The sequence below is a fragment of the Novosphingobium sp. BL-A-28-Hi1-0D genome, assembly GCF_055521755.1.
This window is the reverse complement of the sequence record NZ_CM145502.1, coordinates 57,672-169,862: the sequence shown is the minus strand read 5'-3', so window position 1 is coordinate 169,862 and position 112,191 is coordinate 57,672. Positions and strand designations below refer to the sequence as shown.

Here is a 112,191-nt window from a genome sequence, read left to right as displayed (position 1 = left end):
GCAGGAAGTGCACGACGACGTGCTGAGCGCGCATACCGTTTCGGTGACCGAAGTGCGCATGTCTCCCGACCTTCGCCATGCCAGCGTGTTCGTCAAGGCGCTGCTGGGCGAGGACGAGGAACTGGTGCTGAAGGCGCTGCGCTCGAACACGGCCTACTTCCAGCGTGAAGTGGCGCAGCGGTTGCGGCTGAAATATGCCGCCAAACTCAAGTTCCTGCCCGACGAGAGCTTCGATGTGGCAAGCCGGATCGAGACCCTGCTGAGCGATCCGAAGGTCCGCCGCGATCTCGACCCTCAGGATTGAGGTTCAGGCCGGGACCATCTGCGCGTTGATCGTGATGGTGACCGACTTCGACACGATCAGGCGATAGGCGTTCATCCCGAAATCGGTGCGGTCGATCTTCGCCCTTGCTGAGAGGCGGATCGGCTCGCGCCCGGTGGCGCGGGAGGGCGGATCGGCGAAGCTGACTGTCAGGACCGTCGGGCGGGTAACGCCGCGCGCGGTGAGATCGCCGCTTATCGTGGCGGTGACCGGGCCGGTCATGGTCATGCGCTTTCCGATGAAACGCACCGAGGGATAATGGGCAACGTCGAAGAAGTCGGCGCCTTTCAGACGCTTCAGGGTGACCTGATCGCCTGCTTCGAGCGCGGTGGCATCAAGCATGACGTCGAGGCGGATCGCATCGAGGTGGTTGGGGTCGAGGTCTATCCCGCCGGTCACCGCCGGGAAGCGGGCTGTCTTGCTGGCTATGCCGAAGAAGCCGACTTTGGCGTGGACTTCGCTGCGTGGGCCGTCGAGACGGTAGCGCAGGTGGCCCGGGTTTGCAGGGGCGGCCAAGGCAGGAGCCAGACTTGCGGCTGTCGCCAGGAGCAGCGCAGGCACTTTGCAGAGGTTGCGGTGCATTCGCTGTTCCTTGTCGATTATCCGGAAACAAAGGCAGAAGCCCTCTGGCGTTCCCGGAAGTCCTGCGTATGGCTTGTGGGCCATGGCCAAGCTCTATTTCTACTACGCCAGCATGAACGCCGGCAAATCGACCAATCTCCTGCAGGCGGACTTCAACTACCGCGAGCGGGGCATGGCGACGATGCTGTGGACCGCCGCGATCGACGACCGTGGCGGCGCTCGCGATATCGAGAGCCGTATCGGTCTTCATGCCGAAGCCCATCGTTTCGATCCTGCTACCGACCTCTGGAGCGCGGTGAAAGCTGCCCATGTTGTACAGCCGCTGTCGTGCGTGCTGCTGGACGAGGCGCAGTTTCTGACGCGGGAGCAGGTGTGGCAACTGGCGCGGATTGCCGATGAGGCGGGTGTGCCGGTGCTGTGCTACGGGTTGCGGACCGATTTTCAGGGCGAGTTGTTCGAGGGAGCGGCGGCCCTGCTTGGCATTGCGGACTCGCTGGTGGAACTGAAGGCCGTCTGCCACTGCGGGCGCAAGGCGACGATGAACCTGCGGGTGGATGATAGCGGGGCGGCGGTGCGGGCTGGAGTGCAGACCGAGATCGGCGGGAATGACCGCTACGTCGCGCTGTGCCGCAAGCACTTTTCGGAGGCGATGCAGGGATGAGCGGTGACCGGCTGTACGTGCCTCTGGCCGATGGCGAACTTCGGCTCGAGATCCTGCGCGAGGATCATCGCGAGGGACTGCGGCAGGCTTGTGCCCAGGATGACGAGATCTGGGACATCTATCCGTTCAGCTACCGGGGCGAGGCGTTCGATCCGCAGTTCGACAGCCTGCTCAACTCTGCACCGCAGCGGCGACCCTATGCGATCTTCGACGGAGAACATCTGGTTGGCATGACGGCCTGGATCGAGCATGGGGCGCCGGGTTGGTCGGTCGAGATCGGCAACAGCTATATCGTGCCAGCTGTTCGCGGCACCGGGTTCAACCGGCGCTTGAAGCGTCTGATGATCGGCCATGCCTTTGCCTGCGGGCTGGAGCGGGTGGCGTTCAAGGTGGACGCCATCAACCTTCGCAGTCAGGCTGCAGTCAGGAAGGTTGGCGGAGTGCAGGAGGGCGTGATGCGGCATGAGCGGCGCACGTGGACGGGAAGAGTGCGCGATACCGTGCTGTTCTCGATCCTGCGCGATGACTGAATGAGTAAGACGAGATGAACCCCGAAGGTCTGGTCTGGCAGATTGCCACGGTTGCGATCCCGATGATCCTTGCGATCGTGTTCCATGAAGTGGCGCACGGCTGGGTGGCGCGGGCGCTGGGTGATCCGACAGCGGCGGAGCAGAAGCGGCTGAGCCTCAATCCGCTGCGCCATGTCGATCCGTTCGGGACGATCATCCTGCCGGGCTTGCTCAAGCTGACCGGGGCGCCGGTGTTCGGCTGGGCAAAGCCTGTGCCGGTGGACTTTCGCCGCCTGCGCAACCCGCGCTGGGGGATGGTGCTGGTTGCAGCGGCAGGGCCGTTGACCAAATTCGTGCTCGCCTTCATTGCCGCCATCGGGCTGGGTCTGCTGGTGCGGGCGACGGATTCTATGGGTGAGCCGGGGCTGGGCGCGCTGTTCCTTTCGGACAACCTGCGCAACTTCCTGATCGTGAATCTGTTTCTGGGGGCCTTCAACCTTATCCCGATCCCGCCGTTCGACGGGTCGCGCATCATGATGGGGGTGCTACCGGCGCCGTTGGCGAGGGTTTATGGTCGAATGGAGCCGTTCGGACTGCTGGTGGTGTTCGCGCTGCTGGTGATCCTGCCGTATTTCTGGCCGGACCTGCATCTGGTGCAGCGGATCGTCGGCCCACCGGTTGAGTGGCTGGGGCAGCATCTTACTAATCTTGCCGTTGCGGTCGCCGGTCCGGAGCCGATGTGAGCATGGTCGATGGCTGGATCATTCTCGACAAGCCGCTGGAGTTGGGTTCGACGCAAGGGGTTGCGGCGGTAAAGCGCAACTTGCGGCAGGCGGGTTTCGGCAAGTGCAAGGTGGGCCATGGCGGGACGCTTGATCCGTTGGCGACCGGCGTGCTGCCGATTGCGATTGGCGAGGCCACCAAGCTGTGCGGACGGATGCTCGATGCGAGCAAGGTCTACGCGTTTACGATGCGCTTCGGGGTGGAGACGGACACGCTCGACCTTGAAGGCAAGGTTGTGGCGACGAGCGACGTTCGCCCGTCTTGGGATGAGATCGAAGCGGTGTTGCCGCGCTTTACCGGGCCAATTGCCCAAGTGCCGCCAGCCTATTCGGCGCTGATGATCGATGGCGAGCGGGCTTATGATCTGGCGCGCAAGGGCGAGACATTCGAGATCAAATCGCGCGATGTCACGATCTGTTCGTTGGTTGCCGAACCAGTAGACGACGTCGCGCGGGTTGAAGAATTGACACTTACAGCCCATGTATCGAAAGGAACGTACATCCGCAGCCTTGCTCGCGACATCGCTCGTGCGCTTGGTACTGTCGGGCACGTCACTATGCTGCGCCGCCTGAAGGCCGGGCCGTTCGATATCTCCCAAGCGATTTCGCTGGACAAATTGAACGATGTGGGTAAAGGCGCGCCCCTTGAACACGTACTCTTGCCGCTGGAGGCAGGGCTGGTCGACATCCCGGCTCTCTCCCTCGATCCCGAGCAGGCAAGGGCGGTCCGTCAGGGCCGCGTTCTGACGGGATTGCCCTTCGAGGACGGGCTTTACTGGGCGAAGGCTGGCAATGTGCCGGTCGCGCTGGTGGAGCTTTCGGGCGGAAGCCTGAAGGTCTCGAGGGGGTTCAACATACCGGATGTCGCGGAGTAAATGATATGTCGATTACCGCAGAAAAGAAGCAGGAAGTCATTGCAGCACACGCTCGCGCCGAAGGCGACACCGGTTCGCCGGAAGTCCAGGTCGCGATCCTGACCAGCCGCATCCAGACGCTGACCGAGCACTTCAAGTCCAACCACAAGGACAACCACTCGCGTCGCGGCCTGCTGATGATGGTCAACAAGCGTCGATCGCTTCTCGACTACCTGAAGAAGAAGGATGTGGGTCGTTACAACGACCTGATCCAGAAGCTCGGTCTTCGCAAGTAACCAAGCGAAGCGGCCCCAAGTGGGCCGCTTTTGCTTTCTGGCGTCCTCGCAATTCGGTGAGGTGCCTCCGGGGCAAGATAAACGGCCCCACACCGGACCGGGACGGTACTCCCCGGCAGCAAACCCCGCTCGCAATAGGGCGCGCGGGCTGAAGGATGTAAAATGTTCGACGTCAAAACCGTATCGCTGGAGTGGGGCGGAAAGACCCTCACTCTCGAAACCGGCCGCATTGCCCGTCAGGCTGACGGCGCGGTCCTCGCCACATATGGCGAAACTGTGGTCCTTTGCGCGGTCACCGCGGCAAAGTCGGTGAAGGAAGGCCAGGACTTCTTCCCGCTGACCGTCCACTACCAGGAAAAGTATTCGGCAGCCGGCCGCATTCCGGGCGGCTTCTTCAAGCGTGAGCGCGGCGCGACGGAAAAGGAAACGCTGGTTTCCCGCCTGATCGACCGTCCGGTCCGCCCGCTGTTCCCCGAAGGTTTCTACAACGAAATCAACGTCATCGCTCAGGTTCTGAGCTATGATGGCGAGACCGAACCCGATATCGTCGCGATGATTGCCGCATCGGCTGCGCTGACCATTTCGGGCGTTCCGTTCATGGGCCCGATCGCGGCTGCCCGCGTCGGCTTTGTCGAGGGCGAATACGTTCTCAATCCGAAGCAAGACGTTGCGCTGGCCGAAGGCCGCCTCGACCTCGTGGTTGCCGCAACCGACACCGCCGTGATGATGGTGGAATCGGAAGCCAAGGAACTGAGCGAAGACGAAATGCTCGGCGCCGTGCTGTTCGCGCATGACGAGATCAAGAAGGTCATCGGCGCGATCATCCAGCTGGCCGAGAAGGCCGCGAAGGAGCCTTGGGAAATCGACCTGTCGGACAACACTGCCGACATCAAGAAGAAGCTCAAGGACATCGTCGGCAAGGATGTTGCTGCAGCCTACAAGCTGACCGACAAGTCTGCGCGCTCCAACGCTCTGAACGAAGCCCGCGCCAAGGCGAAGGCTGCGTTCGCCGATGAAGGCCCGCAGACCCAGATGGTCGCAATGAAGACGATGAAGAAGGTGGAAGCGGACATCGTCCGTGGCGCGATCCTCAAGGACGGCCAGCGCATCGACGGTCGCACCACCACGCAGGTCCGCCCGATCGAAGCGATCGTCGGCTTCCTGCCGCGCACGCATGGTTCCTCGCTGTTCACCCGTGGCGAAACGCAGGCGATCTGCACGACCACGCTGGGCACCAAGGACGCCGAGCAGATGATCGACGGGCTGGAAGGCCTGCGCTACGAAAACTTCATGCTCCACTACAACTTCCCGCCCTATTCGGTTGGTGAAGTTGGCCGTTTCGGCGCTCCGGGCCGTCGCGAAGTGGGCCATGGCAAGCTGGCATGGCGTGCGCTGCACCCCGTGCTGCCGACCAAGGAAGAATTCCCTTACACGATCCGCATCCTCTCGGACATCACCGAGTTCGAACGGTTCGTCCTCGATGGCAACCGTCTGCGGTGGCTGCCTTTCGATGATGGACGCGGGCGTTCCGGTGAAGCGTCCGGTTTCGGGCATCGCCATGGGCCTCATCCTTGAAGGCGACAAGTTCGCTGTCCTGTCCGACATCCTGGGCGACGAGGACCACCTCGGCGACATGGACTTCAAGGTGGCCGGTACGTCTGAAGGCATCACCACGATGCAGATGGACATCAAGGTTGCGGGCATCACGCGCGAAATCTTCGAAGTCGCGCTGCGTCAGGCCTCGGAAGGCCGCGCGCACATCCTCGGCGAAATGACCAAGGCACTGGGCGAGGCACGCACCGAGCTTTCGGCACACGCTCCGCGCATCGAGACGCTGCAGATCGACAAGTCGAAGATCCGTGACGTCATCGGCACCGGCGGCAAGGTGATCCGCGAGATCGTGGCGACCACCGGCGCGAAGGTCGACATCGACGACGAAGGCCTGATCAAGATCTCGTCTTCGGACCTGACCCAGATCGAAGCTGCACGTCAGTGGATCCTCGGCATTGTCGAGGAAGCCGAGGTCGGCAAGATCTACAAGGGCAAGGTCGTGAACATCGTCGACTTCGGCGCTTTCGTGAACTTCATGGGCGGCAAGGACGGTCTCGTCCACGTCTCCGAAATGAAGAACGAGCGCGTGGAAAAGCCGACCGACGTGGTGAAGGAAGGCCAGGACGTTTACGTCAAGGTCCTCGAGATCGACCAGCGCGGCAAGGTTCGCCTGTCGATGCGCGTTGTCGATCAGGAAACCGGTGCGGAACTGGAAGATACCCGTCCGCCGCGCGAACCGCGCGAGCCGCGTGGCGATCGTCCTGACCGTGGTGATCGTCGTGGCCCCCGTGGCAACGACCGTGGCCCGCGTCGTGAAGGCGGTGACCGTGGTCCTCGTCGCGAGGGTGGTGATCGTCCGCGTCGTGACCGTGAAGACGGCCCGGCTCCGGATCACATGCCGGCGTTCCTCAAGTCCGACGACTGAGGCACGGCCAGCAGGCCAGACAGAAAGGGGCTCCACCGCAAGGTGGGGCCTTTTTCGTTTGCGAAACGGTGAGGAATTGCTGCGAGAGTTCTACGAATGGAGAGCCCGCTCGACAATGTGCCCGACAATGTGATCGTGTTCGAACGCAGCGCGCGGCGCGATCTTCGGTGGTGGATGATCGGGATTGTGGGCGCGCTGTTTCTGTCAGCCGCGCTCACGGTCCGACCCGAGGACAACTGTAGCGAAGACGGCGCATGCGCGCCGTGGCTGGTGCCGTTGGCAGGCGTGATGGGGGCACTGGCGCTTGCTGGAGCGACAGGGCAATTGCTGGCCAATACCACGGGCGGGAGCAGGCTGGACCTTGCGGCCAGGACGTTGGAGTGGTGGCAGGGACGCACACGAAACCATCCCGGCGATCACGGGGCGATTGCGCTGACCGATATCGCGCGCATTGCCATCCGCCAGCGGGACGAGGATAGCGAGGCCGTCAGCCTCTATGGTCATGATGGCGAACGTCAGGCCTTCTTCGACAGCGACGTGATTCCCTGGCCGCCCGAGGACTGGGCGCGACGGTTGGTGAAGCAGGTTCCTTCAATCGTGCTCGACCTGTCTGACTGACAAGCTTTCCGTTTGCCTTTCAGCGCATTCGGGTCCACTGCCAGAGCATCGGTGAGATGACCAATGTAGGCTTCACCGGCTGAGAGACCTTCGCGCTCCCGCTTACGCAGTGGGAGCCGCTCGTGGACCTCAACCATTTCTATTCGCAGCACCAGATGTTGCTGATGCGGGCCACCGCCAGCACCTCTGAGCGCGTGCGTGCGCGCCATCTCGGCATGGCGCAGGACTGTGCTGCAACCATCAGCGCCTACCAGCTTGGCCAAGGCGCCTCGGCAGCGTTCGACTGGACCAATCCCGTCAAAGAGGCCGGGCACATCGCCGGGGCCGAACAGGAGTACCTCGCATGAGCCGTGCCATGAACCTCAGCGTTACCGAAGCCAAGGTCCGCGCCCGTTGCGAAGCCGCCGGCGTTGCCATCAGTGCGCTTGAAGTGCTGCCCTCGGGTGGCACGCGCCTGGTCTGTACACGCGAAGAAGGAGCCGACGAGATGCGCGTCGTGTTCAAGTCGAGCATGATCGAAGGCCGCGTTCCGCGCTTTGCCTTCCAGCGCAGCCAGAACTCGCAGTACGGCTGAACGCTATGCCCGGATGCTGCCATATCAGGCAGCGTCCTCCATGGGCGGCGGGGGTGTGCCTGCAATGAAGATCTGGTTCCTGCCTGCCTGCTTGGCGGCGTAGAGCGCTTCGTCCGCAGCGCGCAGGGCGTCGCTTCGGGCGGCATAGGCAAAGACGTCGGCAATGCCACCCGAGAATGTCACCCGACCGAACGGCATGTCCGTGGCGCGGTTGATCAGGCGGCGTTCGGCTATCTCCTCGCGTGCGGATTCCAGACGCTCCCACGCTTTTGGCAGGCTCATGCCCCTGAACAGCACGGCGAACTCTTCGCCACCATGCCGGGCGACGTGGCAACGCGAGTCGGAAATGCGCGAAAGCGTATCGGCCACAGTCTTGAGGACTCGGTCACCTGCCGCATGGCCGTGACTGTCGTTGATCCGCTTGAAGTGATCGATGTCGCAGAACGCGACGTTGAGTTCGTCGCCTGCCTCGCGCGCGGCGGCGGTTTCGCGGTCCAGCAGGAGTTCGAATGCGCGCCGGTTGGGCAAGCCGGTGAGGTGGTCCTCGTCGGCGATGCGGCGGGCTTCGTCGAGGTTCTTCTGCAGCGCCTTGGTGCGCTCCTCGGACTTGTTCAGATCAAGCTCGATCTCGCGCGTGCGATGGATCATCGCCTTGGCGAGGGCGGCAAGTTCGGTGATGACGATTCCGGCGCGGCTTACCTGTTCGAGATCATCGACATGCTGTTGCAGCGCTGCGCCATAGGCGCTGGTCGCGTCTCGAGCAGAGTTGGCGGTCTTGCTGAAGTCCTCAAGGCTTTCCTCCAGCCGTGACATCAGCGCGGCGAGGATCTGGTCCGAGGTGTCGCCCTCTTCCTGGTGCAGGACATTTTCGAGCCATTGCAGGGTGATGGGTTTGCCAGCTTCGGTCCGCTCGAGGATCATCTGCGCGAGCTTCGGCTTGGCGCCGGTAACGCAGTCGTAAGCGACCTCCAGCGTCCAGGGCATGACTTCGAGGTCATGATCGATCAGGAAATCGGCAACCTTGCCCAGGAGGCGTCGCTTGGCCGGTAGCCAGATCTCGCGCGGGGTGATTGCCGGGGCCGAAGCCGCATTGCCGTTGCCTTGGGCTCCATCATTGTCTTCGCCCGGTGCAATGCCGAGCCATTGGAGCAGACGCGAACGCGAACCGCGCGCCGAGGGATCTTGTGTCATGCTCTCCAGAACGGCAAACGCCGCGCGGCATTAACCACGCGGCGCTGCAGTTATGGCGAGCTAAGGGTTCGCCCTGAGTTCGATCAGCGGACGCGCGGACCACCGAAAGGCATCGGCGGCGGAGGGCGGCGATGGCCGCGCGGAAGCTGTGCCTGATAGGCGCGGCCGCAATGCTCGACGCAATAGGGGAAGCCGGGATTCACCTTCTCGCCGCAGAAGTGGAAATCCGGTTCGCCCGGATGGCCCATCGGCCAGCGGCAGATGCGATCGTTGAGATCGAGTAGGCTGGTCTTGTCGGCGATTTCGGGGCTGGGCCGAGCTGGCACGAGGCGGCGCGGCGGCGCGGGCGGGATCGGAGCCTGCTGATCGCCCGGACCCTGGCGCAGGAATCCGCCGGGGCCGACCGAAACGATGCGCGGCTGGGGTGCGGGCGTCGGTGCGTCGCTTGCTGCCTTGGCTTCGGGTGCAGGCGCAGGGGCTGCCGCGCGGGGTGCCGGGGCAGGGGTAACCGGAGCTGCGGGCGCGGCTGGACGAGGTGCTGCAGCAATCTTGGGTTCGGGCGGCGGCGCTGCGGGCTTGGCCACCTTGGGCGCAGGCGCGGCTGCAGCATCGGGCTTCTCGTTGGCCTTGACCGGGGATGGACGTGCCTTGAGGCCGAGGCGGTGAGCCTTGCCGATAACCGCATTGCGGCTGACCCCGCCGAGCTCTTCGGCGATCTGGCTGGCGGTCGACCCGCCCTCCCACATCTTGGTCAGCTTCTCGATCCGCTCTTCGGTCCAGCTCATGCCTTCACGTTTCCTTCAAAGCCGAAAGGTCGGCCGTTAAAATCTGCCCGGTCGGCAACCTTGCCAATGGCGAGCCAGCGCGATACCGCGATGGCCATGGCCAATCAACCGCTACCCCGTGACGGGGCGACTACCCGCAACGCCGGAACTTTCACCCCGCCCGGACAACCGGTGTTCCGTGGCTTCAACAGGCTGGGGCTGTGGACCCTCTATATGAAGGAGGTCCGCCGTTTCTTCAAGGTCCAGACCCAGACGATCTGGGCTCCGGCTGTCACGACGCTGCTTTATCTGATGATATTCACGCTGGCACTGGGCGGTGGAGCCAATGGCGGGCGCATGGTGCTGGGCGTCAACTTCGCCAGCTTCGTCGCGCCGGGGCTGATCGCGATGGGCATGATCAACAATGCCTTCGCCAATTCGAGCTTCAGCCTGCTGGGCGGAAAGATCCAGGGAACAATCGTCGACTACCTGATGCCGCCGATTTCGACGGGCGAGCTCATGGCCGCGCTGGTTGGCGCTGCGGTGACGAGAGCCGTGCTTGTCGGCCTTGCCGTGGCCGGTGCGATGATGCTCTGGCCTGGCGTCTCGCTCAAGATCGCGCATCCCTGGGCGGTAGTCTGGTTCGGCCTGATGGGTTCGATCCTCCTGGCGATCGTGGGTGTGCTGACGTCGATCTGGGCGGAGAAGTTCGACCACAACGCGGCCGTCACGAACTTCGTGATCACGCCGCTGTCGATGCTGTCGGGCACGTTCTACGTGATCGACAATCTGGCACCGGCGTTCCAGGCGGTGAGCCGGATGAACCCGATCTTCTACGTGATCTCGGGCTTCCGCTTCGGCTTCCTTGGTCAGAGCGACATCGGCGACACCAACACGGCCGTCCTGCACGGCGCGATCGGACTTGGCGTTCTGAATCTCGCGGCCGGTGCGCTGCTCTATGCGCTGCTGCGCTCGGGCTGGAAGCTGAAGAACTGAGATGCGGTTTTGGGGGCGTTGCCCCCGCCGGTTCAGTGCGAGAGGCTGCGGCGCAGGCGGTAGCGCCCGTTGCGGAAGCCTTCGAACATCTCGTCAAGCGAGGGATGCTCGACCGGGCCTGCTTCGGCATCGGCCTGAAGGTTCTGCTGGCTGACGTAGGCGACGTAGCTGCTCTCGTCGTTCTCGGCGAGGAGGTGATAGAACGGCTGTTCGCGCAAGGGTCGGATGTCTTCGGGGATCGACTCGTACCATTCCTCGCTGTTGGCGAAGACAGGGTCGATGTCGAAAACGACGCCGCGAAAGCCGAACACGCGATGGCGCACGACATCGCCTATAGAAAAACGAGCCGTTGAAACGGGGGGGGCCGAAATGTCGCGTCCGGCCTGAGGCGAATAGAAGCTCGCACGGTCCATGGCTGCCGATATAGGGCTTCGCTGCAGCGCAAACAAGCGCGGAGCGAAGAAAGACGGCGGGTGGCCGGATGGGGACGCGGACAGGGATGCGGCGGGGCATCTTTTCCGCTTGGCAAGCCCGCCACCATGCGCTAACGGCGCGCTTCCTCGACCGGGAACGCCCTTGCGGCACCCTCATTGGCACCATGGAGAGGTGGCAGAGTGGTCGAATGCGCCGCACTCGAAATGCGGTGTACGGGTAACCGTACCGTGGGTTCGAATCCCACCCTCTCCGCCATTTGATAAATAGGGCCCAAATACAAACTCGGTTAGAGGTCTCAGTTTTCTAAAAAATGGCTAATTTCCAATGGTTTCGGCCGATTTTTGGTTGGTTCCAGTCGAGAGCCTGACAACCATTTGATCATTCGAAAAAACGCGAATTCGAATGCCTACCATTGTGATCCTTGCGAACCACAAAATGCACCTTCAGAACGAAACGTCGCAAATCCGCCATTTTTGAGCCCCAAAAAGCTCTCCACTGAATTGTGCTCGGTACGGTTTCTGAGCTGGCTGTCATTGTCGCCAGCCTGCAGCCCAAGTGTGCGCCATTGACGCAGTTTGGCGTCGAACTTAGCCAGCCCCATGACAAAGAGAAAAAGCGCCCTTGATGGGCTGAAGGTAACCGTGACTTATGTCGGCTCTGGCAACAGCGCTGGTAGACAATCCCGAGTTAAAGTCCCGCCGGTAAATGTCGCCGCTCTTCGAGCAAAAACCGGATTATCCCAGTTGGAGTTCGCCCAGAGCATCGGGGTGCCCAAAGGCACTTTACTCAATTGGGAACAGGGCCGCCGTGAACCGACCGGGCTCGCGCAAGTCCTGTTGGCGATCCTCTCAAAGAAGCCCTCGCTGGTGAAGGACCTCTTCGCCAACCGGCATGTCTATCAGCCGCAACCGGATCGGGCTTGGTCTCCCGGAGGTCCTCATCCTGATGATATGACACCGGAGGAACGCATAGCCGAGATTTGCGAGATACTGGGCAATGGGTTGGCAAGGCTCAGCGCCAAAATGGAGCAAGCCGCCGAACAGGTGAATACGTCTCCATCAAGCTGTCCAAACTTGCAGCGCGGCAGGGTAACGAACTTTAAAAACGAGCCAAGAAATCAAGAGATTCATCAACGACCCGTTGCCCAAAACTAGCATCTCTTACGTTCGGCGCGACCAACCGAGAAGGGCGGCCGTTAAAATCGTAGATGCTTCCCGTATGTCGATCATCTGCGCGGAGAATATCCAAAGCAGCTTTGGCTGATTTTTTTGGTGTACTTGTGTCTGGCAGAATTGGAACCAACACCCTTAGCAGTGTAGCCCAAGCCAATCTCGCTACTGCCGGTCCAGATCGTAGCAGCCCAGTCCCTGGCATCATTCCAGGATCGAGATTAACAAAGTCTACGTCTGGAAATCTCCGGGCCAGCTCAACCGTTGACGCCATTGAGAGAAGTTTGCTCGTGGCATAGCGATCCATACCATCCTGAGGCCCGGACCGCCCAAAGATCGATGCGCCGGCCGCTAGTTCGCTAATCGAAGAAAACTTTCCGCCCCTAAAACCGAACGCCCGAGCCATTGGATTGTGTGGATTATGTGTTCCGCTGCCGATGCCCATGACAGTTCCGCCAGACAGATGTGGCAGCATCAAGTGCGATAGATGTAAAGGCCCGAGGTGATTAACGGCGATCGTCTCTTCGATCCCTTCTCGAGTAAATGTGGCCGGCCCAGATATCTGCAGTCCGGCATTATTAATCAAAACGTCGAGTTTTCCTGACCACGCTCGAGAGAATTCCGATATCTCGTCCATCTCGCCCACGTCCAACTGGACAATTTGCGGTGGCCGACGAAATTCAGCAGCCAAGTCCATCATGCTGTCTGGATTGCGGACCGCCAAAATGAGGTCCGCATCCAGTTGACGGTCACAAATGCGTGCGATTTCAAGACCAAGGCCGCGAGATGCTCCCGTTATCAAAATGCGTTTGGAAATCATCGCTCGGGCCTTTCACTGAAGCTGGCGGCAGGACTATCTAGACATTGTAAAGTTTACACTGAATAGATTTCAGAGTATCCCTCGTCAACCTCGTTATGCCCCGATCATCCTATCATCATGGAGAACTGAAGGCCGCCCTGTTGCAGGCGGCGATAAAGCGCCTGGAAACGCAAGGGGCGTCCAGCCTTAGTTTGCGCAGCCTGGCGCGCGATGCCGGTGTCAGTCCAATGGCGCCTTACCATCATTACGGCAATCATGACGGGCTGATCGCAGCAATCGCTGCCGAGGGTTTTATCCGGCTACAGCAGCGCAAAATGGCGGCGTTGGCCTCAGCCTCATCCAATCAAACGGCCGATGAACGCCTTTGTAAAGGCGGTTGTGCCTATGTGAGCTTTGTGCTCGACAACCCCAATTTATATCGCCTCATGGGGAGTGTCCCCGTTGCCTCTAGGTCCAAATACCCCGAGCTGGAAGCAGCTGCGAAAGCGCCTGCGGCCTCTTTAAATGAATTGGTTGAGACGCGGTTCGGAGAAGCACTCTCGATTGAGGCCAAGGCTGAATACGCTCATACAATTTGGGCTCTAGTTCACGGGATCGGCCTGCTCGCAATCGATGGACGACTAACTAGGGCTCAAGCCTTGGTGCTAGCAGACAGGGGCATAAAAGGACTGCTGCAAGGCTGGGACTTAGAGTCAACGAAATCTAGTTGCACCTCGTCAATTTAACCATGGTCGAAATTCTCTTCGTCCAATAGCTCGTGTTTCCTCAAACGCCACAGAGGTAGGGCCAGTGCTGCCCCGCCAGCTAATATCCAGACATCTCCAAATAAATGTCCCATGTGCATTGGGTGCGTGATCGCGTGGGCAAGCATTACAACGCCGTGTGTGATACTTGAAAATACAATGAACCAGAGGAAACTTAAGTGTCGAAGTGGGTCGCGAATGGCACGGAGCGCACTTAATCCGATGGCAAAATAGATGGAAACAATCATCTGATCGTAAATTGGGTTGTACGGTTGCCACCGCCATCCCCCGAACGGATCAAAGAAAACAAGCGCTGGAATGCCGATTATTCCCATAAATGCCCAAGAAGCAACGGCACGACGAAGGATGGCTAGATTCTTCATTGGCTCGATCATAGGTCTACAGCTCGAAGAGTCTATCGCCAAGGCTTTCAGGGAGGGGCAAGGCTGAAAAGCTGCGGAGTCATTCGACATAATGGCCTTTGGCGCTACCGTCCCGATAAGATGGCGATATCGAGATAGGCATGTGATGGTTGGCGCTGGTATTAGAAAATTGGCCAAATCCCAGGAAAACCAAGGGTTCCGATGTGAGAGAACTTCGGATTGGGGTCCCGCATCCTCCGCCAGCCATCCAACGCAACGATAGGGTTCCCGACTGTTCGCCGTGCCGAACGCTGCGTCTATCGTCGATCAATGTGCACTAGCATAATCCCCGCGTTGCGCGCCGATGTGGGCACGCGGCCAGAATCAGCTTTGTCCCGGCCAGCCAGACGGAGAGGAATTCTCCTCAATCGCTCAACCAACCATTTGTAATCTCGCCCTTGTGGCCCTCGGGCATCAAGGCGGCACGCAGGGCTTCCAGCAGTGGCGGCAGCGCCTGGGTGAATGCGTAGGGCGGATTGACGATGAACAGGCCCGCGCCGTTGTAGATGCCGGTTTGATCGCTGTCGTAGAGCCAATGCTCCACACACAGCATCTTCGGGATGCCGAGCTTGCGCAACTGCTCCTTCCACCGCGAATGCGTGGTGCGGTCTTTCAGGGGATACCAGATCACCGTCACGCCATGCGCCCATTTGCGATATGCGGTGGCAAGGGTGGTTGTGATACGCGCGCGTTCGTCCGTCTGCTCGTACGGAGGGTCGACCAGTACCACGCCGCGAGGCGTTCGGGGCGGCACCATGGCCAGCCAGAGCTCGTAGGCGTCGCGCTCGTGCACGGCAGCGGACGTGCCGCGCATCACGCCGCGCAGCCTCTGGACGTCTTTAGGATGTTTCTCATTCAGGATGAGCAAATCCTGAGGGCGCAGAAGCTGCGCCAGTATCTGCGGCGAGCCGGGATAGAACTGGCATTTGCCCCCGACATTCAACGCGTGGACGGCGGTGCGATAGTCGTCAAGCAAGCGGTTCGGGTGGTCCAATGCCCGCAGCACGCCCTGAGTAGCCTCGCCCGTGCGTATGGCATCTTCGCCGCCAAGGTCATAAAGCCCGCAACCGGCGTGTGTGTCGATGAAAGTGAGTGGGCCGGGTTTGTGCTGCAAGGCCTGCACAAGGGCAATCAGCAGGCTGTGCTTGACGACATCGGCGCTATTGCCGGCATGAAAGGAGTGGCGGTAATTCATCGTGCTTCAAGAATCCTGACGATCTGCCTTCATATGAGCTGCTGGGCGGGAAACCCGGGCGCGAGGCGATCGAAGTAGAAAACCCGGTGCTCGCCCGCGATGGTTCGGTTCGTTCCAGAGCGACCGGCTGGCAATAGCGGCAGCAGGACCAATTTTCAAAACGTCGCGATGATGGCCGTGCTGACGTAAGTCGTGTCGGACGTACGCGGGGCATTCGGGGCACTTGTCAGGAACCGGCCTTTGGCCAGCCAGAAGGCGTTGATCTCGCCGCGCAGGAAGGATGGGATGAGCCAATAGCGGGCACGTCCTTCCAGCTGATGTCCGGCAAAGCGGCCGGACTTGCCGGAGGCGTCGCGCACTCCCGTGGAAGCGAAGCTGTCGGTCTTTTCGGCAAGCCACATCGGGCGGTAGGAGACGAAGGCATCAAGCCGCTTGCCCGGCGCCACTTCGGCGCGAACGCCGGGGCTGTCGATGTTGCTGCGACCGATGGCCGCGAGCACGCCGGCAGGACTGAAATCCGCGCGGCGCATGCCGAACAGCGTATCGAACCGGCCATAGGACCGGCCGGGACCATCGCCGCTCGCGCGGTCATACTCGATCGAAAGGCGCAGGCGGGCAGGGCCGGGGAAGGTGTATCCGGCATCGGCGTGGATGAACCAGGCATCGACGTCGAGCGTGCGTGCGCCGGGGCGCGTCGTCTCGCTGATGTCGCCAAACTGCCATGCGCCCTCGATCTCGAAATCGCCCTTTCCCGCCTTTGGTTCGCGGATCAGGCGGGCAGCTATCGTATGCAGGTCCCGGTCGCGCGTGGCGCGCGTCGGGCTGTCACGTTCCTGCAGGCGGACATAGGATGCTTCCGTAGTTGCCCCGAACACCGTCTTCGGCCGCCAGACGAGGCCGCCCCACAGGCGCAGGTCGAAGCTTTCCTTGTCCAGCCCGTACCGGTTGGCCAGAACCGAGGCCTGGTCGTCAGGCTTGCGGATCTGGGGCAGCGTGTAGATCAGCGTGGCACTTGTGCCGTCGCGCGTCTTCAGGTCGGCGCGCAGGCCGGTGTAGCCGTTGGTCGTGTTGCGATAATCATCTGCGGCAATGAGGCGGCGCGAGCCGAGGTTGAGGACGAAGCGCCCGGCTTCGAGCGTGACCTTGGTGCCCTTTGATGGAGCCAGATCGACGGCGACATAACCCTGGACGAATTCAAGCGTGTTGACGTCATTGGCGCTGACCGAGCTGCCGGGCCTGCCGAGCCATGCACGGCTGTCGAACATTTCAGCCCCGATCCGCAGGTGTGGTGCGGCCTTGTACTCCACCGCTATGGTCGAGCGCAGCGCGATCTGCCGGTCAGTTGGCGGAAGGTTCACGCGTGCCTGCCCCGTCAGGGTCTCGTAGCGCAGGCGGACCGAACCGGTGACCGTCACGTTTTCCGGATTGCCGAGCAGCGACTGGAGGCGCGGCGCTTCGGCGCGGGCCTGGGCCGAGAAGGCGAGGAGAACGGGAAGCGCGAACGGCACTGCGCGGGAAAAAGGCTTCAAGGCATGCTCCATCACGGCCTTGCGACCGTGCAATGAAGCAACGCTTGGGCGCACGCTGCGCTTGACCGGGAGGTTGCACGGCCCCGGTGATCCGGGCTGATGCAATATTGCTGAACCGAAAACAAGCATGTCCAGCCGCCCATAGCGGCAATTCCCGCAACCCTTTGCGACATTATGGAACAAGGATGTGGCGAAGCGTTCGTTCTCCGGCCATCTCTCCGTTCCTAACGCGCGTGGCGCAGCTTGGCTAAGCGCTCAAACTGCGGGGCCTGAGGGGGCGGGATGCAGGGAAAACGAGGCACTTACCGGAGCAACGACAGTCTGGGGCTCGTCCTCGCGTCGATGGTGGTCAGTGCTGCCCTTTCTGGAGAGGCCCGGGCTCAGCGCGTCGACGACAACGTCATCACCAACGCAAACGACGCGTTCGGCCAGTCGGTCGGGAACGAGCGGGTGGGGCTCTACGGTACCGACGACGTGCGCGGCTTCAACCCGGTCGATGCCGGCAATGCGCGGATCGAGGGGCTCTACTTCGCCCCGGTCGACCGCCTGCCCAACCGCCTGACGCGCGGCAGCCGCGTACGCGTCGGCATTGCCGCGCAGGGCTACCCGTTCCCCGCGCCGACCGGCATCGTCGACTTCGAGCTTTCGGCTTCGGGCGATGCGGACCAGTTCACCGTTGGGCTGGAACGGGCGCAGTTCGGCTCGTTGCTGGGCAGCGTGGATGCCAATTTCGCCTTGGCCGGTGACCTGCGCGCCTACCTTGGCGGGACTGTCCGGCGGCAGAACCGCCACGAGGGTGGCAACTTCAAGTCGTGGATCGCATCGGGCGGGCTGGCATGGAAGCCCTATCAGGGTGCGAGTGTGATCGCCTTCTGGGGCCGCACCCGCACTTATGACGACGAAGCGGCGCCCGCGCTGTTCCCCGGCGGAGACTACCTGCCGCCGCAGATCAAGCGCCGCGAGATGATCGGCCAGAGCTGGAGCGACCGCGACAACGCCCATGAGATATACGGCGCGCTGGCCAAGCTCCCGGTGGGCGATTGGCGCATCGAAGCCGGGCTGTTCCGCGCCGAGCGGCGCGTCGATGCGAATTTCACCGACATCTTCGCCAACCTGCGGCCCGATGGTGCCGTTGCCAACCGGGTCATGGTCGTCGATGGCAACAACCGCGATCTGACGGTTTCGGGCGAGGCGCGGGTGGTGCGCACCTTCGCCGACGGACCGCTGGCCCACCGGCTGACCTTCAGCTTTCGCGGGCGGACCGGCGACCGCCGGTTTGGCGGGGTACAGCGCATTTCGCTCGGCCCCAGCAGCCTGAACTTCGCTGACGAGCGGCCGAAGCCGGCGATTGCGCTCGGCGTGGATGACACAGACGATTCCTCGCAAGGCACGCTGGGTCTGTCCTATTCGCTGACGCAGCCCGGCCGCTTCCTGGTTGACGCGGCGATTGCCGGATCGCGCTACAGCAAGACGATCCGCTTCGTCAGCGCGGGGCTGATCACCTCCAACCGCGACCGGCCCGTTACCGGCAGTCTGACCGCAAGCTATACGATCAGTCCGTCACTGTCGCTTTATGGCGGGCATGTACGCGGATTCGAGGAAGTGTCCGTCGCGCCGCAGAATGCCACCAATCGCGGCGCGGTGCCGCCGGCAATCCGCACCCGCCAGACCGACCTTGGCTTGCGCTATGCCGTCACGAAGAACCTCAGCCTCGTGGCAGGCGTGTTCGAGATCAGCAAGCCCTACTACAATCTCGACGATCAGCTGCTCTATCGTGATCTGGGCTCGTCTTCGAACCGAGGCGTGGAGATGTCGTTGACCGGAACGCTGCGCCCCGGTCTTTCGGTGGTGCTGGGCAATGTCCTGATCGATTCGCGCATCAGCGGCGAACTGGTGAACGAGGGCCGGATCGGTGCGCGCCCGGTCGGCACGATCCGCCGCCGCTCGATCGCCAACGTCGACTGGCGGTTCAACGAGGGCAGGAGCCCGCTGTCCTTCGATCTTGCCTTCGAAAGCCTCTCGGCGCGCGTCGGCAATCCTTCCAACAGCCTCTACGCCCCACCGCGAGAGATGCTCGATCTGGGGATGCGCTATCGCTTCTCGGTCGGGTCGACCCGCGGCCTGCTGCGGTTGCAGCTGGCCAACGTGTTCGACGACTATGGCTGGCAGGTCTCGTCGAACGGTGCATTCCTCTATTCGGCGGGCCGACGCCTGCTTGCGGAATTGCGTTTCGATTTATGACACCGGAACAGGAGGGGGTGCTTCCTCGAGAGCCGGGGCGAAAGCCCAGTGGCAGGACACGCAGCGTGCGTTGATCGCCTCCCCGGCTGCAGTAAGGCCAGCAAGATCCTTGCGCTCGGCGGCCTGCGCACTTGCTGTAGCGGCAGCTTCCAGATCGCCCGCAAGCTTGTCCCAGCGCGGGTCTTCCTGTCGGTAGGGCGCGCCGCGCAGCACGACGGCAAGCTGACGCAGCGTCAGTGCATCACTTTCCGCATCTTCCCACTCCTCGTCCGTCTTGGGCGCACCTGAATGCTCACCGGTCTCATCAATCGTGACGGCAGTCCACCCCCACAGCTGATAGGCGTTGCGCTGCATCACATGGCCCATCAGCTCGGGCAACGGCATTGGTTCGGGAGCAGCGCCTTGCGCGCGCAGAGCGGTCGATGCGATGGCGCCGCTCGCAAGGCTGGCTGCCAGGAGAAGAATGGTACGGTGTTTCACAGGTGTCCTCATGTGCGGAGCCAAATGCATCTCCGCACGCCCCTGGGCAGGCCTTACTGCTATGGGCAGCGGTAACTAAGGCACGGTTTCTCATATGCTCATGCCTTGCTGTTGCAAGCTGTAGCCAAGCAGGATTTGTGCTTTCGATAGAACATTTTGTCGGTTCAAACTGGTGCCAGACAAGGTGAAATACACGCCCCCGCTTGTGAATCGCGGAAATCTCTACTAAAGAGGTAGAGACGGCTGCTACCCTGCGCAGGATGCTTCGCCAAAGCGAGCGAGGGGAACGCGCATCATGCCGATTTCACACGATACCCGCGTCTCGTCTCATGCCGGTCGGCCAAGTGTCGGGCAGCGGAGGCGGACATGAACTTCCAGCAACTGCGCTATATTCGCGCGGCGGTGAAGAACGACCTCAACCTGACCAAGGTTGCGAACGAGTTGTTCACCTCGCAATCGGGCGTGAGCAAGCAGATCCGCGAACTGGAGCAGGAACTGCGCGTCGACATCTTCGTGCGCCGGGGCAAGCGGCTGGTTGGCCTTACCCCCGCCGGGGAGAACGCCGCCCGCGTGATCGACCGGTTGCTGCAGGAGGCGGACAACCTCAAGCGCCTGTCGGACCAGTTCGCGCAGGCCGACAAGGGCCGCCTGATCATTGCAGCCACGCACAATCAGGCCAACTACGTCCTGCCGCGCCTGCTGCTGCAGTTCGGGCAACTTTTCCCGAAAGTGGAGGTCGAACTGCTGCAGGGCAGTCCGAGTTTTGTGGTCGATGCGCTGGTGCGCGGCGAGGCGGACATCGGCGTGGCGACCGAGGCGGTGGACGGCAATCCCCATCTGGAGACGCATCCCTGCTTCACCTGGCGGCACGTGGCGATCGCGCCGAAGGGACACCCCTTGCTGGCATTGGAAGCCCCCACGCTGGCAGACATCGCGCGCTATCCGATCATCACCTACAATGCGGAGTTCTCCGGCGGTTCGCGGGTGCTAGAGGCTTTCGAGCAAGCCGGAGTTGAAGTCGACCTGCGCCTGCGGGCCATGGATGCGGATGTGATCAAGACTTATGTCCGCCTCGGCGCGGGCGTCGGCATCGTTGCGCAGATGGCGGTTGAGGGCGGAACTGACGGCGAGTTGCGGGTGGTTACCGGCTCCGATGAGCTCTTTGGCACAGGCACGACCAAGATCGCGCTGCAGAAGGGCACCTTGCTGCGCAACTATGCCTACCAGTTCGTCGCGATGCTCGCCCCGCATCTCGATGCCGATGTGTTGAGCGGCAAGAAGCGCGCATCAGGACTTTCGCAGGTGCCCGAAATTGCGCCATTTACCGATCGTCACGATCTTCACGTGCCCGGAGGGGCGGGGGCGGCTCCATTCGCCATTCCCGCATCTGCCGTGCCGCAACTGCACCACTGACTGGACGATTGATGAAAGATCTGACGATGAAGGATCTGACCGTGAACGGTGTTGGACGCCGCGATTTCCTCACCGCAACCGGTCTTGCGCTCGCTGCTGTTCCAGCCGCGGGCCTCGCGCGGTCGGTAGAACTGCCCTTCGGCAATGGCGCGCGCCCGCTCGTGCGCTTTCCGCAGAAGCGCGAGATGATCCTGCTTACGACGCGCCCGCCGCAGCTGGAAACGCCGTTCGAGGTGTTCAACCAGGGGCTGATCACGCCGAACGACGCCTTTTTCGTGCGCTATCACATCTCGGGCTTGCCCGACGTGATCGACCCGGCGACGTTCCGTCTGAAAATCGGTGGCCACGTCGGCAAGCCGCTCGAACTCTCCCTCGCCAGCCTGAAGCGCGATTTCCCGGTGCAGGAAATCGTCGCGGTAAACCAGTGCTCGGGCAACAGCCGTGGCTTTGTCGAGCCGCGCGTTGGTGGCGGGCAACTTGGCAACGGTGCGATGGGCAATGCGCGCTGGCGCGGGGTGTCGCTCAAGGCCCTGCTCGACAAGGCAGACGTGCGCGAAGGCGCGCGGCAGGTTACGTTCAATGGCCTCGACAATCCGCCGCTCGACGGCATCCCCGATTTCGTCAAGGCGCTCGACCTCGATCATGCCCGCGATGGCGAAGTGATGGTGGCGTTCCAGATGAACGGGCAGGACTTGCCGTTCCTCAACGGCTATCCGCTGCGCCTGATCGTGCCGGGGCATTACGGCACCTACTGGGTCAAGCATCTGAACGAGATCAACGTGGTCGATGCCCAGTTCGACGGTTACTGGATGAAGACCGCCTATCGCGTGCCCGACAACGACTGCAATTGCCTGATCCCCGGCCAGAAGCCGGACAAGACCAGGCCGATCGGCCGGTTCAACGTGCGCTCGTTCGTGACCAGCCATGCCGATGGCGCAAAGGTCGCGGCAGGGCGGACGGTCGAGCTTCGTGGCATTGCCTTTGCGGGCGGATCGAACATCGCGCGTGTGCTGGTTTCGGCCGATGGTGGGCAGACCTGGCAGGAAGCGCGGCTGGGCGAGGATCTCGGGCGCTATTCGTTCCGCGAATGGCGGCTGGGCCTTGTCCTGCAGAAGGGCGCGCACGCGATCAGGGTCCGCGCGCAGACAGTGGATGGCGAGACGCAGCCGCTCGAACAGCGCTGGCAGCCTGCGGGCTACATGCGCAACGTGGTGGAAACGTTGAAGCTGGAGGCCGCATGATGCGCCGCGCACCGATTATTCTCGTGGGCGCTGCGGCGCTGCTGTCCACGGCAATTGCCGCAAAGCCGGTGACGTTCTCAGCTCCGGCAGAGAGCACCCCGGCAGAACTGGCCGATGCTGAAGGCGAGGTGGTGGTCAACGCCTGTTCGACCTGTCACTCGCTCGAATACATCGTGACCCAGCCTCGCGGGAAGGGCGCTCAGTTCTGGAAGGACTCGGTGGTCAAGATGATCAACGTCTACAAGGCCCCGGTCGAGCCTGCTGAGGCCGACGCGGTGGCGGCGGTGCTGGCGAAGAAGTTCGGCTGAGCCAAAAGCTAAACGCAAAAGGGGCGGGGCGCATATCGCACCCCGCCCCTTTTCATGCTGGTCGGGCGATCAGCGGTCGATAACCGCCTCGTCCGAAGGCACGCCAACCGCGCCGCCGCCGAACGGACCGTTGTTCTCGGCGCAGATGCGTTCGTAGTGCTCGTATTGCAGCGGCTTGCCCGGGGCGTTGACCGGCTTGACGTCGAAGTGCCAGCCATCGGGCTTGTCCGCCACCGTGTAGCGTCGCGCCGGGATCGTGGCTGTCCAAGGCTGCGAGTAGACCGTGGGATCGGTGAAGGTCGCCACGTAGTTGAAGCGCTTGCCATCGGCATCGAACACGAAGCGTTCGGCCACGGTCGCGTTCTCGCTCATGAAATCGCCATAGCGGCCGAACAGCGCCTTGCCGTTGTTGTTGCGCGTGTCGACGACCAGCGTGTTGCCTTCCCAGTGGCCGCGCGAATCCCCGTTCCACAGCTTGATCTCGGGCGAGAGATGCGGCGATCCGTCAAGCCGGATGATCCGCGTGCCGGAATCGAACAGGAACACGACGTATCCGGGATACTGCCGCACTTCATAGCCATGCCACATGAACGACTTGGGCACGCCCGCAGGGGCGCAGCGCGCCAGCGGTTCGATGTAGCGGGGCTTGATCGGGTTGGGGAAGTTCTTGGCAAAGTCCTCCTGCAGCGCACGGGCGGCGGGGAGGTAGGGGATCTGCCCGTCCCCCGGATCGGACACACGGCTCGGCGCGCGCTGGTCACGCGGGAGCTTGGCCGCTGCCGAAGGTTCGCCCGGAGGCCCGGCCTGCGGATCGGTGAAGTTGCTGTGGTTCGAGATCGTGTTCGACCAGAACCCGCTGACATCGGGCTGCCCATCGGCCAGCCGCGCGCCAGTCCACTCTGCCGAGACGATGGTAGGCACTTCCTTCTGCCAGCGGATTCCCGGAGCAGTCGGTTGTGGGGCGGGGGTAGCTTCCTGAGCCGAAGCCACGGGCGCGACCCCGGCGAGCAGCAGCGCTGCGGCGGCGCAAACGGTCTTGCGGTTCATCACTTGCCGTCCTTGTGCGGATAGAACTGCTCGTATTCGAGCGCGTAGCAGTAGTCCTCGATCAGCTGGAAACCCTTGTCGCGGCGGCGATGGAGGAGGACATTGATCGTCCATGGCTTCGTGTAGATGCCCGGCTCGTCGAGCGTGGCGCTGTAGGAAATCGTGTTGGGATCGACGAAAGTCCAGCGCTCCACCACGTGCAGGTCCGGCCCGTGGAAGTTGCCCGCACGGTCGAGCCAGGTCTCCTCGTTGAAGTCCGCCACGTCGACGACGAGCGTATCGCCTTCCCAGTGGCCCCGGCTGTCGCCCAGCCAGAATTCCTGATGCTTCTCCTCCGGATGGTCCGAACCATCTGTGCGGATGGTGCGCACCTGGTTGCCGAACTGGTGGACCAGCGTCAGGTCCTGCGCGCGCTGGAACACCTGGAACGGCGCCGGGTAATAGACCCCGCGCGGCACGCCCAGCACCCAGCACTTTAGGCGCGGATCGTCCTTGGCGCGGGCGGCGAAGTTGGCCTTGCGCCGTTCGAGCGCCTCGGGCGTGTAGGGGATCTTCCCCCCTTCGACCACACCCGGCCCCGGCGGCGCGTCGCGACGGCCGGCATGGGGTTCGAGATCGTAATCGGCCTCGCCCAGTACCTGCCAGATGCCGGAGAAATCGGGCTTGCCATCGGCCTGACGCGGGATCGCGGGCGCGGCAGGGGCGGCGGCCACTGCCGGTTTGGCAGGTGCCGCCCCGGCAAGCGCAGGCATAGAAAGTGCGGTCGATGCCGCCAGCAGGATCGCTGCCTTACGGATCATCTCACTTCCCCACGGGCGGCGGCGGCGCGTCCGGCGCACTGCCGGTCTGCACCTTGCGGCCACCGGGCAGGACCACGGTGGTGGCATAGCCGAACGGCCCGCCATTCTTGGCCTTGTACCCGGCCAGGCGGATCGGCACGCCGGCATGGACATTGTCGCGCGTGATGTTGCTGGCGCGCAGCGAGGTCGGCGTGCCGAACTCGAAGCCCCAGTTGGTCACCGACCCGTCCTTGTTCTTGACGTCAAGGTAGATCCAGCTGTGCGGATTGACGAAGCGCACCTTGGTCACCACGCCATCGATCACCAGCGGCTTGCTGGAATCGAACTCGGCGGCGAACGCGTGGTGGGCAAGGCTGGCGGCTGGCAGGGCAACCAGCTCTGCCAGCGCCGCAGCCCCTGCGATCAGAAGCGACTTGCGGTTCATCTCTCTGGCCTCCTTCAGTATTTCACGCGCAGCAGCGCGCCCACGTAGCGGCGGGGGCCGATACCGTCGTAGCCGACCGGGGCGGTGTTGCTGAAATCGTTGACGCTGGTGGTGTACTGCGTGTCGAACAGGTTCTTGGCGACGATGCTGAACTCGGTCTCGACCCCGTTCAGCTCCTTCGACACGCCGATCCCGGCGTCGGTCAGATGGTAGCCCTTCTGGAAGCCATAGGGCGAAAGCAGCTGCTCCAGATTGTGCGACGAACGCCAGGTGTCGTTGGCGAACAGGCGCAGGGTGAAGCCGCTGTCACCGATCGGCTGGTCATAGTTGAAGCCGAGGATCACGTTCCACTTCGGCGCGCCGACGACCTGCTTGCCGGTGTTGTTGCAGACCGGAATCGAGGACGGCACGTTGCGCGGGCAGGTTGCCGTCGACCAGTCGGTATAGACTGCGTCGTTGTAGGCCCCGCCGAAGTTGAACGAGAGCGCATCGCTGACCCGCAGGTGCCCGTCCACTTCCACGCCGCGCGCGCGCAGGCCCGGGATGTTGCCAAGCCGCGAGCTGAAGCCGCTGGGCGAGGCCGCATCGGCAAAGCTCGTGACGTTCTGATAATCGCGAACCTTCGTGTGATAGAGGTTCACGTTGAGCTGCAACGCTTTGTCGAAGAATGCACCCTTCACACCCAGTTCGAAGTCCGTGGTGCGCTCGGGCAGGATGTTTGCGCGGGTTCCGTCGTTAAGGAACGCCACCGCGCCCGACTTGCCGCCACCGCTGGCCGAGGCATAGAGCAGCACGTCGTCCGCCAGCTTGTAGTTCGGGTTGATCAGCCACGAGACCGAGCCATCGCGGATCGGCGTGCCGAGCAGGTCGGTGTATGCGGCACCAAGCTGAGTGTTGCGGATAGCGTCCGCCGTGGCGTTGCCCGTCGAAACCAGGGCACGGCCATCGACGAAAGTCGCGCCGCGCGTGGTGATGCTTTCCTTCTGTTCCCAGGTGTAGCGCAGGCCGCCGGTCACGGTCAGCCGGTCGGTCAGCTTCCAGTCGACCTGTCCGAACACGGCCTGGCTCTTGGATACAGGGTTCTGGTAGGTCGTCGAAAACACGTTTTCGAGCGACGCGCGCAGGAAGGGCAGGTTCGCCGCCGTGTTCAGCGTGTTGTACTGGCCGTTCGTTGCATAGAACGCACCGGCATCCCGGCCAAACAGGTTGCGGCTGGTTGTGTCGGTATCGATCTTGAACAGGTAAAGCCCGGCCTGGAAATGCAGGGCGTCGGTGAGGTTGCCGCTGAAGCGCAGTTCCTGCGAGAGTTGCTCGGTGTCGACCAGCGTGCCGCCGCGCGCGATGGCAAAGCGGGTCTGCTCGCTGTCGTTCTTGGCATCGAAGTGCAGCTTGCGCCATGCCGAGATCGACTTGATCTGGATGGGGCCGACATCCCAGTCAGCTACCAGCGAAACGCCGCTGTTGCGGGTGATCAGCGGTTCGGCCTGATCCATGTCGATTGTCGTCAGAGAACCGATTATCGGGGTATAGCCGCCGAAGTAGCTGCGGGCGAGGCGGGTCGTGTAGGTCGTGCCGCGCACCGAACCATCGTCGAGCGTCCTGGGATCGATGGTGAAGGGCTTGGTGTTCGAGTTCTCGTTGGTTTCGGCGCTGTCGGCGTTGATCTTCACCGAGAAATTGTCGGCCGGCTTGAACAGCAGCTGCACGCGCCCGCCCCAGCGGTTGCGCTCATGCCAGCGCCCGCCGCGCGCAGGATTGACGTTGAGGATGTCGCCATCCTGCTTGTCGAGGAAGAACGAGGCGCGGAACGCTAGCACGTCCTCGATGATGCCGGCGGAGTAGGAACCGCGCGCCTTGAAGGCCTTGCGGGTGAAGCCCTTCTCCAGCTCCAGCGTGCCTTCGGGATCGAAGCTCGGCGCCTTGCTGGTGTACTTGATCACGCCGAGCGAGGTGTTCTTGCCAAGCAGAGTGCCCTGTGGCCCGCGGATGATTTCCACCTGCTGCAGGTCGGTAAAGTCCTGATAGGTCATGCCGACATGGCCGAGGAACACGTCGTCGACGATGGTGCCGACCGCGGCTTCCATGTTGTCGTTGCCGCTGGTCTTGCCGATGCCGCGCAGCGACACGCCGGTGCGGCGCGCGTTCGGTGTCGTCGCGGTCAGGCCCGGCGCACGCTGGGTCAGATCGGCGATGGTGAATACGCGCTGCTGGGCGATGGTCTCGCCGCTGAGCACGGTGATCGGGATCGGCACATCGTTGATGTCCTCCTCCCGGTTGCGGGCGGTGACGACGATGCCACCGGCATCGTCAAAGGCAGCAGCGTCCGCCGCGTCGACGGCAGCAGCGGGTGCTTCCTGCGCATAGGCGGTGGAAGCGGTCGAAAGGAGCAGCGCAGCAGTGAAGGCCTGCGCGCGCGTGGAGAGGATGCGCATGTGTGGGATTCCCTGAGATCGTTCTGTTCTGATTACTTGCCGGGGCGGTCGACGCCCTTGGTCAGCGTGGCGATGCGGTAGGCCGAACCACGGCCCACGGCGTAGAGGTGGGCGTGCTCCTTGCCGCCGAAGGCAAGGTTCTGCGGCTGCTTGGGCAGCTTGATCACGCCAAGCGGCTGGCCTTCGGCCGAGAACACCTCGATGCCGAGCGTGCTGGTCACGAAGACCCGGCCGTCCTTGTCGACGACAATGCCATCAGCCCCGCTGGTCGGGCCGGTCGTTGTGGTCTTGAATCCTGCAAGCTTGGCGAAATCGCGGCGCCCGGTCAGGCTGCCGTCGACGTTGACCGTCCAGGCAAGGACGTATTCGCCCTGCGTGTTGGCAACATAGACGGTCTTTTCGTCCTGGCTGAGCGCCACTCCGTTGGGGCGGCGGATATCGTCGGCGACGAGGTGAACCTTGCCCTTCCTGTCGAGCCAGTAGAACCCGGTCTTGGGCGGCGTGGCAGGAGCAGCCGCGCCGGGAGCGGGGTTTGCGCCGGGATCGGAGAAGTAGATGTTGCCGTTGCGAGCGAGCGCAAAGTCGTTCGGGCGGCCGAGCGGCTTGCCGTCAAACTTGCTCGCCAGCACCTTGGGCGTCGGCTGCAGCACGGCAATGCCCGAAGGCGCGGTCTGGACGGCGAGCAGTTCGCCCTTGGCCGAGAGCGCCAGCGCGTTGGCACCGCCGGTCTTCTCGAGGTAGGTCGAAACCGAGCCGTCGACGCCAAGCTTCACGATGCGGTCGGCGCGGTTTTCAGTGAACAGGATCGAACCATCGGCCAGCGCGATCGGCCCTTCGGTGCCCTCGAAACCTTCGCGGACCACTTCGACGCGGGTTCCGGCAGCGACCACGCCTGCAATCTCGGGCGTCACGATCTTCTGGCCGTAGAGGAAGCCACCTTCGGCAGCATAGTCCTCGACACCGACGGCACCAACCACGTTGAAGCCCTTGGCTGCGAGCAGGCCTGCTGCCTTCTGCGCGCGCCCGGCGTGGTTGGAGACCGTCACGATCTGGCGGTCACGCGGAATGTAGGAAAGGAAGCGATCGAGTTCGCTGATCTGGATGTTGAGGAACACCGGCAGCCCGCCGAGCTGGCTGATTTCGTCGGCGCGGCGCACGTCGATGAACACCACCTTGTCGGGTGTCGCCAGCAAGGCGTCGATCTTCGCCTTGTCGAGCTTGGGTGCAGCAGGGGCTTGCGCTGCGGGTGCGGCGGCCTGGGCGAGTGCGGGCTGCGTCGGCGCCATGGCTACGAGCGAAGCGCCGAGCGCGAGAAGCGTGACCGTGCCATGCTTGCGCGCAGCCTTGAAGTTTTCGATCGGCATTGTGACCCCCATCTGGAAATGAATTCGATGGGTGGCGCTTAATCATTCAACACATAGGCAAAAACAAACGAATCGGAATATGCTTATGCATCCAAAACTTCACTTTTCCGGAACGCAGAAAAGCCTCCTCTTCAAGTATATCTGAAGAATAGGCTCTATATTCTGCAATGATTTTTCTATCAGCTGAAGCCGATCCACCGCCCTGCTGCTGCCACCGTGATCCATGCCAGCGACGAGGACAGCGCCGCAACCTGGATTCGGCCAAGAACTGGTGCCGTGTTGCTCCGGTTCTCGAACCAGCCTGCCGCAATCGCCGCGCCCAGCGCGAGCACTACGGCAACGAGTCCCGGCAGCGCGCTGCCTTCAGGTGCAAACTCCAGCGATAGCAGCACCGCCAGTACCACCACGCCGCCCAGTGCTGCCAGATAGGCAACACGGTAACGGGCAAGGCTGGCGGCGAACAGCAAGAAGCCAGCGAAGGCCACGATCAGCGAGCCTGAGGAAAGTTCGCTCGTTGCGGTGAACAGCACCAGCGCGACCAGCCACAGCGTGCCCGCGGCAATAGCAAGGCCGAGCGGCTGCGGGCCGTCGGTGCCTGCATTCTCGCGCACCTGCCGCGAAACAGCGATGCTCAGCAGGATCGCGGCGACCAGCGCGATCATCTTCACGAAGAACGCGCCGCTTGGCAGCAGGGTGACGATCGTCGCCACGCCCATGTAGATGCCGGTGGCGATCGTGCCGACAATGCCGATGCGCAGCCACGGGCGGGTGGCAGCCTCGACCGTGGATGCAGGGACGTCCTTGAGGATTGCCCCGAGCAGGCGCAGGTTGAGCAGCAGCACCGCGCCGCCGAGAATGACCATAGACAGGAGGTGGGCGGTCTCGACGATGGCGAAAAGCCAGGTCGTCTGGTTCAGGTCCTTGATCCACCCGATCTGGGCAAAGCTGTCGAGCGGGGCCTGCAAAGGGGGCAGGGCATCGCGGAAGTTGACGCTCATTGTGCGATCTCCTCGTCAATCTTTTCAAGCGTCTGGTCATAGACCTCGCACTGCGCCACCGCGCCGACCAGCGGGCCGGGGTTCATGCACTTGGTCCAGTCGTAGGCCATGTAGCGGCCGGCGAAGATCACCACGAACCACAGCGCGATCGAGGTTGCCCCGGATACGCGCACCGGGCGCGGCGGCACCGGCGCTTCGTCCCATTGCGGGCGGTTGGCCTGGACGCGGTAATGAAACCAGAAGATGTTGATGGCCGCCACCACGAGGAAGCCGAGCTTCAGGCGGAAGGCAAAATTGTGCCAGTACTCCAGCGGATTGGAGAAGAACAGCAGGCTCCCCGTGACCAGCAGCACGGCAAATCCGCACACCGTCCAAGGCAACACCTGGTCGGCCACGCGCGATACCGGCACGTTGCGGAAGGCAACCCCAAGCAGCCGCAGGTCGACGAACAGGATCGTGCCGGCAAACAGCATCAGCGTGAGCACGTGCGTGCCCTCAAGCAGCATCCACAGCCGCTCGGACGACAGCAGTTGCGCGCTCCACGAGGTATCGGGAACGATCTTGCCGGTTGCGTCGAGTGTTGCGCCGAGCCGGTATTGCAGCTCTGCCAGCCAGTGCGAAATCATCGGTTTCCTCGTTCCATCCATCCGCTGCCGCAACCGCTGCTGAAGGGCGCACGCAAGCGTGCTGCAGCGGGTGGCAACGAGGCGAGGGTTACTGCGCTAGGGGGCCTGCCGGAACGATGCTTTGCTCATAACCTTGACACCGTCAGTGCTAACGGGCCGCTTGCCGTCTGGCTTCAAGAGCGATGCCCGCAAGGTTCTGTTCGCGCTTGATCCAGCGAATTCTGCGCGGGCGGCACTGCGCGGTGAGCGCAAGCAGGGCCTGCGTCCGGTCGCTTGTCGCCACACCGCTCGACAGCGCGGCATTGGCTTCGCGTACCGCTTCCAGCGAGTCACCCAGCAGATCGAAGTCCTGCAGTCCCAGATTGCGGGCGAGGTACAGGGCGCAGAGCAGGGCCTGCCATTCCGCCGAAGTGTTGGTCCCGCTGCCAAGGTCGTCGAAGTAGTGTCGGTCCCCGCGGATCACCACTGCGGCCTCGATCAGGCCGGGGTTGGGCCGACAGCCACCATCGAAGAATATCTTGAGCCCGCGCATCGCGCCAGACTAGCCGGTACTGCAAACGGGACGCAATCCTGCCGCATCGAACGGGGCTGAAACCTCCTGCTGCCAAGAACGTTTGCGCAATCAGAACGTGGGGTAAGCACCTGCGAGGAGGGCAATGCCATGAATGCACCGCGAGAGAGCAAGATCGCCATCGGGAGCCATGTGCTCCATCCCGAAACCCTGATGCTAAACTACGGCTACGACCCCTTGCTGTCCGAGGGTGCGGTCAAGCCGCCGGTGTTCCTGACTTCGACCTTCGTCTTCCCCACGGCCGAGGAAGGCCGTGACTTCTTCGATTATGTCGCCGGCCGCAAGGAGCCGCCGCCGGGGCAGGGCCGGGGTCTTGTCTATTCGCGCTTCAACCATCCCAACAGCGAGATCGTCGAGGATCGTCTGGCGGTTTACGAAGGCGCCGAGGCCGGCGTCGTCTTCTCGTCAGGCATGTCCGCCATCACCACCACGCTGCTCGCTTTCGTCCGGCCGGGCGAAGTAATCCTCCATTCGCAGCCGCTCTATGGCGGGACCGAGACGCTGCTGGCCCGCACTTTCGCCAATCTCGGCATCGGCGCCGAAGGCTTTGCCGACGGTCTCGACGAGGACGCGGTCATGGCCTCGGCGCCGCGGGCGATGGCGCGTGGGCCGGTGGGCATCGTGCTGATCGAGACGCCGGCCAATCCGACCAATGCGCTGGTCGACATCGCGATGCTGCGGCGGGTCTGCGAGGCTATCGGCCTTGAGCAGGAACGGCGGCCGCTGCTGGTCGTCGACAATACCCTGCTCGGCCCGGTCTATCAGCAGTCGCTGCGCCATGGTGCTGATATTTCAGTCTATTCCCTCACCAAATACGTCGGCGGTCATTCGGATCTGGTCGCCGGCGCTGCGCTCGGATCGGCGGCTCTGATGCGCGACGTGCGCCTGCTGCGCAGCGCCATCGGCACGCAGCTTGATGCGCATAGTTGCTGGATGCTTGGCCGATCGCTCGAGACCTTGGGTCTGCGGATGGAGCGCGCCAATGCCAACGCGGTCGCTGCGGCGCATTTTCTGGTGCAGCATTCGGGGGTAAAAAGCGTGGCTTCTCCGTTGTTTGCGCCTGAGGGATCGGTCGAGGCCGAGGTCTTTGCACGGCAGTGCGGGGGTGCCGGGTCGACGTTTTCGTTCGATATCGCCGGCGGGCAACCGGCAGCGTTCAAGTTTCTGAATGCGTTGCAGATTTTCAAGCTGGCCGTCAGCCTGGGCGGGACGGAATCGCTGGCGAGCCATCCTGCAACGACGACGCATTCGGGTGTCCCGCAGGACGTGCGCGAGCGCTTCGGCGTGCGCGATGCGACAGTGCGTCTTTCGATCGGGATCGAGCATCGCGATGATATCATTGCGGATTTGCGCCAGGCTCTGGAGGTGGCAGCCGGCTAGCAGCGATTTCCAACTCTACCCCAACTCTACCCCAACTCTCGCGAACTCTCGGGCAACTCTGCGAGGCAAAGGGGGAACCCGGGCAGGCAGACGGGGGGCAAACGGCAATTGACGACATAGCTGCGCCGCCTTCACTTGCCTGTCCCTAAGTTCATATGGCCAGTGCCCCGACAAAGGTGTTTCATGGGAGCATAAGGACACTGCAAACCGCAGGCCTGTTTCCCCTTTGACGGGATGCCCCTTCCATGATGAGCGACCGTAAAGCCGCGCTGGCTGCGCTTGGCCAGTCCAGTGCCCTTACCATCGAGACGGTGCAGTCGGTCCGACATTGGAACGAGCACCTGTTCAGCTTTTCGATCACCCGCCCGGCGTCTTTCCGCTTTCGTTCGGGCGAGTTCGTGATGGTTGGCCTGCCGCTTGAGGGCAGGCCCTTGCTGCGCGCCTATTCAATCGCCAGCCCGGCGTGGGCGGAGGAGCTTGAGTTCCTTTCGATCAAGGTGCCGGACGGTCCGCTGACATCGCACTTGCAGCATGTCGAGGTGGGCGATCCGATCCTGCTGGGGCGCAAGCCGACGGGGACGCTGGTGGCCGATGCCCTGACGCCGGGGCGGCGGCTATTCCTGTTTGCCACAGGGACCGGCCTTGCGCCGTTCCTGTCACTGATCCGCGATCCTGATATCTACGAGCGTTTCTCGCAAGTTGTCGTGGTCCATTGCGTGCGGCAGGTCTCGGACCTTGCCTTCCGTGAAGAGCTTGAAGGACATCTGGCGGGCGATCCGCTGGTGCAGGATCAGGCGCTGCTGCAGTTGATCTACGTGCCGACGGTGACCCGCGAGGCGTTCCACACGATGGGCAGGATCAACGATCTGGTCGAGAACGGCCGCCTGTTCGAAGGCCTCGAAGGCCCTGCCGCGCTCGACCCGGAGACCGACCGCGTGATGCTGTGCGGCAGCATGGCGATGATCAAGGGGCTGACCGGGATGCTAGAGGAGCGCGGCTTCGTCGAAGGCTCCAACAACCGCCCCGCCGATTTCGTGATCGAGCGCGCCTTCGTAGGATAGATCGCGCCGGTCCTGACCCGAAGCGCGAGGGATCCGGCGCTGCATGGTGCAGCGCCGGATCATATCAGGCGAGCGCGGCCTTCACGTACTCAGGGCGCAGCGGAATGCGGCGTACCGGCTTTCCGGTGGCATCGAGCACGGCACCAGCGATGGCAGGCGCGGCGAGCGCATTGGCGCTTTCCGAGCCCTGGCCATAGTTGCCGGCGGCAAGGTTGGTTTCGAACACGATCTTGAGTTGCGGCATCTCTGCCATCGTCAGGATCGGGTAGGTCGCCCAGTCCACCGAGGTGATCGCGCCCTGATCGAACGCGACTTCCTCATGCAGCGCCTGACTGACGCCCATCAGGCACCCGGCCTGAATCTGGCGGCGCAGTTGCAGGGGATTGATCACGATCCCGACGTCGGCGACCATCGTCATCCGCTCGACCTTCACTTCGCCGGTCTCCGGCGTCACCGCGACGTGTGCGGCGCAGGCCCAGTAGCCGTTGTCGCGCAGCATGATCGAAAGACCGCGGCCCTTCACCGTGCCCTTGCCGCTGGCGCGCGCGCCGGGGGCGGGGGAGGGACGATTGTCCCAGCCGCTCTCGATGCGCAGCTTTTCGAGGATTGCCTTAAATCGCGGATCGGTGACGTGGTCGAGCCGGAACTGCAGCGCGTCCTTGCCTGCAAGCATGGCGGCTTCGCTGATCGCTAGTTCGCGAGGAAAGTTCTGCTGGAACTGGATCGGCGTGCGCATCGAATGGTCACGCAGGCCGACGGCGAGGGGGGACTCCTTCTCGCCGATCTGCCAGGTGCTGAGGCCCTTTTCTCGCACGGCGGGCACCGAGCCATAGACCCACGTGTCCTGCACGTCAGTGATGCCGACCTGAAACGGATCGTTGCTTGCAGGCGCGGGGGAATCGATCACCGGCAGTCCCGCGAGAATCGCGCCGACCAGACGGTCGTCCTGCATCGGCGGGACGTGGTGCTGCGCGCTGTAGCCCGCAATGCGGCCGTCCTTGTCCAGACGGATGTCGATGTCTGCCAGCGCGCAGGAGGACTGCGTCGTCCACTGCATGTCGTCGGCGCGCATCCATTGCACGCGCACCGGACGGCCCAGTTCGCGTGAGAGCAATACAGCCTCGTCCTCGGACCCGGCGCTGCCGCCGTTCGAGCGGCCATAGTGGCCCGAACCGGGGTAGGTGCGCACGACGACCTTGTCCTCGCCCGTTCCGAGCATCTTGGCGATCATGTGGCGCAAGTGCTGCGGGTTCTGGCTGAGGGTGTGCAGCGTCACCGAACCGTCCGGGCGGTAGTCGGCCAGCGTCACCATCGGGCTGATCGGCGCGTGCTTGTGATAGGGCAGGAAGTACGAGGCCTTGTGCTCGCGCGCGGTGGCGGCCTTATCCGGCTCGCCCTTGTTGGCGGCACCGTCCCTGACCGGGAAGGCAGACCAGTCGGCCTTGGTGCGCAAGTGCTCGGCGAGGCCTTCGTGGCCGGGCAGGCCCTTCCATTCGCTCCACTGCGTTTCGGCAGCGACCGCTTGTGCTGCCTGAACGGCTTCCCATTCATCTGGTGAGACGACCGCGAGCAGGTTGCCGATCGTGACCAGTCGCGCACCTGGGAACTGCGCACTGTCGAGCTTGCCCGCCTTGACCAGCTTCGAGCCGAGGGTTGCCGGGTGGATCGTGCGGGCATGGAGCATGCCGGGCAGGGTCACGTCTCCGACCCATACCGCTTCGCCCGATACCTTGGGCCGGGTCATCGGGTTGGCCGAGGGCTTGCCGATGATGGTGTATTCCGACACCGGCTTCATCGGCGGATCGCCCTTGACCATCAGGCCCATCGGGCTGGTCAACGCGCCTTCGACCGGGATCGTAAGCTTCAAATCCTGACCCTTGACCAGCTGCGCATAGCTGATCGACTTGCCGCCGCCCGAGATCACGCCGTCCTTGACCGAGAGCGCCTTGCGATCGACGCCGAGCTTGCCTGCCGCCACTTCAAGCGCAGCTTCGCGCATGTAGGCCGCTACCTTGCGCAGGTTCTGGACGTAGCCCAGCAGCCAGAAGGTGCCGCCACCATCGGGCGTGCGGTCGGTGTCGCCGGTGATGACCGTGGTCATCGCCGAAAGCGGGACGCAGAGTTCCTCTGCCACGATCTGGCGATAGGCGGTGTTGACGCTGCTCTGGCCGAAATCGCATTTGCCGGTGCGGATCGTCACCGCCCCTGCCGCGTCGATTTCGATCCAGTTGGCGGGAATGGCTGCATCGAGCGAGGCTTTCGCCCCTGCCTCGGCCGAAGCCTTGACCGGCAGGCTCACGGCAACCGCGAGAGCGCCGCCAGTGCCGATGAAGGCGCGGCGCGAGAGCCTTGCGCCGTGGATGTCGACAGCCGCGCTCATGCCGCGCCCCCTTCGGCCATAAGCTTCGCGGCGCGGTGTGCGCCTTCGAGGATCGCGGCGTAGCTGCCGCAGCGGCACAAGTGGGGTGAGGGGCCGGAAGTGGTGAGCGCCTCGGTGATCTGCGCATCGCTGGGCTTGGGGTTGGCCTCGAGCAGTTCGGTCACCTTGATCATCATGCCGAACTGGCAGATCCCGCATTGCGGCACCTGCTCATCAACCCAGGCCTGCTGGACCGGGTGCAGCCGCTGCGGATCGGGCTTCAGACCCTTCTTCTGCTCCCAGCGCGCGGGCAGGCCATCGACGGTGGTGACAGGCTTGCCTTCAAGCGCGGCAATCGGAGTGACGCACGAGCGCACTTCCTCGTCGCCCAGCAGGACCGAGCAGGCCCCGCACTGGGCAAGGCCACAACCGAACTTGACGCCCTTCACGCCAAGTTCGTTGCGCAGCACATAGAGCAGCGGCGTATCGGGCGAAGCCTTCACTTCGCGCTCCTGCCCGTTGACCACGATCTTTGTCATGCCCCTGAAATCCTTCCGCTCAAAGCCCCGTGGCAGCTTCAGCTTGCGGCGTGTAACGCGCGCCTTCAACTGTGACCGTTGCCAGCAAGGCTTCGATATCCGCAATGTCCTGCGGCGTCAGCACAATATCTGCCGCGCCAAGGTTTTCTTCCAGCCGGTGCAACTTGGTGGTGCCCGGTATCGGCACGATGAACGGGGCCTTGGCGAGCAACCACGCCAGTGCAATCTGCGCGGGCGTCGCATCATGCTGAGCGGCGATGGTCTTCACCACGTCGAGCAATTTGAGGTTATGGGCAATGGCATCGGCCTGAAAGCGGGGAAGCGTGCCGCGAAAATCGCCCTGCGAGACGTGTTCCGCGCTGGTGATTCCGCCTGCGAGGAAGCCCTTGCCGAGCGGCGAATAGGGCACGAGGCCGATGCCGAGTTCGGTGCAGGCTTCAAGAATGCCGTTGGTTTCAACCTGCCGCGTCCACAGCGAGTATTCGTTCTGCAGCATGCTGACCGGCTGTACCGCATGGGCGCGGCGCAGGGTGGCGGCACCCGGTTCGGACATGCCGAAGTGGCGAACCTTCCCCTCGGCAATGAGGTCACGCACCGTGCCTGCGACGTCTTCGATGGGAACCTTGGGATCGACGCGGTGCTGGTAGAACACGTCGAGCACATCGACGCGCAGTCGCCTGAGCGAGGCTTCGCAGACGCGGCGTATCTGTTCGGGGCGGCTGCAGGGCCCGCGCATTGCGCCAGTATCCGGATCGATGTCGAAGCCGAACTTGGTGGCGATGACGACCTTGCCCTTGAACGGTTCGAGTGCTTCGCCGACCATCGCTTCATTGGTCCACGGGCCATAGACTTCGGCAGTATCGAAAAAGGTAACACCACGTTCAACGGCTGCACGGATCAGCGCAATGCCATCCTGGGGCGAGAGCTTTGCGGCGTAACCGAAGTCCAGCCCCATGCAGCCATAGCCGATGGCGGAAACGGAAAGGCCGGACTGGCCAAGTGGGCGTTGCTTCATGGGTGGTCCTTGCTGGCTGCGGCGGCTGGGCCGCCATGGCTGAATGCCGCAATACCCTTGTTTGGCTCATACGATTAGACGTATATTGCTGCATGAATTTATATCGGAAGAAAATAAATGATGCGCGACGAACTCGGTGATCTGGCGGTGTTCGTTGCCGTGGCCGAAGAGCGCAGCTTCACCCGCGCTGCCGCCCGGCTGTCCACGTCGCAATCGGCGGTGAGCAATGCGATGCGCAGGCTGGAAGACCATCTCGGCCTGCGCCTGCCCGCGCGAACCACCCGCAGCGTCAGTCCGACCGAGGCGGGGGACGCGCTGCTCGCCACGCTGCGCCCGGCGCTGGGTGACATTCGCGCATCACTCGATGCTCTGGCGCATTTCCGGGGGACACCTGCGGGGCTCGTGCGGATTACCACCAGCCGCCATGCGGCCGAGACAGTGCTTTGGCCTGCGGTGGACGCAGTGCTGGCCCGCTATCCCGAGATCGAGGTGGAGCTATGCGTTGACGGCGCGCTGACAAACATTGTGGCCGACCGGTTCGATGCTGGCGTCCGGCTTGGCGAAAGCGTGGAGAAGGACATGATCGCGGTGCGGATCGGTCCGGACCTGCGGCTGGCGGTTGTCGGCTCGCCTGCCTATCTCGGCCGGACCGGCGTACCGCAATCCCCCCGCGAGTTGCCCGATCATCGCTGCATCAACTTGCGCATGGCGACGCGAGGCAATCTCTACGCGTGGGAGTTCGAGCGCGGGGATCAGACGCTCAACGTGCGCGTGGAAGGGCCGCTTGTTGTCAACGATAGCGCGATGGCGGTGAGTGCAGCACTCGCCGGGCATGGCCTTGCCTGCGTGATCGAGGACGACGCGCTGAAGGGGCATGTTGCGGCTGGGCGGCTGGTCCGGGTGCTGGAGGACTGGTGCCCGCCATTTGCCGGGCACCACCTCTATTATCCGAGCCGCCGCAATCTCTCTCCTGCGTTTCGCGTGGTCCTTGACGAACTGCGGGCAAGAGCGCGGGGCTAGACTTTCTCCGGGTCCTTGTGCAGCCAGTCGGCATGGCGCGGGGCGCGCTTGGTCTGGCTCCATTCCTCGAGCATGACAGGGGCGAGTTCGGCCAGTTCAGCGTGCTGCTCCGCCGTGCCGATGTTGCAGGCCAGTTCGAGGCGATGGCCGTTGGGATCGAAGAAGTAAATCGAGCGGAAGATGCCGTGGTAGGTGGGGCCGAGCACGTCGATGCCCTGCGCTTCAAGGTGCGCCTTGGCGGACTGCAGAGCCGCCTCGTCTTCCACCTCGAAGGCGATGTGCTGCACCCACGCGGGCGTGTTCGGGTCCTTGCCCATTTCCGGCTGGTTCGGCAGTTCGAAGAAGGCCAGCACGTTGCCCCCGCCGCAGTCGAGGAAGACATGCATGTAGGGATCGTCCTCGCCGGTGGAGGGCACCTTGTCTTCGGCAAAGGCGGTGGTGTAGCGCATGCCCATCACGCGCTCGTACCAGTCGACCGTCTCCTTCGCGTCGCGACAGCGGTAGGCGACGTGGTGGATGCGCTTGATCTCGGGGATCATTCCGCAGTCTCCTCGACTTTCAGGACGCCGCGCCGCATCTGGTCGCGCTCCATCGACTGGAACAAGGCGGTGAAATTGCCCTCGCCGAAGCCTTCGTCCTTCTTGCGCTGGATGAACTCGAAGAACACCGGACCGATCTGGGTTTCGGAGAAGATCTGAAGCAGCAGGCGCGGATCGCCCTTTTCGGTCGAGCCATCGAGCAGGATGCCGCGCTTCTGCAGCTCATCCACCGGCTCGCCATGGCCGGGCAGGCGTTCGTCGAGCATCTCGTAATAAGTGGCAGGCGGCGGGGACATGAACGGGGTGCCGATGGCCTTGAGCTTGTCCCACCCGCCGATCAGGTCATCGCAGGCAAAGGCGATGTGCTGGATGCCCTCGCCGTTGTAGGCGCGCAGGAACTCCTCGATCTGGCCGCCACCCGCCTTTGCTTCTTCATTGAGCGGAATGCGGATCTTGCCATCGGGCGCGGTCATCGCGCGGCTGGTGAGGCCGGTATATTCGCCCTTGATGTCGAAGTAGCGGATCTCGCGGAAGCCGAACACGCGCTCGTAGAATGCCGCCCAGTGCGCCATGCGCCCGCCATAGACGTTGTGCGTCAGGTGATCGATGGTGTGGAAGCCCGCGCCGACCGGGTGGCGATCGACGCCGGGCAGGTACTCGAAGTCGATGTCGTAGATCGACAGTTCATCGCCGTAGCGGTCGATCAGGTAGATGATCGAGCCGCCTATGCCGCGAATGGCGGGCAGGCGCAGTTCCATCGGCCCGGTGCTGACTTCGACCGGTTCGGCCCCGCGTTCGATCGCGGTGGCATAGGCCCTTGCCGCATTGCGCACGCGCCAGCCCATGCCGCAGGCCGAGGGGCCGTGTTCGGCGGCGAAGTAGGCTGCGGGGCTGCGCGGCTCGTAATTCGCGATCAGGTTGATTCCGCCTTGCCGCCAAAGTTGCACCGCCTTCGACCGATGGTTGGCGATGTGGGTGAAGCCCATGCGCTGGAATACGGGTTCGAGCGTGCCGGCCTCGGGCGCTGAAAATTCGATGAACTCGAACCCGTCGAGCCCAAGGGGGTTTTCGAACAGGTCCGTGGTGTGCTGGGGGTGGCTCAAGGCTATCTCCGGTAAATCCGCATTGCAGGCGATCCTGCGAAACTGGTTTCATTTTATACCAGATTCGGGCCGGGATGTCGCGCAGAATCTGCGCAGGACCAAATGCAAGCGACTCAGCGGGTCATCGGACCGCGCAGGGAGCGACATTCGCAGGCTCAGGAAACTTTCGGCATTTCAGTATTCTATGATATCGAAGAGGGTATGGCAGACAGCGGCCCGTCATTCCCCAGCGAAAAACGCCTGCGTGAGATCGCGGCGCATTTGCGTGACGCCTTCTGCATCGTCGAGGATCATGACATGGCCTTGACCGACCTGACCCTCGCGCTGGATTCGCCTGAACTCACAGCGATCATGCTTGAGATCCGTGCCTTGCGCGAAGAGGAGCTGCGGCGTCTGGAACGCGCGCTCTCGCTCATCGCGGCGAATGATCGGTAGGCTGGGACATGGTGCCGGCTACAGGATTCGAACCCGTGGCCCCCTGATTACAAATCAGGTGCTCTACCAACTGAGCTAAGCCGGCCCGCGCGTGACGCGAGACGCGCCTTAGCGCTAGACAGCCCCGAACGTCCAGCCCTCGGTGCGGGCAATTTCGTCGGAAAGTTCGCGCGGGTGCCACAGTTGCGGATCGTGCGCGGCGTTGCGCAGCCAGGCGGCAGTGACGAGCGCGTCGCAGGTGTGATCGTCGAGCGGTCCCGAGAGGCCCGAGGGTGCCGAACCCAGCGCGACCAATGCCTCGTCCACTTCCGTGGCGGAGCGCATCTTCGAGCGTGACGCGGTTCGCCCGGCGGCCATGGCGGCGATGGTGGTGTAGATCTCGCAGATCACCGCGCCTCGGTCGGGCAAGCCATCGACGGGCCAGACGCTGGCGCGGTCCCCGAGACGGTGCAGCAGGCGCATGCCCGAGAGGCTGGACTTGCCGACTTGCGCCGCGCCGACGAGGTTGAAGTTGGAGTAGGGCTTGCACCCCATCCGGCGCTGCGCGGCTTCGGTGACGCGGAACCTTCCCTGACCGCCCCCGAAGTGCTTGCCTTCGCGCCCGCCGTGGCGGCGGAAGTAGCTGTTGAGATCGGGGTGGTCGACCAGAGCGGAGACGCCGAGGTGGGGCTCATGCGCGCAAATGCTGTCGATCAGCGCCCACAGTTCGCGCGCGGTTGCGGGGCTTTGCGGCCAGCCGGGGAAGAAGCCGCCCTTGTCTGCGAAAGGCAGCGAGATGCCGAGGTCCATGCCTACCAGCGTGTCGTCCGGCAATTCGTCGCGCAGGTAGGCGAGGACTTCCTCGCGCGACCAGCGGTGGCCGGGGCGGATGATTTGCGGCGCTGCCTTGCCCCGTTTGGCAAAGGCCAGCGCGATGCCCTTGTGCCGCTCGCCAGCAGCGCCGGACCAGTCGATGGCGATGAAGTGGCCGAAGCGGGTGGGCGTCATTCCCCCTGGCGCTCTCGGCGTTTGCGGTCCCACCATTCGAGCCGCTTGGCCACCTCACGCTCGAAGCCGCGTTCGACGGGGGCGTAGTAGGTTTGCGGGGCCATGCCTTCGGGCCAGTAGTTCGCGCCGGAAAAGCCGTCCTCGGCATCGTGGTCGTAGGCGTATCCCGCGCCGTAACCGATGTCCTTCATCAGCTTGGTCGGCGCGTTGAGGATGTTGGCAGGCGGCATCAGCGAGCCGGTATCGCGGGCCGATTTCCACGCTGCCTTGTGCGCCATGTAGGCCGCGTTCGATTTGGGCGCGGTGGCGATGTAGAGCAGGGCCTGGACGATCGCGAGTTCACCTTCGGGGCTGCCGAGAAACTCGTAGGCGTCCTTGGCAGCAAGGCACTGCACGAGCGCCTGCGGATCGGCCATGCCGATGTCCTCCACCGCCATGCGCACCAGTCGCCGCAGCACGTAGAGCGGCTCTTCGCCCGCCACCAGCATCCGTGCCATGTAATAGAGCGCGGCTTGCGGATCTGACCCGCGCACCGCCTTGTGCAGCGCGGAGATGAGGTTGTAGTGCCCCTCGCGGTCCTTGTCGTAGACCGCCACGCGCCGCATCAGGAACTTGCCGAGGCCTTCGGGATCGAGCGGAGCAGGCAGCGATACGTCGAACAGCATTTCGGCCTGGTTGAGCAGGAAGCGCCCATCGCCATCGGCGGAGGCGACCAGCGCCTCGCGCGCGGGTGGGGTGAGGGGGAGGCGCAGGCCGGTGATGTCCTCGGCGCGATCTAGCAGGGTGCCCAATGCGGCGGCATCGAGACGGTGCAGGATCAGGACTTGCGCGCGCGACAGAAGCGCGGCGTTCAAGGCGAACGAGGGGTTTTCGGTCGTCGCGCCGACGAGCGTGACCGTGCCGTTCTCGACAAAGGGCAGGAAGCCGTCTTGCTGGGCACGATTGAAGCGGTGGATTTCGTCCACGAAGAGCAGCGTGCGCCGTCCGGCAGAGGCCATGGCATCGGCTTCGGCAAAGGCCTTCTTGAGATCGGCCACGCCCGAGAACACTGCGCTCAAGGCGACGTAGCGCATGCCAACGGCCTCGGCGAGGAGGCGGGCGATGCTGGTTTTGCCGGTGCCGGGTGGCCCCCACAGGATCATCGAGGTCAGCTTGCCCGCGGCAACCATGCGCCCGATCGCGCCATCGGGACCAGTGAGGTGGTCCTGCCCGATGATGTCCGACAGGTCGCACGGGCGCAACCGGTCAGCCAGCGGCGCTTCGGCGCTGGCTTCGGGCGGCGGGCGGTCCTGCGGCGGAGGGGCGAAAAAGTCGACCATTGCTGCCGAGATAGGGTGCTTGCGAAAAAAATGCACCCGCCTCTTGCCAGATCGTAATTAAGATATATCTTAGACGCATCATGAAAGGATATATGCACATGCATTTCGAACATAGCCGCCATCCGCGCGGCCGACATATGATGAAGATGATGGCCGGAAAATTGATGACTGGCCGCCTTGGCGCACCATTTGGCCGGGGCGGGCCGTTCGGTGAGGACGGGCCGTTCGGGAGTGGACGCGGTCGGGGTGGTGGCGGCGGTGGCCGTCGTGGCGGACGGATGTTCGCAGGGGGCGAGCTTCGCCTGCTGCTGCTTCACCTCGTCGCCGAACAGCCACGCCACGGCTATGACCTGATCCGGGCCGTGGGCGATCTGGCGGGCGGCGAATATGCCCCGAGCCCGGGCGTTGTCTATCCCACGCTCAGCCTGCTGGTGGACGAGGGCCTGATCGTCGAGGAAGCCGGAGACGGACCGCGCAAGGCCTTTGCCGTGACCGGTGCCGGCCGCGCCGAGCTGGCCGACAAGGACGCCGAGATCGAGGCGGTCGTTGCGAGGCTCAAGGCCCTTGGAGAGCAGCGTGACCGGGCCGAAAGCCCGCCGGTGCGCCGGGCAATGGGCAATCTCCACGCCGTGCTGCGCAACCGTGCGATGGCAAAGGGCTTCGATACCGAGACTGCCCACGCCGTGGCTGACATCCTCGACGAAGCAGCACGCCGGATCGAACGTCTTTGATGCTCATCGAATCCGCGCTTTCGCGGCGCTTTGATGAAGCGATGCTCCATGGTATCTTTGCCCCGGAACCCTTGCAGAGCGGTTCCGGGGGGAGACCCGTTATGGGGCAGAAAAGACGATCAGCGTCCGTCCAGACGCCAGCCCACCTTTGGGCCATCGGCGTGATCAGCCTGCTGTGGAACAGCTTTGGCTGCTTCGACTATCTGATGACCGCAATACGCGATCCGGCAACCATGGCGGCGATGTCCGCTCCGGCGCGCGCCTATGTCGAGGCGCTTCCGGGGTGGCTGATCGCGTTCTGGGCACTGGGCGTGTGGGGGTCGCTGGCAGGTTCGCTCCTGCTGCTTGCCCGCTCGCGCCATGCGGTGACTGCATTTGCGGTCTCGCTGCTGGGACTTGCAGTCAGCCAGGGGTACCAGATGCTGACCTCGCGACCTGCCGAGATGAGCAGCACCGCGATGGCGGTGTTCACGGTGGTAATCTGGGGGGCGCTGGGCTTCTTCCTGCTCTACGCAAGGCGCATGGCAGCAGCGGGAGTGCTGCGCTGAGGCTCTAGAGCCAGATGACATTAGGTTGCACCACCGTGACGGAGCCAAATTTGGCCCAGCGCGAGGAATGAGGAGGGAGCCATGCCGTCGCATCGTGACCGACGATTGACGCTGCGATGGGCCAAATTTGGCCCGCCGCTTGCGGTTGTGTCAGGAAGCCCCTCGGACAGCGTCGCGTTGCTTGGACGGGCAACCAGCCCGCCCTGCACAACGCTCCTTGCCGAGAAGCTTCCTGACACAATCCCGGCGGTGCAACCTAATGTCATCTGGCTCTAGCGTTTGCGCGCTTTCGCCTTCTGGCGCACCAGCCGCAGGTAGGTGTCCGCCACCGCCTGGTTTATCCGGTCCCACGAGAATTCGAGGCTGCGCTCCTCGCCAGCAGCGCCGTGCCGTGCGCGCAAGCTTGCGTCCTCGGCGTAGGCGCGCAGGGCTCCGGCGAACTGCGTTACCGCTCCGGGGGTGATCAGGCGGCCCGAGACATTGTCGTCGACAAGGCTCTGGCTCCCGGTCGCTGCCGCGGCCACCACCGGCACGCGGCAGGCCATGGCTTCCAATGTGACGTTGCCGAAAGTTTCGGTGACCGAAGGGTTGAACAGCACGTCCATGCTCGCCACCGCGCGGCCGAGATCGTGTCCGCCCTGAAAGCCTGCGAAGACCGCGTCGGGCAGGCGCGCGGCAAACCATTCGCGTGCCGGACCTTCGCCGACGACGAGCACGCGATGCTTCACGCCCTTGCGGATCAACTGGTCGATCGAGTCCGAGAAGACGTCGAGACCCTTTTCCATCACCAGCCGTCCGAGGAAGCCGATCACCACTTCGTCATCGGCAATGCCAAGTTCGCGCCGCCATTCGAGGCTGCGTGCGCCGGGATGGAAGATCTCGCGATCGACCCCGCGCGACCAGATATCGATGTCGTAGTTCATGCGCTGGTCGCGCAGGACCTGGGCCATCGATTCCGATGGCGCGACGAGCGCATCGCAGCGGCGGTAGAAGCGGCGCATCAGGGCTTCGACGGCGGGTTCGGCCCAGGCCATGTTGTAATAGCGGAAGTAGGTCTCGAACCGGGTGTGGACCGAGGCAAGGATCGGCAGCTTGCGATGCCGTGCCCACGACACGGCGCGATGGGCCACCACGTCGGGCGAGGAAACGTGCACCACGTGCGGATCGAACGCTGCCAGATCGCGGCGGACGCGGGGGCTGAGCGAAAGCGGGAAGCGGTATTCGGCCCGACCCGGAATGGCGAACGAGGGAATGCCGACGAGCGTGCCGGTGGCGGGGAACGCGGGGTTCTCGACCTTGGGCGCGTAGATGCGGACGTCCGCGCCTTGCCGTAGCAGGTAGCCGACGAGGCGGTTCAATGCCTGGTTCGCGCCATCGCGCACGTAGTTGTAGTTGCCGCTGAACAGCGCCACGCGAAGGTTCGACAGGTCGGTCGGGAAGGGGGAGTTTGCCTCGCTCATCGCCTGCGCCATAGACCGGGCGAACATGAATGGCGAGTGACAGCGGCCAAAGCTTGCGACTTTTGCGCAGCCTGCGTCAGACAGCGCACGCCCTGTCGCGGTGGGCAACTAGCTCCGGAACTGCCACCCCTGCCACCCGCTCAGCGAGTGAGCTTCAGCAGGAGTTGAGCAAATGTCGTTTCTGGACAAGATCGTAGCTGCCATCACGCCGCCCGAAAGTGAAGACGACCGCCGCCAGGCACGCGCCCATGCGCAGGGTCTGGCCCGGCCCGGAGACTGGCTGTCGCATGCACTCGAACATCATCGGCGGATCGAGGCCTGTTTCGAGCTGGCACTGGGCGCCAATTCGGTGGCCGAGCGCCGCGCGGCGCTGCGCGACCTCTCGATGGTGCTGACCGCCCATGCCAATGCGGAAGAGGCGGTGCTCTATCCGGCGATGGCGAACTGCAGCAGCAAATCGAGCGCGGGTATGTCCTATGAAGAGCACGCGATGACCCGCATCCAGATGGGTGCGCTCGAGACGCTCGATCCGATGGGCCAGGACTGGCGCGACAAGCTGGGCCATATCCGGGGCGCGGTGATGACTCATGTCTTCGAGGAGGAGGGCAGCCGCTTCCCCGAATTGCGCGAGGCGATCGACCCGCAGGAGGACCAGCGCCTGACCCGCCGGTTCCTCGACGAGTTCGACCGCTACATGGGCAAGGACGCGTTCGAGGCGCCCCGCCAGATGGCGGCAGAAATCCCGCCGGGACAGGTTGACCAGAGCAATCGCCAGCCGCCGAAGAACTGGGGCGCAGCGGACTACTGACGCTGACGTCCGGCGCGACGGCGCGGCCGGACAGTCCCCTTGTCCGGCGTGACAGGCGACGTGACAGGCGGCGTGACAGGCGGTGCGGAAGGCACTCGGCCGGAGGCATCGCCGCCGCCCGCTCGTGCGGGGCGCGCCCTTCAAAGGGATCGCGCATGGCCTCGCCCATGCCCTCAAAATCGATGGGGGGTTTACGGGGTTTACACTGTCCAAGGGAATAATTGGAATCGATCACTTGGGCGTGATTGATCGCTTTTTCCGATTTGCGTTCGGCGGGTTCCGCGCGGGTCTCGGCCTGCCGACCTTGCGCGCGCGGCGCATGCCCACCCCCGACCCCTCCCGCCTGCGGGAGGGGGGAAGGTCGGCGCTGCTCATGTGCGGGCGTGGTGGCGATGGGGGAGGCGGGGTGAGCGGGGGTGAGGTGCGTCATCCCCCGGAGGCTATGTCGGGCGGGGGTTTGTAGGAAAGTTGTTTTTGTATCTATTTTGTTCGTTCGCATAGAATGATGTCGGCAACGGTGAACGGATTGGGCGTTTGGTGCACCTTCACTGTAATCCAGTGTTTTGGGCCGTAGGGTTGGGCGAAGCAAAAAGTCGCGCTGTGGGACTTACCAGCCATTCCCACCGGACGCGTCGAGAGGCCGGTTCATTCCCAACGCCTGACACTCCGCTAACGGCCTGCTGGGCAATAACTGCCACCGTGACTGTCCAATACCGGAAGTTTCGGTTTCGGCTGATGGGCTTCTAACGATGACAGGTCGTGGCCCGCAGTCGAGAGCGCTCAACGCATAGCAATTCTGCCTTGCTAGCATCGACACAGTATGCAATCGATTGTGTCCGCGGGCAGGAAGCAGTTGGGAAAAGGGCGGCAATGACCATTGGTCCCGGTTCGTTTTGCGCGGATCATGATCACGATGATCCCGCTTGGTGGCAATCGGCGGTCGGCTACCAGATCTACCCGGCCAGCTTCGCCGACAGCAACGGCGACGGCATTGGCGATATTCCCGGAATCATCAGCAAACTCGATCATCTCGCTGACTTGGGTATCGGCTTCATTTGGCTGTCGCCGGTCTATGCTTCTCCGATGGTCGATAACGGCTACGACATCTCCGACTATCGGGCGATAAACCCGATTTTTGGCACGATGGCCGATATGGACCGCCTGATTGCCGAGGCGCGTGCGCGCAAGATTGGCATTGTCATGGATCTGGTGGTCAACCATACTTCGGACCAGCATCCGTGGTTCCGCGCTGCGCGAGCGGATCGGCATTCGCCATATCGGGACTACTACATCTGGCGCGACCAGCCACCGGTCAAAGGTTCGCCTGCCGATATCAAGGCGTCGTTCGGTGGCCCGGCATGGAGCAGGGATGCTGAGAGCGGCGACTGGTACTTTCACCTCTTTTCGCCGCAGCAACCAGATCTCAACTGGACCAACCCCGCCATGCGGGCCGAAGTCCACGCCATGATGAACTGGTGGCTCGACAAGGGTGTCGCCGGCTTCCGGATGGACGTGATCGATTTGATCGGCAAAAAGCCCGAGGCGGGGATCGTGGCCGATGGCCCGGAGCTCCATCGATACCTGCAGGAGATGCACGAAGCGACGCTCGCGCGGCGGAACGCAGTGACCGTCGGCGAAGCGTGGAGCGCCACTCCTGAAAACGCTCCGCTTTACAGCGCGCCTCAACGCCGCGAGGTTTCAATGGTGTTCCAGTTTGGCCATGTAACCCAGTTCTGGGACGACAAGCTGGGTAAGTGGAAACCAAAGCCTATCGACTGGCCCCAGCTGAAGGCGACGTTCGCCACATGGCAAGCCACGCTCCACGACAAAGGGTGGAACTCTCTGTTCTGGGGCAACCATGACCTGCCGCGTGCAGTCTCGCGCTACGGCGATGAGGGCGAGCATCGCGTCGCATCGGCAAAGGCACTGGCGACAATCCTGCACCTGATGGAGGGCACCCCCTACATCTATCAGGGCGAAGAAATCGGCATGACCAACGCAGGATTCAGCCGCATCGATCAATACCGGGATGTTGAAACGCTGAACTTCCACCGCATCCAGCTCACTGAAGGCGTGGACGAGGGGGCATTTCTGGCCGGTGCTCGTGCAAACAGCCGCGACAACGCGCGAACCCCAATGCAGTGGTCAGCCGAAAGCCACGCAGGGTTCACTAACGGCACCCCATGGATCTCCGTCAACGCGAACTATCCTGCGCTCAACGTGGAACAGGACCGCGCCGCTCAGGATGGCGTTTTCCAGCGCTATCGCTGCCTTATCGCGCTGCGGAAAGAACACGCGGTGATCCGCCACGGCGAATTCCGCTTGTTCCTGCCCGATCATCCAGCGCTAGTGGCCTATGAACGCAGCCGCGGCACTGAGACGTTGCTGGTGATTGCCAACATGTCGCGAGAGACCATCGAGCTGCCCCGGTCCGACATTCCTGCGGCGCAGGGGCCAGACATCATGACCGGCCGACAGGTTTCGACCTACCCAGGCGCCAGGTTGGAAGCATATGAGGCTTTTGCCATCTGGCTCTGAAGGCGGACAAGCGCATCCTGTCGAATACAGATTTTGCAAGGCTGAATCGGGCCACTGAACGACAGCATCGAACATACTCGGACGTTCCAATGACGAGAAGGCCATGTCCCATTCTGGTCGTGACCGGACGGTAACGATCTTGATAGATAACAGTTGGTTACCGGGAGGCCTACAGTTCTATTGGCTGGTTAGCAGCCGATTCCAAACTTCCGGGAGCGCGAGGGCTTTGGCCCTCGCATTTGTTTTGCCTTTTTATGTTTCGCGTTGTTGTGGGTGCCCCTCCACCATCCTGCGGATGGTCCCCCTCCCCGGGGCGGGGAGGAATTTTTGTGGCAGGCCCACCCCCGACCCCTCCCGCTTGCGGGAGGGGAGGTGAAAGAGAAAGGGCGGCCTGTTGGCCGCCCTTTCGTGTTTCTTATGCCGCTTCCTTTTTCCGCGAGGCCTTCTTGCGCTCGTTCGGATCGAGGATGGCCTTGCGCAGGCGGATGGACTTGGGGGTGACTTCGACCATTTCGTCGTCGTCGATGTAGGCGATGGCCTGTTCGAGCGTCATGATCTTGGGCGGGGTCAGGCGGATGGCGTCGTCCTTGCCGGTCGAACGGAAGTTCGTCAGCTGCTTGGACTTCATCGGGTTGACCTCGAGGTCTTCCGGCTTGGCGTTCTCGCCGATGATCATGCCTTCATAGAGCGGGGTGCCGACGCCGACGAAGAGGATGCCGCGCTCTTCGAGCGGCCCGAGGGCGTAGGCCACGGCCTCGCCATTGCCGTTGGAGATCAGCACGCCGTTCTTGCGGCCTTCGATACGGCCCTTGTGGGGACCGTACTTCTCGAACAGGCGGTTCATGATGCCGGTGCCGCGGGTATCCGAGAGGAATTCGCCGTGGTAGCCGATCAGGCCGCGCGACGGGGCCGAGAAGGTGATGCGGGTCTTGCCGCCGCCCGAAGGACGCATGTCGGTCATCTCGGCCTTGCGGATGGCCATCTTGTCAACCACGGTGCCCGAGTATTCGTCGTCCACGTCGATCACGACGGTTTCGTACGGCTCGGTGCGGTTGCCGTTCTCGTCTTCGCCGAACAGCACGCGCGGGCGGCTGATGCCGAGTTCGAAGCCTTCGCGGCGCATCGTCTCGATCAGAACGCCGAGCTGGAGTTCGCCGCGCCCGGCAACCTCGAAGCTGTCCTTGTCGGCCGATTCGGTGATGCGGATGGCGACGTTGGATTCGGCCTCGCGCTCAAGCCGGTCACGGATCATGCGGCTGGTGACCTTGGAGCCTTCGCGGCCGGCCATCGGCGAATCGTTGACGGCAAAGCGCATCGACAGTGTCGGCGGATCGATCGGCTGGGCCTGGAGCGGTTCGCTGACCGAAGGATCGGCGATGGTGTTGGCGACGGTGGCGATGGCGAGTCCGGCGATGGAGATGATGTCTCCGGCCTTGGCTTCATCGACCGGAACGCGTTCGAGCCCGCGGAAGGCCATGAGCTTGGAGGCGCGGCCGGTTTCGACGACCTTGCCATCGCGATCAAGCGCGTGGATCGGCGAGTTGACCTTGATCGTGCCCGACTGGACCTTGCCGGTAAGGATGCGGCCGAGGAAGTTGTCGCGGTCAAGCAGCGTCACGAGGAACTTGAACGGACCGTCGACGTCGGCGGCCGGGGGCGGCACGTGATCGACGATGGTCTGGAACAGCGGGGTGAGGTCACCCTCGCGCACGGTTTCGTCGTTGCCGGCATAGCCGTTGCGGCCCGAGGCGTAGAGCACGGGGAATTCGAGCTGTTCGTCGTTGGCATCGAGGCTGACGAAGAGGTCGAACACTTCGTCGAGCACTTCCTGCGGGCGGCCATCGGGACGGTCGATCTTGTTGACGACGACGATCGGCTTGAGGCCGAGGGCGAGCGCCTTGCCGGTGACGAACTTGGTCTGCGGCATCGCGCCTTCGGAGCTGTCGACCAGCAGGATCACGCCGTCGACCATCGAGAGGATGCGCTCGACCTCGCCGCCGAAGTCGGCGTGGCCGGGAGTGTCGACGATGTTGATGTGGGTGCCGTTCCACTCGACCGAGGTGCACTTGGCGAGAATGGTGATCCCGCGTTCCTTTTCGAGGTCGTTCGAATCCATCGCGCGCTCTTCGACGCGCTGATTGTCGCGGAAGGTGCCGGACTGGCGGAAGAGCTGGTCGACGAGAGTGGTCTTGCCGTGGTCGACGTGGGCGATGATCGCGATATTGCGCTGGGCGGACATGAAAACGGGCTTTCGGTTGGATACTTCGGAAGGACGGGACAAGCACTGACCCGCTCCGACTTCGGCGCGCGCTTACAGGGAATTGTGCGTTGCGGCAAGCACGCTTGGAAATAGGGGCTCGCGTTGCGGCAAGCACGATGGGAATCGGGCGCGCGCGTTGCGGCAAGCGGTTGCATGTGTGACCGGCTTGCAACAGCGCATGAAAATGCATGGGGGCCGCGAAGGATTTGGTCGAGTTGGAATTGTTCGGGGCATTTCCGCACCCTAGAACGAGGTCAGGGAACAGGATGACCTACCGGCCACGTGGCCATCGGCCGAGGCTGCCCTTGCAGGCAGGAACCCGGCCCAGAAAAGGAAAAGATCGCAGATGAAGTCCGTATTCGCCGGTCGTACCGGTCAGGCAGCGCTCCTTGCCGGGGCTTGCAGCCTCGCTCTTGCCTTCTCGGCTGCCGCCCAAGCGCAGGACGCCGCTGCGCCGGCAGAGGAAGAAGCCCAGCCTGCGCCGCCGGCTCCAGAGCAGATCGCCGAGGGCAACGAGATCATCGTCACCGCCTCCAAGCGCGAGCAGACACTGCAGGACGTGCCGATCGCGGTATCGGTGACCAGCGCCAAGACGCTGGAACAGGCGCAGATCCGCGACCTCAAGGATCTGACCAGCGTCGTTCCCTCGCTGCGCGTTACGCAGCTGCAGTCGAGCGCGAACACCAACTTCATCATCCGCGGCTTCGGCAACGGCGCCAACAACGCCGGGATCGAGCCTTCGGTCGGCGTGTTCATCGATGGCGTGTACCGTTCGCGCTCGGCCTCGCAGATCGGCGATTTCCCTGACGTGCAGCGCATCGAGGTGCTGCGCGGGCCGCAGTCGACGCTGTTCGGCAAGAACGCCAGCGTTGGCGTGATCTCGATCGTGACGGCGGCGCCCAAGTTCGACTTCGGCGGGAACGTCGAGGCGAGCTATGGCAACTATGATGCCGTCGTGCTCAAGGGCGTGGTCACAGGCCCCGTGACCGAAGGGCTGGCAGTGAGCGTGGCGGGCGGCCTCAACAAGCGTGACGGCTATAACAAGGACCTCGGCACCGGCAACACGACGAACGAGCGTGACCGCTGGTTCCTGCGCGGACAGGCGCTGTGGGAGCCCAATGCGCAGGCGCGCGTGCGGCTTATCGGCGACTATTCGAAGATCGACGAGATCTGCTGCGCGGTCGTCAACCTTCAGCCCTCGACGTCGACGCTCGCGGTGCGCGCGCTGGGCGGGAAGGTCAACGGACCGAACGAGATCTATTCGAACCGGGTCTATTCGAACTTCGATTCGACCAACGATATCGAGAACTGGGGCGCTTCGGGCCAGGTCGACTATGACTTCGGGCCGCTGACCTTCACCTCGATCACCGCCTATCGCCGTACCAACGCGCTGACCAACCAGGATTCCGACTTTTCGAGCGCCGACCTGATCGGGGTCAACGCGCAGGATCAGGCGATCAAGACCTTCACGCAGGAACTGCGCGTGGCCACCAACATGGACGGTCCGCTGAACTTCCTCGCCGGTGGTTACTACTTCAACGAGAACATCCGTCAGGTGAACCAGCTTGGCTGGGGTGACGATGCGCGCAATTATGCCAACTTCCTGATCCAGGGGCTTAGTGGCGGTGCACTTTCAGTGCCGACACTGGAAGCGACGTTCGGGGCGCTCGAAGGCAATCCGGCCAAGTATGCCGGACAGTTCTTTGCCTCGGGCCAGAAGCTGGACGAGCGCTATCGCCTGCGCAACGAGGCGTTCTCGTTCTTCGGGCAGGCCGACTTCAAGATCGGTGACCGCGTGACAGTGACGGGCGGGGTGAACTACACCAAGGACCGCAAGCGCTATGCCCTCGACATCAATTCGACCGACGTCTTCTCGGGCATTGACTTCGACAATCCGGCTTACGCTCCGTTCCGCCGCAACCTGCTGCTGGGTGGCGCGCTGAGCCGGGCCGGTGTCAACCCTAACGATCTTGCAGCCGTTGGCGCCTTTGCAACCAACCCGGCGACTGCAGCGACCTTTGCCGCGTTCAATGCCTTTGCCACGGCCAACCAGAACAATCCGGCGGCCAATCCCCTGGCTGGTCTTCGTCCGCTGCAGTATCTCCCGGCGGCTGTCCCCGTACCGAACGCGGTGGAGCCCGGTCGCACGAACGACGACAAGTTCACGTATATCGTTCGCGTTGCCTATGACCTGACCGACGACATCAACGTCTACGCGAGCTATGCGACGGGCTTCAAGGCAAGCTCGATCAACCTTTCGCGCGACAGCCGTCCTTTCGCCAGCGACCGGGAAGCGCTGATTGCCCGCGGTCTGACTGTGGTCAACCAGACCTACGGAACGCGTTTTGCGGGGCCGGAAAGCTCGACGGTCTATGAAATCGGCCTGAAGGCGGACTGGGGTCTGGTCACGGCGAATTTTGCTGCCTTCGACCAGCGCATCAACGGTTTCCAGTCGAACACTTTCACCGGATCGGGTTTCGTGCTGGCCAATGCCGGCAAGCAGTCGGTCCGCGGGTTGGAGTTCGAAGGCACGGTGAAGCCAGGGAAGGGCTGGCAGTTCAACGTTGCAATGACCTACCTTGATCCGAAGTACGACAGTTTCGTCCTTTCGGCAGTGGGCGATCTGTCGAAGACCCGGCCGGCTGGCATTCCGTCGATCTCGTCGACCTTTGCCGCTTCCTACGACCACGAGTTCGGCAGCGGACATCACCTGATCTTCCGTGGCGACTTCCATTATGAATCGCCGGTCCAGATCGTTGAGGGCCTGCCCGGCTTCCTTGACGCCGGAACGCAGGTTGCCGTCGCTGCGGCCCGTCCGTTCCGCCGTGAAGTGAACGAGGCCAATGCCTCGATCACCTGGGCCATGCCGAGCGGTTTCGAGCTGACGGCATGGGGTCGCAATCTGACCAACAACCGTTACCTGCTCTCGATTTTCGACACGCCGGCCCAGCCGGGCTCGATCTCGGGCTACACTAGCCAGCCGCGCACTTATGGCGTGACGGGGCGTTACCGATTCTGAGTTGTGTGGTTTGAAGGACAAGGGGAAGGGGGCCTGCACGGCCCCCTTTTTCGTTTCGGTATCAAACGTTGCTGTTACTGGGATTGGGGTAGTTTTTGGGCGATAGCGATTGGGCCCCGGCCTTCGCCGGGGCGACGGGAATTGTTGTTTGCGACTTTTGACGAGGTGACTTCGGAGAGGCAATCCTCACCCCAAACTCCGTCATCCCGGCGTAGGCCGTTATCCACTCGCGCTCGTTGACGGGCGCAAGCCGGGAGACGCAGTGCTGTAACCGCTCAGCGGGTGGACGTGCTTTCCGAAGCGACCGTCGGCGCCACGGTCATGGGACGGGCGTGGAGCGGGGGAAAGGCGTCTTCCAAGGGTTTTACGTCAGGCAGGATGTAGACGTAGCCGCCTTTCCTGGCGAACAGCGGGGCGATCTTGCCGTTGTAGAGGGCCTTGGGGACGTTGATGCAGCCGAAGGTTATGCGGTTGTCCTCGATCGACGGTGAAAGCATCCGTTTGGCGCGGTTTTCCTTGGGGTTGCCGGTGGGGATGGTGTGCATGGCGACGGCCGTCGCGTAATCGACCCAGAGGACCTTATTGTGGCCGGCGGCGAGGCCGAACTTGGCGAGGTAGCGGCCTGCTGGCGTGGTCTTTTCGGCAGGGCCGATCTCGGCAAGACTTTTTGAGCCGACGCCGGGGGTGGCATCATCGCCAAGCGCACGGCCGATGAGGACCGGGCCGAAGCCCACCGGCTTGCCGGTGGCATCGAAGGCGTAGATTGCGGCCGCAGGCTTGTCGATCACGACATAGGGCAGGCCATTGTGGTCCCCGCTCTCGGCGACCCACGCGGTGACGCGCTGTGCCCCGATGGACAGGGCTGGAAGCTCAACAGGCGGAGCCGGAGCCTTCGCTTTGCGTGGCTTCTTCTTTGCGGGAGCGGACTTGGCGGATTTTGGCGCAGCCGCCTCGGCCAGGGGTGTCGCAGGGAAAGGGAGAATCAGCGCCAGACCCGCAAGCGCCACCAGAGCCTTGATCATTTTCTTGTCGTACTCAACCCGGAGATGCCGGACAGGCAGATCGTGCCACTGTAGCCACGAGCGACCTGTCCGGTGCTTGAACAGCGCGGCTTAGTTGCGAGCGCGCTTCTGAGGCCGTTGCTGCATCTGGGTTACGCGCTGGTCGATGTTATCGACGCGGCCAGTGAGCTGGTCGAGGCGCTGGGTGTTGGTCTGGGCTTGGGCGTTGGCGGCCTGGGCTTCGCTGCGCGCAGCCTGGGCAACGCCGTCAGTTGCCTGGAGGCGACCTTCGACGCCATCGATGCGCTGGTTTACCGTGGCGATCTGCTCGTTGACGTAGCCCTTGGTGGCGCAACCACCGAGGCCGAGCGAACCGGCGAGAATCGCGACAGCAGGAATGATCTTGAGAGACGGCGTCATGAAATGCTCCTTGATGTATCCGTTGGTTTTTTGGCGAACCGCAGCGGCAACGCGCTGTCGCGAGAAACGGACATGGGTGAATCGGCGGAGCGTTGGCTGTCGGGGGTGAATTGCGGTACGCGGGACAGGCCGTTGTCGTGCGTCGATGACTGGTTGGGCAGTCATGGTCTTTCCACTCATCACGAGAATCATGGGCAGGTCATGTAAGCCGAACGCGAAAAGGGCGCGCCTTGCGGCACGCCCTTCAAGCTGTCTGCGATGTGACCTGCGCTTATTTCGGCGCGAGGACCATCAGCATCTGGCGGCCTTCCATGCGGGGGAAGGCTTCGACCTTGGCGATTTCCGCAACGTCGTCCTGCACCTTGCGCAGCAGGTTCATGCCGAGCTGCTGATGCGAGAGTTCGCGGCCACGGAAACGCAGGGTGATCTTGACCTTGTCGCCGTCCTCGATGAACCGGGTCACGTTACGCATCTTGGTGTCGTAATCGTGGTCATCGATGTTCGGACGCATCTTGATCTCCTTGATCTCCTGCGTCTTCTGGCTCTTGCGGGCAAGGTTCGCCTTCTTCTGCGCCTCGTAGCGGAACTTGCCCACGTCGAGGAACTTGCAGACCGGCGGGTCAGCGTTGGGGGAAACTTCGACGAGGTCGAGGCCGACTTCGGCCGCCTGATCGATCGCTTCGCGGGTGTACATTACACCCAGGTTCTCGCCATTCTCGTCGATCACGCGCACCTTGGGCACGTTGATCATCTGGTTGAAGCGAGGCCCGCTCTTGACGGGGGGCGCCATACTGCGCCGCGGTGGGGGAGCTATAGTGCTTTCTCCTGCAGTTTTACCGAATATACGTTTCGCGCGCTCATATCACAATGTTCACGCAATTAAAGGGGCGGTTTCGCCATTCGTTCCACAGGCGCGGCGATTGTCGGGCCGCCGTTGCCCTCAGGCCGCCGCTCGCCAGAGCGAGAAGCGGGCAAGGCGATCTCCGGCAGGGACGATTGCGTCTATCGCGCGAGCCGGCTGGAGCGCCGATAGAATGGCAGGATCGCCCGCATCCATGCCGCCAGTCAGCGCGCCGAAAGCGGGGAGAATCAGGCGTTTCTCGCTTGCTACTGCGCAAGGACGGGCAATCGAGCGCCCCCGGATCGAGACGCGGAGCTTGGGATGGAAGTGGCCCGAGACTTCGGTTTCAGGTGCGCCGGGGCGAGCGATGTGGCGCAAGGTGAGGCCATTCAGCGCCAGTTCCTCGACCACGGTTCCTCCCGGCGCATTGGCGTCCTCATCGTGGTTTCCGGTGATCCAGACCCAGTCCGTGGCGCGGGTGAGGGCGGCGAGCATGCCTGCGGCGTGGGGCTCCATCCGCTCGACCGCGTTTGCGTCGTGGAACGAGTCGCCCAGGCAGAGCACGCGTCGCGCGCCGGTTTCGCGCAGGGCATCGGCGAGGCGTTCGAGCGTGGCGCGGCTGTCATAAGGAGGGAGCATCTGGCCGTGACGGGCGAAGAAGCTGGCCTTTTCGAGGTGGAGGTCTGCCACCAGCAGTGCGTTCTCCTCTGCCCAGAACAGCGCGCGCGAGGCGCCGAGGCGGAATTCCTGAGAGGCGAACGAAAAGGGAACCATGGCTTTCCCTTGCCGGATCGCGATTCCCTTGGCAAGTCGGGCAGAAGAGTTTTGGGGGAATGCATGACTGACTGGACGACCCACACTGCCCGCGCCCGGACATGGTTCGAAAGCTTGCGGGACAGGATCTGCGCGGAATTCGAGGCGATTGAGCGCGAGGCGGGGTCTGACGCGAGCTTCCAGTACACGCCGTGGAACCGCGAGCATGAAGGCGAAGCTGTCGAGAATGGCGGCGGCGGCGTGCAGGGCCTGATGAAGGGCAAGGTGTTCGAGAAGGTTGGCGTAAACGTCTCGACAGTGCAGGGCGAGTTCTCGAAGGACTTTGCCGGATCGGTCAACGGGGCGAGCGCGGATTCACCGGGCTTCACCGCGACGGGGATCAGCCTGGTGGCGCACATGCGCAATCCGCATGTGCCGGCCGTCCATATGAACACGCGGTTCCTGACCACCAGCAAGGCGTGGTTCGGTGGTGGCGGTGATCTCAATCCGCCGATCCCCTATGAGGAGGACACGGCCGAGTTCCACGCCGAGTACAAGGCTGCGTGCGACAGGCACGATCCGGAGTACTACCCGAAGTTCAAGAAGTGGGCCGACGACTACTTCTGGATCCCGCACCGCAAGGTCCATCGCGGGGTGGGGGGTATCTTCTACGACCATCTGGAATGCGCTGACGATGCCGCGTTTGAGGCGAACTTCGCCTTCACCCGTGATGTGGGCGATGCCTTCGTCAATGTGTTTCCGCGTCTTGTGCGCAAGCGGATGGGGATGGAGTACAATTCCGCTGAGAAGCTGACCCAGCTCGAATATCGCGGGCGCTATGCCGAGTTCAATCTGGTATGGGATCGCGGCACGCTGTTTGGCCTCAAGACCGGCGGCAACATCGACGCGATCCTGATGAGCCTGCCGCCGGAAGCCGTCTGGAGCTGACGTGATCGAAGCAGACGGCCCGCCGCTGGGCCACGGGTTCCACAACGTGCGTGCGGGCGATCTGGCCTGCGTGGTGACGGCGCTGGAGATGCTGGCGCCGCCCGAAGGCTTGCGCCGTCTCGTGCCCGAAGGCGACGTGCCGGTGCAACTGGTGCGGTGGAAGGAGGCGGCGCCGGAGAAGTACCGCCTGCTCTACAAGCGCGTGGGCGGTCCGTGGCTCTGGTGGACGCGGCTGGGCAAGAGCGACGAGGAAATCGCCGCGATCATCCACGATCCGCGCGTGCAGCTCTATGCGGTGGTTGACCGGGCGCGGGTCGAGGTCGGGATGCTCGAACTGGACTTCCGGGTGGAGGGGGAATGCGAGATCGTGTTCTTCGGCTTCATCAAGGGCGCGACCGGCAGAGGGCTGGGCAAGTGGCTGATGCGGCGGGCCTTGCAACTGGCGTGGGTGCCCGGCGTTGCGCGGGTCTGGCTCCATTCATGCACCACCGATGATCCGCGCGCGGTGCCGTTCTATATGGCGCAGGGGTTCACGCCCTTTGCCCGCTATGTCGAGATCCTGCCCGACCCGAGGCTCGCCGGACTGTTGCCGGAAAGCGCCGGTAGCGCGCCGATCATCCGCTAACGGACCAATTCATTCGAATTTCCGCCGGGTTTCCCCTTGCGGTATCGGGCCGCTTGCCGCCATCTAGGGGCCAGATGCTCCGCCAGTACGAACTTGTCGAACGTGTTCTCGCCTACGATCCCGATGCGGACGAGGCGATGCTCAACCGTGCCTATGTCTATACCGTGCAGAAGCACGGCAGCCAGAAGCGGGCGAGCGGGGACCCCTACTTCTCGCACCCGGTGGAAGTTGCCGGCCTGATGACCGAGCTGAAGCTCGATCAGGACACGATCATCACCGCGCTGCTCCACGATACGGTGGAGGATACGCTCGCCACGGTCGAGGAGATCGAACGCCTGTTCGGGCCGGACGTGGCGCGGCTGGTCGATGGGGTGACCAAGCTCTCGAAGATCGAGACGATGAGCGAGAGCGAGCGCGCGGCGGAGAACCTGCGCAAGTTCCTGCTGGCGATGAGCGAGGACTTGCGCGTCCTGCTGGTGAAGCTGGCCGACCGCATGCACAACATGCGCACGCTCCACTACATCAAGAGCGAGGACAAGCGCCGCCGCATCGCGCGCGAGACGATGGATATCTACGCGCCGCTGGCCGAGCGCGTGGGCATGTACGAATACATGCGCGAGATGCAGTTGCTCGCCTTCGAGCAGCTGGAGCCCGAGGCCTATGCGACGATCACCGGCAGGCTGGCCGCGATCCGCAGCGAGGAGGGCGCGCAAGTCGATGCCATCGCGCTGGAGATCAAGAAAGCGCTGGCGCAGGCGGGCATGCGGGTCGAGGTTTCGGGGCGCGAGAAGCACCCCTATTCGATCTGGCGCAAGATGGCCGAGCGGCACGTCTCGTTCGAGCAGATCACCGACATCATGGCCTTCCGCGTGCTGACCGACAGCGAGGACGATTGCTACAAGGCGCTCGGCATCCTGCACCGCGCGTGGCAGATGATTCCGGGGCGGTTCAAGGACTATGTCTCCACTCCGAAGATGAACGGCTACCGTTCGCTGCACACCGCGCTGATCTATTCCAACGCGATGCGCGTGGAAGTGCAGATCAAGACGCACGAGATGCACGAGCGCAACGAGTACGGCCTTGCCGCGCACTGGTCGTACAAGCAGGGCGGGGTGCAGCCCGATGCGCAGATCGGCTGGTTGCGCGATCTCGTCGAAATCCTCGATTCCAGCCACGATGCCGAGGAACTGCTCGAGAATACCAAGATGGCGATCTATCAGGATCGCATCTTCGCCTTCACACCAAAGGGCGCGCTGTTCCAGCTGCCCAAGGGCGCGACGCCGATCGACTTTGCCTTTGCCGTGCACACCAATCTGGGCGCGCAAGCGGTAGGTGCCAAGATCAACGGGCGGCACGTGCCCTTGCGCACCCCGCTCGGCAATGGCGACGTGGTGGAGATCATCAAGAGCCGCAATTCCGAGCCGCAACTGTCGTGGCTGGGCTTTGTCGTGACCGGCAAGGCGCGCGCCGCGATCCGCCGCTTCGTCCGCCAGAAGGAGCGCGCCGAAGTCGCCGCCATCGGGCGCAAGCTCTATGAGGAGATCGTCGAGCGGCTGCCGACCAAGATCGGCAAGAAGGCGCTGAATGATGCGCTCAAGCGGCTGAAACTGGCGGGCGAGGAGGACTTCATGTTCGCCATCGGCTCGGCCAAGCTGGACGACCGGCAGGTGATGGAAGCGCTCGTCCCCGGCAGCGCGGCCAACCTGCCGCAGGAGGACTGGCCCAGCCAGAAGCGCGCCATCGCGGTGCGCGGCCTCACGCCGGGCATGGCCTTCAAGCTTGCCGACTGCTGCCACCCGGTACCCGGAGACCGCATCGTCGGCCTGCGCCGCCCCGGCAAGGGCGTGGAAGTCCACGCGATCGACTGCATGAAGCTGGCCGACGGAATCGACGCCGACTGGATCGACCTGTCATGGGATGCGCGCACCGATGGGGCAATCGGGCGGCTGCGGGCGGAGCTGTATAACCGACCGGGCACGCTGGCGGAGATGGCGGGGATTTTCGCCAAGAACCACGCCAACGTGGTCAACCTCGAGATGACGCAGCGGGAGAACCCGTTTCATACTTACGAGGTGGACCTTGAGGTGCGGGACCTGGCGCATCTGACGCGGATTATCTCTGCGTTGCGGGCGAGTGAGGCGGTGGCGCAGGCGGAGCGGATTTGAGGGGTGGGGGTGATTGGGGGTTTAGTAAAGTGTCACCGTGATTCTGCCGCAATTCAGAAACTGGACGGCTGACAGCAGCGATGGGCGCAAAGGCAAATCATCATTACGTCCCTCAGTTCTATCTCCGAAACTTTGCCGAAGGCGTGGGGCGTAAAGCGAGGGTGTGGTTCTTCGATGAGGAGACCCGCCGCGCCGATCACACGCTAGTGCGCAACGTTGCTAGCGCGCGCTATTTCAATCGTATCGAAGCCGATGGACACCACCCCGATGCAGTAGAGGACGCTCTCGCCAAGTTGGAGAGCGAGATGGCTGGGCCATTAACTGAGGTAATCGAGGCCCGCGATTTCCCGAGCGCCGACCACTTCTCCTACGTTATGAATCTTGCAGCGCTTCTGTCGGTCCGCAATCCTGGACCCAGAAGCCAGATGGAAAAGTTCCATCAAAGCATCGCTGATAAGGTGTTGCTATTGGTCACTTCATCAAAGGAGGTCTGGGAAAGCCAGACCCGTCAGATGAAAGAAGACGGCTACGAGCTAAGCGGCAGTGTGACGTTTGAGGACATAAAACGCTTTCGCGAGGAGAAGCGTTATACCATCGTTATCGATCAAACGCATCTGATCGGATTAGAGTTCGAAATGATCGATCCGGTTCTCAAGACGTTGTCCAATCGCAACTGGTGTTTCGCGACTGCACCGGAAGGTAGCCAGTACGCTACTAGCGACAATCCTGTGTGCCTTGAATGGGCGAACGAGCTACGTCGCTCGAATATGCCGGTGGGCCATGGCCTGCGCGGAACCAACCTGATCTTTCCGCTGAGTCCCAAGGTATTGCTAATTGGATCTTTTGAAGACATCCCTGAGAGCATTTCACATACCGACGAGCAAGTTACCTCCGTCAATACTATCGTTGCGCGAAATTCACGGCGGCAAATTTACGCAAAAAGCGCCGACTTCAAGCTGAATTTACGCAACCGCAGCGCCGTGCGGGGTGCTGAACTGCCACGGTGCCTTGGTGTGGACTGAGAGGGGCCCGGGCGACGCTTTACTAAATCCTCGAACTCCAATTTTGGACCGCAAGGGAAGCCGAGCCCCGTGTCGAGCACGGGGCGACGAGGGGTGGTTGGGGATTGGTGTGCTTCCATCTGTTCGCGTCGCAAGCTTGCAAACCCAATGTCCGTCATCCCGGACTTGATCCGGGACTTGGCTTTTCTTTGGCAGGTGCGGGGATGAAAGAAAGCGGGACCCCGGGTCGGAGCCCGGGGTGACGGTGAGTTTGAGGAGCTGGGCTTGGCTGGCTGCTTGTCAGCTATTCGACCAACGTCACCTCAACCACCTGCGCATTCAGCATCGCCCCGCCGAAGATCGTGAGGAAGGCGATGTCCGCTGCGTCGCGGCCTACGCCGATGATGGCGGTTGTCGCAGGATCGGCCATGCCGGTGGCGTCGACGAGGTGCCAGGCTCCGGCGAGCCAGACCTGGGCGAGGGCGTGGAAGTCCTGGGGGGTGACGTCGGGGTTGTAGGCGCTGACCATTCTCGCCGGGATGCCGAGGCCTCGGACGAGGGCGATCAGGAGGTGGGCGTAGTCGCGGCAGACGCCTTCGCGGGCGTGGAAGGTGTCGAGCGCGGTGGTGCCGCCGTGGCTGGCGCCGGGGACATAGGCGAGGTGGGTGGCGATCCAGTCGCCCACGGCCTCTACCGCCGCGCCGCCGGTCAGGTGGCCGAACATGTCGACAGCGGCGGCGTGCATCGTGTCGACCGGGCAGTAGCGCGAGGGGAACAGGTATTCGAGGACCTCGCCGGGCAGGGTGGTGAGGCTGTCGGCGGCGAGGCTGCCTAGCTGCAGGGGCTGGCGATCGATCTCTACCGTGGCGCGGTAGTCCACCGCAAAATGCGTTTCGGGTTCAAGCCAGAGCCGTTCGCCAAGGCCGTCGTGGCCGGGGACGGTGCGGGTGATGCCGGGCGTGGTGGTGCAACTGGTGAGATGCACGCGCTGCTCGGCCACCTGTGCCACACCGATCTGCATCAGCACGGGGGCAGGGCCGTTCATCGCATAGTCGAGCTTTACGGCAATGCCGATGGTCTGGGTCAGGGGATGCGTCCGGTTCTGGAGGGTGCGTAGCCGCCACCAGCGCCGCAAGGTCTCAAGTAGTGGCGCGCGCGCGTCCTGCAAAGAGCCATGCGAGGAATGCTGTGAGCAGGATCGACACGACGTTCTGTGGCAGCGACGCGCCGTCCCGCGTGATCTGGTGGGTGGCGGTCGAGATCAGCTCAAGCGCGATGAAGGCGTAGCAGGCAAGCTGGCCGGTGCGGCTGAGGTGCGGGCGCAGCAGCGCGGCGAGGAGGGCAACGACGAGGCCCATCTCGATCAGGCCGATGATCTTGCCGAGCCAATCGGGCAGGTGGACCGTCCATGCGGTGTGCTTGAGCAGTTCCTCGCGCGAGGAGAAGGTCTTGTGCCAGCCGACGAAGCCATGGAACGCGGCGAGCAGCAAGGTCAGCGGCACGATCAGTGCGAGCCGGACCAGCGCGGGCATGCGGATTGCGGACACGGTTGTTCTCCCCCTCGTTTTTTAGAACGAGAAGTCTAATATGGATCAGAGGAAGCTGCAACTGCCGGGACGGACGGTTTTGACCTTTGCCCGGTGTTGGAGTATGATTGGTCCGCAACAGATCAGGACCGCGCCCATGACGGCGCGCTGTCCGCCGTTTGCGTCTGCGAAATGGTTGACGTGATAGCCGAAAGCGCCTAATCGCGTCTTTCACTCATTTCCGGGCATTTTCTGTGAAATCAGGCTTAATCCCCTGAAAACCTGCAGAAATTCCGGTTTTCCCGAGTGAGTTTTCGCGATGAGATAGGCGGCGTGAGTGATTCGCGCGGCCTGTGGAGCAAACGGAGAAGCAAGTGGCTCGTATTGCCGGGGTCAATATCCCCACCAACAAGCGCGTGATCATCGCGCTGACCTACATCCATGGTATTGGCGCTCACAAGGCCAAGCAGATCGCCGACAAGCTGGGTATCGAACATACCCGCCGCGTGCAGGACCTGTCGGACGCCGAAGTCCTCCAGATCCGTGAAACGATCGACGCCGAGCACACCGTGGAAGGCGATCTTCGTCGCGAAGTGGCGATGAACATCAAGCGCCTGATGGACCTCGCGTGCTATCGTGGTCTGCGTCACCGCAAGGGCCTGCCGGTCCGCGGCCAGCGCACCCACACGAACGCCCGTACCCGCAAGGGCAAGGCCAAGCCGATCGCCGGCAAGAAGAAGTAAGATCTGAAAAGGTCCTTCTTCCGTCTAAAGTTTCTCGAGGATAGATACCATGGCACGCGAACCTCAGCGCATTAAGCGCCGCGAGCGCAAGAACATCACCAGTGGTGTTGCGCACGTAAACGCCAGCTTCAACAACACCATGATCACCATCACCGATGCTCAGGGCAACGCCATTTCGTGGTCGTCGGCCGGCATGATGGGCTTCAAGGGTAGCCGCAAGTCGACCCCGTATGCCGCACAGGTTGCTGCTGACGATGCCGGCAAGAAGGCTGCTGAACACGGCGTCCGTACCCTCGAAGTCGAGGTCAAGGGCCCCGGTTCGGGTCGTGAGAGCGCCCTGCGCGCCCTTCAGGCGGTCGGCTTCACCATCACGGCGATCCGTGACGTGACCCCGATCCCGCACAACGGCGTTCGTCCTTCGAAGCGTCGTCGCGTCTGATCCTGCCTATGGTGGATGGGGCGCAGGTACCGGCACCCCATTTGCCCAATATTTCGACCGGAGCCGGACATTCGCGTCCGGCAACCGGCAAAAGCCCGCACAAACCCCAGGGGAATTCCATGACTGTCAACATCAAGAACTGGCAGGAACTGAAGAAGCCCAACAATCTCGAGATCAAGCCGGGCAACGATGCCAAGCGCCGCGCGACGTTTGTCGCAGAGCCGCTTGAACGTGGTTTTGGTCTCACGCTCGGCAACGCGCTGCGCCGCGTGCTGCTGTCTTCGCTGCAGGGCGCAGCGGTCACGTCAATCAAGATCGAGAACGTGCTTCACGAGTTCTCGTCGCTTGCAGGCGTGCGTGAAGACGTCACCGACATCGTTCTGAACGTGAAGCAGATTGCCCTCAAGATGCAGGGCGAAGGCCCCAAGCGTCTGCAGCTCTCGGCCACCGGCCCGGGCGAAGTGAAGGCGGGCGACATCGCCGTCACCGGCGACATCGAGGTCATGAACAAGGACCTCGTGATCTGCAACCTCGACGAAGGTGCGACCTTCAACATGGAGCTGACCGTCGACACCGGCAAGGGCTACGTCCCTGCCGTGTCGAACCGTCCTGTCGACGCGCCGATCGGGCTTATCCCGGTCGACTCGCTCTACTCGCCGGTGCGTCAGGTTTCGTACAAGGTCGACAACGCCCGCATCGGTCAGGAGCTTGACTACGACAAGCTCAACCTGACGGTCGAAACCGACGGCACGATCACTCCGGAAGACGCCGTGGCCTATGCCGCGCGCATCCTTCAGGACCAGCTCGCGCTGTTCGTCCACTTCGACGACCAGATGCCGGTCGGCCATGTTCCTTCGGTCGCGGGCGTTGCTGCCCATGCACCGGAAGAAAGCGACGCAAACCAGCTCAACCGCTACCTTCTCAAGAAGGTGGACGAGCTGGAACTGTCGGTCCGTTCGGCCAACTGCCTCAAGAACGACAACATCATCTACATCGGCGATCTGGTCCAGAAGACCGAAGCCGAGATGCTGCGCACGCCGAACTTCGGCCGCAAGTCGCTCAACGAGATCAAGGAAGTCCTCTCGTCGATGGGCCTGCGCCTCGGCATGGACATCCCCGGTTGGCCGCCGGAGAACATCGAAGAGATGGCCAAGAAGCTCGAGCAAGAGCTGCTTGGTTAAGGAAATTCGGGGCGTCCCTGCCGGGGTGCCCCGCTTTCAAGGGTGACTTGGCGGCAGCCCGAATTCGCCGCCTGGATCGGGGTACCTCGTACGGCCCCCCTACGAACGGAAGGAAGATACCATGCGTCACAAGCTGGGCCAGCGTAAGCTGGGTCGTACCTCTGCCCACCGCATCGCAATGCTGCGCAACATGGCGGCATCGCTGATCAAGCACGAGCAGATCACCACGACGCTCCCCAAGGCGCGCGAACTGCGTCCCTACATCGAAAAGCTGATCACGCTGGGCAAGAAGGGCGGCCTTTCGAACCGCCGTCTCGCGCACGCCCGTCTGCTCGACGATGCGCAGCTGCAGAAGCTGTTCACCGTTCTGGCCGAGCGTTATTCGGACCGCAACGGCGGCTACACCCGCATCATCAAGGCTGGCATCCGTTCGTCGGACGCCGCGCCGATCGCCGTGATCGAACTGGTTGACCGCGATACCTCGGCCAAGGGTCAAGACTCGGGTCCGGTGATGACGGCTGACGAAGACGAATACGAAGCTGCGTAATCCGCGCTTCGGCTTCGGCTGACAGGATTGACGGGCGGGGCTTCGGCTCCGCCCGTTTTCGTTGTGGGTTTTGTCTTTTGCAAATGCCGCCCCAATCATGGCGTCATTGCGAGCGTAGCGATGCAATCCAGGGAGCGATGTATGGCGCTCTGGATTGCTTCGTCGGCTTCGCCTCCTCGCAATGACGAAGCTCAGTTGGCAACGACATAAGCCCCTTTTCGTCAGGGCGGACTTGCGCGGGACGGTGGGGTGGCTAGTTTCCGTCGCAACGAATGACTCAGTTGAAAGTCCCCCCATGCCATTGCGCCCATCGTTACTCGCTGCTGCGGCAGCGGTCGTCTGCGTTTCCGCCCCAATCCATGCCCATGGCGGAGAGACGGCCTTGAACTACCCCAAGACTGAGCGCGGACCAGTGGTCGAGACCTTCTTTGGCGAGAAGGTTGCCGATCCCTACCGCTGGCTTGAAGCCGACGTGCGCGTGGACAAGAAGGTTGCGGCGTGGGTTGATGAGCAGAGCAAGTTCACCGATGCCTACCTGAAGGCCTTGCCCGAGCGGGCGGCGTTCGAGAAGAAGCTGACCAGCCTGTTCGATTTCGAGCGGTACGGCTTGCCGGTGAAGGCGGGCAAGTACCTGTTCTTCCGTCACAACTCAGGGTTGCAGAACCAGTCTGTGCTTTACGTGCGCAATGCTGACGGAAGCGGCGAGCGGCGGGTGCTGATCGATCCCAATGGCTGGGCCAAGGACGGGGCAACGGCGCTGGATGACTGGTTACCATCGCCAGATGGAAGCAAGGTTGCCTATTCCGTGCAGGATGGCGGGACGGATTGGCGCTCGGTCAAGGTGATTGACGTTGCCACGGGGGAGGTGCTGGCGGACGCGATCGAGCACGTGAAATTCTCGCGCCTGACCTGGGCAGGGAACGATGCGGTGATCTATTCGCGCTTCCCAGAACCCAAGGCGGGCGAGGCGTTCCAGGCGGTCAGCTCCAACCAGTCGGTGTGGTATCACAGGCTTGGCACGGCACAGGGCGAAGACCGGCAGCTTTACGCGACCCCGGACAATCCGCGGCTCTACCATTCGGCGCAGGTGACGCATGACCAGCGCTGGATGGTCGTTTCGACAAGCACGGGCAGCGAGAAGGGCAATGCTGTCGGTCTGGCTGCTGTTGGCAAGGGTGACTGGACGGTCCGCCCGCTGATCACCTCGCTCGCCGATGAATGGACGCTGGTCGAGGGCGTTGGGGATCAGTTGTGGTTCATCACCAGCAAGGATGCGCCGCGCAAGAAGATCATGCGCGTCGATCTTTCCGGGGCTGAGCCTGTGTTCACGACGGTTGTGCCCGAAGATGCAGCCGTGCTCGATCTGGCGAGCATTGTCGGTGACCGGCTGGTGCTCAACTATCTGCGCGATGTGAAGGCCGAGATGCGGGTGGCTGGGCTCGACGGGCAGGGCGTCGCGACGGTGGCACTGCCGGGGATTGGCAGCATTGGTGCCGTCATTGGTGAGCCCGGCGATCCGAAAGGCTACTTCTCGTTCAGCGGCTTTACCCAGCCTGCGACGATCTATGTTTTCGATGCGGCAAAGGCTGCATCGGCGAGCGTGTGGGAGGCGCCCAAGCTGGCGTTCGATCCGGCCGCGTTCGAGACGGCCCAAGTTTTCTATCCTTCCAAGGATGGCACGAAGATCCCGATGTTTGTTGTGCGGCGCAAGGACCTGAAGGGACCGCTGCCGACGATCCTCTATGGTTATGGCGGGTTCAACGTCTCGATCCTGCCGGGATACTCTCCTGCTCGGATGGCCTGGCTGCAGGCGGGCGGGGCCTATGCCGTGGCGAACCTGCGCGGTGGCGGAGAGTATGGCGAGGCCTGGCACCTTGCGGGCAAGGGGCCGACCAAACAGAACGTGTTCGACGATTTCATCGCGGGCGGCGAATGGCTCAAGGCCAATGGCGTGACAAGCAAGGGTGGCCTTGCGGTCGAGGGCGGCTCGAACGGCGGATTGCTGGTGGGGGCTGTCGTCAACCAGCGGCCCGATCTGTTTGCGGCGGCGCATCCGGCGGTCGGCGTGATGGACATGCTGCGCTTCGACAAGTTCACGGCAGGGCGCGAGTGGGTGTTCGACTATGGCTTCCCGGAAAAGGAAGCCGACTGGCGTCTGCTGCGCAGCTATTCGCCCTATCACAACGTCAAGGCAGGCACGCCTTATCCTGCCGTACTGGTGACGACAGCCGATACCGATGACCGCGTGGTGCCGGGGCATAGCTTCAAGTATGCCGCCGCATTGCAGGCCGCAGGGCTTGGGCCCAAGCCGCAACTGATCCGCATCGAGACGCGCGCCGGGCATGGATCGGGCAAGCCGGTCTCGAAGCAGATCGAGGAGAGCGCGGACGTCTTTGCTTTTCTGGCGCACTGGACGGGCCTGACACCGAAAGAGTGATAGGCATTCAGGCCATCTCCCGCACGTTCATGTGATGTGCTAAATCACTGGCAACGATGATGTGGGAGACGGACAGGTTCGGGCGGCGCCTCGCTGGCGTCATGCTCATGGCGGCGCTGCTGTTGTCGGCGCAGCCTGCGCTTGCCGATAGTGCCGAGGCCGTGCTGCCGTCCTCAGGGGGCGGGTCTGCGTCTGCTGCACTTCCCCGTCTTGTCCTGCCGCGAAGCGCCTATCCTGCCACCAGGAACGATGGTCTGGTCGAGCAGGTGTTCGGGCAGCGCGTGGCCGATCCGTTCCGCTGGCTCGAAGCCGATCCGCGCAGCGATGGCGATGTGGCGAAGTGGATTGCACAGCAGAACGCGCTGAGCGGGGATTATCTGGCGCGGCTGCCGGGGCGCGAGCGCTTTGCCAGCCGTATCCGCGAGCTGTTCGATTTCGAGCGTTATGGTCTGCCGCGCAAGGCGGGGCGGAGCTACTTCTACAGCCGCAATACCGGTCTGCAGAACCAGTCTGCGCTCTGGGTGCGCAAAGGCGTGGATGGGGAACAGCGCCTGTTGCTCGATCCCAATGGCTGGAGCACGGACGGAGCGCTCGCCCTGGCGCAGTGGGAGCCTTCGCCCTCGGGCCGCTATCTTGCCTACGCCGTGCAGGAAGCGGGCAGCGACTGGCGGACGTTGCGGGTGGTCGAAGTCGGCACGGGCCGGGTGCTCGACGAGCAGCTTCAATGGGCCAACGATACCGAGATTGCCTGGGTGGGAGAGGAGGGCTTCCTCTATTCGCGGTTTCCCGCGCCCAAAGCGGGTGATGATCCGCGTGCGCCCCGATTCAACAAGGCGGTGTGGTTCCATCGCATTGGAACGGCGCAGGAGCAGGACGAACTGGTCCACGCATCGCCGGATCACCCGGAATGGAGCCACAAGGCGCTGGTGACCAGCGACGGGCGCTGGGCAGTGGTGGTCAGCGAGGTCAGCACGGACAAGCGCAACGCGGTTCACCTGATCCAGCTGGAAGGCAGGCCCGCAGGCCAATGGAACGCACAGCCGCTGGTGCCCGAGATTGCCGATCACTGGAAACTGGTGGCCGGGATCGGCAACCGGCTGTGGTTCCTGACCGACCGGGGCGCTGCGAACTATCATCTGGTCAGTATCGACCTTGCCCGCCCGAAGGACGGCTGGAAGATCGTGGTGCCCGAGCGTGGCAATACGCTGGAAGGGGCGCGGATGATCGGCGACCGCTTCCTGCTCTCGTATCTCAGGGACGGACAGACGGTAGCGGTGATGACCGACCGCAAGGGCAAGCCGGGCCGGGCGATCACGCTCAACGGGATCGGCACGGCAAGCGGCTTTGGCGGACGACCGGGCGATGCGGAGACGTTCTATCAGTTCACCAGCTTCAACCTGCCGCCTGCGATCTATCGCATGGACCTGCACAGCGGCGCGGTGACGCCGTTTGCGGTGCCGAAGATGGCGTTCGATCCGGCCGACTACCTTGTCGAGCAGCGCGAATATCCATCGCGCGATGGCACGATGGTGCCGATCTATATCGTGCGCAAGCGGGCGCTGGCGACGGCGGGCAAGCCGCTGCCGACGCTGCTTTATGGCTACGGTGGTTTCGATATTGCGCTGACACCGGGATACTCGCCGGTGCGCATGGCCTGGCTCGAGGCAGGCGGGGCCTTTGCCCTGGCCAATGTGCGCGGCGGGGGAGAACTGGGGCGCGGCTGGTATGAGGCCGGGCGGCGCGACAAGAAGCAGAACAGCTTCGACGACTTCATCGCGGCAGGCGAGTACCTCATCCGCGAGGGCATTGCAGCCAAGGGCGGGCTTGCGGTGCAGGGGGCATCGAACGGCGGGCTGCTGGTGGGCGCGGTGGTCAACCAGCGGCCCGACCTGTTTGCCGCAGCGAACCCCGACGTCGGCGTGATGGACATGCTGCGCTACGACCGGTTCACCTCGGGGCGGTTCTGGGTCGACGATTACGGCAGGCCTGATCGCGAGGAAGACTGGCGGACGCTGCGGTCCTATTCGCCCTATCACAACATCGCCGATGGCAAGGCCTATCCGGCGATCCTTGTCACCACCGCCGAGAACGACGATCGCGTGGTTCCGGCACACAGCTTCAAGTACGTGGCGGCCCTGCAAGCGGCGCAGATCGGGGAGCGGCCGCACCTGCTGCGCGTGGAAACGAAGGCCGGGCACGGGGCGGGCAAGCCGGTGGAGAAGGTCATCGGCAGCGGGGCCGACGTGCTCTCTTTCCTCGCCTATTGGACTGGCCTCGGGAGCGAAACGGCGCAGCGATAGTTCGTTCATCTTCGTTGTCAATTAGCTGAACGGAAGCTGTCGCCGTGGTTCAGCGTCATCTCACGGCGAATCAGGCAATCCTTCATGCGTGGCGGGAAAGGCTCGCCGGACTTGAAGGACTTGCACCATGAAGACTCTACCCAAGGCCCTCGTCGGAACCGTTGCCGCCGCTGCGGTTGCGGTGTCTTCGGCCACGCCGGCAGTCGCCCGCGACCATCGCGGCGGAATTGACGGTGGCGATATCATCGCAGGCGCGCTGGTGATCGGCGGCATTGCCGCGATTGCCGCTGCCGCCAGCAACAACAACGACCGACGCGATTACGATCGCTATGGCTATGGCGACGACTGGCGCGGCCGCGATGGCTGGAACGACCGTCGCTACGGCGATGGCTACTATGGCCGCGGCAACCCGCGCCAGGCGATCGAGCAGTGCGTGCGCACTGCCGAACGGAATGCCGCGCGCTACAGCTATGGCCGCGCGGACGTGACCGACATCCGCGACGTGCGCAACACCCGCTGGGGCTATGAAGTGCGCGGCCGGATTGCCGTGAACACACGGGGCCGCGATTGGCGCGACGGCGACCGCTACTATGGTCGCGGCTGGGGCGGCGACTATCGCGGCTGGGACAATTCGCTGCGTGGCTATGACAGCGGATCGTTCAAGTGCAAGGTCGAGCGGGGCCGGGTGGTCGATATCGACTACAGCGGCATTCGCGGCCTTTAACGGACAACAAGGCGGGCGGTTCAGGCATTGGAAAGCCTGGGCCGCCTAGCCTTTCGGGATAGTCGGGACTCCGGCTGCCCGCCCGTGGATCGGGGCAGGTGGCCGGCTGGAAGGGAACAGCATCATGGCAGGACGGATTGCGAAGATCGCGCTGGCGGGCGCTGCACTGGCCACGACGCTCCTGCCGGTTGCGGCAGAGGCGCATGGCCGATGGGATCGCGGAGGCTGGGGTGGACGTGGCTGGCATCGCGACCGCGGCGGCATCGATGGCGGCGACGTGCTGGCAGGGCTGCTGATCATCGGCGGCATTGCCGCGATCGCGACAGCCGCGAGCAATGCCGACAAAAGGAACCGCAACGCGCGTGAGGACGACAGCTATCGCTATCGGCCCGAAGACGAGCGTCGTGATGACAGGCGCGACGATTGGCGCGATCAGGGCGGTGCGACTTCCGGTTCCAGCGCACGTGGCTTGAACGATGCGGTGGACGCCTGCGTTACCGAGGCAGAGCGCAGCGGCGATATCGAGGAAGTCTACGATGCCACGCGCAATGGCGACGGCTATCGGGTTTCGGGCACACTGCGCAACGGTGACCGGTTCTCGTGCGACGTGAGCCGCGACGGTGGCGTGCTGCTCGATCTCCGGAAGGGTCGCCTTTGATGCTTCTGCCGCTGTGTTTCTTTTCGTGATCCCTTGCGGCGGGAGCCGGGTCTGATTATCGGCAAGGTGATCTCGTTTTCACAGAGGATACCGGCCGATGACCACATTCGACGATCGCGAGAAGGCATTCGAGGCCAAGTTCGCCCACGACGAGGAAATGCTGTTCCGCGTCCATGCCCGCCGCAACCGTCTGCTGGGCACCTGGGCCGCCGAACGCATGGGGCTCGATGCGGCTGAGACCGAGGCCTATGCCAAGTCGGTCGTGCAGGCAGATTTCGAGGAATCGGGCGACGAGGACATGATCCGCAAGGTGCTGGGCGACCTTATCTCCGCTGGCGTCGACATCGACGAGAGCGATGTGCGCCTGGCTCTGGAGGCCAAGTCGGTCGATGCCCGTCGCCAGCTGATGGGCGAAGTCTGATGGCGATGCCCGCCGCCGAGATTGAAGCGATGATCCGTGCGGCCTTGCCCGACGCGGTGGTCGAGATCACCGATCTGGCGGGCGATGGCGATCACTATGCCGCGCGCGTGGTTTCAGCCGCGTTTGCCGGTCTGCCACGAGTCAAGCAGCACAAACTGGTCTACGAGGCCTTGGGCGGACGCATGGGCGGCGAACTGCATGCCTTGCAACTGACCACTGCCGTTCCCAACTGAGAGCGGAAAGGAAACCGATCCCTCATGTCTACCGAGCAGCGCATCTCCGAAATCGTCAATGGCAATGACGTCGTCCTGTTCATGAAGGGCACGCCGCTGTTTCCGCAGTGCGGCTTTTCCAGCAAGGCGATTGCGATCCTTGAACACCTTGGCGTGGAATATGCCTCGGTCGACGTTCTGCAGGACATGGAAATCCGCAGTGGCATCAAGTCCTACTCCGACTGGCCGACGATCCCCCAGCTCTACGTGAAGGGCGAATTCGTGGGTGGCTCGGACATCATGATGGAAATGTTCCAGGCTGGCGAGTTGCAGCAGCTCATGGAAGAGGCGGGCGTCAAGGCCGCCTGATTTTCCGAGTTTCCTGACAGATAATGCAAAGGCGCGGTCGGCATTGCCGGTCGCGTCTTTTTTTGCCTGCTGTGATGAGAGGTCCCGGGAGAGGCGGAGCCATAAGAGACCGGGGGGACTGGCTCCGCCTCGAGAAGAAGCTACTCTTCGGGACGAAGAGGGTTATGCAGACATCGTGCCAAACTTGAGAATCCGCCAAATTCTGTGGGTTTTGTTGCGCCACCGAGCCGTTGCGTGGAGGGAGGTGTAAAATGAACCGACAAGTGTTGCAGGCTTGGCAAGCGACGCTGCGCCAGACATGATGCACGATGATGGAAACACACGATATCGAGCCCGAAAACTGGCTGAGCAAGACGACTCCCGCGGCAACGATCGTCATCTTCCGGCATGATCCGCAAGGCGGTGCGCCGCAAATCCTGATGGTCGAGCGCAATGCGAGCCTCAAGTTTGCAGGCGGCGCGACGGTGTTTCCCGGCGGCAAGATCGACCCGGCAGATCGCGAGCTGGCTGCGCGCATCGGCGGCGACCTTGACGACATGGCCGCGCGAGTGGCGGCGGTACGCGAAACACTGGAGGAGACCGGGCTGGTCGTCGGTATCGACGGCGTGGTTGATGGAAGCCTTGCTGCGCAGGCGCGGCGGATGCTGATCTCGGGCGGTGATCTGGCGCCGGTGCTGGATGCTTTCGGCTGGAGCCTTGCGCCTGAGCGCCTGGTGCCCTTCGCGCGCTGGTGGCCCAAGCACCGGACTGAAAGAATTTTCGACACCCGCTTCTATCTCGCCGATCTGGGCACGGGGGCGGTCGATATCGAAGTGGACGCCACGGAGAACCGGCACCTGTTCTGGGCGAGCGCAAAGGGGGCGCTCGATCTTGCAGAAGAAGGCAAGATCCGGGTGATCTTCCCGACGCGGCGGAATCTGGAGCGGCTGGCATTGTTCGGCAGCTTCGAGGACGCGAGAGTCCACGCCGAGGCAACGCCGATCGGTACGATCAGTCCGTTCATCGAGAAGCGCGATGACAAGCACTGGCTGATGATCCCGGACAACCTGGGCTATCCCGTGCTGGGTGAGCCGCTTGAAATGGCGCAGCGGGGGTGATCCGCAAGACTGCGTAGGGCTCCGCTAAGCGGAAGTTGAGCGCGCCGCGACAAAGTGGTCTCCACGATGCCCCAGCCTCTCCTCTCGATGGACATGTCCGCAGCGCCCGAAGTGGAGGGCCGCTCGTCACGCGATGGTCCACGCGAGGCGCGTGCCATGGATGTCCCCGTCCATTCCCCCGTCCATGCTCTGCAGCATGAGATTCTGCGGGCGCATGAGGACGGCCCGGTGGGTGATTCGCGGGTGGACAAGGCTCCCGGCTGGGTGAGGCTCGGATTTCCTGCCATCGCATCACTAATGTTATGGGCTGTAATTATTGGCTTTATCCGCGCGCTCGGCTGAGCCCTGCGTGCCGTAACGAATTGTTGAGACGGCGCATGCATGATCCACATCATGCGTAGCCCACTCGACATGTTGACCCCAGGTCAGATCGCCCGTTCCGGCCGCGTCGTCGCGCTTGCGACCGCGCTTTCGCTAGGTTTCGGATACGTTACCGATACGCTGACGCCGACTATGGCGGGCGTTGGTTCGTTCCTGCTGGCAAATGCGTTGCTTCTGGCAGCTCCGCGCCAACGTGCGACGGAGCTGTTGGGCGCAGTGACGGTCTGGCAGTGTTTTGCCGAATTTCTCTCGACCGTGCAGAGCGGGCAATTTGCAATGTGGCGCCTTTCCGTGTCGATCGCGACGCTGGGGTGCGTCATGGCGGTGATCCGCGTGCAGCACATGCGCGACCTGACCCGTCAAAGCCCGGATATCCGTCTGGCCGATCTCGACCGCCGCACTGTCGGCGGCATCGGCGTGCTCCCGCGCACCGATGCGCAACTGGCCGAACTTCGTCACGAAGAAGCTGCCTGACAGGGCCATCGTAAAAGGTTGCCGAGGCGCATTGTTGCGAGCGCCATGACCGCTATGCTGAGGCCAACCGAAAGGATGGCCCATGCGTCTGATTTCTCGCGTTTTCGCTGCAGCCCTCGCGCTTTGCGCAAATCCCCTGCTTGCCGCTGAGAAGCAGGAGGCGCTGACGCTGCTGCGCCCCGATGCCGTGTTCGATGGCGAGAACGCGGTTCTGCACAAGGGTTGGGCCGTGCTGGTGCGCGGCAATCGCATCGAGGCGGTCGGGCCTGACCTTCCCGCTCCTGCGCAGGCTTCGATCATTGCCTTGCCCGGCACGACGCTGATGCCCGGCATGATCGAGGGGCATTCGCACCTCTTCCTGCATCCCTACAACGAGACGCCGTGGGACGATCAGGTCCTGCACGAATCTCTCGCACTGCGCACGGCTCGCGCCACGGTCCACGCCCGCGTTACGCTGATGGCAGGATTCACCACGGTGCGCGATCTTGGAACCGAAGGGGCGGGCTATGCCGACGTCGGGCTCAAGCAGGCGATCGAGCAGGGCATCGTACCGGGTCCGCGCATGCTGGTGGCGACGCGGGCAATCGTTGCGCCGGGAGCCTATGGACCGCGCGGATTTGAACCAGGCGTGGCGGTGCCGCTGGGCGCTGAGGAGGCGGGCGGGCCAGAACTTGTCAATGTCGTGCGGCGGCAGATCGGAGCCGGGGCCGATCTTGTGAAGCTCTATGCCGATTATCGCTGGGGCCCAGGTGAGCCGAGCCGTCCGACGTTCACCGAAAGCGAGTTGAAAGCAGCCGTCGAGGCGGCTCACAGTGCCGGGCGTGAAGTGGTTGCTCATGCGAGCACCGCAGAAGGCATGCGCCGCGCTGTGGCAGCGGGCGTCGATACCATCGAGCATGGCGATGAAGGCACGCCTGAAGTCTTCGCGGCAATGAAGGCCAAGGGCGTTGGTTTCTGCCCGACGCTTGCCGCAGGCGATGCCATTGCGCGCTATCGCGGATGGAATGGTGAGGCACCGGTGCCCAAGGGCGTGCAGGAAGGTTTCGATGCACTGGCCAAGGCGCGCAAGGCAGGCGTGGCGATCTGCATGGGCGGCGACGTTGGCGTGTATGCCCATGGCGACAATGCGCGCGAGGCCGAACTGATGGTCAAGGGCGGGATGACGCCATCCGAGGTGGCGATTGCCGCGACATCGGGCAATGCCAAGATGTTCGGGATCGGCGACAGGCTTGGCGCGGTCAAGGCGGGGATGCTGGCGGATCTGGTGGCGGTCGAGGGCAATCCGCTCGCCGACATTTCCGTGATCCGCAAGGTTGCGCTGGTGATGAAGGACGGCGTGCTGTGGAAGGGGCCAGTGGGGCGTTAGGCCTTCTGGCTGGCCTTCGGTTCCGCCAGCATGGCCTTGGCGAGGGCCTGATAGTCCGGGCAGTCTGAGCTTCCCTGCAAGCGCTCCTGCAGAGCGCGGTAGTGGTTCAGCACGGCTTGTCCGAGCGCGGTGAGCTTTGCGCCGCCGCCTTTGGCGCTGCCGGGGGAGGTTTCGACCAATGGCTCGCGCCAGCAGCGGTTCATCGCGTCGACCAGCAGCCATGCGCGGCGGTAGCTCATGTCCATGGCGCGGGCGGCGGCGGAGATGGAGCCGTGCTCGGTGATCGCGTCAAGCAGGTCGGCCTTGCCGGGACCCATCGCGATTTCGTCGCCGCAGTAGAGCTGTATCTTGAGTTTGAGGCGCTGCATCGCGGGGCAAGGTATCGGTGTGAGCGCTGCACTTGCAACTTGTTTCGGTGGCAACTAGCACGCTGCGATGATTGCTGAAGTCGAACCCTTCCACGCCATCGCCGTCTCCCGCCTTGCGCATGACATGGAGGCTGCGGGCGCTAGCGTGATCCACATGGAGTTCGGGCAGCCTTCCACCGGGGCACCCGCCAAGGCCATCGCGCTGGCGCACGAGGTGCTCGACAGCGAGGCGATGGGGTACTGGGAAAGCGTGCCGTTGAAGGAGCGGATCGCGCGCAGTTATGCCGATGCTTATGGCGTGAGCGTGGAGCGGGAGCAGGTGATCCTGACTTGCGGGGCATCGCCTGCGTTCGTCATGGCGCTGTCGTGCCTGTTCCGGCCGGGCGCGCGGATCGCTTTGGCGCGGCCGGGCTACGTGGCCTACCGGAATTCCTTGAAAGCGATGTACCTCGAACCGGTCGAGATGGAATGCGGTCCGGACGAGCGTTTTCAGGTGACGGCGGCTGCGGTCGATGCGCTCGACCCCGTGCCCGAAGGGTTGATCGTGGCGAGTCCGGCCAATCCGACCGGCACGATCATCGCGCCCGAGGAACTGGCGGCGATTGCCGAAGTGTGCCGCCGCAGGGGCATCAAGGTCATCTCGGACGAGATCTACCATGGGCTGAGCTATGGCGCGAAGGCGGCATCAATGCTGGAGCATCTGCCCGATGCGGTGATCGTCAATTCGTTTTCGAAGTATTTCAGCATGGCGGGCTGGCGGCTGGGCTGGCTGGTCGTGCCGCCTGCGCTGATTGATGCGGCGCGGGCGCGGATGGGCAGCCTGTTCCTGACGCCGCCGGTGCTGGCGCAGAAGGCGGGGCTGATGGCCTTCGAATGCCGCGACGAGCTGGATGGGCATGTCGAGACTTATGCGCGCAACCGGGCGATCCTGCTGGAGGCGCTGCCGAAGATGGGTTTGGGCCGCATCGCGCCGCCCGATGGCGCGTTCTACATCTATGCCGATGCCAGCGAATTCACCGACGACAGTCTGGCGCTGTGCGAGGCCTTGCTGCGCGATACCGGCGTGGCGACCGCGCCGGGGTTGGACTTCGATCCCGTGAACGGCAAGCGCTTTATCCGCTTCAGCTTTGCGGTCTCGACACCGCTGGTGGAGGAAGCGGTGCGGCGGATCGGGCCGTGGTTTGCTGCACGGCGCAGTGTCAGTCCGGCACAAGAACCATCTTGAGCGCGCCTGCCTCACGGGCTTCGAACAGGCGGTAGGCCTCAGCGCCCTGTGATAGCGGCAGGCGGTGGCTGATGTAGCGTTCTGGCTTAAGGCGACCCGAGGCGACGAGCGGGAACAGTGCGGGCAGTTCCTCCGGGACCGAACAGGTGCCGATGCGGAAGGTGAGGCCACCGGCGAAGGCGCGCTCGAGCGGGAAGGGGAAGCGGCGCGATTGCTGGACGCCGATGACCGAGACCGTACCGCGCACGCGGACGAGGCGCAGGGCCACGTCCACGGTGGCATCAGATCCGACGACTTCGACGACGCAGTCGAGCCGGCGGCCGTGGGTGTCTTCCTTGATGCGAGATGCCGCTTCGTCAGGGTGGAGCGCGATTGCACCAAGGCTTGCCGCGATGGCGCGGCGTTCGGGCACGGGGTCGATCGCGTAGACCACATGCGCGCCCATCACGAAGGCGCTTTCCACCGCCATCAGGCCTATGGGGCCGAGGCCGATCACGCCGACCGACGATCCGGGCCGGATGTCCGCCTGCCGTGCACCGAACCATGCGGTGGCAAGGGCGTCGGTCATCATCAGGGCCTGATCGCTGGAGACGCCTTCGGGGATCGGCACCGCGTTCATATCGGCCGCTGGAACGCGAACGGCTTCGGCCTGTGAGCCTTGCAGCTTGGCGGAGAGGCCGTAGCAGCCGAAGGCGTTGTTTTCGCAGATGTTGACCATGCCCGAAAGGCACGAGCGGCAGGCACCGCAACCGACGGCTGCCGGGATCATGACTTTCTGGCCGACCTTCAGGCGATGCACCGCGCGGCCAACTTCGACGACTTCGCCGACAGCTTCGTGACCGACGCAGAAGCCGATGTCCTCGGAGAAGCCGTGGCCGTGGTAGATGTGGAGGTCCGAGCCGCAGATCGAGCAGGCATCGACCTTGACGATGGCATCCCGGTCCGACTTTGGGGTCGGATCGCCCATGCTTTCATGACGGATGTCGCGTGTGCCGTAGTAGCGAAGGGCCTTCACAGGGTGAGCCCTCCGTCGACGACAAGCGTGTGGCCGGTGACGTATGAGGCCAATGGCGAGGCAAGAAAGATAGCCGCCCCGGCCATATCGTCAGGCGTGCCCATGCGCCCTTGGGGAATGCGGGCCACGGCGCCGGCGAGGCGTTCCGGATTGGCGGTTGTGACCTTGGTCAGCTTGGTGTCGACAAGGCCGGGAGCGAGGCCGTTCACGCGGATGCCCTCGGCGGCGAAGGCTTGACCCAGCGTCTTCGTCAGACTTACCGCGCCTGCCTTGGACGCAGCATATGCGGGGTTGCCGATGTTCGCCTTGAAGCCCGAGACCGAACTGACGATGACGATGGAGCCTTTGCGCTCGGCGAGCTGCGGGCGGAACTTCATTGCACAATGCATGATGCTGTCGAGGTTGACGGCCATGACCTTGTCCCAGCCTTCACGGGCAAACTCCCCGCGCTTGTAGACGACGGTGCCCTGGCAGAGGATCAGGGCATCAAGTGTGGCAAAAGGGCTGGGTGCAGCCTCGATCGCATCGGGATCGCCGACATCGACACAAGTGTAGCCAAGGCCGGAAAGGTCTGAGCCTTCTGCCGGATCGTAGTCGGCCGCAGTCGTGCGCGTGCCCCAGACGTGGACGTTGGCACAGCGCTGGCGGAAGGCTTGGGCCACGCCGTTGCCTATGCCGCTGGAGCCGCCGACGACCAGCACGTGCTTTCCGGTGAAGTCGGTATCGTCGATCATCGCTCTTCCTTTCGGTCGCATTGCCGCGACTCCTCCTGCAAGCTTAGCGGCCTTGTCCGAATGCAAAAGGCCCCCGCCTTCAGATGAGAGCGAGGGCCTTTGCTGCCGTGGTCCGCTCTACCTCAGAACGAGGCGCGGACGCGGATGCCGTAAGTGCGGGGTGCGCCTGGATAGGCGTTCTGGTCGCCCGTCTGGAGCGGGGTCGGGAAGGACTGGGTGAACCAGGTCTTGTCGAACAGGTTCTGCACCCAGCCTTCGACCAGCAAGCCGGTCTTGGGCAGCTTGAAGCCGAGGTTGGCGTTGACCAACGTGACCGGGCCCTGTTCGGCAGTGGTCGCGGTGCTGATCAACTGGCGGCTCTGATACTGCGCCTGCACGCGGGCAAGCACGTGGAGGTTGTCGTTGATCGGCTGATCGAGGTTCAGCGTCGCATTGCCCGAAAACTTGGGGCTGAAGCGGAAGCGCGAGTCCGACAGGACCGGGTCGATCGTGGTGTCCTTGCCATACTTTGCATGCGGGATCCAGGTGCCGTCCAGGCCCAGGGTCAGGCTGTCGGAGAGCTGGAACATGTTCTCGATTTCAAGGCCATAGTCCTTGGCGGACTTGGCGTTGAGCACGGTGAAGCGCAGACCGATGAACTGCGCGATCTGGAGATCGGACAGGTCGTAGTAGAAGAAGGCGATGTTGGTGCGCGCGCGGCCATCCAGGTACTGGAACTTTCCGCCGACCTCGAAGGCGTTGACCTTTTCGGGCTTGTAGCGCGGATTGAGCGGGGCCTGGGCAGGAGCATTGCCGAAAAACGCTGCGCGGATCGGAGCAGGCAGGGCGTTGTAGGCGGTAGCGTTGTTGATCAGCGTTCCGGCCGCGTTGACGTCCATGTTGACGCCGCCTGCCTTGAAGCCACGGTTATAGGTGGCATAGAGCATGACGTCGTCGGTCGGGCGGTACTGCAGGCCGAGCGTGCCCGAGAGCGCCTTGTTGGTCGTGGTCGCATCGTAGGCGGGCGACGGGGCGATGCCGAGCAGGGTGAATACGTCGGTCGGCACCGGGCGATAGAAGGCGTTGTTGAAGAAGCCGCGCTTCTCTTCGACCGAGTAGCGCAGACCCGCGATCACGTTGACCTTGCTTGTCACCGCGAAGTCGAGGTGGGCAAAGCCGGCGTAGGACTTGGCCGTGCCGCCCATGCGCTCCGTCGTCCACGTCCCGGGTGCGGCGAAGGCCGTGCCAGGGGGCACGCCGAGGCTGGCGAAGATCGCGTCCCAGTAGAATTGCGCCTGATTGGCCCAAGGCAGGCTGCGGCCCATCTTGAGCTTTTCATCCGAGAAGAACAGGCCGAAAACTGCCTCGGCGTTGAGCGCAGGAATCTTGGTGTTGTAGGTCAGTTCCTGCGAGATGAAGCGGCTCGAGAAGCTTTCGTTGTAGCGGAAGATATCGGCGCCCGAGAAATCGGGGTCGAGATCGCGCTGGTCGACGGTGAATTTGCGCACCGAGGTAACGGACTTGAGCGTGCCTTCGCCAATCTGGGCATCGACGAGCAAGGTGCCGCCGTAGTCCTCGATCTCCTGCATGCCATTGCCGTTAAGGGTCTGCTCGAACTTCGACGGGTCATTCGAGGGCAGCTTGCGACCGGTCGGGGTCATTGACGAAGCGGGGATCAGGCCTGCCAGAACGCCGAGGAACTGCTGGCTGCTGGCCGGCTGATAGAGCGTGAGCAGATTGATGATCGGCTGGGTCGGGCCGTCGATGAACGGTGAGGTCGCGTAGCAGCAGTTGCCCTGGCTGTGCGAATAGTCGCCGATCACGCGGACGGTGAGGTTCTCGTTCGGCTCGAACAGGAGCTGGGCCTTGACCGCGCGGGTCTTGTTGTCGTTGAGCGTGCGGCCGGTCGTGCTGTCGGTAAAGAATCCGTCAGCGGTGGAGGCGAGGCCTGCGATGCGGAAGGCGACCTTGTCGGACAAGGGCACATTGATCGCACCGCGCGCAATGAGCGTATCGTAGTTGCCGTAGGTAACTTCGACGGCGCCGTTCACATCGTTCAGCGAAGGCGAGGCGGAGCTGAGCAGCAGCGCGCCGGCGGTGGTGTTCTTGCCGAACAGCGTGCCCTGCGGGCCGCGCAGGACCTGAAGATTGTCGATATCCAGGAAGTTCTGCAGCGCTGCGGCAGCGCGGGTGCGATAGACGCCATCGATGAACACGCCCACCGAGCCCTCGAAGGAGCGGCTGTTACCCGTGGTGCCGAGGCCGCGGATGACGAGGTTTGCGCTCGACGTGGCGATGTTGGTCACGCGGAAGCTGATCGAAGGGCTGATCGCCTGGATGTTCGAGACGTTCTCGACACGGGCCTGTGCCAGCGTTTCGGCATTGGCGGCCGTGATCGCGATCGGCACGTGCTGCAGGTTCTCGGTACGGCGCTGCGCGGTGACGATGATTTCGGCAAGACCGCCGCTTGCCTGCTCGTCGGCCTGCGCCTGCTGGGCGAGGGCGAGCGAGGGAGCAAGCGCTCCGGCCAGAACGGCGCCAGCTGCGGCGCTCCGCAAGAACATTGCTTTCATGCATACCTCCCATGCCGCGTGGTTGGCGGCTGTTTCGATGACCGGAGCCGCCTTTTTGGCAGCCTTCCTGATTGATGACCTGACGTCCTGCGCTGGACACGGAGCAGGTGTGAAGGCATTGTGCGTTTAATCGCTTAATTGATCTTGACGGATTGCGGCACAGTGTTGTCAAATCACCTCATGACGGAATCAGAAAATGGTCTCGCGCATGCCAGTGCCATGCGTCAGTTCATCCAGTTTGCCGAAGTTTCCGGGTTGGACCTCAGGGGGCTGTGCCCGCCCGACGTCTACGCCTTTGTCGAGCAGGCGAAGGAAGCGGAGTGGCTGCCGGCCAGCGCCCATGTCGACGTGCTGCAGTCTGCTGCCATATCGTCTGGCCGGGCCGATCTCGGGGTGGCCTTTTCGATGTGGTGCAACGTGCGGGGGTTCGGTCCGATCAGCCTGCTGTGGGACCACTGCACAACGCTGGACGAGGCCAGCCGGATTACCCGGCGCTACATGCATCTCGAAAGCGCCGCGATGCGATCAAGCACTGACATCACCGGGCACGAGGCTGCCTTGCGGCATGTGCTGATGGTGCCTGCACGCTTTGGTGGCTCGCAATTCCTGCAGGCAACTCTGACCCTGCAATTGCGCATCGTACGGATGTTGCTGGGCGAGGAATGGACGCCGATCCGGCTGGAACTGGATCATCCGGCACCGCCGAGCATCCGTTACCACCAGGCGGTATTCCGCTGCCCGATCGAGTTCGGGTCGGACCGTTGCGCGCTGGTGTTCCGCAAGTCGGACCTCCATCGCCCGTCGCCGCGCGCTAACCCGAACATGGTCCGCTATCTCGAAAAGCAGTTGGCGCAGGCAGACAGTCTCTGGCCCGGGGATCTCGTCCAGCAAGTGCGCTATTTCGTTGCCGCCAACCTGACCGAGCGCAAGGCCAGCCTGCCGCACGTCGCGGGGCTCGCCGGTCTTTCGCCGCAAAGCCTGCAACGGCGTCTGGCCGAGCGAGGGACGACCTTTGCCGCAATTCTTGAACAGGTCCGAAAGCAAACGGCGGACGAGTATTTCCGGACGGCGCGCAGACCCAACCTGACCGAGCTGTCTCACCGACTGGGCTATACCGATGCCAGCGCGGCGAGCCGCTTCCTGCGTCAGCACATGTCGACGGGGGCCAGGGCGCTTATGGCCCGCAGTCGCTCGCCAAGGATGGAAAAGGGTGGAGTCCTGTCGGCTTAGGCTTTGAGATTGGACGCAATTTCCCAAAGTCGATCTTCGATGCCCGAGCGCCGCTTGCGGTTGCCGCGCAGCACGGCCAGCTCGGTAAAGACCGAGAGCCCGGCGACCGGGCGATAGACGACGTTGCCGTGATCGCGTGGTCTGAACTGGGCAATCGAGATCGCAGGAATGCGATATTCGCGACAGTAGCGCTCCAGCGCGAAGGCATGGGCTTCTGGGGGCAGGAAGCCGGATGCGCCTGACGCAGACAGCCAGGCAGAAATCGGTTTGTAGAGGCTTCGGCCGTGCAGCGGGGCGAGCATCGCGATCACAGTTCCGGACAGGGCTTCGGCCGGGACGATGTCGAAACGGGCAAGTGCGTGCTCCTGCGGAATGGCAAGGCCGATTGGCTCACGGCTGATGGTGAGGCGTGGTAGGCCATCGGGCATTTCAAGTTCGCCTGCGCTACCAGCGGCCATGTCGGAAAGGTATCGCTCGTGTGGTACCGGAGCAGCGACGACCATGGCGAGATCCACGGTGTCGCGGATGAGGCCTTCGCAGAGCGAATGCGCGAAGTCGTTATCGACGCGCAAGGCGATGTCGGGAAGTTCGCGCGCGATCGCCGAGAGCAGCGCGCCGTGCTGTGGCAATTCGAAGGTGTAGATCGGAGCGCCGAGCACGATGCGACGGTCAGGCCGTTCGCGCCATGCGGCGAGGTGGGCCGAGAAGGCATCGGCCTGGGCAAGGAACGTCCGCGCCTGCTCGAGCAAGGACTGGCCCACTGGCGAGAGCCTGACTGCGCGGGTGGTGCGTTCGAACAGGCGCTGGCCGACCTGCTCTTCCAGTTTGCGGATCTGTGCCGAGAGACTGGGCTGGGTAAGATTCATCCGATGTGCCGCACGCCCGAAGCTGAGCTCCTGCGCAAGCGCGATGAAACAGCGGATCGCCTTGATGTCCACCTCGGTCTGCATGACGCATATATATTCGAGATATCTATAAATCGAAAGATTAAATCGATTGGACGGCGCAAACTCACACGCATAGCTTCCGCTGAGGGTGAATGAGAGGATGACAATGCAGGTGCCAGACAGCACACCGGTGATCGTCGGGGTGGGCCAGTTCGTCGAGCGGATTGATGCCGATGACTATGCTGGTTTGTCCTTTGCAGACCTCGCTGCATGCGCCGCCGCTGCGGCTTTGTCAGATACCGGGGCCGCAGCCGCTGTCGCGCGCATCGTCGGCGCAGTCGGCTCGATCCGCACTTTTGAAGAGTCTGGCGCAATGCAGGTTCCGTTCGGGCGGGCCGACAAGATGCCGCTGGCAGTGGCGCGGCGATTGGCGATAAGGCCGCGGGTGGCCATCCTCGAGAAGGTCGGCGGACAGTCACCTCTCGCGCTGCTGGCCGATCTCGGCAACCGTATCGCTGCAGGCGAGACGGCGGCGGCATTGCTGTTTGGCAGCGAGGCAATTTCAACCGTGCGCCATCTCGTGAGCCGGGGCGAAAACCGCGACTGGGCAGAGAACGACGATGCAGCCGGCGTCGAATGGATCGACAAGGGCATGGGCTTCGAGGGGACGCTATCTGCTGCCAGCATCGCCCATGGCATTCGCGCGCCGGTAACCGCCTATGCCCTGTGCGAGAACGCCCGGCGCTTTCGCCTTGGATTGTCGCGCGAGGCCTATGCTTTGGAAATGGGCCGCCTGTTCGCCCCTTTCACCGAAGTTGCGGCGAAAAACCCGTATAGTGCCGCTGTCGTAAAGCCGATGGGTCCCGAGGAAATCGCCACTCCTGGCGAACGCAACCGCATGATTGCCGATCCCTATCCGCTCAAGCTGGTATCGCGAGATCAGGTCAATCATGCAGCGGCGGTCGTGCTGATGTCGGTAAAGGCGGCGCGGGAAGCGGGGGTGAGTGAAGACAAGTGGGTCTATCTCCACGGCGCGGCGCTGGCGAACGAGCGGGAGTTACTCGAGCGCCCCGACATCGGCGGATATCCGGCGGCCAATGCGGCGATCGCCTCGGCGCTGGCACGTGCAGGGCGGGGCGTCGACGAGATCGCGGCGTTCGATTTCTATTCCTGCTTTCCGGTGCCGGTGTTCAACGCCGCGATCGACGGGCTCGGCCTTGCCGCCGATGATGCGCGAGGGCTGACGGTGACGGGCGGGCTTCCCTATTTCGGCGGGGCCGGAAACAACTATTCGATGCACGCCTTTGCCAGCATGGCTGAGCGATTGCGCGCGCATCCCGGCAACTACGGGTTCGTCGGGCTGAACGGCGGCTTCCAGTCCAAGTACGGCGCTGCGGTGCTTTCGAGCGTGCCGCGTCCATGGCCTTCGTGCGAAACGGCGTCGGTGCAGGGATCGCTGGATGCCGTGCCCGCTGCGGTCATGGCCGAGCAGCAGGCCGGCACCGGTCGCATCACGACCTACACAGTGACCTACGCAAGGGGCACTCCGGATCAGGGCATCGTGATCGGCGACCATGCGCAAGGCGGGCGATTCATCGCCGCAACCCGCGATGCCGCCACGATTGCCGCCATGCTCGAAACGGATCCGCTGGGCCGTAACGTCGTGATCGAGCAGGGCGAGAAGCGCGCCGAGTTCCGCTTTGCCTGATGGAGACCGAAGCATGACCGGCAATCCCGTGCTGCTCGAAGGCATTCGTGTGGTCGACCTGACGACAGTGGTGTTCGGACCTTATGCCACGCAGATACTCGCCGATCTTGGCGCCGAAGTGATCAAGGTCGAGGCACCGGGGATTGGCGATGCCTTCCGCTGGTCGGCCAGAGCGGCCGTGACGCCGGGCATGGCCCCGGCCTGGATGGCGCTCAACCGGGGCAAGAAGTCGGTTGCGCTCGACCTGAAACAGGAGGCGGACCGGAGGGTCATGCTCGACCTGCTGCGCGAGGCGGATGTGTTCGTGGTCAACGTGCGCGGCAAGGCGCTGGAGCGGGTCGGTCTCGACTACGAGACGCTGCGCGCAATCAATCCCGGCCTCATCTATGTCCATTGCGTCGGTTTCGGTCAGGACGGGCCCTATGCCGACCTGCAGGCCTACGATGACGTGATCCAGGCGGCCACCGGGACGGCGACGCTGCTTCCGCGTGTCGATGGCGATCCGCGCCCGCGCTATCTGCCATCGCTGATCGCGGACAAGGTGGCGGGCTTGCACGCTGCCTATGCCGCCATGGCCGCCATCGTCCACAAGCAGCGAACGGGCGAGGGGCAGCGGGTGGAAGTGCCGATGTTCGAGGTGTTTTCAAGCTTCATGCTGCTCGAGCATCTGGGCGGACTGACTTTCGATCCGCCGAACGCCCCCGTCGGCTATGCCCGCCAGATCGATCCGCATCGCCAGCCTTTCCCCACGGCAGATGGCTGGATCAGCATCGTTGCCTATACCGACGATTCGTGGGCGCGGATTTTCACGCTGCTCGACCAGCCGGACTTTCTGGATCAGGAACACCTGTCCAACCCGCAGTTGCGGATCAAGGCGCAGGCCGAACTGTATCAGGCCATTGCCCGCTTCACGCCCGCACTGGCCACCGCCGAAATCCTTTCCCGCTGCCATGCGGTGCAGATCCCGGCGCAGGCCGTGCGCGATCTCGGCGAGGTCATGGATGACCCGCACCTGACTGCAGTCGACTTCTTCCATCGCCGCGAACATCCCGTCGAAGGCGCTTATTTCGAGCAGGCGGCTCCAGTGAAGTTTGCGGTTTCTGCAGATGGTAAACCGAACCTGCCGCCTCCGCTGATCGATCAGGACGGCAAAGCGGTGCGCACCCACGGTTGGCAAGCGTTTGATCTTCCGAAAGATGGTTAATGCAAGCCAATGTTTCTATTAGGGAAATTACCGATTAATTCGAGATAAATCCCGAATGAAAACCCACTCAAGGTAAGACTCTGGAAACTCTCCGGCCCGCTTCTGGCCTTCTCGCTTCGCAGCACAAGGCAGTTCGGACGCAATGTCGGGGTTTCTTACCAGGCTTCATCGCAGCACGAGCGGCAGCGTCCTGCCGATCGCGGCTGCGAGCGTTCCGGTCATCATCGCCCTGATCGGCGGCGGGCTAGACATCAACCGTGTGTACAAGGCGCGCAACCGGCTGCAGTCGGCCTGCGACGCGGGCACTCTTGCAGGTCGACGGGCGATCACCACCAATGGCTACGACGCCACCGCGCGGGGTCAGGCCTCGGCCTATTTCAACACCAATTTCGTCCAGGCCGATCTTGGCGCGACGAACACGACCTTCACGACGTCCTCGGCCAACAATGGCAATCTGATCACCGGCACGGCACAGACCACGGTGCAGACGGTCGTGATGAACCTGCTCGGGGTCGACAGCATTCCCGTGAGCGTTTCGTGCAGCGCGACGATGGGGGTGGGCAACAGCGACATCACTATGGTGCTCGACACCACCGGATCGATGGGCAACACCTTGTCCGGCACGTCGCAGACGCGCATTCAGGCCCTGCGCGTGGCGATGAAGAACTTCTACGATACCGTAGCCACGGCCACGCAAGGTTCAAACGCACGCATCCGGTATTCGTTCGTGCCCTACAGTTCCTCGGTCAACGTAGGACGACTGATCTACAACCTCAATCCGGCCTATCTTGCCGATACCTGGCCGATCCAGTCGCGCGAGCCGGTGTTCAACACGATTACCGAGCGCGTGTTCACGGGCTGGTCCGCGCCGGTCAATACCAGTGAACAGACCTATTCGACCGAGACGATCGGCAACACCACGCAGCACAGTTCGACCAACTACTCCTCGCAAGCGAACTGCAACGCTGCGCGGCCAGCTGACTTGCCTTGGGCAAACAACGGCAATCCGACAACCGGGACCACGACCACGACCAACGGTTCCGGACAGCAGGTCGTTACCACTACCACGACCCAGCCGCAGCGCATGACGACGTACATCTGCCAGCGGCAAAACAACAACCGCTGGCGCGTCTTTCTCTACAACACGACGCGCGACTTCATCACACGCAACTATGCGACGTCTGATCCGATCTACGAGACCCGCACCCGGCAGGAGTTCGCGAGCTGGGCGTACAAGGAAGTCAATGTCGATACGAGCGTCTACAAGACCTTCGCGGCCGTGAGCAAGCCGAACGGGTCCAGCGGTGCCGCAGCCAGCTATACATGGGGCGGCTGCATCGAGGAGCGCGAGAGCGACGCGACTGGTAGCATCAGCTACTCGGGCGTTACGGGCATGTCTCCTTCGACCGCGCTCGATCTCGATGTCGATCTGGTGCCAAGTGATGACCCGGATACAAAATGGGGGCCGATGTGGCCCGAGCTGGCGTACTACCGGACTGTAACGAATTGGCAGGGCACGTTCCTGACCAACGCCGTGCAGACCTCGCAGGGCACGCGTGCCTCGTCGTATTGCCCCTATCAGGCGCAACTGCTGTCGACGATGAACCAGTCGGCATTCTATTCCTATGCCGATGCCCTGGCGGCCTCGGGATCGACCTATCACGATATCGGGATGCTCTGGGGCCTTCGCCTCAGCTCTCCCGAAGGACCGTGGGCGAGCACGGTGAACGTGCTGCCGACCAACGGCGGCAAGGTCTCGCGCCACATCATCTTCATGACCGACGGCCAGATGGAGCCGAGCATCTCGATCCAGTCGAGCTACGGGATCGAATGGCACGACCGGCGCGTGACAGACGATGGCCAGACCGATCAGGCTGCCCGACACACCCTGCGCTTCCGCGCCCTTTGCGATAATGCCAAGGACAAGGGCTTTCGCATCTGGGTCATTGCATTCGCTTCCAGCCTTACCACGGATCTCAGCTATTGCGCTTCGAGCAATAGCTCCTTCCTCGCGACGAATGCCACGCAGCTGAACAGCGCATTCCAGGAAATCGCCAAGAACGTGGGCGAACTGCGGGTGTACCAATGATACGTCACCAGCAACTGGTTCTCGACAGGAACGGCGTGACCACAGTCGAATTTGCCATGGTCATGCCGGTATTCCTGCTCGCACTGGTCGGATGCCTCGATCTCGGCCAGATGGTCTATGCGATCGGCGTGCTTGACGGGGCGGTGGAAAAGGCTGCGCGCGATTCCACTCTGGAGACTGGCAACACAGCCAACGCTGATGCAGCAGTCATTAGCGCGGTAGAGAAGATTCTGCCGGGCGCGCGGATCAGTTCCACGCGCAAGAGCTATTTCGACTTCGCCCACGCCAACAAGGGCGAGCCACTGAACGACCGCAACGGTGATGGCCTGTGCTCGACCGGCGAGGGTTACACCGACGAGAACGGCAACGGCTCGTGGGACGACGATCTCGGTCGCACTGGCAATGGCGGAGCGAACGACGTCATCGTCTATACCGTCACCGTGCGGTATGATCCGGTCTTTGCGATCCCGCTCCTCCCGTTGGACTGGAGCGAACGGGAGATTTCCTCGACCGCGGTCAAGCGCAACCAGCCTTATGCCCTGCAGGAAGGCAGCTACGGATCGACGGCACGCGTATGCTGAAAGCTGCGCTTCCCTTCGTCCGCAACCTTGCGCGCCGCCTGCTGCACAACACGTCGGGCGTGTCGGTGATCGAGTTCGCGATCGTCACGCCTTTCATCCTCTCGATCGCGCTCTACGGCATCGAGGTTGCCTACATGAATGCTGTCGACATGAAGCTCAGCGAGATTGCCCTGTCGCTGGCAGACAACGCCTCACGCATTGGCCAGACCGACAACAGCGTGGTCACGCCGACGGTCAGCGAGGCAGACATCAACGAGGTCATGCGTGGGGCGCAGGAGCAGGCGGCGGGGCTGGAATTCGCTACGCGCGGCAAGATTATCCTCACCAGCCTCGAACGCGACAGCGCCACGGGCAAGCAGTACATCCGCTGGCAGCGCTGCTACGGACGCCTCGCGCGGCAGTCCGCCTATGGCGACGCTTCCACGCGCAACGGGCTGACCGGCACGCCTCTTGCCGGCATGGGCAGCGGCACGACCAAGATCACGGCTGCGGCCAACAGCGCGGTCATGTTCGTCGAGGTCTACTACCAGTACGAAGGACTTCTCGGGACGACGTTTGTGAGCAATCCGGTGATGCGCAAGGAGGGCGCGTTCCTGATCCGCGACAACCGCAATCTTACCCCGGGCGTGACGGGAACGGGCGGAACCTATCCCTGCACCTGAGCATGCGGTCTTGCGCGCGATCAATTCACGCGGGGGCTGCGAAGGTGTAGTCTGTCCAGTGCATCCCGGAGGCAGGCAGAGTCGCATGCGACCGGGCCGGAGCAGGGAGAGATGTCGATGAAGCATGCAGATATTGCAGCGATCACAGCAGCGGTTGCCCTTGTCGCAGGTACGGCTGGCCCTGTCGTGGCCAAGCCCGCAACGCTCGTCGCCACGCTAAGCGGTGCGACTGAAACAGCAGGCGGCGATCCGGATGGCGTTGGCGGCTTCAAGGCCGATGTCGACGACGAGACCGGCGACTTCTGCTTCACCCTCTGGGCCGACAAGACCGCCAAGCCGACCATGGCCCACGTCCACGAAGGCACCGCCGGCAACGACGGCAAACCCGTCGCCACGATCGAGGTTACCGGCAAGGACAGCGACGATTGCATCGCGATGGAACCCGAACTCCTCAAGAAGATCATCGCTGCACCGGGAGCCTACTACGTCAACATCCACACCGCCGATTTCCCCAAGGGCGCGGTGCGGGGGCAACTTGAGGTGAAGTGAGGGTCTGGAGTCTGCGACTATGATCCTCCCTGATTTTCCGAAGGACGATCGGGAAGGGGGCGTCCCGGATTTGATCCGGGATGTTGGAGAGGCTTCGTACCCCTCCGTCATTCGCTTACGCGAATGCCACCTCCCCGTTTGTGCTCTGCCAAATCAGGGAGGATCTTTGCTTTCAAAGCTCGCTCTCGTAGGATTGGGTGCCGATTCTCTTGAATATCTCCACTTGTTCTGTGCTCAATCTCGTTAACAGAATTTCTTGACTGGAAGGATCTTGTTTAATCATCCAATTCATGAAGGATATGGACTTCTGTAAGAGGATATCTGTGTCGGAAAAGTAGGCAGCTATATTCATCCATCTGTAAAACTTATTTCCTAGTATTTCATCATTTTTAATGCATCTGGTTAGATCTGATGCATTTTTGGGAAGCTTTTTCACGTAATCTGCTATGGCGCGAACGGATATTTCTATGTCATCGGGAGATGCAACAGGTTCGAATGCAGGATTATCCGATGTGTCCGGCAAATTCATGTAGTGCAGGGCAAGTGGTAGACTGTTGTCAATTAGCCGCTCTGACCTGGAAAGGCCGCCGCGCCATTTTGCTTCAAACGCCGCGCAATAGATTCCGAATGCGCCACCATATCTTGAAGTGCCGCTCCATCTGGGGAACTGGGGCATATAGCAGCCGGAAAACTCCTCCAGACGTCCGTGAACGTAAAGATTTCTGCTCCCCTCAATGCGTTTGAACCCTCCTGCCGCAAGACCGGCCATGAGGTCGCTTTTTCTCATCGCATCAAGTCCTCACTACGCAATGCAGATCCATCGTCGTTATTGTTACTGCTCTGCGGTAGTGGGATACGAATGCCAACATCTTTGGTGGCAGAAAAGTATGGAGACAGTCTCCTATCATCCGCGCACATCAGTCGCGCTTCTTCGAACCCCAAACAGCAAATGGGGGCCAGCATTGCTGCCGGCCCCCACTCTACGTCCGCTCTGGCTTGTCTCGTCGCGTCTTGCTTCGGCCTTTCCGCGCTGGTCCGTCATTGCTGACGTCCATGCGCCTTGTGGCTTTGCTCGGCGGAGCGCGCTTTGCGCATGGCGTGCGTCTGGTTGGATGCCGTCCGGGGCGCGTAGCCCCTGGGCTGCTGCCGATCCGTGCTTTCGCACAAGGTCGCGCCGCTATCCGTCCTTTCGCCTTCCCGCGCCGGTCGAGTGCCAGGCACTCCTCCGTCGCTCCGGTTTTCCGCGACTGTCCCGGCTGCTCTTGCGAGCGGGCCGGAAAAAGCCGTCCGTGGGCGTTTCCCCTTTGTCTGGTGGCTCGCTCCCGACCGGGCTTTCACCTGGCCGGACGAACGCCGCCGTTCGCCGGGGTGAAATGCTGTCCGTCATCCTTGTCTTCGCCGCATCGCGCTGGATGGAGACCGAAGCCTGCCCGCGCGCTGCACCGTGGAAAACGATGCCGTTTCGCATTCCTTTCACGATCACGAAGGCCGCAGTTTTGCACATCCGCAAGCGGCCCGAGGGCACCTGCCGGTTGGTTACGCTGCAAACTATCCGTGTTCGTATCGTGTCGCACTTATTCCTGAAAATTCAGAGGTTTGGGCTCTGAACTCCGAGGCTTCGCGCGCTCTCGACACACAAAAGCTGCGCCTCTTGCCCGAGTCGCGCAAGCAAAAAGTGCGGGAGTTATCCACAGCCCCCGCACCTTCTGGTGGATAGTTTTTTGCAGCGCCGAAGCGCACTGCGCTAACCGTTGAAATCAGCGGCCTTGTTGAGCAAGCAGGCGCAACCGGAGCGCATTGAGCTTGATGAAGCCCGCCGCATCCTTCTGGTCATAGGCGCCCGCATCGTCCTCGAACGTCACGTGGCGTTCGGAATAGAGGCTGTCAGGCGACTTGCGGCCGACGACAGAGGCGCTGCCCTTGTAGAGCTTGAGCCGCACGGTGCCGTTCACGCGGGCCTGCGAATGGTCGATCGCCGCCTGCAGCATCTCGCGCTCAGGGGCGAACCAGAAGCCGTTGTAGATGAGCTCCGCATACTTCGGCATCAGCTCGTCCTTGAGATGCGCCGCGCCGCGATCGAGCGTGATGCTCTCGATGCCGCGATGCGCGCGGGCATAGATCTCGCCGCCCGGCGTCTCGTACATGCCGCGGCTCTTCATGCCGACGAAGCGGTTTTCGACCAGGTCCAGCCGGCCGATGCCATGCTTGCGGCCCAGATCGTTGAGCGCAGCCAGCAGCGTGGCGGGCGACATCGCCTGACCGTTGAGGGCAACGCCATCGCCCTTTTCGAAGTCGATCGTGATGTATTCCGGCTGGTCAGGCGCGTCCTCGGGATTGACCGTGCGCGAATAGACGTAGTCCGGGGTCTCTTCCCAAGGATCTTCCAGCACCTTGCCCTCAGACGAGGTGTGGAGGAGGTTGGCGTCGGTCGAGAACGGGCTCTCGCCGCGCTTGTCCTTGGGCACCGGGATCTGGTGCGCCTCGGCCCACGCGATCAGCGCGGTGCGGCTGGTCAGGTCCCATTCGCGCCACGGTGCGATGACCTTGATGCCGGGTTCGAGCGCATAGGCCGAGAGTTCGAAGCGGACCTGATCGTTGCCCTTGCCGGTCGCGCCGTGGGCGACAGCGTCTGCTCCGGTCTCGCGGGCGATCTCGATCAGACGCTTGGAGATCAGCGGGCGGGCAATCGACGTGCCGAGCAGGTAATCGCCTTCGTAACGGGCATTGGCGCGCATCATTGGGAAGACGAAATCGCGCACGAATTCCTCGCGCAGATCGTCGATATAGATGTGGTGATCGGGCACGCCCATCAGCTTGGCCTTGGCGCGCGCAGGCTCCAGTTCCTCGCCCTGGCCGAGGTCGGCGGTGAAAGTCACGACCTCGCAGCCGTAGGTGACTTGCAGCCACTTGAGGATGACGGAGGTGTCGAGGCCGCCGGAATAAGCGAGGACGACCTTCTTGATATCGGACATGGGCGGAGCGACTCCCCTTAGAAACACGCGCCGCGCGCCTAACAGGCGGGGGGCAGGGGTGCAAGGTTTGCCGGGATGTGTCCGACCCGCAGTCAGGGGCCGAAGTCGGGCAGCGGCTTGTCTTTGTAATACGTGGAGACCTTCTGGAGGTTCTCGTGGTGCGCCTCGCGATACGCCCACCACAGGCTTACGGTGCCCTGCTTCAGTTCGCCCGAGAGGAAGCTTTCGATAGGCTGCGTCGTGAAATCCTTGTCGTGGGCGTCTTCCGTCATCGCACGGATGTAGTGCCGGGTCATGTCGATCAGCGCGGTGGTGTAGCCACCCCTGGCAATGATCGCCGGGTCGCCGTGGTTGGGCAGGATGCCGGTCGGGCCCCAAGCCTTCATCGCGCCGAGATTGCGGTACTGGTCTGCCAGACTCTCCGGTTCGGCAATGAAGGTGAGGGTGTCCTCCAGCGTATCGCCTGCCAGCAGCAGCTTGTCCTGTGGCAGCCACGCCACGAGGCCATCGGCGGAGTGGATGTTCACCGGCCGCAGCTCCACCGTGTAGCGGCCCACGCTGACGCTGGTCGGTTCGCTGATGCCGACTTCGGGCACCTTGAACGGCGTGATCGCAGGTGGGCCTTGTAGGGTGCCGTCCTCGATCTTCGGCTTATGCGTGATCAACTGCGCGCGCGTCTTCTCCGTCGCGATAACTGTGCTGTCGGCATAGACCGCGTTGCCGCCGACATGATCGAGGTGCCAGTGGCTGTTGGCAACGATGAAGTGCTTGACCCCGCGCTTCGCCAGGTAATCGCGCACGACCTGTGCCTGCGCGACGCTGGGGTAGGTGTCATAGACCAGCGCTTCACTGCCATCGACAATGGCGTAAGTGGCCACGCCGACGAAGTTTGCCCCGTGATCTGCCCACGTGGCTTTTGCCATGTCGACGCTGCTTTCTGCGGGGCGACCATCGTAGAAGGCGATGACGTGGTCGTTGATCGGCATGACGCGGATGTCCGGCGCAGCCTGGGCCGGTGCCGTGATCGCACCCAGCGCGAGCGCGCAGGCCAGCGTCTTCAATCCGTTCGCCACCATTCCAACCGCGCACCTTCTGATCCAGCCTTGAGGCTAGGGAGCGGGAGCGCTGTCAGGAATAAGCCGAACGACGCAGGTCAGCCAGCCGCTCGGACATGCTGGCGGAACCAGTCGGCGAGTTCTTCCTCGGTCAATTCGCCAGCGGCGAGGGCGAGAAATGCGACCACCAGTTCCGCGTCGGTTGCCTCGAGGACATGTCCGTTGAGCATGAGAAAGGTTTCCGAAACGACAGCTGCCGTCCGCTTGTTGCCATCAACGAAGGGGTGATTGCGCGCGATGCCCCAGGCATAGGATGCGGCGAGTGCGGCAATGTCCGGCTCGCCATACTCCGCGAGGTTCTGCGGGCGGGCCATTGCACTTTCAAGCAAGCCGGCGTCCCTGACGCCATCCGGCCCACCGTGTTCAGCCAACTGCTCGGCGTGTGCGGCACGCGCGACGTCAGGCATCAGCCAGACCCATCTGCCCGACATGATTACTTCGCCAGTTCGCGCAAGGCTCGTTTGCGGCGGGCCATCACTTCACGCGCCGCAGCCATCTGTGCCTCGAAGTCGGGCTCCTCGGTGCGCAGTTCGATTCCGCCTGGCGTGGTCACGACTGACAGCATCTCGCCCACCGATGCGTTGAGGTGGGCGAGAAGCTCCTTGGGCAGAACAATGCCTGCCGAGTTGCCGATCTTGGTGATCTTTACGGTCGCGTTCATACACGCGTTATAACGCGTCACGCTCGCGCCCGCAAGCATCCGTAGCCTTACATATGCCGGTAGATCGCCCGCTCATGGCTGAAGCACTTGAAGCCGAAGACTCCGTGGTAGCTGCCCATGCCGCTGGTGTTCACGCCGCCGAACGGCAGGTTGTTTTCCAGATAGTGCGAGAACACGCCGTTTACCGTCACGCCGCCTGAAGAGGTGCGCGCCAGCACCTTTTCCACATTCGCTTCGTCCTTGCTGTAGACGTAGAGTGCCAGTGGCTTGTCGCGCGCTTCGATGTAGCCGATCGCCTGATCGAGGCTGTCGTAGGTCATCACCGGGATCACCGGCGCGAAGATTTCGTCCTGCAGGATGGTCATCTGCGGCGTCACGTCGGTCAGCATGGTCGGGTGGATGGTGAGGTCGTCCGCCTCGAACGTGCCGCCCACGGCCACGTTTGCGCCCTTGGCTACGGCATCGTCGAACATGGCCTTCACGCGGTCGAAGTTCGCCTTGTTGACGACCTGCGCGATGCTGTCCTTCTTGAGCGCGCCGTTATCGTCATAGAGGTTCTTTTCGACGTTGGCCTTGAAACCATCGACCAGCGCTGCCTTCTTGTCCTCCTTCACGAAGACATAGTCGGGGCTGATGCAGGCCTGTCCACCGTTGAACTGCTTGGCTGCGGCAAGCTGCGCGGCGATCTGGTCGATATCGGCGCTGTCGTCGACGATCACGGGTGACTTGCCGCCCAGTTCCAGCGTCACCGTGGTGAGGTGTTTGGCGGCCGCCGCCATCACGATCTTGCCGACGCGTGGAGAGCCGGTGAAGAAGATGTGGTGGAAGGGCAGGTCGAGCAGCGCGGTCGCCACCGAAACGTCACCTTCGAACAGGGCAACGTCCTTTTCGTCAAAAGCTTCGTTGATGATCACCGAGGCGATCTTCGCGGTCGCCGGGCACAGGTCGGTCAGCTTGACGATGCAGGTGTTGCCAGCCGCAACCGCCGCCGCAACCGGGCCGAGCGCGAGGCCGAGCGGGAAGTTCCATGGCCCGAGGATCAGGCACACGCCCCGCGCTTCATAGCGGATCTCGGCGCGGTCAGCCGGGTTCATCGAAGTCTGAACTTCCACCGGCTTCATCCACTCATCGAGATTGTCGATGTTGCGCTGGATGTTGGCAGTGACGTTCATGACCTCGGTCACGCGAATTTCACCCACCGGCTTGCGCGTGTCTTCCAGCACGGCGGCGACGATGTCGTCAGCATGGGCCTCGACAGCGGTCTTCAGGCGGGTGAGCTTCTCCTTGCGCACCTCGGCGCTTGAGGCCTTGGCTTCCCACATGTGCGCCTGCTGGAGTGCGAAGATGCGGGCGATGTCGGCGGAAAGATCGGCTGCGGTAGGAGCGGTCATGGCACGGGTATCCTGCGTAAGCTGTTTCGTTAGCTTCACTAACAAATGGCCCGAGCCGTGGCAATGTGCCTGTAGTGACGCGGGCTCGGTGAGCTTGTGCCGTTTCACCAGATGATCATGCGTTTGTGGCGGTCAAAGCTGCCAGTCGGCGGCGAGCCAGATACGGTCGGCGTTACTTCCAAAGGTGCTCGCATCATAGCGTGCATAGCGTGCCGAAACCGACCATTTGCCCAGACCGACTATGCCGATGAGATCCAACTCATGTCCGTCGCATAGAGATCGTGCAGGCCATCAGACGGTGTGATCGCGAACTTGTTGGCAAGGCCCTGAAATTTGATCAGCGCACCCGCGGGCGTCTGAAAGCTGGTGAAGGGGCGTCCGTCGTCGGCCCCCAGCTTCTCGAATCCGCCAGTGACTGAGAGTGCGCTGTGCCGCAACGTCGCCTCGCCCAGCAGGTAATGCGCGGTATAGCGGTTGGGATTGCGATGATGGTTGTTTTGGGTCGCCCAGCTTGCCGCGAAGGAGAGTGCGGTGTCGTTCGAGAATGCATGGCTGCCCGAAAGACGCAATCCGCTGCTGCGGCTGGACAGGCGGTAGCCCTGTACCGCTGCTTCGTCCTGATCGACGGAGAAGTGGAACGCGCTCACCAGCCCGAGCGGGCTCGCATAACTGACGATCGCGAACACATTGTCTCCGCTCACTGCGGTCTGGCGCGCGCCCCGGCCGTTGAAGCCGAAAACCGTCCGCTGGCTCCACGCGAACGTCATGTCCGCGCTGAGCCCTGCTGCAAGCGTTGCCTGCATGCGCACTGCGTCGAATGTTTGCTCGTTCTGACGGAAAGCGCCCGATCCGACGAAGCGCTGGTCAAGGAGTTCGATCTTCTGGCGCCCGGCGGTAAGCGATCCGCCGCGCCAGTCGTAGCGGACCTGAGCGCGGTTCAGTTCGATGTTCTCGGGATCAGCCACGATCGGATAGCCGGGGCGGGCATGCAGACCGTCAAAGTAGCGGTTGACTGGAGCGAGCGTGCCTTCGGCTTCGGCAATGACCGAAACCGGGCCGCTGCGCGCTTCGATACCGCTGCGAAGCCGGAGTGTGACGGCGTCGGATGTCCTCGGAGACGCCGCATCCTCGGCCCGTTCATAGCGCAGCCGGGCGTTGGCCAGCGGCTTCAGTTCGATTGATTGCGCCAAAGCAGGTGAGGCGAGTGCGAGCAAGGCGACGGGCGACAGAACTTGGCGCAAGACGACCCCCAAAAGCGCGAAGGTCCGTTGCTCAAGACCTTCCGTCTATTCGCCACAGACGGTCTTCCGGTCAAGTCTGCTCAAGCTCGGCTCATTCCGCGGCCTTGCGCTCCAGATGCCACTCCGGCGCATCATCAAGCGCCGCAAGCCGCGCCCATTCCTGCTGCATGTAGTCGCGCGTCATCGGCAGGGCGCTGCGGCGCTTCACGCTTTGGATGTGGAAGTTGACCATGCCGCCGTGGCGGAAGCTCTGTTCGGCTCCGGCAAGGTAGAACTGCCACATGCGGAACAACCGCTCGTCGTAAAGCGCGACGATCTCGTCACGGTGAATCGTGGCGCGGCGGTACCATTCGGCCAGCGTATAGGCGTAATGGTAGCGCAGCACCTCGATATCACCGACTTCCCAGCCGGTTTTTTCCAGTGCCGAGACCAGTTCGCTCATTGCCGGGATATAGCCCCCGGGGAAGATATACTTCCGCGTCCACTTGTCGGTTGTGCCGGGAGCACCCTTGCGACCGATGGTGTGCGTCAGCATGATCCCGTCGGGATCGAGCAGTTCGTTGGTCTTGGCAAAATACTCGCCGAAGTTGGGCGCGCCGACGTGCTCGATCATGCCGACGCTGGTGATGCGGTCGAACTGGCCCTGGACGTCGCGATAGTCGATGAGCTGGAACTTGACCTTGTCGGCCACGCCAGCGGCCTGCGCCCGCTCCTGCGCGAACTTGATCTGGTCTGGCGCAAGGCTCACGCCCAGCACTTCGCAGCCGAAATGCCGGTTGAGATAGAGCGCAAGGCCGCCCCAGCCGCAGCCGATATCCAGCACGCGCATGCCTTCGGCGCGGCCCGGTTCAAGACGCAGCTTCGAGGCGATCAGCGCTTTCTTGTCGACCTGCGCGCGCTCCAGCGTGTTTGCCGGATCGCGGAAGTAGGCCATGGTGTATTGCCGGTCCTCGTCAAGGAACAGTTCGTAGAACTGACGCGTCAGGTCGTAGTGGTGGACGACGTTCTTGGAGGCCTGCGCGCGCTGGTTGATCTGGTCGATGCGCGAGACGACCTTGCCTAGCGCCTTGCGGATCGGTCCCTTGCGGTCGATCCCGCCGGCACTGCTGGCATTGCCCATCACGAACAGCACGAAATCGCGTACGTCGTGGGGCGGCTCGATCACCATGCGACCGTCCATGTAGGCCTCGCCCGCGCCAACGCGCGGGTCCTTGGCCACATGCATCGCCGCGCCCTTGTCGGTGAAGCGGATTTTCAGCGGCGGGGCAGACGGCTCGCCATAGGCGTACTCCTTGCCGTCGTAATCGATAACGATGAGCTTCCCCTTGCGGATCAGCCTCTTGAGCATCTGGTCTAGCAGCCACATGGGCACAAGGTATGCAAAGCGGAACCTGTCGCAAGGATTAATTGGGGCAAGTCCATGTGACATTGTCACTTTCAAACCGGTTTTCCACGTGCGATGGTTAGGGTCCAAACTCAATGAGGGCACGTTCGAGGCGTCCAGATGGCGAAGGTATCGGGTGAAGCGGCCCGCTGCGAAGGCTGGTTGCCTTTGCAAGGGCCGGGTTTGCCCAAGATCGAAGCCATCTGGACGCCCCGAAGGGGTTCGACCAGAATGGCCCATCGCCGCGTCGGCAGGACTTGCAATATCGACATATTCCTGCGCCCTGCCTCCTTGCGCTGAGCCATTCTGCCTCGAACCTCGAACGCGCCCTGAGTGAATTTGGACCCTAATGCAATTGCAATTGTAACTATTCAGGACAGGGTGCCATGGTCCGATTCCGTCTCGCCGCCTCCGTTGCGCTGGTGGCGCTTGGCTTCCATTCTACGCAGGCCCTTGCCGATGAAGGCATGTGGACCTTTGACGCTTTCCCGACGGCACGGATGCAAAAGGACTATGGCTGGGCCCCGGATGCGAAGTGGCTGGCGCGGGTTCAGGCGGCGGCGGTGCGTTTGACCGGCGGCTGCTCGGCCAGCTTCGTCTCGCCAGAGGGGCTGATCTTCACCAACCACCACTGCGTGGTCGAATGCGCGCAGGACAATTCGACCGAAAAGCGCGATCTCCTCACGGACGGGTTCGTGCCCGCAAGACGGGAAGAGGAGCTGAAGTGCCCGGGACAGCAGGCTGAAGTCGTGACGGCGATCAGCGATGTGACCGCGCGAGTAAAGGCCGCGCTCGGTTCGGCGACCGGCGAGGCGCTGGTCAAGGCGCGCGATGCGGAGGTCGCCCGCATCGAGAAGGACGGCTGCAAGGATGCGAAAACGCAGCGTTGCGAGGTGGTTACGCTGTTCGGGGGAGGGCAGTACAAGCTCTATACCTACCGCAAGTACTCGGACGTCCGCCTGGCCTGGGCACCGCAATTTCAGGCCGCATTCTTCGGCGGCGACCCGGATAACTTCAACTACCCGCGCTACGCGCTCGATGCCTCATTCCTGCGCGCGTATGAGAACGGAAAGCCAATTCCAACTCCCACCCATCTCTCATGGAACTCTCGGGGGCCGAAGGTAGGCGAAGCGACTTTCGTGGTGGGCAACCCGGGAGCAACGCAGCGGCTTTTCACCACCGATCAGATCGCCTTTCAGCGCGAGGTCGGACTTCCCCTGACCACCACAATTCTATCCGAGCTGCGCGGCCGCCTGATCTCGGCGATGGAAGAGAGCCCGCAGCAGAAGCGGGAGGGCGCTGATGAGCTGTTCGGGATCGAGAACAGCCTAAAGGTCTATATCGGCCGGCAGAAGGCCTTGAATGATCCTGCTTTTCTCAAGATGCTTGAGGATACCGAGGCGGATCTCAAGGCGAAGACTCTCGGCAAGCCGGGGCTTGGCGATCCGTGGGCGGATACGGCCAAGGCGGTGCAGGCCTATCGCGACATCTACTTCCCCTGGCGATTTATCGTTCCACGCTCGACACTTATGGAACAGGCGCTGATGCTAGTGCAGGGCGCAGCGGAGCGCGAGAAGCCGAACGCCGACCGCTTGCCCGATTTTCGCGACAGCAACCTTGAGCTGACCGCAAAGACCTTGCTCGATGAAGCGCCGGTCTATCCGTGGATGGAGCAGCTCGAATTGGCGTGGAGCCTGTCGAAGGCGCGGGAGTATCTGGGGGCCGATGATGCGGATACGAGGCTGCTGCTTGGCAAGGAATCGCCCGAAGCGCTGGCCGAGCGGCTGGTTGGCGGAACCACTTTGGCCGATCCCGCTGTGCGTAAGGCATTGTGGGAGGGCGGGGCGAAGGCCATCGAGGCTTCGACCGATCCGATGATCGTCTATGCCCGCAAGATCGACGGGCGCGAACGGGAGCTGAAGAAGCTGGTGGACGAGCGTTACGCCGGGCCGCTGGCGCAGGCCGGGGCGCGGCTCGCCGATGCGCGGTTCATGGCCTATGGCGAGAACGTCTATCCCGATGCGACGTTCACCCTGCGCATCAGCTACGGCAAGGTGCATGGTTGGAAGGAACGCGGGCAGGACGTGGCGCCAGTGACGACCATCGGTGGCGCGTTCGAGCGCGCGACCGGATCAGAGCCGTTCAATCTGGCAAGCGCATTTTCCGCCAACGAAGCGAAGATCGACAAGACGATCCCGTTCGACTTCGTGACCACCAACGACATCATTGGCGGCAATTCCGGATCACCCGTCATCGACCGCGATGGCAGCGTGATCGGCGCTGCATTTGACGGCAACATCCATTCGATTGGCGGAAACTATGGCTACCAAGGCGGTGTGAACCGCACCGTCGTAGTCAGCACGGCTGCCGTGCAACACGCGCTGGAAGTGATCTATCCCGCTCCGGCGCTCGTCAGGGAACTGACCCGCAAATGAAAAAGGGCGGAGCCAACGCGGCTCCGCCCCCCAATTTCATTTGGCTGGACCCGATCAGCGACAGCGGCCGCCGCTGCGCTCGATCTCGCGGCCAAGCAGGGCACCGCCCGCAGCGCCGAGAATGGTTCCGAGCGCACGGTCTCCCCGCGTGTCGATCGCGCGGCCAAGCAGCGCGCCACCGGCCGCGCCGATGATCAGGCCGGTCGTGCCGTTGCTGCGCTTGCAGTAGTAGCGCCCGTCGCGACCGCGCCAGACCTGATCGCGGCTGGTGATGCGGCGCGGTTCGATATAGCGACCGCGGCTGTCGTAAACACGATCGTGCTTGGCGCGGTACCCATGTGCGGGCGCCCAATGCGGCGGATCAGCCAGCACCGGGGCTGCGGGAAGGGCAACAGCAGCCAGCGTGGCGGCGAGAATGGCTTTCTTCATGGGATACTCCCTGAATTTGCATGCGATTGCGCAGGTCCGAACGGGACTTGGCGTGACAACGGACAGTTTTGCGCGGCGATCCCCAACGTCAGATGAACAAGCCGACAACATGCAAGATTCGCGATGAGTGGAAGAGTGTTCGCGGCGAAATGCCGGGAACCGGCGCCAACAATCCATTTTCCTACACGAACCAATATGGTTATGTACCTCGGTCGATTGTTCCGCAAAGCAATGGAGTCATCGATGCCCAATCCCGAGATAACCTTCCCGTCACGCTATACCACGGTCAACGCTGTTGCTTATGCCAAGCCCGATGGTTCGGCCGAACTCGTCGCGCTCGACAAGCCCTTGCCGGTGACGAGTGGCGCCCTGGCATTTTCGCTGGCAGATGGCTCGCAGCAGTCGGTCAGCGCGACAGCTCCGCTTCCTGTGACGCCGAGCGCATTGCCTGCCAGCACTGCGCACATCGGCAACGTGTTCGTCGACGACGTGCCTGACGGTCTTGCCGTCCAGGGCTCGGCTGCATCCGCCACCACTGTCGTAGCCAGCTCGCTCGCCGGGTTTGGCGGCGGGACATTCCATGTGATCGCGGGGGGCAACGGTTGCACCGTCAGCTACGAGCAGTCGAACGATGGCGTGAACTGGGCGGTCCTGCCGGTGATCGCAGCCAACGGATCAACCAATTCGCCCTCCACGACTTCGACGGGTGGCGGCATCTTCGCTTTCGCCAGCAGCGCAGGCCAGGTCCGCGCGCGGGTCTCCACGTTTGGCAGTGGCTCTGTAACGATCGTGCTGGTTCTCAAGCGCCGTCCGCTCAACGTGATCGGCACCTCGCTTGCTGGCGGAAGTGCCACCATTGGCAACGTGAGCGTTACGGGAACGGTGAACACGACCGTCGGCTACACCGACAGTACCACTTCGCTGGCAGCGTCAGGCACTTTCACAGGCGCCGGTCGCGCCAGTGCGGCAACGCAGTACTGCTTTTTCAACGCAACGGCCTTTGCCGACGTGGCGGGCACGCTGTTCGTTGACCAGTCGCTCGATACCGGGGCGACCTATCAGCCGGTCGCTTCGGCCGCCGTGGCAGCGAACGGCGCGCAGCAATTGTCGGTGCGGCTGACCGGTGCGTTCGGCAGCGCCACGCTCTACCGCGTGCGCTACGTCAACGGGGCGGCGGCGCAGGGCGTTTTCCGTCTCTCGAGTGCCTTCGCCGCCCGTTGATGCGGGATCAATAGTTCCACTGCACCTGCGCGCGGATCAGGTCGCCCTTGGCTCGGCCGGTCCGCCGCTCGTCGGCTTCGTTGCGGGTGACGTTGGCATAGTTCAGCGTCACCTCCAGCTCTTTCAGCGGGAGCCATTCGACGCCGACTTCATACTCGTCGGTCTCAAGCCGCGGCGCGTTGGTCGAAGCCTTCCAGCCACCGCGATACTTCTGCCAGCGCGCGAAGGGGATGATCTGGCCGACCGGTGATTCCGGAATGCGGTACATCGCCATGACATAGCCGCCGGTGGCGCGCTTCGACTTGATCGAGGCGCTTGCAGCATCCCACTGCGGCCCGGTGCCGAAGGTCCATTCGGACTGGATGCCGAACGGGCGCGGATAGATCATGCCGTGGATGCTGACGTGGTTATCGTCGTAAGACAGCGTCGAGACACCGCCGGAACGGATCTCCGGACGGAACTGGTTGCGCATGGCGGTGAAGCCGAATTCCGCCACTTGCCCATCAAGGCCAAGCCCGTCGAGCCGGAACGGCATTGTCGCCATCGCAACTGTCATAACGCCGCCGGTGCGTTCAATGCGGTTGGTGCCCTGGCCGTTGAAAACACCGGCGGCGAATGCGCCGTAGTTGCCGAACAGCTTCTGGCCTTCGTGGTTCAGCTCGTCCCAGATTTTCTGCACCTTCGGCGGGGTGTAATAGAGCACCACGCCGATGTCGCGCTCACCCGGGACCGGAGCGTTGATCGCGTCGGTACGGTCGAGCGGAATGCGGTTGGACGAGCTTTGCAGGTTCTCCCAGCCGAACGGCACCTTCGACTGGCCAAGGCGGAGCTTGAGCGTCTTTTTCTTGTCGAGGAACACATCGGCATAGGCGTCGCGCATCTGGAAGAAGTTCTGGCGCGGTTCGGTGCCCGACTGGTTGTTGACCGCTGCGGAAAGATCTCCCTGCATGTAAAGCGAGACGCGGTTCGAAATGTCGCCCTGAACGACAAGGCGGGCACGGCGGATCGAGAAGTTGCCGGTATCGTTGATGCCGCTGTCCTGCACCGAACGCAGGCGCGAGATGCCCGCAGGGGCAGACTTGGGTCCGGAGACGACCTCGTTCACGCGCAGCTGGGTGTAGCCGCGGATCATGAGCTTTTCGTACCACGCCTTCTTCTTTTCGGCAGGCTTGGATTCGGGTGTGGCCGCGGCGAGAACGATGGGCTTTGCGGCAGGGGTTGCCGTTGCCGGGGTAGGTGACGCGGGCGAGGAAGGCGCTGCAGCAGAAGAAGGGGCCGCCGCTGCCATCTGCGGCGTGCCTTGCGCGGCCTGCATGGCCTTCACGATGGCCTTCAGCTCGTCAACCTGGCGCTGCAGGTCGGCGATTTTGGCATCCTGATCTTCCGCTGCTGACGCGATCTGCGGGACCGACAAGAAGACACTCGCCGCGAGTGCTGCCCTGAACGCCCTGTTGCCTGCCACCTTATGCCTCCGTCGCAAATGTTGCTGGGGGGCTAGGTCGGGAAAATGACGGGTTTGTGACAGTGAAATGACGTAATTCAGAGGGATAGGGGCGCGTTATTTCGCGTAAATCTCTGTATCCCCGTCATAAATTCCTGATTTCGGCAGCTTCGGCCCATTGTCAAACAACCGTCTTTTTATTGTAATGAATTGTTGCTGGCGCAGATTCGGCGGTGGAGCCTCGGGCCATCGTGACTCGCAGAGCGAGGCCTGCTAACGGCCCTGCAGTGCGCACCGCACCGCTTTCATTTCAAAGACCGACATGACCGACCTCGCGCTTATCCGCAATTTCTCCATCATCGCCCATATCGACCATGGCAAGTCCACGCTGGCGGATCGCCTGATCCAGTACACCGGCGGCCTGACCGAACGTGAAATGTCCGAGCAGGTGCTCGACAACATGGACATCGAGAAGGAGCGCGGGATCACCATCAAGGCGCAGACCGTGCGTCTCGATTACACCGGCAAGGACGGCAAGACTTATCAGCTGAACCTGATGGACACGCCGGGCCACGTCGACTTCGCCTATGAAGTCAGCCGCAGCCTCGCCGCCTGCGAAGGTGCGCTGCTGGTGGTGGACGCGGCGCAGGGCGTTGAAGCGCAGACGCTGGCCAACGTGTACCAGTCGATCGAGCATGATCACGAGATCGTTCCAGTGATCAACAAGATCGATCTGCCCGCTGCCGAACCGGAAAAGGTCAAGGCCGAGATCGAGGACGTGATCGGGCTCGATGCAAGCAATGCGGTGCTGACCAGCGCCAAGTCGGGCATCGGCATCGAGGAAGTGCTCGACGCGGTGGTAGAGCGCATTCCGCCGCCGAAGGGTGATCGCACCAAGCCGCTCAAGGCCATGCTGGTGGACTCGTGGTACGATCCGTACCTCGGCGTGGTCATTCTGGTGCGCGTGATCGATGGCGTCATCAAGAAGGGGCTGCAGGTCAAGTTCATGGCTGGCGGAACCGAGCACCTGATCGACCGCGTGGGCTGCATGCGCCCGAAGATCGAGACCTTGGACGAGCTGGGGCCTGGCGAAATCGGCTTCATCACCGCGCAGATCAAGGAAGTGGCGCAGGCGCGCGTGGGTGACACGATCACCACGGTGAAGCAGGGCGCCAGCGAGGCGCTGCCGGGCTTCAAGGAAGTCCAGCCGGTGGTGTTCTGCGGCATCTTCCCGGTCGATGCTGCAGAGTTCGAGAAGCTGCGCGAGAGCATCGCAAAGCTGCGCCTCAACGACGCTTCGTTCAGCTTCGAGATGGAATCGAGCGCGGCGCTGGGCTTCGGTTTCCGTTGCGGCTTCCTTGGATTGCTGCACCTGGAAATCATTCAGGAGCGCCTCAGCCGCGAGTATGATCTCGACCTGATTACCACTGCACCTTCAGTGGTTTACCGCATCCAGTTGCGCGCCAGCCGCACTGACAGTGCGCGCGAGATTCTGCTGCACAATCCGGCCGACTATCCCGATCCCAGCCGCATCGAGCAGATCGACGAGCCGTGGATCAAGGGCACGATCTACACGCCCGATGAATACCTCGGTTCGGTGCTGAAACTGTGCCAGGACCGGCGCGGCATCCAGACCGGGCTGACCTATGTTGGCGGGCGCGCGCAGGTGACCTACGAGCTGCCGCTCAACGAAGTGGTGTTCGATTTTTATGACCGCCTGAAGTCGATCAGCCGTGGCTATGCCTCGTTCGATTACGAGCAGATCGGTCTGCGCGAGGGCGATCTCGTCAAGATGAGCATTCTCGTCAACAACGAGCCGGTCGATGCGCTTTCGATGATCGTGCACCGCAGCGCTGCCGAAGCGCGCGGGCGGCATATGTGCGAGCGGCTCAAAGACCTGATCCCGCGCCATCTGTTCAAGATTCCGATTCAGGCGGCCATCGGCGGCAAGGTCGTGGCGCGCGAGACGATTGCGGCGATGCGCAAGGACGTGACTGCCAAGTGCTATGGCGGCGACATCACCCGCAAGAAGAAGCTTCTGGAAAAGCAGAAGAAGGGCAAGGCCCGCATGCGCGAGTACGGCAATGTCTCGATCCCGCAGGAAGCCTTCATTGCGGCATTGCGGATGGGCGAGGAATAGGCCTCGGTCTCAAGTCTGGAATCAAAAGGCCCGCCGGATCGCTTCCGGCGGGCCTTTTCGTATCAGCGAGCGCCTTGCGGACCCTTGCGGTGCGGCTTGCCTTGCGGGCGGGCACCGGCGGGATGCGGGCGGCGAGGGCCGCGGCGTTCATCACCACCCGGGGCGAGATTGCGGGGACCGTTGTTGTGACGGGGGCCATCGCCGCGCGGGCCGTCGTTGGCCGAACGGCGATTGTCGCGGGCAACCTCGCGCGGGCCATCGGGAGCGGCTTCGATGTGGATGCCGTTCTCGTCCTCGCCCTTGGGATCGGCGGTTCGGCGCACGGCTTCGGCAAAGCGCTCGGCAATGGCGCGCGGGACCTGAAACCAGGTTTCGTTGGGCGCGATGCGGATCGCGCCGATCTCCTGACGCGAGACGTGGCCGCGGCGGCAGAGCGTCGGAAGGATCCAGCGCGGGTCGGCGTTCTGGCGGCGGCCGACGTCCATGCGGAACCACACGACATCATCGAAGCCGGGGCGGTGTGCGGGCTGGGCGCGGCCTGCATCGCTTCCCGACAGCAGCTCTTCCGGCTGGGGCAGCGCGGCGCGGTGGGCGCGCACGAGCGCTGCCGCAAGCTCTTCAGGGCTGCGCTGTTCGAGCAGGGTGCGCGCGATCTCGAGATCGGCTTCGTCCGTCTCGACAGGCGCGAGGATCGTTTCGAGAAGGCGCTCGCGGTCCTGCGCGCGGATCGCTTCAGGCGTCGGTACTTCGGCCCACTCGGCGTTGATGCGCGCACCGCGCAGCATCATCTCGACGCGGCGGCGGCGCGGGAACGGCACGATGAGCACGGCTGTGCCCTTCTTGCCGGCGCGACCGGTGCGGCCCGAGCGGTGCTGCAGGGTCTCGGCATCGCGCGGGATCTCGACATGGACGACGAGGCTGAGCGAGGGCAGGTCGATGCCGCGCGCGGCAACGTCGGTGGCAACGCAGACGCGGGCGCGGCGGTCACGCAGGGCCTGGAGCGCGTTGTTGCGTTCGGACTGGCTGTGCTCGCCGGACAGCGCGACGGCTGTGAACCCGCGTTCCAGCAGTGTGGCGTGGAGGCGGCGGACGTTGTCGCGCGTGGCGCAGAACAGCATCGCGGTCTCGGCTTCGTGGAAGCGTAGCAGGTTGACGACGGCGGCCTCGATCTCGGCGGGCGCTACGGCGACGGCGCGGTAGGCGATGTCGCCATGGCCGCGGTTCTCGCCCACGGTCGAGATGCGCAGGGCATTGCGCTGGTAGCGCTTGGCGAGCGCTTCGATCGGCTTGGGCATCGTTGCCGAGAACAGCAGCGTGCGGCGGTTTTCCGGCGTTGCGTCGAGCAGTTCCTCGAGGTCTTCGCGGAAGCCCATGTCGAGCATTTCGTCGGCTTCGTCGAGCACGACGCAGGCCAGTGCCGAAAGGTCGAGCGCGCCGCGCTCATGGTGATCGCGCAGCCGGCCCGGCGTGCCGACAACGATGTGCGCGCCGCCCTGCAGCATCCGACGCTCGCGCGAGGGGTCCATCCCGCCGACGCAGGTGGCGATGCGGGCGTGGGTGGGGGCATAGAGCCACTGCAGTTCACGGCTGACCTGCAGGGCCAGTTCGCGCGTGGGAGCGATGACCAGTGCGAGGGGCGCGGTGGCGAAAGGCAGGGCGCTTTCGTCGCGGATCAGTTCGTTTGCCATGGCGAGGCCGAACGCCACGGTCTTGCCCGAGCCGGTCTGCGCCGAGACGACAAGGTCGCGGCCATGGGCTTCGGGTTCGCTGACAGCGCTCTGGACCGGAGTCAGCGCGGTATAGCCATGCGCTTCGAGAGCCTGCGCAAGCTGGCTGGGGAGGTGTGCAAAAGTCATCGTCAAAATCGCCATTCCTGCCGCGTCTGCGGCATTCGCATCAGTGTTGGGCCAATATCGGCTGGGTGGCCGGGTCATTTCCCGGCACGAATCGCCTCAGCCCGTTCCCACACAGTGCACGGCGATACCTGTGCCGCGCCCCCTACACGGGTTTATCGGATTTGGCTTCTATTTCTTTTCAAGCCGAGACTTGATTAGGTACCCTAACATATGGGATGGTGCGGCAAGCCCGAAAAAGGGCATGGAGAGGCAACATGACCGAAGCCGCGCAGATTGAATCGCTCGAGGAATCCGCCCGCCGCGCCCCTGCACTGATCCGCTATCTGGGCGAGGGGGACTACGTGACCCGGCGCTACGTCTCGCAAGGCGCCGAGATGAACACCGGGGATTACCTCGACTACCCCTGCGACGTGCGTGACGGGATGCCGATGCGCGATCATTTCACGCTGGATACCCATGGCTTCATGCTGGGAAAGCACCGCTCCGCCATTGCCGACTTTCATGACAAACCGGCCGTCGATGCCGCCTATCTTGGTGAAGTCGAGGAGATTGTCACTCGTCTGTGCGGTGCGACCCGCACGGCTGCCCAAGGGTGGATGATCCGGACCTCTGCTGACCTTTCCGCGCGCGCTAAAGAAAAGGTCGAGGGTTATCAGCACTCAGGCGGCATTCAGCCTCCGGCGGGCGAGGCCCATGTCGACTATAACGAGATCACAGGCCGCCGCGCTGCCGCGCGCATCTATGCGGATCGCTTCCCCGATGGTCCGGGGTACAAGCGCTATATCTGCTTCTCGTTCTGGCGGACGTTCTCGCCGGGCCCGCAGGACTGGCCTTTGGCTGTGTGCGACGGGCGAACCGTGAGCGACGAGGAGACTGCCTCGAATACCTTGTTCGTGGTCGACGAGTTTCCGGTTGGTGATGCGCTGACCGCGCCGGTCGAGGGTGAGGACCAGATGATCGCCGCCACGATCTTCCGTCACCGCCCGCGCCATCGCTGGTGGTACTTCTCGAACATGCAGGCCGACGACGTTCTGCTGTTCAAGTTCCAGGACAGCGATCATTCGGTCACCTGGCGCTGCCCGCACACCGCTTTCCACGATACCAGCCTGCCTCATGCCAAGATCCGGGAGAGCATCGAAGTGCGCTGTATCGCGTACTTCGAATAGCTTTACGGACCTTCATGGACGGTTGACGCCCGCGCGATTTGGCGACAGGCAGGCGCGCATGATCGATCCCCGCCATTTCCGTAACGTGCTCGGCACCTGGCCGACCGGTGTTTGCGTCATCACCTCGGTCGAGGAAGACGGGACACGGCACGGGCTAGTGGTTGGCTCGTTCAGTTCGATCTCTCTGGATCCGCCGCTGGTCGGCTTTTTTCCGGACAAGCGCTCGAGCACTTGGCCGAAAATTGCGGCTACCGGTCGTTTTTGCGTCAACGTTCTGGGCTCTGATCAGCTGGACCTGTGCAAGCGTTTTGCCGCGCGCGCCGACGACAAGTTTGCCGAGCTGGCGCACGATCACACGCCATCGGGCATGCCATTGCTCGAAGATGCCATCGCCTGGATCGACTGCAGCGTCGAGCGCGTGGAAGACATTGGCGACCACTTCCTTGTGGTCGGCGCAGTGGAAGCGCTTGACCGGCGGGAAGAGGGCACGCCGCTGCTGTTCTTCCGTGGCCAGTATCACGACGTGACTCATCTGCCGAACCACTGAGCAGACGCGAACAATACTAAAGATTGTTGGTGTTTTTGACTTCCGTCAACGCGGGGCCGCGCCCTCTCGCCTAGACCGGACTTCGACGAAGCGGGGAGGTGGTCTCCTACCAGCCACCGCCCCGCTCCGGCGATTTCTCCCCAACTCGGGCGGTCCGGCACTCCGGCCCGCCCCATTTTTTTGGCAGGTGGAAACGGCATCATCGCCAATTGCCGGAAATGATCCGCAATGATAACGGTGAGCCATGGCTTCCTGTGATACATGCGTCGTCCGCAACCGGGCGATCTGCGCTGGCCTCGACAATCGTGAGATCGAGGCACTGAACGCCATCGGGCGGCGTCGGCAGGTTACGGCGGGTGAACCGCTGATCTGGGAGGATGATGATTCCCTCCTCGTCGCCAATGTCATCGAAGGCGTGCTCAAGCTCACCACCAGCACCGAGGACGGGCGCGAGCAGATCGTTGGCGTGGCCTATCCGTCGGACTTTATCGGCAGGCCCTTTGGCCAGACCAGCAGCGCCAGTGTTGTTGCGCTGACCGATGCGCGGGTCTGCGTGTTCTCGCGCAACGATTTTGATCGCTTCGCCCGCGAACATCCCGAGCTTGAGCACAAGCTGCTTGAACGCACGCTGGCAGAGCTTGATCGCACCCGTTCGTGGATGATGCTGCTTGGTCGCAAGAATGCATCTGAAAAGATCGCCACGTTCCTGCTCGAAATGTCGGACCGGCTGGCCGAAACCGGCTGCACCCCGGCGT

107 protein-coding genes, 2 tRNA genes and 1 pseudogene (2 of these 110 running past the window's edge) are annotated in these 112,191 nt (G+C 63.1%); 61 read left to right on the top strand and 49 right to left on the bottom strand.

The genetic code is table 11. The features are described 5' to 3' along the window. Positions 1-304 carry the 3' portion of a 30S ribosome-binding factor RbfA gene (rbfA, locus tag ACZ1JW_RS00815; protein WP_144901759.1) on the top strand. 92 nt of this gene lie to the left of the window's left edge, so 304 of the gene's 396 nt are visible here — the last part of the coding sequence; its start codon lies beyond the left edge, outside the window; it ends in the stop codon at positions 302-304. 3 nt (positions 305-307) lie between these two features. Here the strand turns inward: rbfA and ACZ1JW_RS00810 are convergent, their stop codons facing one another. Next, positions 308-904, bottom strand: coding sequence for a YceI family protein (locus tag ACZ1JW_RS00810; protein ID WP_465141619.1), 597 nt, complete (start codon positions 902-904; stop codon positions 308-310). Between the two features lie 82 nt (positions 905-986). On the opposite strand from ACZ1JW_RS00810, the gene ACZ1JW_RS00805 reads away from it, so the two are divergent. The 9 genes and pseudogenes from ACZ1JW_RS00805 (at position 987) to ACZ1JW_RS00765 (ending at position 7,674) form a co-directional block, all read left to right on the top strand. Next, positions 987-1,565 carry a thymidine kinase gene (locus ACZ1JW_RS00805; protein WP_465141618.1) on the top strand — a complete coding sequence of 193 codons (579 nt, stop codon included), beginning with the start codon at positions 987-989 and terminating at the stop codon, positions 1,563-1,565. After that, a complete protein-coding gene (locus ACZ1JW_RS00800; RefSeq protein ID WP_465141617.1) occupies positions 1,562-2,095 on the top strand; it encodes a GNAT family N-acetyltransferase in 534 nt (177 codons plus the stop codon). The genes ACZ1JW_RS00805 and ACZ1JW_RS00800 overlap by 4 nt, the downstream gene beginning before the upstream one ends. Before the next feature lie 14 nt (positions 2,096-2,109). Further along, positions 2,110-2,817, top strand: coding sequence for a site-2 protease family protein (locus ACZ1JW_RS00795; RefSeq protein ID WP_465141616.1), 708 nt, complete (start codon positions 2,110-2,112; stop codon positions 2,815-2,817). 2 nt (positions 2,818-2,819) lie between these two features. Then, positions 2,820-3,731, top strand: coding sequence for a tRNA pseudouridine(55) synthase TruB (gene truB, locus ACZ1JW_RS00790; RefSeq protein ID WP_465142814.1), 912 nt, complete (start codon positions 2,820-2,822; stop codon positions 3,729-3,731). 5 nt (positions 3,732-3,736) lie between these two features. Further along, entirely contained in the window at positions 3,737-4,006 is a 270-nt protein-coding gene (gene rpsO / locus ACZ1JW_RS00785; RefSeq protein ID WP_039337765.1) for a 30S ribosomal protein S15, read from the top strand. Between the two features lie 162 nt (positions 4,007-4,168). Beyond that, positions 4,169-6,482: pseudogene (pnp, locus tag ACZ1JW_RS00780) on the top strand (polyribonucleotide nucleotidyltransferase). Between the two features lie 96 nt (positions 6,483-6,578). Next, positions 6,579-7,100: a hypothetical protein gene (locus tag ACZ1JW_RS00775; RefSeq protein WP_465141615.1), complete on the top strand. Its 522-nt coding sequence runs from the start codon at positions 6,579-6,581 to the stop codon at positions 7,098-7,100. A gap of 122 nt (positions 7,101-7,222) precedes the next feature. Continuing rightward, positions 7,223-7,447, top strand: a complete 225-nt coding sequence (locus ACZ1JW_RS00770) for a hypothetical protein (protein ID WP_465125311.1) — start codon at positions 7,223-7,225, stop codon at positions 7,445-7,447. Beyond that, complete coding sequence (locus ACZ1JW_RS00765; protein ID WP_144901745.1) at positions 7,444-7,674, top strand: hypothetical protein; 231 nt, start codon at positions 7,444-7,446, stop codon at positions 7,672-7,674. The genes ACZ1JW_RS00770 and ACZ1JW_RS00765 overlap by 4 nt, the downstream gene beginning before the upstream one ends. Before the next feature lie 24 nt (positions 7,675-7,698). Here the strand turns inward: ACZ1JW_RS00765 and ACZ1JW_RS00760 are convergent, their stop codons facing one another. Further along, positions 7,699-8,865, bottom strand: coding sequence for a GGDEF domain-containing protein (locus ACZ1JW_RS00760; protein WP_465141614.1), 1,167 nt, complete (start codon positions 8,863-8,865; stop codon positions 7,699-7,701). Positions 8,866-8,948: 83 nt separating this feature from the next. Continuing rightward, a complete protein-coding gene (locus tag ACZ1JW_RS00755; protein WP_465125313.1) occupies positions 8,949-9,650 on the bottom strand; it encodes a GcrA family cell cycle regulator in 702 nt (233 codons plus the stop codon). Between the two features lie 96 nt (positions 9,651-9,746). On the opposite strand from ACZ1JW_RS00755, the gene ACZ1JW_RS00750 reads away from it, so the two are divergent. Further along, positions 9,747-10,625: an ABC transporter permease gene (locus ACZ1JW_RS00750; protein ID WP_465126344.1), complete on the top strand. Its 879-nt coding sequence runs from the start codon at positions 9,747-9,749 to the stop codon at positions 10,623-10,625. Between the two features lie 32 nt (positions 10,626-10,657). Here the strand turns inward: ACZ1JW_RS00750 and hspQ are convergent, their stop codons facing one another. After that, positions 10,658-11,038: a heat shock protein HspQ gene (hspQ, locus tag ACZ1JW_RS00745; RefSeq protein ID WP_144901742.1), complete on the bottom strand. Its 381-nt coding sequence runs from the start codon at positions 11,036-11,038 to the stop codon at positions 10,658-10,660. A 187-nt stretch (positions 11,039-11,225) separates the two neighbouring features. Between hspQ and ACZ1JW_RS00740 the strand changes: the two genes are divergently transcribed. Both ACZ1JW_RS00740 and ACZ1JW_RS00735 read left to right on the top strand, forming a co-directional pair. After that, positions 11,226-11,315, top strand: a tRNA-Ser gene (locus ACZ1JW_RS00740). Between the two features lie 344 nt (positions 11,316-11,659). Then, complete coding sequence (locus tag ACZ1JW_RS00735) at positions 11,660-12,214, top strand: helix-turn-helix domain-containing protein (protein WP_465141613.1); 555 nt, start codon at positions 11,660-11,662, stop codon at positions 12,212-12,214. Here the strand turns inward: ACZ1JW_RS00735 and ACZ1JW_RS00730 are convergent. After that, positions 12,159-13,049: an SDR family NAD(P)-dependent oxidoreductase gene (locus ACZ1JW_RS00730; protein ID WP_465141612.1), complete on the bottom strand. Its 891-nt coding sequence runs from the start codon at positions 13,047-13,049 to the stop codon at positions 12,159-12,161. The two genes, ACZ1JW_RS00735 and ACZ1JW_RS00730, sit on opposite strands and share 56 nt — an antisense overlap. Before the next feature lie 95 nt (positions 13,050-13,144). Between ACZ1JW_RS00730 and ACZ1JW_RS00725 the strand changes: the two genes are divergently transcribed. Beyond that, positions 13,145-13,774 (top strand): TetR/AcrR family transcriptional regulator, encoded by a 630-nt coding sequence (locus tag ACZ1JW_RS00725; RefSeq protein WP_465141611.1) that lies wholly within the window; start codon positions 13,145-13,147, stop codon positions 13,772-13,774. Here the strand turns inward: ACZ1JW_RS00725 and ACZ1JW_RS00720 are convergent. The 3 genes from ACZ1JW_RS00720 to ACZ1JW_RS00710 all read right to left on the bottom strand — a co-directional run bounded on the left by ACZ1JW_RS00720 (position 13,771) and on the right by ACZ1JW_RS00710 (position 16,938). Next, entirely contained in the window at positions 13,771-14,175 is a 405-nt protein-coding gene (locus ACZ1JW_RS00720) for a DUF6632 domain-containing protein (protein WP_465141610.1), read from the bottom strand. The two genes, ACZ1JW_RS00725 and ACZ1JW_RS00720, sit on opposite strands and share 4 nt — an antisense overlap. Positions 14,176-14,578: 403 nt before the next feature. After that, complete coding sequence (locus tag ACZ1JW_RS00715) at positions 14,579-15,409, bottom strand: 23S rRNA (adenine(2030)-N(6))-methyltransferase RlmJ (RefSeq protein ID WP_465141609.1); 831 nt, start codon at positions 15,407-15,409, stop codon at positions 14,579-14,581. A 155-nt stretch (positions 15,410-15,564) separates the two neighbouring features. Then, positions 15,565-16,938 (bottom strand): alginate export family protein, encoded by a 1,374-nt coding sequence (locus ACZ1JW_RS00710; protein ID WP_465141608.1) that lies wholly within the window; start codon positions 16,936-16,938, stop codon positions 15,565-15,567. A gap of 282 nt (positions 16,939-17,220) precedes the next feature. On the opposite strand from ACZ1JW_RS00710, the gene ACZ1JW_RS00705 reads away from it, so the two are divergent. Next, a complete protein-coding gene (locus ACZ1JW_RS00705; RefSeq protein ID WP_465125316.1) occupies positions 17,221-19,179 on the top strand; it encodes a TonB-dependent receptor domain-containing protein in 1,959 nt (652 codons plus the stop codon). Here ACZ1JW_RS00705 and ACZ1JW_RS00700 read toward each other — a convergent pair. Beyond that, positions 19,174-19,659, bottom strand: coding sequence for a hypothetical protein (locus ACZ1JW_RS00700; protein ID WP_465141607.1), 486 nt, complete (start codon positions 19,657-19,659; stop codon positions 19,174-19,176). The two genes, ACZ1JW_RS00705 and ACZ1JW_RS00700, sit on opposite strands and share 6 nt — an antisense overlap. 366 nt (positions 19,660-20,025) lie before the next feature. Here ACZ1JW_RS00700 and ACZ1JW_RS00695 point away from each other — a divergent pair, with 366 nt between their 5' ends. From ACZ1JW_RS00695 to ACZ1JW_RS00685, 3 genes are read left to right on the top strand one after another with little or no spacing between them, the layout of a single operon-like run. After that, a complete protein-coding gene (locus ACZ1JW_RS00695; RefSeq protein WP_465141606.1) occupies positions 20,026-21,072 on the top strand; it encodes a LysR substrate-binding domain-containing protein in 1,047 nt (348 codons plus the stop codon). Between the two features lie 11 nt (positions 21,073-21,083). After that, positions 21,084-22,313 carry a SorA family sulfite dehydrogenase catalytic subunit gene (gene sorA, locus ACZ1JW_RS00690; protein ID WP_465141605.1) on the top strand — a complete coding sequence of 410 codons (1,230 nt, stop codon included), beginning with the start codon at positions 21,084-21,086 and terminating at the stop codon, positions 22,311-22,313. Beyond that, the gene (locus ACZ1JW_RS00685; protein ID WP_465125320.1) at positions 22,310-22,621 is read left to right on the top strand and encodes a cytochrome C; all 312 of its coding nucleotides are present in this window, start codon (positions 22,310-22,312) and stop codon (positions 22,619-22,621) included. The genes sorA and ACZ1JW_RS00685 overlap by 4 nt, the downstream gene beginning before the upstream one ends. Before the next feature lie 69 nt (positions 22,622-22,690). Here the strand turns inward: ACZ1JW_RS00685 and ACZ1JW_RS00680 are convergent, their stop codons facing one another. The 8 genes from ACZ1JW_RS00680 to ACZ1JW_RS00645 all read right to left on the bottom strand — a co-directional run bounded on the left by ACZ1JW_RS00680 (position 22,691) and on the right by ACZ1JW_RS00645 (position 30,844). Next, positions 22,691-23,668, bottom strand: coding sequence for a hypothetical protein (locus ACZ1JW_RS00680; protein WP_465141604.1), 978 nt, complete (start codon positions 23,666-23,668; stop codon positions 22,691-22,693). Next, positions 23,668-24,468, bottom strand: coding sequence for a hypothetical protein (locus ACZ1JW_RS00675; RefSeq protein WP_465141603.1), 801 nt, complete (start codon positions 24,466-24,468; stop codon positions 23,668-23,670). The genes ACZ1JW_RS00680 and ACZ1JW_RS00675 overlap by 1 nt, the downstream gene beginning before the upstream one ends. Position 24,469: 1 nt before the next feature. Next, positions 24,470-24,892, bottom strand: a complete 423-nt coding sequence (locus ACZ1JW_RS00670) for a DUF6152 family protein (protein ID WP_465141602.1) — start codon at positions 24,890-24,892, stop codon at positions 24,470-24,472. 14 nt (positions 24,893-24,906) lie between these two features. Then, complete coding sequence (locus ACZ1JW_RS00665; protein ID WP_465141601.1) at positions 24,907-27,324, bottom strand: TonB-dependent receptor; 2,418 nt, start codon at positions 27,322-27,324, stop codon at positions 24,907-24,909. Positions 27,325-27,356: 32 nt separating this feature from the next. Next, positions 27,357-28,688 carry an SMP-30/gluconolactonase/LRE family protein gene (locus ACZ1JW_RS00660; RefSeq protein ID WP_465141600.1) on the bottom strand — a complete coding sequence of 444 codons (1,332 nt, stop codon included), beginning with the start codon at positions 28,686-28,688 and terminating at the stop codon, positions 27,357-27,359. A gap of 179 nt (positions 28,689-28,867) precedes the next feature. Next, complete coding sequence (locus ACZ1JW_RS00655) at positions 28,868-29,686, bottom strand: DUF6644 family protein (RefSeq protein ID WP_465141599.1); 819 nt, start codon at positions 29,684-29,686, stop codon at positions 28,868-28,870. Further along, positions 29,683-30,333, bottom strand: coding sequence for a DUF6644 family protein (locus ACZ1JW_RS00650; RefSeq protein WP_465141598.1), 651 nt, complete (start codon positions 30,331-30,333; stop codon positions 29,683-29,685). The genes ACZ1JW_RS00655 and ACZ1JW_RS00650 overlap by 4 nt, the downstream gene beginning before the upstream one ends. A gap of 127 nt (positions 30,334-30,460) precedes the next feature. Beyond that, the gene (locus tag ACZ1JW_RS00645; RefSeq protein WP_465125328.1) at positions 30,461-30,844 is read right to left on the bottom strand and encodes a reverse transcriptase-like protein; all 384 of its coding nucleotides are present in this window, start codon (positions 30,842-30,844) and stop codon (positions 30,461-30,463) included. A gap of 129 nt (positions 30,845-30,973) precedes the next feature. Here ACZ1JW_RS00645 and ACZ1JW_RS00640 point away from each other — a divergent pair, with 129 nt between their 5' ends. Together ACZ1JW_RS00640 and ACZ1JW_RS00635 are read left to right on the top strand one after the other, a co-directional pair. Beyond that, a complete protein-coding gene (locus ACZ1JW_RS00640) occupies positions 30,974-32,263 on the top strand; it encodes a cystathionine gamma-synthase family protein (RefSeq protein ID WP_465141597.1) in 1,290 nt (429 codons plus the stop codon). Between the two features lie 248 nt (positions 32,264-32,511). Then, positions 32,512-33,324, top strand: coding sequence for a ferredoxin--NADP reductase (locus ACZ1JW_RS00635; protein WP_465142813.1), 813 nt, complete (start codon positions 32,512-32,514; stop codon positions 33,322-33,324). A gap of 64 nt (positions 33,325-33,388) precedes the next feature. Here ACZ1JW_RS00635 and ACZ1JW_RS00630 read toward each other — a convergent pair whose 3' ends face one another. Genes ACZ1JW_RS00630 through ACZ1JW_RS00620 form a run of 3 tightly spaced genes read right to left on the bottom strand, consistent with a single transcriptional unit; the run spans position 33,389 to position 37,237 of the window. Continuing rightward, positions 33,389-35,704 carry a xanthine dehydrogenase family protein molybdopterin-binding subunit gene (locus ACZ1JW_RS00630; RefSeq protein WP_465141596.1) on the bottom strand — a complete coding sequence of 772 codons (2,316 nt, stop codon included), beginning with the start codon at positions 35,702-35,704 and terminating at the stop codon, positions 33,389-33,391. Further along, positions 35,701-36,222 (bottom strand): (2Fe-2S)-binding protein, encoded by a 522-nt coding sequence (locus tag ACZ1JW_RS00625; protein WP_465141595.1) that lies wholly within the window; start codon positions 36,220-36,222, stop codon positions 35,701-35,703. The genes ACZ1JW_RS00630 and ACZ1JW_RS00625 overlap by 4 nt, the downstream gene beginning before the upstream one ends. A 19-nt stretch (positions 36,223-36,241) precedes the next feature. Then, on the bottom strand, positions 36,242-37,237 hold the full coding sequence (locus ACZ1JW_RS00620; RefSeq protein WP_465125333.1) for an aldo/keto reductase: 996 nt from the start codon (positions 37,235-37,237) through the stop codon (positions 36,242-36,244). A gap of 117 nt (positions 37,238-37,354) precedes the next feature. On the opposite strand from ACZ1JW_RS00620, the gene ACZ1JW_RS00615 reads away from it, so the two are divergent. Continuing rightward, positions 37,355-38,257: a LysR family transcriptional regulator gene (locus tag ACZ1JW_RS00615; RefSeq protein ID WP_465141594.1), complete on the top strand. Its 903-nt coding sequence runs from the start codon at positions 37,355-37,357 to the stop codon at positions 38,255-38,257. On the opposite strand, the gene ACZ1JW_RS00610 is transcribed toward ACZ1JW_RS00615, so the two are convergent. Both ACZ1JW_RS00610 and hppD read right to left on the bottom strand, forming a co-directional pair. After that, complete coding sequence (locus ACZ1JW_RS00610) at positions 38,254-38,796, bottom strand: VOC family protein (RefSeq protein ID WP_465141593.1); 543 nt, start codon at positions 38,794-38,796, stop codon at positions 38,254-38,256. The two genes, ACZ1JW_RS00615 and ACZ1JW_RS00610, sit on opposite strands and share 4 nt — an antisense overlap. Further along, positions 38,793-39,899 (bottom strand): 4-hydroxyphenylpyruvate dioxygenase, encoded by a 1,107-nt coding sequence (hppD, locus tag ACZ1JW_RS00605; RefSeq protein WP_465141592.1) that lies wholly within the window; start codon positions 39,897-39,899, stop codon positions 38,793-38,795. Before hppD ends, ACZ1JW_RS00610 begins: the two co-directional genes overlap by 4 nt. A gap of 102 nt (positions 39,900-40,001) precedes the next feature. Here hppD and ACZ1JW_RS00600 point away from each other — a divergent pair, with 102 nt between their 5' ends. Next, entirely contained in the window at positions 40,002-40,334 is a 333-nt protein-coding gene (locus ACZ1JW_RS00600; protein WP_465141591.1) for a hypothetical protein, read from the top strand. Positions 40,335-40,343: 9 nt separating this feature from the next. On the opposite strand, the gene ACZ1JW_RS00595 is transcribed toward ACZ1JW_RS00600, so the two are convergent. The 3 genes from ACZ1JW_RS00595 to ACZ1JW_RS00585 form a co-directional block, all read right to left on the bottom strand. After that, positions 40,344-40,419 (bottom strand) — tRNA-Thr (locus tag ACZ1JW_RS00595). Between the two features lie 29 nt (positions 40,420-40,448). Then, positions 40,449-41,321, bottom strand: a complete 873-nt coding sequence (locus ACZ1JW_RS00590; protein ID WP_465141590.1) for a hypothetical protein — start codon at positions 41,319-41,321, stop codon at positions 40,449-40,451. Beyond that, positions 41,318-42,640 (bottom strand): replication-associated recombination protein A, encoded by a 1,323-nt coding sequence (locus ACZ1JW_RS00585; protein WP_465141589.1) that lies wholly within the window; start codon positions 42,638-42,640, stop codon positions 41,318-41,320. The genes ACZ1JW_RS00590 and ACZ1JW_RS00585 overlap by 4 nt, the downstream gene beginning before the upstream one ends. A gap of 98 nt (positions 42,641-42,738) precedes the next feature. Between ACZ1JW_RS00585 and ACZ1JW_RS00580 the strand changes: the two genes are divergently transcribed. Together ACZ1JW_RS00580 and ACZ1JW_RS00575 are read left to right on the top strand one after the other, a co-directional pair. Then, positions 42,739-43,371 (top strand): PadR family transcriptional regulator, encoded by a 633-nt coding sequence (locus ACZ1JW_RS00580; RefSeq protein WP_465141588.1) that lies wholly within the window; start codon positions 42,739-42,741, stop codon positions 43,369-43,371. 101 nt (positions 43,372-43,472) lie between these two features. Then, positions 43,473-43,919, top strand: a complete 447-nt coding sequence (locus ACZ1JW_RS00575; RefSeq protein ID WP_465125341.1) for a hypothetical protein — start codon at positions 43,473-43,475, stop codon at positions 43,917-43,919. A 272-nt stretch (positions 43,920-44,191) separates the two neighbouring features. Here ACZ1JW_RS00575 and ACZ1JW_RS00570 read toward each other — a convergent pair whose 3' ends face one another. Continuing rightward, positions 44,192-45,379 carry a glycosyltransferase family 4 protein gene (locus tag ACZ1JW_RS00570; RefSeq protein ID WP_465141587.1) on the bottom strand — a complete coding sequence of 396 codons (1,188 nt, stop codon included), beginning with the start codon at positions 45,377-45,379 and terminating at the stop codon, positions 44,192-44,194. Between the two features lie 172 nt (positions 45,380-45,551). Between ACZ1JW_RS00570 and ACZ1JW_RS00565 the strand changes: the two genes are divergently transcribed. Continuing rightward, positions 45,552-46,187 (top strand): hemerythrin domain-containing protein, encoded by a 636-nt coding sequence (locus ACZ1JW_RS00565; protein ID WP_465141586.1) that lies wholly within the window; start codon positions 45,552-45,554, stop codon positions 46,185-46,187. 870 nt (positions 46,188-47,057) lie between these two features. Beyond that, a complete protein-coding gene (locus ACZ1JW_RS00560; protein ID WP_465141585.1) occupies positions 47,058-48,725 on the top strand; it encodes a glycoside hydrolase family 13 protein in 1,668 nt (555 codons plus the stop codon). A gap of 415 nt (positions 48,726-49,140) precedes the next feature. Here the strand turns inward: ACZ1JW_RS00560 and typA are convergent, their stop codons facing one another. Next, a complete protein-coding gene (gene typA, locus ACZ1JW_RS00555) occupies positions 49,141-50,964 on the bottom strand; it encodes a translational GTPase TypA (RefSeq protein WP_465125351.1) in 1,824 nt (607 codons plus the stop codon). Between the two features lie 367 nt (positions 50,965-51,331). Between typA and ACZ1JW_RS00550 the strand changes: the two genes are divergently transcribed. Next, a complete protein-coding gene (locus ACZ1JW_RS00550) occupies positions 51,332-54,004 on the top strand; it encodes a TonB-dependent receptor (RefSeq protein WP_465141584.1) in 2,673 nt (890 codons plus the stop codon). A gap of 275 nt (positions 54,005-54,279) precedes the next feature. Here ACZ1JW_RS00550 and ACZ1JW_RS00545 read toward each other — a convergent pair whose 3' ends face one another. The 4 genes from ACZ1JW_RS00545 to pdeM form a co-directional block, all read right to left on the bottom strand. Then, complete coding sequence (locus ACZ1JW_RS00545; protein ID WP_465141583.1) at positions 54,280-55,026, bottom strand: hypothetical protein; 747 nt, start codon at positions 55,024-55,026, stop codon at positions 54,280-54,282. 90 nt (positions 55,027-55,116) lie between these two features. Continuing rightward, positions 55,117-55,425: a hypothetical protein gene (locus tag ACZ1JW_RS00540; RefSeq protein ID WP_465125354.1), complete on the bottom strand. Its 309-nt coding sequence runs from the start codon at positions 55,423-55,425 to the stop codon at positions 55,117-55,119. Positions 55,426-55,696: 271 nt separating this feature from the next. Beyond that, positions 55,697-56,215: a translation initiation factor IF-3 gene (gene infC / locus ACZ1JW_RS00535; protein WP_465125355.1), complete on the bottom strand. Its 519-nt coding sequence runs from the start codon at positions 56,213-56,215 to the stop codon at positions 55,697-55,699. Between the two features lie 150 nt (positions 56,216-56,365). After that, on the bottom strand, positions 56,366-57,040 hold the full coding sequence (pdeM, locus tag ACZ1JW_RS00530; protein WP_465141582.1) for a ligase-associated DNA damage response endonuclease PdeM: 675 nt from the start codon (positions 57,038-57,040) through the stop codon (positions 56,366-56,368). 63 nt (positions 57,041-57,103) lie between these two features. On the opposite strand from pdeM, the gene hemF reads away from it, so the two are divergent. From hemF to ACZ1JW_RS00510, 4 genes are all read left to right on the top strand, one after another. Further along, the gene (hemF, locus tag ACZ1JW_RS00525; RefSeq protein WP_465125357.1) at positions 57,104-57,967 is read left to right on the top strand and encodes an oxygen-dependent coproporphyrinogen oxidase; all 864 of its coding nucleotides are present in this window, start codon (positions 57,104-57,106) and stop codon (positions 57,965-57,967) included. A 4-nt stretch (positions 57,968-57,971) separates the two neighbouring features. After that, the gene (locus ACZ1JW_RS00520; RefSeq protein WP_465142812.1) at positions 57,972-58,592 is read left to right on the top strand and encodes a GNAT family N-acetyltransferase; all 621 of its coding nucleotides are present in this window, start codon (positions 57,972-57,974) and stop codon (positions 58,590-58,592) included. Positions 58,593-58,666: 74 nt separating this feature from the next. Further along, positions 58,667-60,757, top strand: a complete 2,091-nt coding sequence (locus ACZ1JW_RS00515) for a RelA/SpoT family protein (RefSeq protein WP_465125358.1) — start codon at positions 58,667-58,669, stop codon at positions 60,755-60,757. A gap of 80 nt (positions 60,758-60,837) precedes the next feature. Further along, on the top strand, positions 60,838-61,779 hold the full coding sequence (locus tag ACZ1JW_RS00510; RefSeq protein ID WP_465141581.1) for a DUF4238 domain-containing protein: 942 nt from the start codon (positions 60,838-60,840) through the stop codon (positions 61,777-61,779). 283 nt (positions 61,780-62,062) lie between these two features. Here the strand turns inward: ACZ1JW_RS00510 and ACZ1JW_RS00505 are convergent, their stop codons facing one another. Next, entirely contained in the window at positions 62,063-62,893 is an 831-nt protein-coding gene (locus ACZ1JW_RS00505) for a transglutaminase-like domain-containing protein (RefSeq protein ID WP_465141580.1), read from the bottom strand. A 4-nt stretch (positions 62,894-62,897) separates the two neighbouring features. Beyond that, positions 62,898-63,305, bottom strand: a complete 408-nt coding sequence (locus tag ACZ1JW_RS00500) for a DoxX family protein (protein ID WP_465141579.1) — start codon at positions 63,303-63,305, stop codon at positions 62,898-62,900. Positions 63,306-63,658: 353 nt separating this feature from the next. On the opposite strand from ACZ1JW_RS00500, the gene rpsM reads away from it, so the two are divergent. The 15 genes from rpsM to ACZ1JW_RS00425 all read left to right on the top strand — a co-directional run bounded on the left by rpsM (position 63,659) and on the right by ACZ1JW_RS00425 (position 76,633). Further along, positions 63,659-64,027: a 30S ribosomal protein S13 gene (gene rpsM / locus ACZ1JW_RS00495; RefSeq protein ID WP_465141578.1), complete on the top strand. Its 369-nt coding sequence runs from the start codon at positions 63,659-63,661 to the stop codon at positions 64,025-64,027. 49 nt (positions 64,028-64,076) lie between these two features. Next, positions 64,077-64,466: a 30S ribosomal protein S11 gene (gene rpsK, locus ACZ1JW_RS00490; RefSeq protein ID WP_008065643.1), complete on the top strand. Its 390-nt coding sequence runs from the start codon at positions 64,077-64,079 to the stop codon at positions 64,464-64,466. Between the two features lie 119 nt (positions 64,467-64,585). Next, positions 64,586-65,647, top strand: a complete 1,062-nt coding sequence (locus ACZ1JW_RS00485) for a DNA-directed RNA polymerase subunit alpha (protein ID WP_465125364.1) — start codon at positions 64,586-64,588, stop codon at positions 65,645-65,647. Positions 65,648-65,768: 121 nt separating this feature from the next. After that, positions 65,769-66,194 (top strand): 50S ribosomal protein L17, encoded by a 426-nt coding sequence (gene rplQ / locus ACZ1JW_RS00480; RefSeq protein ID WP_465125365.1) that lies wholly within the window; start codon positions 65,769-65,771, stop codon positions 66,192-66,194. 295 nt (positions 66,195-66,489) lie between these two features. Next, positions 66,490-68,631 (top strand): prolyl oligopeptidase family serine peptidase, encoded by a 2,142-nt coding sequence (locus ACZ1JW_RS00475; protein WP_465141577.1) that lies wholly within the window; start codon positions 66,490-66,492, stop codon positions 68,629-68,631. 59 nt (positions 68,632-68,690) lie between these two features. Then, on the top strand, positions 68,691-70,931 hold the full coding sequence (locus tag ACZ1JW_RS00470) for a prolyl oligopeptidase family serine peptidase (RefSeq protein ID WP_465142811.1): 2,241 nt from the start codon (positions 68,691-68,693) through the stop codon (positions 70,929-70,931). A 127-nt stretch (positions 70,932-71,058) separates the two neighbouring features. After that, complete coding sequence (locus ACZ1JW_RS00465; protein WP_465125367.1) at positions 71,059-71,655, top strand: hypothetical protein; 597 nt, start codon at positions 71,059-71,061, stop codon at positions 71,653-71,655. A 124-nt stretch (positions 71,656-71,779) separates the two neighbouring features. Then, positions 71,780-72,313 carry a hypothetical protein gene (locus tag ACZ1JW_RS00460; RefSeq protein WP_465141576.1) on the top strand — a complete coding sequence of 178 codons (534 nt, stop codon included), beginning with the start codon at positions 71,780-71,782 and terminating at the stop codon, positions 72,311-72,313. 97 nt (positions 72,314-72,410) lie between these two features. Then, entirely contained in the window at positions 72,411-72,734 is a 324-nt protein-coding gene (locus ACZ1JW_RS00455; RefSeq protein ID WP_465125369.1) for a DUF1476 domain-containing protein, read from the top strand. Further along, positions 72,734-72,967 carry a BolA family protein gene (locus tag ACZ1JW_RS00450; protein ID WP_144901683.1) on the top strand — a complete coding sequence of 78 codons (234 nt, stop codon included), beginning with the start codon at positions 72,734-72,736 and terminating at the stop codon, positions 72,965-72,967. Before ACZ1JW_RS00455 ends, ACZ1JW_RS00450 begins: the two co-directional genes overlap by 1 nt. Positions 72,968-72,991: 24 nt before the next feature. Continuing rightward, positions 72,992-73,315 (top strand): Grx4 family monothiol glutaredoxin, encoded by a 324-nt coding sequence (gene grxD, locus ACZ1JW_RS00445; RefSeq protein WP_465125370.1) that lies wholly within the window; start codon positions 72,992-72,994, stop codon positions 73,313-73,315. A 311-nt stretch (positions 73,316-73,626) separates the two neighbouring features. Further along, entirely contained in the window at positions 73,627-74,412 is a 786-nt protein-coding gene (locus ACZ1JW_RS00440; protein ID WP_465126349.1) for an NUDIX hydrolase, read from the top strand. 66 nt (positions 74,413-74,478) lie between these two features. Further along, positions 74,479-74,754, top strand: a complete 276-nt coding sequence (locus ACZ1JW_RS00435; protein ID WP_465125371.1) for a hypothetical protein — start codon at positions 74,479-74,481, stop codon at positions 74,752-74,754. 39 nt (positions 74,755-74,793) lie between these two features. Next, positions 74,794-75,267, top strand: coding sequence for a hypothetical protein (locus ACZ1JW_RS00430; RefSeq protein WP_465125372.1), 474 nt, complete (start codon positions 74,794-74,796; stop codon positions 75,265-75,267). Between the two features lie 82 nt (positions 75,268-75,349). Further along, on the top strand, positions 75,350-76,633 hold the full coding sequence (locus ACZ1JW_RS00425) for a metal-dependent hydrolase family protein (protein ID WP_465125373.1): 1,284 nt from the start codon (positions 75,350-75,352) through the stop codon (positions 76,631-76,633). Here the strand turns inward: ACZ1JW_RS00425 and ACZ1JW_RS00420 are convergent. Beyond that, positions 76,630-77,001 (bottom strand): winged helix-turn-helix domain-containing protein, encoded by a 372-nt coding sequence (locus tag ACZ1JW_RS00420; RefSeq protein ID WP_465141575.1) that lies wholly within the window; start codon positions 76,999-77,001, stop codon positions 76,630-76,632. The genes ACZ1JW_RS00425 and ACZ1JW_RS00420 overlap by 4 nt on opposite strands. 67 nt (positions 77,002-77,068) lie before the next feature. On the opposite strand from ACZ1JW_RS00420, the gene ACZ1JW_RS00415 reads away from it, so the two are divergent. After that, positions 77,069-78,226 (top strand): aminotransferase class I/II-fold pyridoxal phosphate-dependent enzyme, encoded by a 1,158-nt coding sequence (locus tag ACZ1JW_RS00415; protein WP_465125375.1) that lies wholly within the window; start codon positions 77,069-77,071, stop codon positions 78,224-78,226. On the opposite strand, the gene ACZ1JW_RS00410 is transcribed toward ACZ1JW_RS00415, so the two are convergent. The 3 genes from ACZ1JW_RS00410 to ACZ1JW_RS00400 form a co-directional block, all read right to left on the bottom strand. Continuing rightward, positions 78,201-79,241: an alcohol dehydrogenase family protein gene (locus ACZ1JW_RS00410; RefSeq protein WP_465141574.1), complete on the bottom strand. Its 1,041-nt coding sequence runs from the start codon at positions 79,239-79,241 to the stop codon at positions 78,201-78,203. The genes ACZ1JW_RS00415 and ACZ1JW_RS00410 overlap by 26 nt on opposite strands. Further along, complete coding sequence (locus ACZ1JW_RS00405) at positions 79,238-79,975, bottom strand: SDR family NAD(P)-dependent oxidoreductase (protein ID WP_465141573.1); 738 nt, start codon at positions 79,973-79,975, stop codon at positions 79,238-79,240. The genes ACZ1JW_RS00410 and ACZ1JW_RS00405 overlap by 4 nt, the downstream gene beginning before the upstream one ends. A 122-nt stretch (positions 79,976-80,097) precedes the next feature. Next, on the bottom strand, positions 80,098-82,527 hold the full coding sequence (locus ACZ1JW_RS00400; protein ID WP_465141572.1) for a TonB-dependent receptor: 2,430 nt from the start codon (positions 82,525-82,527) through the stop codon (positions 80,098-80,100). A gap of 180 nt (positions 82,528-82,707) precedes the next feature. Between ACZ1JW_RS00400 and ACZ1JW_RS00395 the strand changes: the two genes are divergently transcribed. Then, positions 82,708-83,757, top strand: a complete 1,050-nt coding sequence (locus ACZ1JW_RS00395; RefSeq protein ID WP_465141571.1) for an AraC family transcriptional regulator — start codon at positions 82,708-82,710, stop codon at positions 83,755-83,757. Here the strand turns inward: ACZ1JW_RS00395 and ACZ1JW_RS00390 are convergent. Beyond that, positions 83,754-84,707: a LysR family transcriptional regulator gene (locus ACZ1JW_RS00390; protein WP_465141570.1), complete on the bottom strand. Its 954-nt coding sequence runs from the start codon at positions 84,705-84,707 to the stop codon at positions 83,754-83,756. The genes ACZ1JW_RS00395 and ACZ1JW_RS00390 overlap by 4 nt on opposite strands. A 109-nt stretch (positions 84,708-84,816) precedes the next feature. Here ACZ1JW_RS00390 and ACZ1JW_RS00385 point away from each other — a divergent pair, with 109 nt between their 5' ends. From ACZ1JW_RS00385 to ACZ1JW_RS00360, 6 genes are all read left to right on the top strand, one after another. Further along, positions 84,817-86,352, top strand: coding sequence for an acetyl-CoA acetyltransferase (locus tag ACZ1JW_RS00385; RefSeq protein ID WP_465141569.1), 1,536 nt, complete (start codon positions 84,817-84,819; stop codon positions 86,350-86,352). A gap of 13 nt (positions 86,353-86,365) precedes the next feature. Next, positions 86,366-87,556 (top strand): CaiB/BaiF CoA transferase family protein, encoded by a 1,191-nt coding sequence (locus ACZ1JW_RS00380; RefSeq protein WP_465141568.1) that lies wholly within the window; start codon positions 86,366-86,368, stop codon positions 87,554-87,556. A gap of 142 nt (positions 87,557-87,698) precedes the next feature. After that, positions 87,699-89,645, top strand: a complete 1,947-nt coding sequence (locus ACZ1JW_RS00375) for a TadE/TadG family type IV pilus assembly protein (RefSeq protein ID WP_465141567.1) — start codon at positions 87,699-87,701, stop codon at positions 89,643-89,645. A gap of 35 nt (positions 89,646-89,680) precedes the next feature. Beyond that, complete coding sequence (locus ACZ1JW_RS00370) at positions 89,681-90,226, top strand: TadE family protein (protein WP_465141566.1); 546 nt, start codon at positions 89,681-89,683, stop codon at positions 90,224-90,226. Continuing rightward, positions 90,220-90,888: a TadE/TadG family type IV pilus assembly protein gene (locus tag ACZ1JW_RS00365; RefSeq protein WP_465141565.1), complete on the top strand. Its 669-nt coding sequence runs from the start codon at positions 90,220-90,222 to the stop codon at positions 90,886-90,888. The genes ACZ1JW_RS00370 and ACZ1JW_RS00365 overlap by 7 nt, the downstream gene beginning before the upstream one ends. Positions 90,889-91,005: 117 nt before the next feature. Beyond that, on the top strand, positions 91,006-91,437 hold the full coding sequence (locus ACZ1JW_RS00360; RefSeq protein WP_465141564.1) for a CHRD domain-containing protein: 432 nt from the start codon (positions 91,006-91,008) through the stop codon (positions 91,435-91,437). Between the two features lie 172 nt (positions 91,438-91,609). Here ACZ1JW_RS00360 and ACZ1JW_RS00355 read toward each other — a convergent pair whose 3' ends face one another. Continuing rightward, complete coding sequence (locus ACZ1JW_RS00355) at positions 91,610-92,224, bottom strand: hypothetical protein (protein WP_465141563.1); 615 nt, start codon at positions 92,222-92,224, stop codon at positions 91,610-91,612. Positions 92,225-92,810: 586 nt separating this feature from the next. On the opposite strand from ACZ1JW_RS00355, the gene ACZ1JW_RS00350 reads away from it, so the two are divergent. Beyond that, positions 92,811-93,044: a hypothetical protein gene (locus ACZ1JW_RS00350; protein ID WP_465141562.1), complete on the top strand. Its 234-nt coding sequence runs from the start codon at positions 92,811-92,813 to the stop codon at positions 93,042-93,044. Positions 93,045-93,194: 150 nt separating this feature from the next. On the opposite strand, the gene ACZ1JW_RS00345 is transcribed toward ACZ1JW_RS00350, so the two are convergent. From ACZ1JW_RS00345 to ACZ1JW_RS00315, 7 genes are all read right to left on the bottom strand, one after another. Beyond that, positions 93,195-94,409 (bottom strand): argininosuccinate synthase, encoded by a 1,215-nt coding sequence (locus ACZ1JW_RS00345; RefSeq protein WP_465125388.1) that lies wholly within the window; start codon positions 94,407-94,409, stop codon positions 93,195-93,197. Positions 94,410-94,501: 92 nt separating this feature from the next. Further along, a complete protein-coding gene (locus ACZ1JW_RS00340) occupies positions 94,502-95,485 on the bottom strand; it encodes an MBL fold metallo-hydrolase (RefSeq protein ID WP_465141561.1) in 984 nt (327 codons plus the stop codon). Between the two features lie 77 nt (positions 95,486-95,562). Then, positions 95,563-95,955, bottom strand: coding sequence for a type II toxin-antitoxin system death-on-curing family toxin (locus ACZ1JW_RS00335; RefSeq protein ID WP_465141560.1), 393 nt, complete (start codon positions 95,953-95,955; stop codon positions 95,563-95,565). Positions 95,956-95,957: 2 nt separating this feature from the next. Next, on the bottom strand, positions 95,958-96,185 hold the full coding sequence (locus ACZ1JW_RS00330; protein WP_465141559.1) for an AbrB/MazE/SpoVT family DNA-binding domain-containing protein: 228 nt from the start codon (positions 96,183-96,185) through the stop codon (positions 95,958-95,960). A 47-nt stretch (positions 96,186-96,232) separates the two neighbouring features. Then, a complete protein-coding gene (locus tag ACZ1JW_RS00325; protein WP_465141558.1) occupies positions 96,233-97,576 on the bottom strand; it encodes an aldehyde dehydrogenase family protein in 1,344 nt (447 codons plus the stop codon). Positions 97,577-97,815: 239 nt separating this feature from the next. After that, on the bottom strand, positions 97,816-98,817 hold the full coding sequence (locus ACZ1JW_RS00320; protein WP_465141557.1) for a hypothetical protein: 1,002 nt from the start codon (positions 98,815-98,817) through the stop codon (positions 97,816-97,818). Between the two features lie 91 nt (positions 98,818-98,908). Further along, complete coding sequence (locus tag ACZ1JW_RS00315; protein ID WP_465141556.1) at positions 98,909-100,183, bottom strand: class I SAM-dependent methyltransferase; 1,275 nt, start codon at positions 100,181-100,183, stop codon at positions 98,909-98,911. Between the two features lie 404 nt (positions 100,184-100,587). Between ACZ1JW_RS00315 and ACZ1JW_RS00310 the strand changes: the two genes are divergently transcribed. Further along, a complete protein-coding gene (locus ACZ1JW_RS00310; RefSeq protein ID WP_465141555.1) occupies positions 100,588-102,636 on the top strand; it encodes a S46 family peptidase in 2,049 nt (682 codons plus the stop codon). A gap of 54 nt (positions 102,637-102,690) precedes the next feature. Here ACZ1JW_RS00310 and ACZ1JW_RS00305 read toward each other — a convergent pair whose 3' ends face one another. Further along, on the bottom strand, positions 102,691-103,065 hold the full coding sequence (locus tag ACZ1JW_RS00305; protein ID WP_465125395.1) for a glycine zipper 2TM domain-containing protein: 375 nt from the start codon (positions 103,063-103,065) through the stop codon (positions 102,691-102,693). A 243-nt stretch (positions 103,066-103,308) separates the two neighbouring features. Between ACZ1JW_RS00305 and ACZ1JW_RS00300 the strand changes: the two genes are divergently transcribed. Then, positions 103,309-104,286, top strand: coding sequence for a hypothetical protein (locus ACZ1JW_RS00300; protein ID WP_465141554.1), 978 nt, complete (start codon positions 103,309-103,311; stop codon positions 104,284-104,286). 7 nt (positions 104,287-104,293) lie between these two features. Here the strand turns inward: ACZ1JW_RS00300 and ACZ1JW_RS00295 are convergent, their stop codons facing one another. Further along, positions 104,294-105,748: a porin gene (locus tag ACZ1JW_RS00295; protein WP_465141553.1), complete on the bottom strand. Its 1,455-nt coding sequence runs from the start codon at positions 105,746-105,748 to the stop codon at positions 104,294-104,296. 301 nt (positions 105,749-106,049) lie between these two features. Between ACZ1JW_RS00295 and lepA the strand changes: the two genes are divergently transcribed. Beyond that, positions 106,050-107,867 carry a translation elongation factor 4 gene (gene lepA, locus ACZ1JW_RS00290; RefSeq protein ID WP_465141552.1) on the top strand — a complete coding sequence of 606 codons (1,818 nt, stop codon included), beginning with the start codon at positions 106,050-106,052 and terminating at the stop codon, positions 107,865-107,867. A 62-nt stretch (positions 107,868-107,929) separates the two neighbouring features. Here the strand turns inward: lepA and ACZ1JW_RS00285 are convergent, their stop codons facing one another. Beyond that, on the bottom strand, positions 107,930-109,723 hold the full coding sequence (locus ACZ1JW_RS00285) for a DEAD/DEAH box helicase (RefSeq protein WP_465141551.1): 1,794 nt from the start codon (positions 109,721-109,723) through the stop codon (positions 107,930-107,932). A 254-nt stretch (positions 109,724-109,977) separates the two neighbouring features. Between ACZ1JW_RS00285 and ACZ1JW_RS00280 the strand changes: the two genes are divergently transcribed. The 3 genes from ACZ1JW_RS00280 to ACZ1JW_RS00270 form a co-directional block, all read left to right on the top strand. Beyond that, positions 109,978-110,889, top strand: coding sequence for a CmcJ/NvfI family oxidoreductase (locus ACZ1JW_RS00280; protein WP_465125400.1), 912 nt, complete (start codon positions 109,978-109,980; stop codon positions 110,887-110,889). 58 nt (positions 110,890-110,947) lie between these two features. Then, positions 110,948-111,436 (top strand): flavin reductase family protein, encoded by a 489-nt coding sequence (locus tag ACZ1JW_RS00275; protein ID WP_465125401.1) that lies wholly within the window; start codon positions 110,948-110,950, stop codon positions 111,434-111,436. Positions 111,437-111,680: 244 nt separating this feature from the next. After that, positions 111,681-112,191, top strand: the 5' portion of a protein-coding gene (locus tag ACZ1JW_RS00270) for a Crp/Fnr family transcriptional regulator (RefSeq protein ID WP_465125402.1). 185 nt of this gene lie beyond the right edge of the window; 511 of the gene's 696 nt are visible here — the first part of the coding sequence; its start codon is at positions 111,681-111,683; its stop codon lies off the right edge, out of view.

Bases quoted from the DNA above. Each gene is read 5' to 3' on its own strand.
- ACZ1JW_RS00635 (WP_465142813.1), top strand. From the start codon at position 32,512: ATGAGCGACCGTAAAGCCGCGCTGGCTGCGCTTGGCCAGTCCAGTGCC.
- ACZ1JW_RS00400 (WP_465141572.1), bottom strand. From the start codon at position 82,527: ATGAAAGCAATGTTCTTGCGGAGCGCCGCAGCTGGCGCCGTTCTGGCC.
- ACZ1JW_RS00775 (WP_465141615.1), top strand. From the start codon at position 6,579: ATGGAGAGCCCGCTCGACAATGTGCCCGACAATGTGATCGTGTTCGAA.
- ACZ1JW_RS00750 (WP_465126344.1), top strand. From the start codon at position 9,747: ATGGCCAATCAACCGCTACCCCGTGACGGGGCGACTACCCGCAACGCC.
- truB (WP_465142814.1), top strand. From the start codon at position 2,820: ATGGTCGATGGCTGGATCATTCTCGACAAGCCGCTGGAGTTGGGTTCG.
- ACZ1JW_RS00610 (WP_465141593.1), bottom strand. From the start codon at position 38,796: ATGATCCCCGAGATCAAGCGCATCCACCACGTCGCCTACCGCTGTCGC.
- ACZ1JW_RS00310 (WP_465141555.1), top strand. From the start codon at position 100,588: ATGGTCCGATTCCGTCTCGCCGCCTCCGTTGCGCTGGTGGCGCTTGGC.
- ACZ1JW_RS00715 (WP_465141609.1), bottom strand. From the start codon at position 15,409: ATGAATTACCGCCACTCCTTTCATGCCGGCAATAGCGCCGATGTCGTC.
- ACZ1JW_RS00475 (WP_465141577.1), top strand. From the start codon at position 66,490: ATGCCATTGCGCCCATCGTTACTCGCTGCTGCGGCAGCGGTCGTCTGC.
- ACZ1JW_RS00470 (WP_465142811.1), top strand. From the start codon at position 68,691: ATGTGGGAGACGGACAGGTTCGGGCGGCGCCTCGCTGGCGTCATGCTC.
- ACZ1JW_RS00335 (WP_465141560.1), bottom strand. From the start codon at position 95,955: ATGTCGGGCAGATGGGTCTGGCTGATGCCTGACGTCGCGCGTGCCGCA.
- ACZ1JW_RS00360 (WP_465141564.1), top strand. From the start codon at position 91,006: ATGAAGCATGCAGATATTGCAGCGATCACAGCAGCGGTTGCCCTTGTC.
- ACZ1JW_RS00590 (WP_465141590.1), bottom strand. From the start codon at position 41,321: ATGACGCCCACCCGCTTCGGCCACTTCATCGCCATCGACTGGTCCGGC.
- ACZ1JW_RS00465 (WP_465125367.1), top strand. From the start codon at position 71,059: ATGAAGACTCTACCCAAGGCCCTCGTCGGAACCGTTGCCGCCGCTGCG.
- ACZ1JW_RS00485 (WP_465125364.1), top strand. From the start codon at position 64,586: ATGACTGTCAACATCAAGAACTGGCAGGAACTGAAGAAGCCCAACAAT.
- sorA (WP_465141605.1), top strand. From the start codon at position 21,084: ATGAAAGATCTGACGATGAAGGATCTGACCGTGAACGGTGTTGGACGC.
- pdeM (WP_465141582.1), bottom strand. From the start codon at position 57,040: ATGGTTCCCTTTTCGTTCGCCTCTCAGGAATTCCGCCTCGGCGCCTCG.
- ACZ1JW_RS00630 (WP_465141596.1), bottom strand. From the start codon at position 35,704: ATGAGCGCGGCTGTCGACATCCACGGCGCAAGGCTCTCGCGCCGCGCC.
- ACZ1JW_RS00300 (WP_465141554.1), top strand. From the start codon at position 103,309: ATGCCCAATCCCGAGATAACCTTCCCGTCACGCTATACCACGGTCAAC.
- ACZ1JW_RS00510 (WP_465141581.1), top strand. From the start codon at position 60,838: ATGGGCGCAAAGGCAAATCATCATTACGTCCCTCAGTTCTATCTCCGA.
- ACZ1JW_RS00325 (WP_465141558.1), bottom strand. From the start codon at position 97,576: ATGACCGCTCCTACCGCAGCCGATCTTTCCGCCGACATCGCCCGCATC.
- ACZ1JW_RS00405 (WP_465141573.1), bottom strand. From the start codon at position 79,975: ATGATCGACGATACCGACTTCACCGGAAAGCACGTGCTGGTCGTCGGC.
- rplQ (WP_465125365.1), top strand. From the start codon at position 65,769: ATGCGTCACAAGCTGGGCCAGCGTAAGCTGGGTCGTACCTCTGCCCAC.
- ACZ1JW_RS00660 (WP_465141600.1), bottom strand. From the start codon at position 28,688: ATGCCGATCGAAAACTTCAAGGCTGCGCGCAAGCATGGCACGGTCACG.
- ACZ1JW_RS00305 (WP_465125395.1), bottom strand. From the start codon at position 103,065: ATGAAGAAAGCCATTCTCGCCGCCACGCTGGCTGCTGTTGCCCTTCCC.
- hspQ (WP_144901742.1), bottom strand. From the start codon at position 11,038: ATGGACCGTGCGAGCTTCTATTCGCCTCAGGCCGGACGCGACATTTCG.
- grxD (WP_465125370.1), top strand. From the start codon at position 72,992: ATGTCTACCGAGCAGCGCATCTCCGAAATCGTCAATGGCAATGACGTC.
- rpsK (WP_008065643.1), top strand. From the start codon at position 64,077: ATGGCACGCGAACCTCAGCGCATTAAGCGCCGCGAGCGCAAGAACATC.
- ACZ1JW_RS00665 (WP_465141601.1), bottom strand. From the start codon at position 27,324: ATGCGCATCCTCTCCACGCGCGCGCAGGCCTTCACTGCTGCGCTGCTC.
- ACZ1JW_RS00545 (WP_465141583.1), bottom strand. From the start codon at position 55,026: ATGATCAAGGCTCTGGTGGCGCTTGCGGGTCTGGCGCTGATTCTCCCT.
- ACZ1JW_RS00540 (WP_465125354.1), bottom strand. From the start codon at position 55,425: ATGACGCCGTCTCTCAAGATCATTCCTGCTGTCGCGATTCTCGCCGGT.
- ACZ1JW_RS00810 (WP_465141619.1), bottom strand. From the start codon at position 904: ATGCACCGCAACCTCTGCAAAGTGCCTGCGCTGCTCCTGGCGACAGCC.
- ACZ1JW_RS00315 (WP_465141556.1), bottom strand. From the start codon at position 100,183: ATGTGGCTGCTAGACCAGATGCTCAAGAGGCTGATCCGCAAGGGGAAG.
- ACZ1JW_RS00455 (WP_465125369.1), top strand. From the start codon at position 72,411: ATGACCACATTCGACGATCGCGAGAAGGCATTCGAGGCCAAGTTCGCC.
- ACZ1JW_RS00720 (WP_465141610.1), bottom strand. From the start codon at position 14,175: ATGAAGAATCTAGCCATCCTTCGTCGTGCCGTTGCTTCTTGGGCATTT.
- ACZ1JW_RS00550 (WP_465141584.1), top strand. From the start codon at position 51,332: ATGAAGTCCGTATTCGCCGGTCGTACCGGTCAGGCAGCGCTCCTTGCC.
- ACZ1JW_RS00515 (WP_465125358.1), top strand. From the start codon at position 58,667: ATGCTCCGCCAGTACGAACTTGTCGAACGTGTTCTCGCCTACGATCCC.
- ACZ1JW_RS00655 (WP_465141599.1), bottom strand. From the start codon at position 29,686: ATGAGCGTCAACTTCCGCGATGCCCTGCCCCCTTTGCAGGCCCCGCTC.
- ACZ1JW_RS00395 (WP_465141571.1), top strand. From the start codon at position 82,708: ATGACGGAATCAGAAAATGGTCTCGCGCATGCCAGTGCCATGCGTCAG.
- ACZ1JW_RS00285 (WP_465141551.1), bottom strand. From the start codon at position 109,723: ATGACTTTTGCACACCTCCCCAGCCAGCTTGCGCAGGCTCTCGAAGCG.
- ACZ1JW_RS00330 (WP_465141559.1), bottom strand. From the start codon at position 96,185: ATGAACGCGACCGTAAAGATCACCAAGATCGGCAACTCGGCAGGCATT.
- ACZ1JW_RS00760 (WP_465141614.1), bottom strand. From the start codon at position 8,865: ATGACACAAGATCCCTCGGCGCGCGGTTCGCGTTCGCGTCTGCTCCAA.
- ACZ1JW_RS00350 (WP_465141562.1), top strand. From the start codon at position 92,811: ATGCTGTCCGTCATCCTTGTCTTCGCCGCATCGCGCTGGATGGAGACC.
- ACZ1JW_RS00675 (WP_465141603.1), bottom strand. From the start codon at position 24,468: ATGATCCGTAAGGCAGCGATCCTGCTGGCGGCATCGACCGCACTTTCT.
- ACZ1JW_RS00355 (WP_465141563.1), bottom strand. From the start codon at position 92,224: ATGAGAAAAAGCGACCTCATGGCCGGTCTTGCGGCAGGAGGGTTCAAA.
- ACZ1JW_RS00460 (WP_465141576.1), top strand. From the start codon at position 71,780: ATGGCAGGACGGATTGCGAAGATCGCGCTGGCGGGCGCTGCACTGGCC.
- ACZ1JW_RS00435 (WP_465125371.1), top strand. From the start codon at position 74,479: ATGCCCCAGCCTCTCCTCTCGATGGACATGTCCGCAGCGCCCGAAGTG.
- ACZ1JW_RS00585 (WP_465141589.1), bottom strand. From the start codon at position 42,640: ATGGTCGACTTTTTCGCCCCTCCGCCGCAGGACCGCCCGCCGCCCGAA.
- ACZ1JW_RS00375 (WP_465141567.1), top strand. From the start codon at position 87,699: ATGTCGGGGTTTCTTACCAGGCTTCATCGCAGCACGAGCGGCAGCGTC.
- ACZ1JW_RS00600 (WP_465141591.1), top strand. From the start codon at position 40,002: ATGCAAGCGACTCAGCGGGTCATCGGACCGCGCAGGGAGCGACATTCG.
- typA (WP_465125351.1), bottom strand. From the start codon at position 50,964: ATGTCCGCCCAGCGCAATATCGCGATCATCGCCCACGTCGACCACGGC.
- hemF (WP_465125357.1), top strand. From the start codon at position 57,104: ATGACTGACTGGACGACCCACACTGCCCGCGCCCGGACATGGTTCGAA.
- ACZ1JW_RS00390 (WP_465141570.1), bottom strand. From the start codon at position 84,707: ATGCAGACCGAGGTGGACATCAAGGCGATCCGCTGTTTCATCGCGCTT.
- ACZ1JW_RS00645 (WP_465125328.1), bottom strand. From the start codon at position 30,844: ATGCGCGGGCTCAAGATATTCTTCGATGGTGGCTGTCGGCCCAACCCC.
- ACZ1JW_RS00425 (WP_465125373.1), top strand. From the start codon at position 75,350: ATGCGTCTGATTTCTCGCGTTTTCGCTGCAGCCCTCGCGCTTTGCGCA.
- ACZ1JW_RS00805 (WP_465141618.1), top strand. From the start codon at position 987: ATGGCCAAGCTCTATTTCTACTACGCCAGCATGAACGCCGGCAAATCG.
- ACZ1JW_RS00685 (WP_465125320.1), top strand. From the start codon at position 22,310: ATGATGCGCCGCGCACCGATTATTCTCGTGGGCGCTGCGGCGCTGCTG.
- ACZ1JW_RS00725 (WP_465141611.1), top strand. From the start codon at position 13,145: ATGCCCCGATCATCCTATCATCATGGAGAACTGAAGGCCGCCCTGTTG.
- ACZ1JW_RS00440 (WP_465126349.1), top strand. From the start codon at position 73,627: ATGGAAACACACGATATCGAGCCCGAAAACTGGCTGAGCAAGACGACT.
- ACZ1JW_RS00565 (WP_465141586.1), top strand. From the start codon at position 45,552: ATGTCGTTTCTGGACAAGATCGTAGCTGCCATCACGCCGCCCGAAAGT.
- ACZ1JW_RS00580 (WP_465141588.1), top strand. From the start codon at position 42,739: ATGCATTTCGAACATAGCCGCCATCCGCGCGGCCGACATATGATGAAG.
- ACZ1JW_RS00570 (WP_465141587.1), bottom strand. From the start codon at position 45,379: ATGAGCGAGGCAAACTCCCCCTTCCCGACCGACCTGTCGAACCTTCGC.
- ACZ1JW_RS00680 (WP_465141604.1), bottom strand. From the start codon at position 23,668: ATGAACCGCAAGACCGTTTGCGCCGCCGCAGCGCTGCTGCTCGCCGGG.
- ACZ1JW_RS00695 (WP_465141606.1), top strand. From the start codon at position 20,026: ATGAACTTCCAGCAACTGCGCTATATTCGCGCGGCGGTGAAGAACGAC.
- ACZ1JW_RS00420 (WP_465141575.1), bottom strand. From the start codon at position 77,001: ATGCAGCGCCTCAAACTCAAGATACAGCTCTACTGCGGCGACGAAATC.
- ACZ1JW_RS00765 (WP_144901745.1), top strand. From the start codon at position 7,444: ATGAGCCGTGCCATGAACCTCAGCGTTACCGAAGCCAAGGTCCGCGCC.
- ACZ1JW_RS00450 (WP_144901683.1), top strand. From the start codon at position 72,734: ATGGCGATGCCCGCCGCCGAGATTGAAGCGATGATCCGTGCGGCCTTG.
- ACZ1JW_RS00800 (WP_465141617.1), top strand. From the start codon at position 1,562: ATGAGCGGTGACCGGCTGTACGTGCCTCTGGCCGATGGCGAACTTCGG.
- ACZ1JW_RS00705 (WP_465125316.1), top strand. From the start codon at position 17,221: ATGCAGGGAAAACGAGGCACTTACCGGAGCAACGACAGTCTGGGGCTC.
- ACZ1JW_RS00620 (WP_465125333.1), bottom strand. From the start codon at position 37,237: ATGAAGCAACGCCCACTTGGCCAGTCCGGCCTTTCCGTTTCCGCCATC.
- ACZ1JW_RS00795 (WP_465141616.1), top strand. From the start codon at position 2,110: ATGAACCCCGAAGGTCTGGTCTGGCAGATTGCCACGGTTGCGATCCCG.
- ACZ1JW_RS00755 (WP_465125313.1), bottom strand. From the start codon at position 9,650: ATGAGCTGGACCGAAGAGCGGATCGAGAAGCTGACCAAGATGTGGGAG.
- ACZ1JW_RS00430 (WP_465125372.1), top strand. From the start codon at position 74,794: ATGATCCACATCATGCGTAGCCCACTCGACATGTTGACCCCAGGTCAG.
- ACZ1JW_RS00345 (WP_465125388.1), bottom strand. From the start codon at position 94,409: ATGTCCGATATCAAGAAGGTCGTCCTCGCTTATTCCGGCGGCCTCGAC.
- ACZ1JW_RS00380 (WP_465141568.1), top strand. From the start codon at position 86,366: ATGACCGGCAATCCCGTGCTGCTCGAAGGCATTCGTGTGGTCGACCTG.
- ACZ1JW_RS00735 (WP_465141613.1), top strand. From the start codon at position 11,660: ATGACAAAGAGAAAAAGCGCCCTTGATGGGCTGAAGGTAACCGTGACT.
- ACZ1JW_RS00275 (WP_465125401.1), top strand. From the start codon at position 110,948: ATGATCGATCCCCGCCATTTCCGTAACGTGCTCGGCACCTGGCCGACC.
- ACZ1JW_RS00365 (WP_465141565.1), top strand. From the start codon at position 90,220: ATGCTGAAAGCTGCGCTTCCCTTCGTCCGCAACCTTGCGCGCCGCCTG.
- lepA (WP_465141552.1), top strand. From the start codon at position 106,050: ATGACCGACCTCGCGCTTATCCGCAATTTCTCCATCATCGCCCATATC.
- ACZ1JW_RS00640 (WP_465141597.1), top strand. From the start codon at position 30,974: ATGAATGCACCGCGAGAGAGCAAGATCGCCATCGGGAGCCATGTGCTC.
- ACZ1JW_RS00650 (WP_465141598.1), bottom strand. From the start codon at position 30,333: ATGGATGGAACGAGGAAACCGATGATTTCGCACTGGCTGGCAGAGCTG.
- ACZ1JW_RS00670 (WP_465141602.1), bottom strand. From the start codon at position 24,892: ATGAACCGCAAGTCGCTTCTGATCGCAGGGGCTGCGGCGCTGGCAGAG.
- ACZ1JW_RS00415 (WP_465125375.1), top strand. From the start codon at position 77,069: ATGATTGCTGAAGTCGAACCCTTCCACGCCATCGCCGTCTCCCGCCTT.
- ACZ1JW_RS00625 (WP_465141595.1), bottom strand. From the start codon at position 36,222: ATGACAAAGATCGTGGTCAACGGGCAGGAGCGCGAAGTGAAGGCTTCG.
- ACZ1JW_RS00560 (WP_465141585.1), top strand. From the start codon at position 47,058: ATGACCATTGGTCCCGGTTCGTTTTGCGCGGATCATGATCACGATGAT.
- ACZ1JW_RS00340 (WP_465141561.1), bottom strand. From the start codon at position 95,485: ATGGTGGCGAACGGATTGAAGACGCTGGCCTGCGCGCTCGCGCTGGGT.
- rpsO (WP_039337765.1), top strand. From the start codon at position 3,737: ATGTCGATTACCGCAGAAAAGAAGCAGGAAGTCATTGCAGCACACGCT.
- ACZ1JW_RS00575 (WP_465125341.1), top strand. From the start codon at position 43,473: ATGGGGCAGAAAAGACGATCAGCGTCCGTCCAGACGCCAGCCCACCTT.
- ACZ1JW_RS00730 (WP_465141612.1), bottom strand. From the start codon at position 13,049: ATGATTTCCAAACGCATTTTGATAACGGGAGCATCTCGCGGCCTTGGT.
- ACZ1JW_RS00615 (WP_465141594.1), top strand. From the start codon at position 37,355: ATGATGCGCGACGAACTCGGTGATCTGGCGGTGTTCGTTGCCGTGGCC.
- ACZ1JW_RS00280 (WP_465125400.1), top strand. From the start codon at position 109,978: ATGACCGAAGCCGCGCAGATTGAATCGCTCGAGGAATCCGCCCGCCGC.
- infC (WP_465125355.1), bottom strand. From the start codon at position 56,215: ATGGCGCCCCCCGTCAAGAGCGGGCCTCGCTTCAACCAGATGATCAAC.